Raw genomic sequence first — 114788 nt, 5'->3', positions numbered from 1 at the left:
CTCGGCCGCGAGCTACCAGGTGGGCGTCCGGTCGATGCCCGCGGACGCCCGCGCCGTCCGGGTGACCCTGCCCGCGCCCGCCGAGCCCAACGCGCCGCTGCCGGCGTCGACGTCGGGCCGGGGTGCCTGCGGTGCCGTGCCCGCGCCGGCCGGGCCGGTGAGCCCCGCGTGGGGCGGCTGGTCCAACGGCCGGATCCCGACGGCGGCCCTGTGCCCGGTCGCCCGCGGCCACGCGCTGCGCTGCGACGCCGCGGCCGGCTACGCGGGTCTGGCACAGGCCTACCAGGCGGCGTTCGGCACCCCGCTGTGCATCACCGACTCCTACCGGTCGATGGCCGCGCAGGTGGACGCGTTCCGCCGCAAGCCGGCGCTGGCCGCGGTGCCGGGGACGTCGAACCACGGGTGGGCGCTGGCGGTGGACCTGTGCGGCGGGATCAACGTCGCGGGCACCCCGCAGTGGACCTGGATGACCCAGCACGCCGGTGCGTTCGGTTTCGTCAACCCCGACTGGGCGCGGCCCGGCGGCGAGAAGCCCGAGCCCTGGCACTGGGAGTTCGGCGACCTGGTCGACTAGCGGCGACGGAGTCCTCTACAGCCAGCGGAGGTCGGGCAGGCGCGACCAGGGCAGGCGCACGCAGGCCTCGCCGGTCTCGCCCAGCCGCGCGGCGACGGCCGCGGAGGCGCACGCCATCGGCCGCATCGGCGTCACCACGACGTGCGGCTCGACCAGGCGGAGCCCGGCGTCGGCGATGCGGGCGAGCAGGCGGGCGGGGTCGGCCAGGGCCGCCGAGGCCAGCATCGGCGCGCCGGGGTGCGACCACAGCACCACCGGCCCCTCGACCCGCAGCACGCCCCCGGCCTCGGCGGCGCGCGCGAGCGCGGCGGTCCGGGTGCGGCCGACGACGGCGGCGTCGGCGCGGTCCGACGGCGTCCAGCCGACGGTGCGCTCCCCCCGGCGGACGACGACCCGCCAGCCGACGGCGGCACGGGCCCGGTCGGTCCAGTCGAGGACGGCCACGCCGGCCGTGGCGGCCGCGCCGTCGCTGACCGGGCGGGCGGCGACGAGGTCGGTGAGCGCGGCGGCGACCGCGGCGGTGGTGGGCGGCACGCCGGCGTCGGTCATGTCCTCGGCGAGGTCACGCAGCGGGGTGCGCACCCGGCGCTCGTCCTCGGCGAGGACCAGCACGGGGCCGCGGGCGGGATCGGCCAGCACGGCGGCGCGCAGCCGGCCGGTCGCCAGGCCCGGGAGCACGGCGGTGGCGGTCTCGTGCAGGAGGTCGACGTCGACCGGCCGGGGCCGCAGCCGCTGCAGCAGGCCGGCACGGGAGCGGGGGTGCTCGGGGCTCACGGGCGGCGACTCCCGAGGAGGGTGCGCAGGGCGAACGGCAGCGCGGTCAGGTCCAGGACGCTGTCGAGCTCGGCGGCCGAGAGCCGCACCGGCAGCACGTCGTCGGCCCAGCCGGTCACCCGGCGCACGCGCGCGGCGGGCCCGGGCCAGACGGCGTCGCGGGCGGCGGCCACGTGCAGCTCGGTGAGCACGTCGGCCAGGTGCACCGCGGCGACCGGGTGCACCCCCGGCTCGGTCAGCGCTGCGCGGACGACGGCGGCCAGGTCGCCGCGGTCCTCCTCCGACAGCCAGTGCGGGAGCAGCGCCGCGGCGGCGGGGTCGCCGGCGGGCAGGACGCTCACCGTGCACCTCCCCCCGGACGGCTGTGCGGGTCGGCCCCTCCGGCGCCGGCGGCGCGGGATCGGGCAGGACTCGCGGTCACGCTCTCGGTATCGGCAGGTCCGGACCCGGATGGACCCGGATCCGGCGGACCGATCGGATCCGTTTCGCCCGCTACTCGCTGAGCTCGGCCAGCCGGTCCTTCAGCGCCCGCTCGACGCGGTCGGCGTGCACGTTCATGTTGCGCACCGAGGTGCCGAGGTCGGCCGAGACCTGCGTCTTGGTCTGCCCGCCCCAGGTGGTCAGGTACCAGGTGGCCCAGCCCAGGACGTTGGGCTGGGCGGCCCGCTGGCCCCGCGCGGCGGTGGGGTCGGGCGCGCACGCGGCGGTCAGCGCGTGCGAGAGCAGGGTCTGCTCGGCCTCGTCCATGATCTGGTCTGGCGCCTCGTCGGAGTCGGGCAGGAGCACCTCGGTCGCGTCCGGCGTGCCGTCCAGCGACTGCAGGTTGCGCAGCCCGTTGAGGGTGGCGACGGTCTGCGAGTTGCGGCGCAGGGTGGCCACGCTCTGCCCCATGTAGGCGGCGAGCTCCCGCTCCGTGGGCCGCCGCTGGTGCTCGGCCTGGAAGGCGGCGACCGCCTTCTGCTGCCGGTTCTCGGTGTCGGCCGCCGTCCGGCCGTGCGCGTTGCGGCCCAGGTCGTGCACCCACTTGGACAGCTGGGTGGCCAGGAAGGCCCCGAACGGGACGCCCTTGGTCTCGTCGTACTGGCCGACGGCCTTGAGGATCCACTCGGCGACCTGCTGGGCGAGGTCGTCGGGGTCGGGCAGGTGCAGCCGGATCGTGCTCATGTTGCGCTGCAGCCGCTTGAGGCTGACCGGCATGTAGTGGCGGCACAGGTCCTCGAGGAAGGCCGGCGGCAGGTCGCGCGGCGCGCGCCGGCGGACGTCGGCCTCGGCGCGCAGGCCGACGGTGGTGGCGCCGTGCGTGGCGCACCAGGCGCGGACCCAGTCGGCGAGCACGGCGCCCTGGCCGCAGGGCCCGTCGACCCGGTACAGCCCCTCGCCCTCGTCGTGGCTGACGCTCACCCCGTCGGGGAGGTCGGCGCGCAGGCGCGCGAGCGGGAGCTCCCGGTCGGCGCGGAAGTGCACCCGGTCGCGCGGCGTGATGGGCACCCCGGCGAAGCCCTCGGCCTCGGGGACACCGCCGAAGACGAGCGGCGCGCGGGTGTCGGCGGACGGGGCGGGGGCAGGCTGGGTCACCGGTACTCCTGGGCGATCGCGGGGAAGGCGACGGCCGAGGGGCGACGGCCCCTCGGGAAGGGGCTTCAGAGCGCGACGCGCTCGTCCGCCATCGGTGAGCGGGGGCCCGGCACGGGGGCGACCTCGGGGTCGGCCGCGACGAGGAGGGCCTCCGCGGCGGCGCGCTCGGCGGGGCCGGGCTCGGCGGCGTAGACCGGCATGTGGTCGTAGAGGACCGTGAAGAGGTCGCTGACGAAGGCGTAGGCGGCCTGGGCCTGCGGCGAGAAGCGCGCGATGGCCTCGCGGGGGCCGAGCTCGACGCCGACGGTGACGCGGACGACGCGGTCGTCCTTGCCGAGGCCGCTGACGCCGAAGCCGACGGCGGGGTGCGCGGCGGCCAGCGCGGCCAGCTCGGCGAGGCAGCGGCGGGTGGACCCGCTCCGCGGGCGGAGCTGGACGTGCACGACGACGGTGTCGGCCGTCGGACCGGTGCCGGCCTCGACGCCGGACCCCTGCACTGCTGCAACGCTCTGTCGCATGTTCATCGCCCCCTGTGACGTGCTCGGGGCAACTCTGGCGGATGAGCGGACGGTGACGGGCACACAACTCGCCGTGCCCTACGCAATGTGCGGGGCCACCTTCGTCAGTTGTTGCTGACGACGGCGACCGGACGGACCCGGCGGGCCGGCGCCACGGCGAGAGTTGCCGAGGCGCCGGGCCGGCGTCCGTGGCGAGTCGTCAGCGGGCGCGGCCCCCCGGCGAGGCGGAGCCCCGCGCGGCCCGCTGGGGAGCGGCTGCCGGAGCGGTGCCGGCGCCGTTCCCGGTGTCGGCGTCACCGTCGGTGGGCGGTGCGAAGGCGGCGAGCGCGCCGAGCGTGTCGGCGGTGACCTGCGCGGCGAGCAGGTTGGCCTCGGCGATCTGCCGGTAGACCTCCTCGCGGTGGATGGTCACCTCGCGGGGCGCCTTGAAGCCGAGGCGGACGGTGCCGCCGCGCACCTCGACGACGTGCACCTCGATGTCGTCGCCGATGCGGATCGTCTCGCCGACGCTGCGGGTCAGTGTGAGCACGGGTACCCCTCCATGGGTGTGTGTCCGGCCTTCCGTGGCGGTGCCCGCCGGGGCGGGCCAGGACGGCGGGTGCGCCGTCCCCTCCATCATCGGCAGAGGCGCCGCCGGATCGGATGACGTCCGTCAGGCAGCACGACCTGGGCGGCCCGCCAGGTGCCGGGGTTGACCACCACCGGGGCGCGCAGGTTCGCCGTCGCCGCCGACGGTCCCCCGGCCGGCACGGTCACGAGCACGTAGACCTGTGCGTCGGCGGGGTCGTCGAGGCCGAGCTCGTCGAGCAGCGCGGCCGGGAGGACGGGGTCGTAGTCGGCGAAGTACCGGGCCGGGGGGATGACCAGGAACCGCGGTCCGCCGACGTCCAGGGACTGCAGCCAGAACAGCAGCCCGTCGCCGTCGGCGGTGACGAGCACGTAGTCGCGGAACTCGGGGAACCCGGGCAGCGGCGTGACCATGCCCAGCAGGGGCAGGGTGGCGACGGGGGCGAGCGTCACCGCAGGAAGTCCACGAGCGAGGGCTGGATGACCTGGGAGGTGGCCGAGAGCGCCGCCTGGTAGCCGGTCTGCTGGAACTGCAGCTGCATGATCGTCTTGGGCAGGTCGACGTCCTCGACCTCGGCCAGCTGCCTGCTCAGCGAGAGCTGGACGTCGGTGTTGGTCTGCGCGGCGGTCTCCACCCGCGCCGCGCGGGCGCCGATCGTCGACAGGCCGGTCAGCAGCCGGTCGAGCGAGGCGTCGAGCGCGTCGAGGTCGCTGCCGAGCGCGGCCGGGTCGCTGCCGATGTCGTCGGCGATCTTGCCCACCAGCGCGAACAGGTCGACACCGGCGGGGTCGCCGAAGACCTCGGGCGCGGTGACGTCGATGCGCACGTCCTCCCCGTTCGCGATCCGCCGCGTGGTCGCCACGACCGGGATGCCGTCGGCGCCGCCGACGCCGGCGTAGGTACCGTCCTCGAGGTAGGCCGCGGCCCCGGTGGTGATCCCGCCGAACAGCGGCCGGCCGTCGACCGCGGTGTTGGCCAGGCCGATCAGGCTCTTGCGGATCTCCCGGAGCTCGGTGGCGACGGCGGCGCGGCCGCTGTCGGAGAGCGCACCGTCGTTGGACGCCTGGACGGTGAGGTCCCGGACCCGCTGCACCTGGGCGGACACGGTCCGCAGCGTGCTGTCGGTGGTGTCCATCCAGGCCCGCGCGTCGGAGATGTTGCGCGCCTGCTGGGTGACCGCCGCCTGGTCCTGCCGGATCTGCATGGCCCGGTTGACACCGGTCGGCGAGTCCGACGGCTTGCTGACGACCTTGCCGGAGGTGAGCTGCTGCTGCAGCTTGCCCAGCTCGGTGAGGTTGCGGTTGAGCCCGAGCAGCGCGGTCTGCGCCACGGCCCTCTGGGTGATGCGCACTCAGGTCACCGCCCCACGACGCCGGTGCGGTTGATCAGGGTGTCCAGGGCCTCGTCGATCGCGCTCACCATGCGGGCCGCGGCGTTGTAGGCGTGCTGGAAGGACAGCATGTTGGTCATCTCCTCGTCGAGGTTGACCCCGGAGACCGACTCGCGGGCGGCGTCGACCTGGGTGGAGATCACCGACTGCACCTCCAGGTTGCGGGCGGCCACGGAGGACTCCACGCCCAGGGCCACCACGAGCTTGCGGTAGGTGGCGTCCAGGCCGGCGGTGTCGAGGCTGAGCCGGAAGAGCGCATCGGCGTTCCTGCCGTCGGCCGACGTCTTCCCGCCGAGGGTCGCGGGGTCGGTCGCCGCGGCGGCCACCTGCTCGGGCCGCAGCGACCGCAGGGTGATGGTGGCGGCGGTGACCTTGGTGAGGTCGACGGGGGTCGCGCCCGAGCCGTCGTCGAAGAGGGGGCCACCCTGCTGGCCCTCGAGGTCCCACCCCTGGGCGTGCGCGGCGTTGAGCGTGCCGGCCAGCGACCGGGCGAGGTCGTCGAGCCTGGTGCGGTGGGCCGGCACGGTGGCGGTCAGCGCGGTGAGCTGGCCGGCTGCCGCACCGCCGGGGCGCAGCACCGTGCCGCCGGGGACGGTGACCAGCCGGGGCGGGTCGGTGGCGGCGTCGTCGGGCTCGGCGGTGCCGGCCAGCCGGAGGCCGACGGCGGTGCCGCCGGCGACCAGGCTGGTCCCGCCGACGGTGACGTCGACGACGCCGTCGGCGCGCGGGACGGCGGTGGCGCCGATCTGCTGCGCCAGCTGCAGCACCAGCGCGTCCCGCCGGTCGGCGAGCTCGTTGACCGGCAGGCCGGCCAGCGTCGACAGCCGGATGGTGGCGTTCAGCTCGGCGATCGACCGGGTGCTGGTGTCGACGTCGGCGACGAGGGCGGCCAGGCCGTCGCGGGTCTGGTCCCACTGCTGGTCGAGCGCGGCGCGCGTGGTGTTGAGGCCGCTGGCCAGGGTGTCCAGCCGCTCGAGCACCTGGCTGCGCGAGGCGAGTGTCAGCGGCGAGTTGGCCAGGTCGGAGAACCCCGCCCAGACCGCGGTGAGCATGCTCTGCAGGCCCTTGTCGCCGGGCTCGCGGAAGGCCTCCTCGACCTGGGAGAGCGCCGCGCTCTCCGCGGTGAGGCGGGCGGTGTCGGCCGTCTCCAGGTGGGCACGCGCCTCGAGGAGGGCGTCGCGGACCCGCCGGACCCTCTCGGCGTCCACGCCGCCGTCGACGGCGCTGCTGACCGAGTGGACGGCCGGGACGGCGGTGCCGCCCATGGCCTGCAGGTCGACCCGCTGCCGGGAGTAGCCCTCGGTGTTGACGTTGGCGACGTTCTGGCCGGTGACGTCGAGGCCGCGCTGGGCGGCCCACAGCGCCGTCCTGGCGGTGTTCAGCGCCGAGAGCGCGCTCACAGGGCACCGTCCAGGGTCACGGCACGGGTGCTGCCGGCCTCCGAGCGGCCGGTGGCGCCGTAGGTGCCGGCCGTGGGCTGGCGGACCGAGACCAGCGCGTCGCCCAGGGCGGCCAGGCCGCCCTCGATGAGCTCGCGGTTGGCGTCGGAGAGGCTGCGCAGGTCGGTGACGAGCACCAGCAGCGCCTCGTGGTGGCGGGCCAGCAGGTCGTTCCACGGCGAGGGCGCCACGTCGGCGAGCTGGCGCAGCGACGGGTTGACGCCGACGCCGAGCCGGGTGGCCAGCGACTCGGTCACCGCGGCGCGCTCCACCTCGAGCGTGCGCAGCTGGTCGAGGACGACCTCGATCTCGTGGGCGATGCGCGCCAGCCAGCGGGTCTTGCCCGACAGGATGAGGTACTGCTTCTCCTCCGCCTTGAACAGCAGCAGGTCGAGCAGCTCCTGCTCCCGCCACAGCAGCGTCGACAGGTGCTGGAAGTCCACGTCCGCCACCGCCTCCCTCGTCCTGCCGGGCGGGCGGTCCCCGTCCGGCGTCGTCAGCGGGGAGGCCATCGGCACCGGGCGAAGGACCCTCAAGCCGAGATCCCAGGATCGGCAGATCTTGCCCGCCGGAGGTGGTGCGGTCGCCCGCGCGGGCAGCCGAGGAGGGGGGCGTGCCAGCAGCCCGCCTTCCGGTGACCGAGCGCCCACCCGTCCCGCGCCCCGCCACCCCGCGCGGCGTGCCGCCCCACGGCGGCGCCCCGCCCGTCTCCGTGGCACGGTCGGCGGTCTCCGTGGCACGGTCGGCGGCCGAGGTGGAGGCGATGGTCACCGAGCACCTGCCGCTGTGCTCCTTCGCGGTCAACGCGGTGGCCTCGCGGATCTCGCTGCCCGGCCACGTCAGCCGCGAGGACCTGCTCTCCTGCGCCCGGTTGGCGCTGGTGGAGGTCGCCCGCCGCTTCGACCCGTCGGCCGGGGCCACCTTCGCCACCTACGCCCTCCCCCGCCTGCAGGGCGCCGTCCTCGACGAGCTGCGCTCGGGCGACTGGGCCAGCCGGTCGGTGCGGGCCGCCGCCCGGCGCACCGACGCCGCGGCCGACGCGCTGACCATCCGGCTGGGCCGGCCGCCGACGCGCGAGGAGCTCGCCGAGAGCCTGGGCGTGCGCCGCGACGAGCTCGACGCGCTGCAGGTCGACGTCCACCGGGCGGTCATGGTCAGCATCGACGCCGAGAGCGGCGGCGAGGGCGGTTCCCTGGACCTGCCCGACCCGGGCGAGTCCCCCGAGCGGGCGGTGCTGCGCGGCGAGCGCTCGCGCTACCTGCACGACGCCGTCCGCGCGCTGCCGGACCGCCTCGACGAGGTCGTCGAGCGCAACTTCTTCGGCAACGAGTCGCTCACCGACATCGCCGCCGACCTCGGCGTCACGCTGTCCCGCGTCTCGCAGATGCGCGCCCGCGCGCTGACGCTGCTGCACGCGGCGATGAGCGAGGTGTGGGACGGCCGGACCGTGCCGGCCGACGGCGGCGTGCGCGCCCGCAACCAGCAGCGCCTCTACGTCGAGCGGGTGGCCGGCCGGCACGCGGGCGACCGCAACACCCCGCCCGCGGCCGTCCCCCCACCGCCGGCCCCGCGCAGGGCCTGGGCGGCGGCGGCCCGCTCCTACGGCGTCCCCCGACCCGCCTGAGTGAGATCGCCCCGAAGAAGTCCGGGGTTCGCCTCAAGTCCCGTCCCGTCCCGGCCGTAACACCACCTGCAAGCCCCGCAGCACGGATGCAGCGGGAACCTCGAAGACCTGATTCCAAGGAGGAACACCATGGGTCTGCGCGTCAACACCAACATCGCGGCGCTCAACTCGTACCGCAACCTGTCGGCCACCGACACGCAGATGGGCAAGTCGCTCGAGAAGCTGTCGAGCGGTCTGCGCATCAACCGGGCCGCCGACGACGCGGCCGGCCTGGCGATCTCCGAGGGTCTGCGCTCGCAGATCGGTGGTCTCAAGGTCGCCGTCCGCAACACCCAGGACGGCATCTCCGTCGTCCAGACCGCTGAGGGCGCTCTCACCGAGACCCACAGCATCCTGCAGCGCATGCGCGACCTGGCCGTCCAGGCCTCGTCCGACGGCGGGCTGAACGACGACGCCAAGGCGGCGATCCAGTCGGAGATCAGCCAGCTCAAGTCCGAGCTGAACCGCATCGCCGACACCACCCAGTTCAACGGCAAGAAGCTGCTGGACGGCACCTACGCCGGCAAGTTCCAGGTGGGCGCCAACCAGGGCGAGACGATCGCCGTCAACGTGGCCCAGGACATGAGCGCCGACGGCCTCGACGTCCTCGGCGTCGACGTGTCGCTCGCGGGCACCGGGCTGACCGAGACGGCGTCCACCGCCGCCGCGGCCAGCACCCGGGGCTCGTCCACGGTCGGCAGCGCCAACATGGGCAACGCCGAGAACTTCGAGAAGCTGAACGGCACCATCACGGTGAACGGCAAGAGCCTCGACCTGTCGACGGTCAAGTACAAGGCCGGGGACGATGCAGCCGCGCGTCTCGCCGCGGTGAACGACGCGCTGGACCGTGCCGGCGTGGCCGCCACGGCGTCGTCCTCCGCGACGGGCCTGGTCTTCCAGGGCGATGTCACCCCGGGCGCCTCGGCGACCGCCGCGCAGATCGCGGCGGCCGACGTGACGTTCACGCAGGCCACCGGGGCCGAGGACGCGATCGCGGACATCACCGCGGCGATCGAGCGGGTCTCCACCGCCCGCGCCGACCTCGGTGCCGTGCAGAACCGCTTCGAGCACACCATCAACAACCTGAACGTCGCGGTCGAGAACCTGTCGGCCTCCGAGTCGCGGATCCGCGACACGGACATGGCGCAGGAGATGGTGAGCTTCACCCGCTCGCAGATCCTGTCGCAGGCCGGCACCGCGATGCTCGCCCAGGCCAACTCCAGCTCGCAGGGCGTCCTGCAGCTGCTGCGTGGCTGATCCCACCCCGTAACAGCGCACCACCCCGGTGAGGGGGGAGGCCCCGCGCCTCCCCCCTCACCCACATCCGCACCCGCCCGACGCAGGAGGAACCGGCATGGCAGGGATGGCCGTCGACGGCCTCGTGTCCGGGCTGGACACGACGAGCCTGATCAACCAGCTGGTCTCGGCCGAGGCCGCGCCACAGACGGCGCTGAAGACCCGGCTGGGCGCGACGACCGCCGCCGCCACCGCCTACCGCACCGTCAACAGCCGCATGGAGTCCCTGCGCAGCGCGGCCGAGGCACTGACCTCGGCGAACCTCGCCGCCGCGCGGACGGCCACCAGCAGCAGCGCCGACGTCACCGCGAGCGCCACGTCCTCGGCCGTGAACGGCAGCAGCCTCGCCTTCTCGGTGACCTCGCTGGCCAGCGCGCACACCGTCACCAGCCACCTCGTGTGGGACTCGGCCGGCGCCGACGTCCGCTCCCCCAGCGCCGGGGGCACCGACCCCGGCTGGCCGCTGGAGATCCGCAAGCCCGACGGGACGGCCGACGGGAAGCTGGTCGCGCAGATCGCCCTGCCGGACAAGAACCCGCCCACCCTGAACGACGTGGCGGCCGCCATCAACGAGGGCGACCACGGCCTGCGGGCCACCGTGGTGCAACTGGGCACGAAGCAGGTCCGGCTCCAGGTGACCAGCACCACCACGGGCGCGGCATCGCAGTTCTGGCTCCGCGGCAAGGCGGAGACCACCGAGACGGCGGGCAGCGCCTTCGTCGCCGAGCCGCCGGGCCGGGACGCCGAGCTGCTGCTCAGCAACGGCCTGACCGCCACCTCGGCTACCAACACCTTCGCCGAGCTGTTCTCGGGCGTCTCGGTCACCGTGTCGAAGGTGGACCCCACGGCGACCACGACCGTGCGGGTGGCCAGCGACTCCGAGGGCGTCGCCGCCAAGGTGCAGGCCTTCGTCGACGCCGCCAACGCGGCGCTCAAGGAGATCAAGACCCAGAGCTCCTCGGCCCCGGGCAGCACCGCCGTCCTCAAGGGCGACAGCACCCTGACCGGCCTGACCGGGACGATCCTCGGCGCGTTCGGCACCGGCGTCGGCACCTCCTCCGCGGCCACCCTGGGCATCCAGCTCAACCGGGACGGCACGATCGCCTTCAAGAAGGAGACCCTCGTCGCCGCCCTGGCCAAGGAGCCGGCGAAGGTGCAGAGCGTGCTGGGCGGCCGGCCCGCGGACCCCGTGACCGGCACCGGCGCCGTGCAGGGCCTCGCCCAGCGCGTGCAGTCGCTCGCCAAGCAGGCCTCCGACACCACGACCGGGACGCTGACCAGCCTGGCCAAGGGCCGCGACACCCTGGCCAAGGACATCCAGGCCCGCATCGCCGACTGGGACACCCGGCTCAAGGTGCGCAGGGAGACGCTGACCCGCCAGTTCACCGCCATGGAGACGGCGCTGAGCTCCCTGAAGTCGCAGTCGAGCTGGCTGGCCGGCCAGCTCGCCTCGCTGCCCAGCTCAAGCTGACGGCCGCCCGGCCGAACCTGTCCGTACCACTGCCTCCCCAGGAGTCCGCTCGATGAGTGCCGCGTCCCTCCGCGCCCGTTACCTCGGCGACGCCGTCACCACCGCCTCGCCGCAGCAGGTGCTGGTCATGCTCTACGACCGTCTGGCCCTCGACCTCGAGCGCGCCCGGCTCGCCCTCACCGAGGGCCGGCGGGCCGACGCCGAGCTGCAGCTGCGGCACGCCCAGGACATCGTGTTCGAGCTGCTGGGCAGCCTGCGGGTCGACGCGTGGGAGGGCGGTCCCCGCCTGGCCGCGCTCTACAACTGGCTGCTCGCCGAGATCACGCAGGCGTCCCTGAAGCAGGACCGCAACCGCGTCGCGTCCTGCCTGCAGGTGGTCGAGCCGCTGCGCGACGCGTGGCGTCAGGCGGCCGCGAGCCTGGCGGCCACCGCATGACCGCCCTGCAGCGCGTCTCCCTCCCGGGGTCGGAGGACGAGCGCCGCGAGGAGTGGACCCTCGTCCTCGAGGAGATGGAGGGCGAGGTCATCGACGCGGAGCGCTCCATCCGGGGCAACCGCGCCGAGGAGATCGCCGCGTGGGGCCGGCGCATGGAGGACTGGGTGCCGCCCAGCGCCCTGGGCCCCCTGCCGATGGACCTGCGCGAGCGGGCCGCCCGGCTGCTGCAGCACCAGCTCGCCGTCGCCGAGGAGCTCGTCGAGCGGATCACCCAGTCGCAGCGCCAGCGCGACCTCGCCGCCCGGATGGCCTACCGCCCCCGCCCGGTCGCCGCCTTCGTCGACCGCGCCCTCTAGCAACTCCCCTCCCCCGACCCCCGGCCGGGTCGCCACACGCGTGGCGGCCCGGCCGTCGTCGTCCCCGGGCACGCAACCGGCGTCGGCCCCCGGACCGCACGGTGTGGTGCCCGACCTCGCGCTGCGGGGCGAGGTCGGGCACCGCACGGCGGGGTCAGGGCCTCCCGAGTCACACCGGTCCCGGGCGGAACCCCCGTCACCCGTGTGGCGGACGGCGGTCAACCAGCGGGACGCGGGTGCCGATGACGACCCCGCACGGACAGCACCACTCTCGCCACGGATCGGCGGCCCCCTCCCCTCACGCGCACTCGCGCGAGGGGTGCCCCGACGTACCCGGAGGCCCTCGTGTCCTGCCGTCCTGCCCACCGGCGGTCCGCCCGATGATCAGCGACGTCACCGCGACGACGCTGCACGCGGCCCTCAGCGGCCTCGCCCAGCGCTCCCGGGTCACCGCGGACAACATCGCCAACGTCCAGACCCCCGGCTTCCTCGCCGGCCGGACGGACTTCGAGTCCTCGCTGCGCACCGAGCTGCGCCAGGGCAGGACGCCGACCGTCTCCGGCGGCTCGATCGCCCGCTCGCTCGAGCCGACCCGCGAGGACGGCAACAACGTCAACCTCGACGCCGAGACGGTCATCGCGACCGAGACCGGCCTGCGCTACCAGTTCGCCCTCACCGCGCTCGACGGCAAGTACAACGGCCTGCGCACGGCCCTCAGGACGGCATGACGTGTTCGACAGCCTCGACATCTCCGGGTCCGCCCTCTCGGTGCACCGCCGCTGGATGGACGCCGTCTCGGACAACATCGCCAACATCAACACGGTCAGCTCGACCGACGGCGAGGCGTTCAGGGAGCGCATGGTCGTCGCCGAGGCCGTGGACTACGGCTCCGGCGAGGGCGGCGTGCGCGTCGCCCGCGCGGAGTTCGGCAGCGGCGAGGGCCGGCTGGTGTACGAGCCCGGTCACCCGCTGGCCGACGGCGAGGGCTACGTCCGCTACCCGGACATCGACCTGGGGAAGCAGATGACCCAGCTGATCATGGCCCAGCGCGGCTACCAGGCGAACATCGCGTCCATGGAGCGGGCGACCGACGCCTACCAGGCCGCCCTGCAGCTCGGGAAGGGCTGACCGTGACCTCCCCCGTCGGCGGCGTCTCGCTGCCCAGCTTCCCCACCGTCGGCGGCGTCGCCGGCCTCGGCGCCGCGGCCGGCGTCGCCGACGTCGCGGGCACCGCCGCGGCGGCTCCGGCGGCCGGGTCCGGCGAGGGCTTCGCCGCGGCCCTGACCGGCGCGCTCGACCAGCTCGGCAGCCTGCAGTCGGCCAAGGACGCACTCGCCGTCCAGGGCACCACCGGCGACCTGCGTGACGTGCACGACTACATGATCGCCGCCCAGGAGGCCTCCGTGGCCACCGAGGTCGTCGTGACGCTGAAGAACAAGGCGGTCGAGGCCTTCACCGAGATCATGAGGATGCCGATCTGATGCCTCCCGCACTGGCCGGTCCGCTGGGGAAGCTCAAGGGCACCCTCGCCACGATCAGCCTGGGCCAGAAGGTCGTCATCGGCCTGCTGGTCGCCGGGCTGGCCCTCGGCGGCTTCGTCTTCTACCGGTGGATCACGACGCCCACGATGGCGCCGCTGTTCTCCAACCTCGCCTCGACCGACGCCTCGGCGATCGTCGACGAGCTCAACGCCTCCGGCGTCGCCTACGAGCTGGCCGACGGCGGCCAGACGATCATGGTGGCCAACGACCAGGTCTACGACCTGCGGCTGCAGATGAGCGGCAAGGGCCTGCCCGCCGGCTCCGACACCGGCTACGCGCTGCTCGACGAGCAGGGCATCACCACCAGCGAGTTCCAGCAGCAGGTGCAGTACCAGCGCGCCATCGAGGGCGAGCTGGCCAACACCCTCGAGGCGCTCGACGGCGTCTCGACGGCGGTGGTGCACGTGGCTCTGCCCGAGGACGAGGTGTTCGCCACCGACGAGGGCGTGCCGACCGCCTCGGTGCTGCTGGACCTGACCCCGGGCACCGAGCTCGCCGGCGAGCAGATCCAGTCGATCACCAACCTGGTCTCCTCCAGCGTCGAGGGCATGGACCCCGAGCAGGTCACGGTCAGCGACTCCACCGGCCAGCTGCTCTCGGCGGCCGGCCAGGGCGTGACGTCGGCGTCCGGCGACGCCCGCTCGCAGATGGAGACCGACTACGAGACCCGGCTGGCCACCAACGCCCAGTCGATCCTCGACACCTTCCTCGGCCCCGGCAACGCCCGGGTCTCGGTGCGCGCCGACCTGGACATGTCGCAGCGCGACAGCACCGCGACGACGCACAGCTACACCGAGGGCACCCCGCCGGAGTCCGAGCAGACGTCGCGGGAGACCTACACCGGCGACGGCGCCGCCGTGGGCGGTGTCCTCGGCCCGGAGAACACCGCGGACGCCGGCGACGGCACGGGGGACGGCACGGCGAACTACGAGACCGAGTCGACGACGGCCAACAACGCCGTCGACGAGACCGTCACCAACACCGTCACCGCCCCCGGCGAGGTCAGGCGGCTGACCGTGGCCGTCGTGCTCAACGACACCGTGGCCGGCAACCTCAACCAGGCGCAGCTGGAGGACCTGGTCGGCAACGCCGTCGGCCTGGACGCCGCGCGCGGGGACGACATCAGCCTCGCCTCGCTGGCCTTCGACACCAGCGCCGCCGACGCCGCGGCCGCGGAGATGACCGCGGCCCGCGAGGCCGAGCAGCAGGCCCAGATGTGGTCGCTGATCAAGACCGGTGGCATCGCCCTCGGCATCGCCCTGCTGGTGCTCGTCGTGTGGCTGCGCTCGCGCCGCCGCGGCGAGGACGAGGAGGACGAGGAGGACTACCCGCTCGAGCTGGACGAGGGCGTCATGGCCGAGCTCGAGCGACTGCGGGTGGCCAGCGCACGGGACGACACCGCCGTCCTGGACAGCCGGGCGCTGGAGCTGGAGGCCGCGGAGCGGCAACGGGTGCGGGGGGAGATCGCGAGCATGGTCAGCGAACGACCGGACGAGGTGGCGCAGATGCTGCGCGGCTGGCTGAGTGACGTGCGATGACACTCGCCTCCGTCGAGCAGCTGGTGGGCGCGGGCGGGACCAACCTGCCCGCACTGCCGCCCAAGCCGAAGCGTCCCGAGCTGCCCGGCCTGCGCAAGGCCGCCGTCTTCCTCGCCCAGATGAGCAAGGAGGAGGCCGGCACCCTGCTGTCGATGCTCCGGCCGCGCGAGGTCGAGGCGATCACCCGCGAGATCATGAAACTCGGGTCGATCGAGCCCGAGGACGTCGACGGCGTGCTCAACGAGTTCCACGAGCTGATGAACGCGCAGCGCTTCGTCGGCCGGGGCGGTGTGGACTTCGCCCGCGAGATCCTGGCCGCGGGTCTGGGCGAGGACAAGGCCGAGGGCATCCTGGCCCGGCTCAACGTCGTCTACACCGAGGTCCCCTTCGCCTCGCTGCGCAACGCCGACGTCCGCCAGCTGGTGACCTTCCTCAAGGACGAGCACCCGCAGGTCATCGCGCTGGTGCTGGCCCACCTGACCGCCGCCCAGTCGGCCGAGGTGCTCTCGGGGTTCGCGCCCGAGCAGCAGGCCGAGGTGGCCCACCGGATCGCCACCATGGACCGGACCACCCCGGAGATGGTCCGCCTGGTCGAGGAGGAGCTCGGCCGGCGGATGGGCTCGCTGCTCGCCCACCAGGACATGTCCACCGTCGGCGGCGTGGAGACCCTCGTCGAGATCATCAACCGCTCGCCGCGGCCGACCGAGCGCTCGATCCTCGAGTGGCTCGACAGCTCCGACCCCGAGCTGGCCGAGCAGGTGCGCGCGCAGATGTTCGTCTTCGAGGACATCGTCACCATCGACGACCGGTCGATGCAGCTGGTGCTGCGCGAGGTGCAGTCCAACGACCTGGCGACCGCGCTCAAGGGCGTGCGCCCCGACGTCCGGGACAAGGTGGTCCGCAACCTCTCCGAGCGCGCCGCCGAGAACCTCGCCGAGGAGATCGAGCTGCTCGGCCCGGTCCGCGCCCGCACGGTCGAGGAGGCCCAGGGCAAGGTCGTCGCGGTCATCCGCACCCTCGAGGAGCAGGGCGTCGTGACCATCTCGCGGGGTGGGGACGATGAGTTCGTCGCCTGAGGCACTCCGGACGACGGCGCGGGAGTCGGTGCTGCTGCGCGGGGCCTCGGCCAGCGCGGCGGCGCCCTACCGCTCGGTGCCGGGGACGACGGTGCCGCCGCGCCCGCGGCCGGTCCCGGTCCCGCCGCCGGTCGAGCCCGCCTCCCCCGTCGTGGCCACCGCGCCCGAGGTGGTCGTCGAGCGGCGGGTGGGCAGCCGGCGTGCCGCCGACGTCCCGGTGCCCAACGGCCGCGGCGTGCTGCGGCTCGGCGACGTCTACGCCGAGGAGCTGACCCGGCTGCGCGAGTTCGCGCGGGCCGAGGGGCACAGCGCCGGCTACGCGGAGGGTCTGGCCGAGGCGAGCCGGGTCGTGGCGCAGGCCGAGGCGGAGGCCGAGGTCCGGCTGGCCGACGTGCAGGCCCGCTGGGAGCGGCGGATGGTCTCGGCCACCGCCGCGCTCGGCGCGGCCGTCGCGGCCCTCGAGGCGGCCACGGTGCCCACGGCCGACGACGTCCGCGACACCCTGCTCGACGGCGCCCTCACGCTGGTCGAGGACCTGCTCGGCCGGGAGCTGTCGGCCTCCACCACCGCGGGCGTCGACGCCGTGCGCCGCGCGCTCACCCTGGTGCCCTCCGACGCGCCCGCGGTGGTCCGGCTGCACCCCGACGACCTCGCCGAGGTGCCGCCCGCGGCGCTGGCCGCGCTGCCGCCGACGGTCACCGTGGTCGGCGACGCCGCCGTGGAGCGCGCCGGCGCGGTCGCCGAGTGCGGCCCGCGCCGGGTCGACGCGCAGCTGTCGACGGCGCTGGCGCGGGTGCGGGCGGTGCTGTCGGGCGGGGGCCCGTCCTGATGTCCACAGCCGCCGCCCTGTCCCGGGCCCGCCTCGCCGCCCGCCCGGAGCTCACCGGCTCCGTCGTCGGCGCCATGGGTCTCACGCTGACCGTCGAGGGCGTCGTCGCCGCCGTCGGCGACCTCGTCGAGGTCGACCCCGGCCCCCGCGGGCTGATGGCCGAGGTGGTCGCCGTCGCCCGCGACCGGCTCACCTGCATGCCGCTGGGCGAGCTCGGCGGCGTGCACGCCGGCGCGCCGGTGCGCAACACCGGCATGCCGCTGCAGGTGCCCGTCGGCGAGGCGCTGCTCGGCCGGGTCCTGGACGGCCTGGGCCGGCCGGTCGACGGGCACGGCCCGCTCGGCGCCGGGGTCGACTGGGTGGACCTGGCCAGCGAGACGCCGCACGCGCTGTCCCGCCGCCGGGTGGAGGAGCCGCTGCCGGTGGGGGTGCGCGCGCTGGACACCCTCGTGCCGGTCGGCAAGGGCCAGCGGCTGGGCATCTTCGCCGGCTCCGGCGTCGGGAAGTCGACGCTGCTGGCGCAGATCACCCGCGGCACCGAGGCCGACGTCCGGGTCATCGGGCTGATCGGCGAGCGCGGCCGCGAGGTCAAGGAGTTCCTGGAGGAGAACCTGGGCGCCGAGGGCATGGCGCGCACGGTCGTCGTCGTCGCCACCTCCGACGAGCCGCCGCTGGTGCGCCTCAAGGCCGCGTTCGTGGCCACCCGCATCGCCGAGGGCTTCCGCGACCAGGGCCGCGACGTGCTGCTGCTCATGGACTCGATCACCCGCACCGCCATGGCGCAGCGCGAGGTGGGTCTGTCGGCCGGCGAGCCCCCGGCCACCCGCGGCTACCCGCCGAGCGTCTTCGCGATGATGCCCAAGCTGCTGGAGAAGGCCGGACCGGGCGCCACCGGGTCGATCACCGGGCTCTACACCGTGCTCGTCGAGGGCGACGACCACAACGAGCCGATCGCCGACACCGCCCGCTCCATCCTCGACGGGCACGTGGTGCTCACCCGCAGGCTGGCCACCGCGGGGCACTTCCCCGCCGTCGACGTCCTGGAGTCGATCTCCCGGGTCGCGGGCGCGGTGACCAGCCCGGCGCGGATGGCCGACTCCCGGGAGATGCGCCGGCTCATGGGCGCGCTGCGCGACGTCAGGGAGCTCGTGGAGATCGGCGCCTACCAGCCCGGCAGCGACCCGCTGGTGGACCGCGCCCGGGTGCTCTCCCCCGCCATCGACGCCTTCCTGCGCCAGGCGCTGGAGGACAGCACCTCACCCGACGACGCCTGGTCGATGCTGCACCGGCTCGTGACGGCGGGCTGACGTGGGCCGGCGGGCCGGCTTCCGCCTCGAGCCGGTGCTGAAGGTCCGCCGCGCCGCCGAGCAGGCCGCCGAGCGGGCCGCGGCCGAGGCGGACGCCGCCGCGCGGGAGGCCGGGCGGCGCGCCGACGAGCAGGCCGCCGCGCTGGCCGCCCGGGTGCCGCCCCCCTCGGCACCCGCGCACGTCTTCCTCGCCGCGATGGTCTCGTCGGCCGCCGCGGCTGCCGATGTGAGAGCTGCACGGGCGACGGCGCAGGCCTCGGCCGAGCAGGCCGGGCTCCTCCGGGCCCGGTGGACCGCCGCGGCCCAGGAGACGCGGGCGCTGGAGAAGCTGCGCGAGCGGCACCTCCTCGCGCTCCGCGCCGCCGAGCTCTCCGCCGAGGAGCGCGCGGTCGACGACCTGGTCACCCGCCGGCACGCCGTCCGGTCGGGCGAGAACGGAGAGGAGGAGCCGTGGACGGGCTGACCGCGGTGCACAGCCGCATCGCCGAGATCCAGAACCGGATCCTCACCTTCGCGTCGGCGACGTCGACGTCGACGTCGACGTCGGCCGCGTGGTCGAGCGCCGCCGCGGCGGCCGGGCTCACCGGGACGTCCGCCGCGACCGCGGCCGCCCCCGCGTCGGCGGCCGGCAGCGGGCCCGAGGCGCGGGTGGTGGCCGAGGCGTCGAAGTACCTCGGCGTGCCCTACGCGTGGGGCGGCACCGACCCCTCGGTCGGCCTGGACTGCTCCGGCCTGGTGCAGCTGGTCTACGGCAACCTCGGCATCGACCTGCCCCGCACCAGCAGCCAGCAGGCCACCGCCGGCACCCCGGTCGCGAGCCTGGCCGAGGCACGCCCCGGCGACCTGGTGTTCTTCGACAACTCCCCGTCGCGCCCCGGCATCGACCACGTCGGCATCTACGTCGGCGACGGGAAGATGATCGCCGCCCCGCAGGAGGGCGAGACGGTCAAGGTGCAGGACGTCGGCACCCCCACGCTCATCCGCCGGGTGCTGCCCGCGTCCGCCGCCGCGGTGGCGGCTCCGTCGTCGTCGGGCGCGGGCCTGGCCGGTGTCCCCTACGCCGACCTGTTCACCTCCGCCGGCGCCCGGCACGGCGTCGACCCGGCGCTGCTGGCCGCGGTGGCGAAGGTCGAGTCCGGCTTCGACTCCTCGGCGGTCTCGCCGGCCGGGGCCACCGGGCTCATGCAGTTCATGCCGGCCACGGCCCGCGGCCTGGGCGTCGACCCGTCCGACCCGGCGTCGTCGGTCGACGGCGCGGCCCGCTACCTGCGCCAGCTCACCGACCGCTTCGGCTCCACCGACCTGGCGCTGGCCGCCTACAACGCCGGCCCGGGCACGGTCGCCCGCTACGGCGGCATCCCGCCCTACGAGGAGACCCGGTCCTACGTCCGCCGGGTCACCGGCGCCGCGGCGGCCTGGTCGTGACCGGCCCCGCGGACCACCGCACCCGCACCGCACCGTCGGGCCCGCCGCCGGCGGGCACCAGCGAGGAGACCCGATGACCGCACCCGCCCTCTCGGCCGCCCTGCCGGCCGCCGTCCCGGCGCCGGCACCGGCCGCCGACGGCGGACCGTCGGCCGGCTTCACCTCCGCACTCGACAGCGCGGTCGCCGACCGCACGTCCGTCGACGCCCGCCCCGGCCGCGCGCGGGGCCGCGAGGAGCGGGCCGACCGGCCCGACCGGGCCGACCGAACCGACCAGGCCGAGGACGCCGGGCCGGACGAGGACGGCACGGCGCCGGCGGGTGAGGAGGAAGCCGCGCCCCCCGTGCCCGGGGCGCTGCCGCCCGGCTGGGCGCTGGCACTGGCGCTGGGCACCACCGTCCCCGCGGGCGCGGCGGCCGGGGGTTCCGGGACCGCGGTCCCCGGCACGCCGGCGTCCGCCGTGGGCGCACCCGGCGCCGACGCGGCCCACGGTGCCGTCGCCGCCGGCCCGGTCGCGGTGCCCGGCGTCGCCATCGGGCTGCAGCCCCGCGCCGGCGCCCCGGCCGATCCCGGCGCCCCGGCCGCGGCGCCGCCCGCCGCGGCCGCACCCGGCGCCCCCGTGCGCGGCGCCCCGGTCCCGGCCCCGGTCCCGCCCGCGGCCCCCGCGCTGCCCGAGGGCCTCGTCGTCGTCCCGGCCGTCCCTGCGCCCGCACCGCCCGCGCCGGCCAGCGAGCAGGACGCCGCGCCCGCCGACGTGCCGTCCCCGCTCGGCGCGCTGCCCGGTGTCGCGGTCCCGGCCGCGCCGGCGGCCGACGGCGGGCAGGCCGGCACCGGCGGCCGACCGCAGGACCGCCCGGGCGAGGCCGCACCCACCGCCACGCCTCCCGCCGCGACGTCCCCCGCCGCCGCTCCCGCACCGGCGCCCGCGCCGGCCGCCGCGACACCCGCGGCCCCGGCTGCGCCCCCGGCTCCGCCGCAGCCGGTCGCCGCCCAGGTCGCCCCCGTGGTGGCCACGCTCGCCTCGGGCCCCGACGGGTCGCACACCCTGACGCTGGTGCTCACCCCCGAGACCCTCGGGGAGGTCGAGGTCCGGGTGACGGTGACCGCGGGCACCGTCGACCTGTCGCTGCGCGGCGCCTCCGAGCACGGCCGCGCGGCGCTGCTCGACGCGCTGCCCGACCTGCGCCGCGACCTGGAGAGCTCGGGCCTGACCTGCTCGAAGCTGCAGGTCGACCGCGACCCGGCCGGCTCGTCGTCCCAGGCCCAGGCCGGCTGGCAGCAGGCCCAGCAGCAGGCACAGGACCGCGGCCACGGCCGCGGCCCGTCCGACGACCGCGGCCGCCCGTGGCTGCGCGGCACCGACCCCGACGGGAGCCGCCCGGCTGCCGCCACACCCCACCCCGCGTCGAGCGGTCTCGACGTCCGGGCCTGAGAGGAGCCGACGATGACCACGCCCGTGACCGGGGTGGGCACCAGCCCGGCCGTGACGCCCACCGCCACGACCTCGCTGCAGCGCACCGACCAGATGGGCAAGGACACGTTCCTGCAGCTGCTGGTCGCCCAGATGCGCTACCAGGACCCCGGCAACCCCACGAGCACGACCGAGTTCATGTCGCAGACGGCGACCTTCACCCAGGTCGAGAAGCTCGAGGAGATCGCCTCGCAGAACGCCTCGCTGCTCGCCCTGCAGCGCTCCCTGTCCGCCGGGGCGCTCGTCGGCCACAGCGTGAGCTGGACCGCCGAGGACGGGACGACGCGGACCGGCACGGTCTCCTCCGTCCGGTTCGCCGGCGACGAGCCGAGCGCGGTGATCGGCGGCGCCGAGGTGCCCCTCGGCCGGTTGACCGAGATCTCCCTCCCGTCCTGAACCCGGGCCCTCCCGCAGGGCCCTCCCGACCCCGCTCTCCCCTCCTGAGAGGACCTCCCCGTGCTCCGCTCGATGTTCTCGGCCATCTCCGGCCTGCGCGCCCACCAGACCAAGCTCGACGTCACCGGCAACAACATCGCCAACGTCAACACGGTGGGCTTCAAGTCGTCCCAGACCGTCTTCGAGGACACCCTGTCCCAGGTCATCCGCAACGGCTCGTCGCCGACCGCGCAGTCCGGCGGCACCAACCCCGCGCAGGTCGGCCTCGGCGTCAAGGTCGCCGGCATCACGACCAACTTCGGCCAGGGCTCCACCCAGAACACCGGCCGCTCGACCGACTTCATGATCAGCGGCGACGGCTTCTTCGTGACCAGCCAGGGCAACGAGACGCTGTTCACCCGCGCCGGGTCCTTCGACTACGACGGGGTCGGCAACCTGGTCACCCCCGACGGCGCCCAGCTGATGGGCTGGATGGCGCAGGACGGCGCGGTCTCCTCCAACGGCCCGATCGGCCCGCTGACCATCCCGTTCGGCCAGGTCATGGCGCCGGAGCCCAGCACCCGCGGCACGCTGACCGGCAACCTGTCCAAGGACGCCACCGCCGGCACCCAGGCGCAGTCCCAGATGACGATGTACGACTCGCTGGGCGGCGCGCACCAGATCACCCTGGCGTTCACCAAGACCGCCACGCCCAACGAGTGGTCGCTGGCGGTCAGCGACGAGAACGGCGCTCCCCTGGCGACGACGCCGTCGACGGCCTCGGTCACCTTCGACCCGGCCACCGGCGTGCCCTCGATCGGCACGTTCTCGTTCGCCCCGTCGGCGGCCATGGCGCCCAGCTGGCGCGACCCCGCCACCGGCCTGGCCGCGTCGCCCGACATCGACATCTCGACGCTGCGCCAGTTCGGCGGCAAGACCGCGCTGACCCCCGACGACGTCGACGGCAACGCCATGGGCACGCTGCAGTCGATCTCGCTGTCCAACGACGGCACGATCGTCGGCGTCTACTCCAACAGCATCCGCGAGCCGATCGGCAAGCTGGCGCTGGCCACCTTCGCCAACCCCAGCGGCCTGTCCAAGGCCGGCAACACCAGCTACCGGGTGGGCGACAACTCCGGCCAGGCCGTCATCGGCGAGGCCGGCAGCGGTGGCCGCGGCTCGCTGACCGCCGGGGCGCTGGAGATGTCCAACGTCGACCTCGCCGAGGAGTTCACCGGCCTGATCGTCGCCCAGCGCGGCTTCCAGGCGAACAGCCGCGTGATCACCAGCTCCGACGAGATCCTGCAGGACCTGGTCAACCTGAAGCGCTGAGGACCCACGTCGCGGCCCGGCACCCGATCTCGGGTGCCGGGCCGCGTCGCGTCGTGGGGCGCGGCTGTGCGGGCCGGTTCCGCGTCCCGCGGGTGCGATCGCGCCCGGGGAGCGCGGAACCGGCCCGCGGACCCCGCCGCCCGCCGGTGCTGCTGTGACGTGCGGGGACGCGGTGCCGGCTCACCCGGGAGGGGGATGCGGCGGCCGGTGTTCGGCTCAAGCAGCCCGCACGCAGGGCCGATGGTCTCTGCGACCGGCGACGCCGCGGTCGCCTCCCCACCCCCGATCGAGCAAGGACCCGCCGTGATCCGAGTGACGCGCCTGAACGGGGAGCACTTCGCGCTCAACCCCGACCTCATCGAGCGGGTCGAGGGCCACCCCGACACCGTCCTGTTCCTGGTCGACGGCCACAAGTACATCGTGTCCGAGGCGGTCGACGACGTCCTCGACGAGATCCGCGAGTACCGCGCGAGCATCCTCGCCACCGCCTACGCGATGGACCGCGGCACCTACCGCACGCCCAGCACGCCCGGCGACGACGCCCCGCGCGCGTCGGTCGTGCCGTTCCCGGCCCGCGAGGAGCGCTGACCCGTGGACCCCTCGACCCTCATCGGGTTCGTCATCTCGCTCGTCGCCCTGCTGGCCTTCATGGTCATGGAGGGCGCCGACCCGTCGTCGCTGATCTTCCTGCCGGCCATCATCCTGGTCATCGTCGCCACCTTCGGCGCGGCGATGTCGGGCCAGACGATGAGCGACCTGTCGAAGATGGGCGGCTGGTTCAAGCTGGCCGTCATGCCGGCGAAGGTGCCGCCGGCGACCGAGCAGATCCAGACGCTGGTGACCCTCGCCGAGAAGGCCCGCAAGGAGGGCCTGCTCGCGCTCGAGGCGCAGGTCAAGGCGATCGAGGACCCGTTCCTCAAGCGCGGCCTGCAGATGGGCATCGACGGCACCGACCCCGAGGAGCTGCGCGCCGTCCTGGAGAGCGAGATCGCCGCCAAGAAGGCCGAGGACAAGGTCGCCGCCAAGTTCATGAACACGATGGGCGGCTACGCGCCGACCATCGGCATCGTCGGCTGCATCGTCGGCCTGATGAACGTCATGGGGAACCTCAGCAACCCCGAGGCGCTCGGGCCGATGATCGCCGCCGCGTTCGTCGCCACGCTGTGGGGCGTCATGGCGGCCAACTTCTGGTTCCTGCCGATGGGCGCGAAGATCCTGCGGGTCAGCGAGCTGCAGGCCGCGCAGATGGAGCTGCTCGTCGAGGGCATCTCCGAGATCCAGGCCGGCACCAGCCCCCGCGCGGTGCGGCTCAAGCTCAACTCGCTGATCCCGCCCAGTGAGGTCGCCAAGGAGGCGGCATGAGCTCCGGCGGCGGCCACGGCGGCCGCCGGGGCAAGAAGCACCCCGAGCACGAGGAGCACGAGAACCACGAGCGGTGGCTGGTGTCCTACGCGGACATGATGACGCTGCTCCTGGTGCTGTTCGTGGTGCTCTTCGCCATGAGCCAGGTGGACAAGGCGAAGTTCGCCGCCCTGGCCAGCGGCCTGTCCGAGGCCTTCGGCGCCCCGGTCAGCGCGGTGCAGGGGTCGGCGAGCAACCCGGACGCCTCGGTGCTCGACGCCCTCGACGCCGCCGTCGACGTGCAGATCCCGCCGGCTCCCGCCGAGCAGGAGTCGGTCGACGCCGCGGCCGCCCAGGCCGCCGCCGAGGAGGCCGGCCGCGTGGCCGCCGAGGCGCAGGCCGAGTACGACGACCTCGCCGCCGCGCGGGACGCGATCGACGCCGCGCTCGCCGCGGCCGGTCACGCCGGCAAGGCGCGCTACGAGATCGACGAGCGCGGCCTGGTCGTGCACATCGTGTCCGACCCGGTGCTCTTCGCCCCCGAGGAGGCCGACCTGCAGCCCCAGGGCCGCGACGTCCTCGACGCCGTCGCCCCGACGCTGGCCGCCCTGCCCAACCAGATCGGGGTCGAGGGCCACGCCAACCACCTGCCGGTCACCCCCGGCGGGCAGTGGCCGTCGAACTGGGAGCTCTCGGCCTACCGGGCCACCACCGTCGTCCGGTACCTCGCCGCCGGCGGCGTGCCGCAGGACCGGCTGTCCGGCACGGGCTACTCCGACACCCGCCCCCTGGTGCCGGAGAGCGACCCCAGCGCCATCACCGTCAACCGCCGCGTCGACATCGTCGTGGTGTCCGACGCCTCCGCCGAGGCCCGCCAGCTGCTGCCCGGCCTCGACGCACCCGCACAGGAAGGCACCCCGTGAGCACCAGGACCAAGGACAAGAAGGCCGCCAAGGACGCCGAGGACGGCGAGGAGGCCAAGGGCGGCGGCAAGAAGAAGCTGCTCGTCGTCGTGGCCGCGCTCCTGGTCGTGGCCGGTGCCGCCGCCTACTTCCTCCTCTTCGCCGGCAGCGAGGAGGCCGAGGCCGTGGTGCCCGAGCACGGCGGGTACACCGCGCTGGAGCCCGTCGCGGTCAACCTCGCCGGCGGCGGCTACCTCAAGATCGGCATCACCCTGGAGTACACCGCGGACGCCGCCGCCGGCGGGCACGGCAGCGGCGGCGTCGACGGCTCCAAGGCCCTCGACATCCTCATCGCCACCTACTCGCAGGCCCAGCCGGCCGACGTCACCGGCGCCCGCGAGGCGCTCAAGGAGTCGCTGGAGCAGCAGATCGTCGAGGCCTACACCGAGGAGGGCGTCCCGATGGTCATGCACGTCTACCTCACCGAGTACGTGACCCAGTAAGGCCGCGTGACGCCGCGGGGCCTCCCACCGGACCACCCGGTGGGCCCTGGCCCCACCCGTCACACCCCAGCGACCTCCCGGCGCACCAGGCGTCACACCCTCCCCGGCTGACCGGCGGCGCACCGCGCCGCCGGTCAGTTCGCGTTCCGGCCCCGCCGATGAGGGACCCGTGACCCGCCCCGAGATGCCGACCGCCCCCAGCGGGCCCGGTCCGCAGTCGCCGGCCGTGGGCGGCCGCAGCCGGCGAGGTGCCCCCCGCACCTACGACTTCCGCCGCCCGACCAAGCTCTCCCGGGAGCACGTGCGGGTGCTGCAGATCGCGCAGGAGGCCTTCGCCCGCCAGGCGACGACGGTCCTGACGACGATGCTGCGCACCGGCGCGCGCCTGGAGCTGCTGGGCATCGAGCAGCACTCCTACGACGACTACGTCGCGACGCTGCCCAAGCCCTTCTTCCTGTCGACGTTCACCATCGAGCCGCTGGCCGGCAAGGGCCTGCTGGCCTACCCGCTCGACCTCGCGATGGCCACCGTCGACCACATGCTCGGCGGCTCCGGCGCCGCGCAGCAACCCGAGCGGCCGCTGACGACGATGGAGACCACCATCACCGGCCAGCTGCTCACCCGGCTGCTGCAGGAGTTCGCCGCCGCCTTCACCCACGTCGCCGACGTGCGGCCGGTCTCCGACGGCATCGAGTACGACCCGGCCCTCGCCCAGGCCGCCGCCGGCTCGGACACGGTGATGGTCGCCCGCTTCACGCTGTCGCTCGGCACGCGGGAGGGCGCCGCCTCGCTGGTGCTGCCGTTCTCCTCCTTCGCGCCCGCGCTGTCCGACGCCGCCTCCCCGCAGCTGTCGGAGTCGGCGCAGCGGGAGCGCCAGCGCGCCGCCGAGGCCCTGAGCGAGCGCCTCGAGCTCGTCCCGGTCGACGTGAGCGTGCGCTTCACGCCCCTGGAGGTCTCCTCCGAGGACCTGCTGTCGCTGACCGTCGGCGACGTGCTGCTGCTGCGCCACCCGCGCGACGCGCCGCTGGAGGTCACCACCAACGACGTCACGTTCGCCCACGCGATCGCCAGCAACCACCGGCGTCGGCTGGCCGCCGCCATCGTCCCCACCCCGTCGGCCGTGAAGGACCCCGCATGACCGCCACCCTCGACCACACCCAGGCCTCGGAGACGATCACCGCCGTCGTGGTCGCCGCCGCCCGCGCGGCGGCCGCCCTCGTGCCGGCCAGCAGCGAGCTGGCGCCCGGGGCCGCCGTGACCGACCCCGACGCCGTGCCGCTCCCGCCGGCCGCGGCCGCCGCGGTCGGCGCCCGGCTCTCCGGGGAGGTCTCCGGCGACGTCGTCCTGGTGCTCTCCGCCGACGTCGTCGAGGCCCTCGACAACTCCCCCGTCGGTCCGATGGACGTCGCCACCGCGCTGCGCCCGGCGCTGGAGGCGGCCGCGGCCACCCTCGGGCGGGTCCGCGTGGACGCCGAGCGCACCGAGGACCCGGTCACCGCCCTCGACGGGCTGCGGGACAAGGGCATGTTCGTCGCGGTCCCGCTGCTGGCGGGGGACGACCACCAGGCCACCCTCGCCCTGCAGGTCACGCTGCCGAACGCCGCGCCGCGCACCTCGCGCGGCAGCCTGGACCTGCTGCGGCACGTGGCCATGGAGGTCACCGTCGAGATCGGCCGCACCCGGATGACCGTCGGCGAGCTGCTCTCGCTGCACCCCGGCGAGGTCGTCGAGCTCGACCGCGCCGCCAGCGCGCCGGCCGACCTGCTGGTCAACGGCACGCTCATCGCCCGCGGCGAGGTCGTCGTCGTCGACGAGGACTTCGGCCTGCGGATCAGCGAGATCGTCACCGACGCCGCCACCGAGCTCGGGGAGGCCGCGCCGTGACCTGGATGATCATCCGGCTGGTGCTCTCGCTGGCCTTCGTCGGCGGCGTGCTGTGGTTCGCCGCCCGCGTCGCGCAGAAGCGCGGCCTCGGCTCCTCCGCCGGGCTGGTCGACGTCGTCGCCCGCCAGCGGCTGGGCCGCAGCAGCACGGTCAACGTGGTGCGCATCGCCGACCGCGTGCTCGTCGTCGGCGCGACCGAGGAGCAGGTCACCCTGCTGGCCGAGCTCGACGGCGAGGCCGTGGAGGCCGTGGAGGCCACCCTCGCGGCGCGCGTCCCCGCCCCGCGCAGCGGCGACGACGGCGAGGACGGCGGGCCGCTGTCCGCACCCCGGACCTCCGGCGGCCGGGTGGGCGGCGCGCTGGCGGGGTCGGTCCTCGACCGCGGCGGCTGGGCGTCCTTCGTCACGCAGCTGCGCGACCGGACGGTCCGCCGCTGATGGGCGCCTCCCCCGCTCCCGGGCGCCTCCGCCGGGCCGGCGTCGTCCTGCTCGCGCTGCTGGGCTGCGGCCTGGCCGGCGTGCTGGCCGCCGGCTCCGCGGCCGCCGCCCCGACGGCGCCGACCGCCCCGGTCCCGCCGGCCGTGCCCGCCGTCGACGGCGGTGTGGACATCTCCGTCGGCAACGGCAGCCCGAGCACCTCGATCACGCTGATCCTCGCGGTCACCGTGCTGTCGGTGGCGCCGTCGGTGCTGCTGCTGTGCACCTCGTTCACCAAGATCGCCGTGGTGCTGTCGCTGACCCGCAACGCGCTGGGCCTGCAGTCCTCCCCGCCCAACTCGGTGCTCACCGGCATCGCGCTGTTCCTGACGCTGTTCGTGATGGGCCCGGTGTTCAGCGACGTCAACGAGGTCGCCGTCACGCCCTACATGGACGGCGCGATCACCGTCACGCAGGCCTACGACGCCGGGGTCGTGCCGCTCAAGGAGTTCCTGCTCGACAACACCCGCGACGACGAGCTCGAGCTCATGGTCGGGCTGTCGGGCGAGGAGCAGCCCGCGGACCGGGCGGCGGTCAGCATGACGACGCTGGTGCCCGCGTTCGTGCTCTCCGAGCTCAAGAGCGCCTTCATCATCGGGCTGGTCGTGTTCATCCCGTTCCTGGTGCTCGACATGCTGGTCAGCGCCGCGCTCATGGCGATGGGCATGATGATGGTGCCGCCGTCGATCGTGTCGCTGCCGTTCAAGCTGCTGCTGTTCGTCGTCGTCGACGGGTGGGCGCTGATCACCACGGCGCTCGTCGGGAGCTACACGTGAGTGACGCCGACGTCACCGAGATCGCCGTGCGGACCATGACGGTGGCCGCCAAGGTCGCCGCCCCGGTCCTGCTGACGGCGCTGCTGGTCGGCTTCCTGATCTCGCTGTTCCAGGCGGCGACGCAGATCCAGGAACCGACGCTGTCGTTCGTGCCGAAGATGATCGCCGTCGCCGTGGCGCTGCTGGTCACGGGCAACTGGGTGCTCGCCGAGCTGGTGAGCTTCACCGAGGCCCTGTTCGACTCGCTGCCGCGGCTGCTCGGGCGGACCTGACCGGCATGGACCTCGAGGTCCCGGCGGTCACCCTCGCGGCGCTGCTGCTGGCCACCGCCCGGGCGGCGGGCTTCGTCCTGCTCGCCCCACCGTTCAACACCCGTGCCGTGCCGGCCCCGGTCAAGGGCGCGCTGGCGCTGGCCCTGGCCGTCGCGCTGGTGCACCGGGTGGCGCCCGGGCTGCCCGAGCCGACCACCGGCTTCCTCGTGGTCACCGCGGTGACAGAGGTGGCCATCGGCGCGGCGCTGGGCTTCGTCGTGCAGCTGTTCTTCACCGCCGTCCAGTTCGCCGGCGAGCTGCTCGACGTCACCGGCGGCTTCACCCTGCAGCCGGCCTACGACCCGCTGGCGATGACGATGAACTCCGTCGTCGGCAAGCTGCACTCGCTGCTGGCCACCACGCTGCTGTTCACCAGCAACGGCCACCTGCTCATCGTGCGCGGCTTCGCCACCTCCTACGAGGGGCTGCCGGTGTCGGGCGGCTACCCGGCCGGGGCGGTCGCCGAGGTGGTGCTCACCGCGTTCACGGCGATGTTCCTCGCCGCGCTGCAGATCGCCGGGCCCATGGTCGCGGTGCTGCTGCTGGCCGACGTCGCCCTGGCGCTGCTCTCCCGCGCCGCGCCCGCGCTCAACATCTTCGCCATCGGCTTCCCGGTGAAGATCATGCTGACGCTGACCCTGCTGGGGCTCACCTTCCCGCTGCTGCCGCCGGCGCTCGACGCGCTGCTCGAGCAGGCCACCCGCGCGGTGGTCGCCCTCCGGAGCGGCTGAGCCCTGGCCGCGCAGACGACGACGTCCCACGGGAGGAGGTGAGCCGTGGCCAAGGACGGACCGGGCGGTGAGAAGACCGAGAAGCCCACTCCGAAGCGCCTCAAGGAGGCGCGCAAGGAGGGGCAGATCCCGCGGACCCAGGAGCTGGGCACCTGGGCCGGGGTGGCGGTGGCCAGCGCGCTGCTGCCGATGCTCGTGGGCAACGCCTTCGACGCCGTCGGCCGGCTGTTCGTGCAGGTGGGCACGGTGGCCCAGCACCCCGAGACCGAGGCGGTCACCCGGCTGCTGGGCGTGGCGCTCGACGCGTTCCTGTCCACCCTGCTGCCGACGGCGATCGGCCTGATGCTGGTCGGCGCGCTGGCCTCGGCGGCGCAGGGCGGGGTCACCGCGTCGGCCAAGCCGATGAAGCCGACGCTGAAGAAGCTCAACCCGTTCCCCGGGATGAAGCGGATGTTCGGCACCCACGGTCTGTGGGAGGCGGTCAAGGCGGTCCTCAAGACCGCGGCGCTGGGCACCGTCGTCGCCGTCACCAGCAGCCGCGCGCAGACGCTGGTGTCGGCCTCCGGCGCGCTGCCGCTGTCGACGGTGGTGTCGACCTTCGCCGACTCCGCGGTGCTCATGTTCCGCGTCGTGGCCGTCACCGGCCTGGTCATCGCGGTCGCCGACTACGTCATCGTGCGGATGCAGATCATGAAGAAGCTCAAGATGAGCAAGTACGAGATCCAGCAGGAGCACAAGCAGTCCGAGGGCGACCCGCACGTCAAGGCCCAGCGGCGGGCCACGCAGATGGCCATGTCGCGCAACCGGATGATGGCCGACGTCGCCACCGCCGACGTCCTGCTGGTCAACCCCACGCACGTCGCGGTCGCGCTGCGCTACGAGCCCGAGCGCGGCGCCCCGCGGGTGGTGGCCAAGGGCGCCGACGAGCTGGCCGCCAAGCTGCGCGAGAGGGCCGCCGAGGCGCGCGTGCCGCTGGTGCAGGACGTGCCGCTGGCCCGGGCGCTGCACGCCTCCTGCGAGATCGGCCAGGAGGTGCCGCCGCAGCTGTTCACCGCGGTGGCGCGGGTGCTGGCGTTCGTCATGCAGCTGGGCCGCCGCGGCGTGCGCGGCGGCTTCCACCGGCCGGGCTTCGAGGCCCCCGACGTCACCGGCCTGCCGCGGGCCGGCCGCAGGAGGGCGCCGGTCGCGTCCTGACCTCCTCCGCACAGCAGGCGATCCGCGCGTCCGGGGGACGGGTGGACCGCCTGCCGTGCGTGCACTCCTGGGGCGCGTGTGGCGGGTGGGCCGCGCTGCGACCGGAGCGGTGCCGCACTCGACTGGACCTGCCGATGCAGGACCCGTGCGAGGGATGACGAAGGCCGCCGTGCCGATCGGCGTGGTCGCCATCGTCCTGATGCTGGTCGTGCCGCTGCCCGCCGCGGTGCTCGACCTGCTGCTGGGACTCAACATCACCGCGTCGCTGCTGATCCTGCTGGTGGCGATGCAGATCAAGCGGCCGCTGGACTTCGCCGTCTTCCCGTCGCTGATCCTCATCTCGACGCTGTTCCGGCTGGCGCTCAACGTCTCCTCGACACGGCTGGTGCTCAGCGACGGCTACGCCGGCAAGGTCATCGAGGCGTTCGGGCACTTCGTGATCGGCGGCTCGCTGGTCGTCGGTCTGGTGATCTTCGTGATCCTCACGATCATCCAGTTCGTCGTCATCACCAACGGTGCCGGGCGCGTGGCCGAGGTCGGCGCCCGCTTCACCCTCGACGCCATGCCCGGCAAGCAGATGGCGATCGACGCCGACCTCAACGCCGGGCTGATCAACGAGAAGCAGGCGCGCAAGCGGCGCACGGAGGTCACCGCCGAGGCCGACTTCTACGGCTCCATGGACGGTGCCTCGAAGTTCGTCAAGGGCGACGCCATCGCCGCCATCATCATCACGCTGATCAACCTGATCGGCGGCTTCGCCGTCGGCATCGTGCAGCGCGGCATGGCGCCCGGCGAGGCCGTCTCGGCCTACTCGCTGCTGACCGTCGGCGACGGCCTGGTCTCCCAGATCCCCGCGCTGCTGCTGTCGACCGCGACCGGCATCATCGTCACCCGCTCGGCCAGCGAGGGTGACATGGGCAGCGACCTGCTCGCCCAGCTCGGCCGCTTCCGGCAGCCGGTGCGCATCGCCGGCGGCGCCGCGCTCGCCCTGTGCCTGATCCCCGGCCTGCCCAAGCTGCCGTTCCTCCTGATCGGCGCAGCCTTCCTCGTCATGGCCTCGCGGATGCAGGAGACCCTCCCGGACGACGACGACGCCGACACCACCCCCGCGGCCGCCGACGAGCCGGCGCCGGACTCCCCCGAGGCGATCGCCGAGAAGATGCGGGTCGACCCGCTCGAGCTCGAGGTGGCCTTCGACCTGGTCGACCTCGTCGACAGCTCCCGCGGCGGCGACCTGCTCGACCGGGTCAAGGCGCTGCGCCGGAAGGTCGCCATGGAGACCGGCCTGGTGATCCCGCTGGTCCGCACGCGCGACAACCTCGACCTGCCGGCCTCGCAGTACGTCATCTGGCTCAACGGCGTCCCCGCCGCCAAGGGCTCCTCGCCCGCCGGGACCGTGCTGGCCATCGGCGACTCGCTCGACGGCCTGCCCGGCCGCCCGACCCGCGAGCCGGTGTTCGGCCTGCCCGCCAAGTGGGTGCCGGTCGAGCTGCAGCGGCAGGCGGAGATGGCCGGCGCCACCGTCGTCGACCGCTCCTCGGTCATCACCACCCACCTGGCCGAGGTCGTGCGGCAGAACGCCGCCGAGCTGCTCGGCCGCGAGGACGTCCGGCTGCTGGTGGAGATGGTCCGCCGCTCGCACCCGGTGGTGGTCGAGGAGCTCACCCCCGCGCTGCTCACCCTGGGCGAGGTGCAGCGGGTGCTGCACGCGCTGCTGGCGGAGAACGTCTCCATCCGCGACCTGGTGCGCATCTTCGAGGCGCTGTCGGTCCGCGCGAAGGTGTCCACCGACGTCGACGGGCTGGTCGAGGCCGTGCGCGCGTCGCTCGGCTCGGCGATCAGCCACCCCTACGTCACCCCCGACGAGCGGCTGCACGTGCTCACCCTCGAGCCCGCGTTCGAGCAGCGGCTCCTCGAGGCGGTCCGCACCAGCGACGGCGGCCAGGTGCTGGCCCTCGACGCCGGCTCGGTCGACGCGCTGGTCACCGGCTGCTCCGGGTTGCTGGAGGAGGCCGAGAGCCACGGCTTCTCGCCGGTCCTCGTGTGTTCCCCCCAGGTCCGGGCGGCCCTGTCCCGCCTGGTCCGTCAGGTCCTTCCCCGCCTGCCGGTGATCTCCTACTCGGAGGTCTCCCGCACGGCCCAGATCGAGTCACTGGGAGTGGTGAGCGGTGCCGTTGCCATCCGTTGAGGCGCCCACGCCCGAGGCCGCCGTCGCCGCCGCGCGCGAGCGCTACGGGCACTCGGTGCGGATCACCGGCGTGCGCCGGATCCGCTCGGGCGGGGTCCTGGGCTTCTTCGCCACCGAGCGGTTCGTCGCCGAGGTCGAGGAGGTCGAGCCGGCCCGGCGCACCCCCGCGCCGAAGTCGGAGTCCGCCCGCCGCATCGAGGCCGCGCTGAGCCGCGACGCCGGGGTGCTGGCCGACTCCGACATCCGGCCGCTGTCCGGCGCCCGCCGTCCCGCCACCACGCGGCCGGCCGCCCGGCCGGCGCGCCAGGTCGCCGAGCTGCCCGACCCGGTCGACGAGCTCGCCGGCCTGCTCGGCGGCGGTGACCGGCCCGAGGTCGACCTGTACTCGCGCGCCGCGTTCCCCGCCGCCGGACGGCGGACGGCGACCGCCGCCCGTCCCGCCGCCCACACGGGTGCCGCCGCGCACTCCGGTGCGGCCTCTCGCTCGGGGCGCGGGACCGCCGACCGGGGCGACGGCGTCGCGGACGCCCTCGCGCCGGCCGGCCGGCCGGCGGGCGCGGGTCGCCCGGCCACGTCCGCCGCCCGCCGCCCGAACCGCCCCGCGGCGCGGCCGCCGGCGACCCCGCCGGCCGAGGCCGCCGGCCCGTCGCTGTTCACCGCCGCCCTGGCGCAGGTCGTCGCCGGCGACCGGGAGGTCCGCGAGGCCGTGGACGACGCCGTCGCCACCGCGCTGCGGACGGCGCCCGAGCCGGTGCAGGAGGAGCCCGCCGCCCGCTCGGTCGTGCGGCCGCCCGCCGCCGCGCCCGCCGCGCCCGCCGTGCCGTTCGCCGCCGCGCTGGCCGCGGTGACCGCCGCCGCTCCGGCCCCGGCCCCGGCTGCGGCCCCCGCGCCCGAGCCGGTGCCCGCGCCCGTGCCGGTCACCGAGGTCCCCGCGCCGGCCGTCGCCCCCGTCGTCGAGCCCGCCCCCGTGGTCGAGGTCCCCGCGCCGGCCCCCGCGCCGGTCACCGAGCCGGCGACGGCCGCGACGCCCGAGGTCGACATGTGGGCGGACATGTGGGCCGACCCGGCCCCCGCCGTCCGCCCCGCCGTGCTCGCCCGGCCCGCGCCGGTCGCGCCCGCCGCGGCCGAGGAGCCGGTGGGCGACGAGCAGGCCGAGGTCGCCGGCGAGGAGTCGCTCCTGGCCGAGCTGCTCGGCGACGCCGAGGAGGACGACGCGCCGGCCGAGGTGACCGCCCCCGCGGCTCCCGCGCACCGGACCACCGAGCTGGCCGTCGTCGACGACGAGCCGGTCACCGACGTGCTCCCCGCCGTCGTCGTGGCGCCGATCGAGGTGCCGGCACCGCAGCCGGTGGTCCCGGCGTGGGCGCCCGGCGAACTGGACTCCGGCCCGGCCACCGGCCGCGAGGAGGCGATCGCCGAGGTGCTGCGCGCCGCGCTCGCCCACGACACCCCCGACGACGCGCTGACCGACATCCTGCGCGGGGTGCTCGCCAGCGCCTCGACCGAGGGCGGCGTGCACCGCGGCCGGCCGCCGGTCCCCGCCCGCGCGCGGGTCGTGGCCGAGGAGCCGGCGTGGGTCGAGGCCTCCGCGGAGTCCGACGAGTGGGAGGTCGCCGAGCAGGTCGGGTCCGAGCGGCTGGCCCTCGCGGCGACCGCCAGCGACCCGGCGCCGGTGGCGCTGGACTCCACCGCCGTCCTGCCCCCGCTCTCGCTGCTGCCCCCGCCGACCCCCGGCAAGGCGCTGGCCGTGCCGCCGCTGCTGTCCCGCCCGCCGGTCCCGCCCGCGCGACGGCGCCCCCCGGTGCCCGGGGCGGCCGTCGCCCGGGTCGCCGCGCCGCGGCCGCCGTCCGGGCTCGCGACGGTCACCCGCCTGCCGGTCGAGACGCGCACCGGCGGCCGGGTCGTCGTCCCGTCGGTGCGCGAGCGCGGCCCCTCCGGCCGGGACCTCGCCGACACGCGGATGGTCGAGGCGGCCGGCACCGTCGCGCGGCTGCGCGCCCTCGGTGTGCCCGAGGAGCTGCTCGACGCGGGCTTCACCGCCGAGGTCGCCGCCCACGGCACCTACGCCGCGCTCACCCGGGCGCTGGGCGCCGCGCTGCCCGCGGCGCCGTCGGCCCCGGCCGGCCCCGGCGAGGTCCTGCTCGTCGTCGGCCCCGGCGTCGAGACGCTGGCCGCCGCCCGCGCGCTGTCGGTGTCGATGCGCCTGGACGCCGACCGGCTGCAGTGGGCCACCCGCGGCGACCTGGCCGCGCTGGCGGCCGAGGGCAGCCGGATCACCTCGGTCGACACCGCGCTCACCCGCAAGCAGGAGTCCGCCGCCGCGGCGACGCCGACCGTCGTGGCGGTCGACGCGCCGATGCGCGCCGGCGGCCGCACCTGGCTCGAGCAGGTCATGGCGGTGTTCTCGCCAGTGGCCGTGTGGGCCGTGGTCGAGGCGACCCGCAAGCCGGAGGACGTCGGCCCGTGGCTCGACGCGCTCCCCCGCGTGGACGCCCTCGTCGTCCAGGACACCGACCTGACCGCCGACCCCGCCGCCGTCCTCGGCCGGACGACGGTGCCGGTGGCGCTCCTCGACGGCGTGCGGGCGACCGCGCACCGCTGGGCCTCGCTGCTGTGCGAGCGGCTGGAGACCGCTGAGGCATGAGCCCGCTGCGCTGGGACGTCCTCGTGGCGGGGCTCGTGCTGGCCCTGCCGGTGCTCGCGCTGGGACTGCGCGGCGACTTCACCGCCGACGAGGTCACCGCGCGGCTGCCGTGGTGCCTGCTCGCGGGGTGGGGCGCGGTGGCGCTGCTGCGGTTCGCCGCGACGCCGCCGCGCACCCCGCCGGTGCACCGCGGCGCCGCCGTCCCGTCCCCGGCCGACGCGGACCCCACCCCCTGACGCCCTCCCGTTACCGGTGTTCCTCGACCACTGCCGGTGCTGCAGCACCCGCGACGCGAGGACCACCGGCAACCCGGCCGTCCACCGGCAGCAACACCGTCCACGGGTGGACGTCGGGGCCGCGCACCGGCTCCCGTGCCCGCCACCGTCTCCGTGTGGACGCGACCTCCCTCCCCCCGCTGGCCCTCCGCCGGGACCTGGTCACGAGCGACTGGGACGACGACGAGATCGCCCGTGCCCGCCGGTCGGGTGACCTGACGCGGGTCCGCCGCGGCACCTACGTCGACGGCCAGCCGCCTGCCGAGCACACCGACCGCCACCGTCTCCTCGTGCGGGCGACCCCCGCCGGCCTGCGCCGGGACGCCGTCGTCAGCCACGAGTCGGCCGCCGTCCTGCACGGGCCGCCGTGGTGGGCACCCGCGGGGCGCGTCGGGCCGCTCGCGCGGTCGCCCTCGCGGACGGGCGGAGCGGCAGTGTCGGCGAGAGCCGCAGCCGGGTCCTCCTGCACCGGCTCGGCCTGGCGCCGAGCGACCTGCAGCACCCGGTCCACGCCCCGGACGGGACGTTCCCGGGCCGCACCGACTTCGTGTGGGAGGGCGAGCGGCTGCTCGGGGAGTCCGACGGGCGGGTGGAGTACGGACGGCTGCTGCGCCCGGGCCAGGCCGCGGGCGACGCGGTCTCCGACGAGAAGCGCAGGGAGGACGCCATGCGAGCCGAGGACCACGGCACGGTCCGCCGGACCTGGGGCGACCTCGACCGGCCGGGGGTGCTCGCCGGTCTCGGCGGCCGGGCGCTGCAGGCCCGCCGGCGACGCCGGGCCTGACCACTGCCGGTGTTCCTCGTACTGCGCCGGTCCTGCAGCACCCGCGGAGCACGAGGAACACCGGTAGCGCGGGTCAGAAGGGCAGGTCCTCGAGCATCTCGGTGACCAAGGCGGCGATCGGCGAGCGCTCGGAACGGGTCAGCGTCACGTGCGCGAACAGCGGGTGCCCCTTCAGCTGCTCGACCACCGCCGCGACGCCGTCGTGCCGGCCCACCCGCAGGTTGTCCCGCTGGGCGACGTCGTGGGTGAGCACCACCCGCGAGCCCGAGCCCAGCCGCGACAGCACGGTGAGCAGCACGCCGCGCTCGAGGGACTGCGCCTCGTCGACGATCACGAACGAGTCGTGCAGCGACCGCCCGCGGATGTGGGTCAGCGGCAGCACCTCGATCAGCTCCCGCGAGGCGATCTCCTCGAGCACGTCCTTGGAGACCAGTGCACCGAGGGTGTCGTAGACGGCCTGCGCCCAGGGCGACATCTTCTCGCCCTCGCTGCCGGGCAGGTACCCGAGCTCCTGCCCGCCGACGGCGTACAGCGGCCGGAAGACGACGACCTTCGCGTGCGCCCGCCGCTCCATCACCGACTCCAGCCCCGCGCACAGCGCCAGCGCCGACTTGCCCGTCCCCGCCCGCCCGCCGAGCGAGACGATCCCGACGTCGGGGTCGAGCAGCAGGTCCAGCGCGATCCGCTGCTCGGCCGAGCGCCCGTGCAGGCCGAACGCCTCTCGGTCGCCGCGCACCAGCCGCACCTGCTTGTCCGGCGTCACCCGGCCCAGCGCCGACCCGCGCGAGGACAGCAGCACCAGCCCGGTGTGCGCCGGCAGCTCCGCGGCGGCCGGCACGCGCGCCTCCCCCGAGTCGTACAGCGCGCCGAGCTCGGCGTCGTCCACCGACACCTCGGCCATCCCGGTCCACCCGGCGTCGACGGCGTCCAGCGCGCGGTACTCGTCGGTGGCCAGGCCGACCGCCGCCGCCTTGACCCGCAGCGGCACGTCCTTGGTGACCAGGCAGACGTCGCGGCCCTCGGCGCGCAGGTTGAGCGCGACGACCATGATCCGGCTGTCGTTGCCGTCGTTGCGGAAGCCGGCCGGCAGCACCGCCGCATCGCTGTGGTTGAGCTCCACGTGCACGGTGCCGCCCTCCTCACCGACCGGCACGGGCGCGTCGAGCCGGCCGTGGGCCACCCGCAGGTCGTCGAGGAAGCGCAGCGCCTGCCGCGCGAACCAGCCCAGCTCGGGGTGGTGCCGCTTGTCCTCGAGCTCCCCGATCACCACGAGCGGGAGCACGACGTCGGCGTCGCCGAAGCGCAGCAGCGCGCCCGGGTCCGACAGCAGGACGGAGGTGTCGAGGACGTACGTGCGGCGAGCGGTCACGGATTCTCTCCCGACGGGCGCGGCGCGCCCCGGCTCGAAGGTGGCCGGGCCCCGGCACAGGGGCCGGGCACCGGCCCCCAGGTCGACGAACTCGTCAGCACCAACCGGGCCTCCCGTGGACGGCGGGACGGGCCCGTCGTCCACCCCGGACGCTAGAGCGGGGAGGTGACGGTCACATGACGGGCGGGAGGCGTGTCCTCCGTCGGAGGGACCACCGGTCCCAGCCGCCCCACCCGTCGGGGTCAGCCGCGGCGGCGGTCCCGGGTGCCCGGCGGCCACGGCTGCTGCCAGGACGCCGGCATCTCCCGGGTCGGCGCGGGCCGGCCGGGGGGCGGGACGTCGTCGCGCGGCGGCCAACCCCGCAGGTCGTCGTCGGCCTCGTCGTACGCCTGCCGCCCGCGGGCCCGGGCCCGGCGCCGCGGCCGCAGCGCCACCGCCCCCCAGAGCACGGGCACCAGCAGCACCGGCCACTGCACCGAGAGGTCGCCGAAGCGGAGGATCCCGGCCGACAGCAGCGCGAACAGCCAGCCCGCCGTCCACAGCCCCAGGACGCGGGCCTCCCCCGGATCGCGGCGGGACACGGGCTCAGCCGGCCGGCAGCTCGGCGGTGACGACGGCCGGCGTCAGCGGCTCGTCGAGCAGGCGGACGAAGCGGTCGGCGACGTCCTGCCCGGCCGGCCGGGCCGCCAGCCAGCGGTGCAGCAGGTCGTAGCCCTCCACGTAGGTGGTGATGTAGGCCCGCCACAGCGGGTGGGTGAGGAAGCGCAGCTGCTGGCGGGCACGCTCGGTGCTGACCAGCGACCAGCGCCGGATGTAGGCGGCCACCTCGTCGGCGTCGGCGCCGCGGTCGTGCAGCAGGACGGCGGCGTCCTGGCGCACCCGGTTCAGCGGGGCGGCGGCCGCGGCGATCCGCTCGGCGAGGTGCCCGTCGAAGCGCAGCCCGAGGTCGCCGAGCACGTCGGCGGCCCACGGCCCCCAGCCCGCACCGATCGAGGCGTCGACGCCGAGGTCGGCCAGCCCCTCGGCCATCAGGCACTCGGGGGTGTTGACCAGGAAGACGGTGTGCTCGAGGTGCCCGGCCCGCTCCACGAGCCCGCGCTCCTTGCGGCAGTGCTCGGTGTGGTGGCCGGGGTAGGACTCGTGGGCCACCAGGTGCGGCAGCTGGCTGAGCCGGTGCGGCAGGTCGGCGTTGATCGCGACCCGCGACCGGTAGTCGCCCTCGTAGTAGTTGAAGCCCGACCACGGCTTGTCGGTGACGATCTCGTAGCGCACCGTCTCGGCCTCGGGCAGGCCGTAGCGGCCGCGGACCCGGTCGCGCAGCGCGCTGGACAGCGCGTGCACGGCCTCGCCCAGCCGCTGCGGCGGGCACTCCTCGCGGCGGCGGTGCGCGGCGTACCGCTCGGCGAGCGTGCCCTCGCCGGGCAGCAGCGTGTCGAGCTCGGCGTGCACGGCGGCGTAGTCGGCCGGGTCGCCGAGGGTGAGGTCGACCTGGAAGTAGCTGCGCACCTCGTCGAGGAAGGCCACCGGCTCGCCGCTCATCTTCCGCGCGCTGCACTCCAGCCCGGTGAGCTGGCCGCGGACGAAGCCGGCCCGGTCGGCGGGCAGCCCGGAGACCTCGAGCTCCTGCAGCAGCGCCCGCGCCTGGTCGCGCAGGCCCTGCGGCGTGGGCGCCGGCTCGCTCTCCACCTCCGCGCGGATCCGCTTCTCACCGGTGTAGGCGTCGACGAACCCGGCCTCCAGGCGGTCGAAGCGCAGACCCAGCCGGACGTACTCGAGGGGGACGTCGACCGCGCCGGCTGCCATGGGCGCCAGTCTCTCAGCCACCGAAGCGGCGGTGGCGTGCAGCGTAGGCACGCAACGCCCGGAGGAAGTCGACGCGGCGGAAGTCGGGCCAGTAGACGTCGGTGAAGTGGAACTCCGAGTGCGCCGTCTGCCAGAGCAGGAAGCCCGACAGGCGCTGCTCGCCGCTGGTGCGGATCACCAGGTCGGGGTCGGGCTGGCCGCGGGTGTAGAGGTGCTCGGCGATGTGCTCGACGTCGAGCACGCCGACGAGCTCGTCGAGCGTCGTCCCCCGGCTGGCGTGCTCGGCCAGCAGGGAGCGGACGGCGTCGGCGATCTCCCGCCGCCCCCCGTACCCGACGGCGAGGTTGACGTGGGCACCCGGGCGGCCGCGGGTGACCTCCTCGGCCTCCTTGAGCACGGCGACGGTCTCGGCCGGCAGCAGCTCGAGCGCGCCCACCGGCCGCAGCTGCCAGCGCCGGTCGGGCGCGGAGAGGTCCTCGGCGACGCCCTCGATGATCCGCAGCAGCGGCGTCAGCTCCGGCTCGGGCCGGGAGAGGTTGTCGGTGGAGAGGAGGAAGAGGGTGACCACCTCGACGCCGGCCTCGTCGCACCAGCCGAGGAAGGAGGCGATGCGGTCGGCGCCGCGGCGGTGCCCGGCGTTGGGGTCGAGCAGGCCGGTGGCCCGGGCCCAGCGCCGGTTGCCGTCGATGATCGCCCCGACGTGGCGGGGGACGTCGGCACCGACCAGCTGCCGCGCCAGACGCCGCTCGTAGAGCTGCGTCAGGACGTCGCGTGCCCACTGACGCGCCCCCACGCAGGACACAGTAGGCCCCCGGCCGGACACGTTCCGCAGCCGTCCCGGCGCGCCGGGTCCCGGAGCCGGCCGGGTGCCGGGGAGCTCACAGCTCGCCGACGGTGCAGCCCTCCCCGGCGCTCCGTAACCTCGGCACATGACCGGTGCTCCTGACGCCCGCGAGCCGGTCCGGGTGCAGGCCGACGGGGCCGAGATCGAGGCCCCGCGCGGCCCCGCCGTCGCCACCGTCCTCGGCGAGGGCCAGCAGGTCGATCGGACCTGGACCGCCGAGGACTTCGCCGACGGCGACTGGGAGCACCCCGACACCCGCCCGCGGATGCGCGGCTGGCTGCACCTGTTCGCCTTCTTCGGCGCGATCGTCGCCGGCGCCGTGCTGGTCCCGCTCGGCTCGGTGCTCGGCGCCCGCGCCGGGTTCTCCGTGGCCGTCTACTGCCTGACGATCTGCGGCCTGTTCGGCATCAGCGCGCTCTACCACCGGCGGCGCTGGTCACCGCGCGGCTGGAAGCTCATGAAGCGGCTCGACCACTCGATGATCTTCCTGTTCATCGCGGGCACGTACACGCCGTTCTCGCTGCTCGCCGTCGACCAGCCCACCGGCTACTGGGTGCTCGTCGGTGTCTGGGCGGGGGCGCTGGCCGGCGTCTGCCTCAAGCTCACCTGGCCGACGGCGCCGCGCTGGCTGGGCGTCCCGCTCTACGTGGGCCTCGGCTGGGTCGCCGTCTTCATCCTCACCGACATCCTGCACATCGCCGGCGTCACCTCGCTGGTGCTGCTCGCGGTCGGGGGGCTGCTCTACACCCTCGGCGGGGTGGCCTACGCCGTCCGGTGGCCCAACCCGGTGCCCGGTGTCTTCGGCTACCACGAGGTCTTCCACGCGATGACCATCGTGGCCGCGATCTGCCACTACATCGCCGTCTACTTCGCGATGTACAACTCGCCCTTCGTCGGCTGAGCGGGCACGTCCGCGGACGTGCCCGGACCGGTCAGGCGAACAGGGGGCGGTCGTCGAACCGGCGGGAGACGCGGCCGGCGGTGCGCCAGGCGCGGGCGACGAGGTCGCGGTCCTCGTCGGTGACCAGGTTGCCCATCACCCGCAGCGCCACCGTCATCAGCGCCCGGGAGCGCATGCCGACCGGCCCGGCCGCGGGCAGGAAGCGCGGGACGGTGAGCAGCCCGGCCAGCCGGCGGGCGACGGAGAACGCCTCGCCGTAGTGCTCCCGCAGCGTGGCCGGCCAGGCCCGCGACCAGTCGCCGGAGCCGAACAGGTCGACGACGGTGCGCCCGGTCTCCAGCCCGTAGTCGATGCCCTCGCCGTTGAGCGGGTTCACGCAGCCGGCCGCGTCGCCCACCAGCGCCCAGTTGCGCCCGGCCACGCCGGACACCGCCCCGCCCATGGGCAGCAGCGCCGACGCGGGCGCCTCGACCGGCCCCTCCAGCCGCCAGTCCTCCCGGCGGGCGTCGGCGTACACCTCCAGCAGCGACTTGAGCGCCACCCCGGCCGGACGGCGGGCGGTGGCCAGCGTGCCGACGCCGATGTTCACCTGCCCGGCCCCGGCGCCCAGCGGGAACACCCAGCCGTAACCCGAGAGCAGCTCGCCCTCGGCGCCGCGCAGCTCCAGGTGCGAGGAGATCCACTCGTCGTCCGCCCGGCCCGAGCGCGCGTAGCCGCGGGCGGCGACGCCGTAGGCGGTGTCGCGGTGCCACTCGCGACCGAGCACCCGGCCCAGCGGCGACCGGACGCCGTCGGCCACGACCAGCCTCCGGCAGCCGACGGTGACCGTCTCCTCCCCCGCCGTCTGGAACACCACACCGGTGACCCGGTCGCCGTCGCGCTCGACGTCGACGGCCCGGGCGCCCTCCAGCGGCGCCGCGCCCGCCGCCAGCGCGCAGGCACGGATGCGGGCGTCGAGCTCGGTGCGCGGCACGGCGCTGCCGTGGTCGGGGAAGGCCCCGCCGGGCCAGGGCAGCTCCCAGACCCGGCCGAAGCCCGCGGCGCGCAGCCCGCGGTTGCGGGCGCGGGACCGCGCCCAGTCGCCCAGGCCCAGGCGGTCGAGCTCGGCGACCGCGCGCGGGGTCAGGCCGTCACCGCAGGCCTTGTCGCGGGGGAACACGGCCGCGTCGGCGAGCAGGACGTCGTGCCCGGCGCGGGCGGCCCAGGCGGCCGCGGCGGACCCGGCCGGACCGGCCCCCACCACGAGCACGTCGGTGGCGGCGGGGACGGCGGCAGCGGCGGGCACGTCCCCCAGTGTCCCTGGTCGGGACGACGCGCCGGCCGAGCAGCGGGAACCGGCCGGCAGCCGGCCCCGCCTCCGGCCGGTCCGCGTCGGTCAGCGGCTCACCCCGGCAGCCGCGCAGAGCTCACGGCTGCGGGCCGCGGGCCCGGACCTCCTCCACCGAGGCCATGGCCTCGCGCAGCTCGGTCAGCCAGCTGTCGGCGTTCTGCCCGACCAGGCGGACCGCCCACACCAGGGCCTCGGACCGGGACCGGGCGACCCCGGCGTCGACGAGGGTGTCGAGGACCAGCCGCTCGGGCTGCCGCAGGCGGGTCATGACCGGCACGGAGGCGTTGGTGAACACCTCCCGGACGTCGCCGCAGGCGGCGCCCCAGGCCACCGAGCGGCCGTAGCGGGCCTGGGCGGCGTCGGCGACGGCCATGCGCTGCTCGCGGGTGTCCTCGCGGAACCGGGCGATCCGCCCGGCCCGGGCGGCCGTGGGGTCGCCCTCGCCGGCGTCGGGCTCGGCGAGCGTGCCGACGACGAGGATCTCGTCGCGGTCCACGGTGATCTCGGCCGGCCCGGTGAACCAGCCGTCGGGCAGCCGCCCGGCGAACCAGCCGGCGACCTCGGCCCGGTCGACCGGCGGCGGGCCCTCGCCGCCGCGACCACGGCCGCCGGGTCCGCGCCCGCGGAAGCCGGGGGCGCCCGTGCGGGCGAAGGGGGGATCGGCGAAGCGGTGGTGTCCGTGCACGACGGCCTCCTCGTGACTCGTGCAGATTACACGCTTACACGGTAGCGCCCGACGGCCGGGCGGGCACCACGCCGGGAGCGAACAGGTCCCGTGACGGTCGGCCACCCACCGGTGACGGTGGCGGGATGTGCCGGTCCGTGTCCCCGTCCCGGCGCCTCCGTTGGTCGAGATGTGCCGACAGGGAGCGCGGAGGATCGGCACCTGCGGGCACGTGGAGCCATGGTGGCGGGCACGTGTCGGGCGGACTCTCTCCTCGTCCGCACCACCTGCCCCCCTGACCCCGGGAGCCCGCCATGAGCACCACCCGCACCCGCACCGCCGTCGTCCTGGCCGCCGCGGCGGCCGCCGTCGCCGGCAGCGTCCTGCCCGCCTCCGCCGCGCCGGGTTGCAGCACGGCGTGGGGCTCGGTGCCCGAGTCCGTCGTCGAGGACGGCGGCGGCACCCTCGACGACGTCCGCGCCGGGCGGCACGCCTGCTACGACCGGCTGGTCCTCGACCTCGACGGGGTCGACGCCTCCGAGGTGTCCTACGACGTCCGCTACGTCCGGGAGGTGCTGCAGGACGGCTCGGGCGTGCCGGTCCCGCTGCGCGGGGCGGCCGACCTGCAGGTGCTGGTGCACACCCCGGCGTACACCGGCGGCGGTGCGGCCACCTACGACCCGCCCGACGACGCCGAGGCGGTGGACGTGGCCGGCTACAGCACCTTCCGCCAGGTCGCGTGGGCGAAGTCCTTCGAGGGCGAGAGCACCGTCGGCCTGGGCGTCCGCGCCCGGCTGCCGTTCCGGGTGGTGGTCCTGGACGGCCCCGGCGACGGGTCGCGGCTCGTCGTCGACGTGGCGCACCGCTGGTGAGCGAGCGGAGCCCGGGCCGGCGGCTGCCGGCCCGGGCCCCGGTCGCCCGTGCGGGCTCAGCCGGCCGCGGGCAGGGCGACGGCGCTGCCGCTGACCCGGATGCCGCTGCCCGGGTCCTCGGGCACCTCGACGGTGAGGACGCTGGGCCGGCCCATGTCCTCGCCCTGCCGGACGGTGAGGACGGCGGGCAGCCCGACGTGCCCGCCCTCGCGCAGGTACCCGCCCAGCGCGGCGGCCGCCGCGCCGGTGGCCGGGTCCTCCACCACGCCCCCGGGCGGGAACGGGTTGCGCGCGACGAAGGTCGTGGCGTCCTGCCGCCAGACGAGGTCGACGGTCGTCCAGCCGCGCCGCGCCATGAGGTCGGCCAGGGCCTCCCGGTCGTAGTCCAGGTCGCGCAGCCGCGCCCGGGTCCGGGCGGCCAGGACCGGGTGCCAGGCACCCGCGTAGGCGACCCGCGGCGGCAGGCCCGGGTCGAGGTCGGCCTCCGACCAGCGCAGCGCGGACAGCAGTCCCCGGAGGTCGGCGTCCTCCAGCGGCGCCGTCCTCGGCGGCACGCTGGTGAGCGTGGCCCGCCAGGTCCCGTCGTCGGCGCGGTCGGTGACCACCTCGACCTGCCCCGCCGCGGTCGCCAGCCGCATCCGCCCGGCTCCCGAGCGCTCGGCGACGGCCACGGCGGTGGCGATGGTCGCGTGCCCGCAGAAGCTCACCTCGGCGCGCGGGCTGAAGTAGCGGACACCGACGGGGTCCGGGCCGGGCAGGAGGAACGCCGTCTCGGAGAAGCCGACCCCGGCGGCGGTGGCCAGCATCTGCGCGTCGGTCATGCCGGTCGCGTCCAGGACGACGCCGGCCGGGTTGCCGCCGCCGGGGTCGGTGCTGAAGGCGGTGTACCGCAGGACCTCGCCCGGTGCCGGGGCCGCCTGCTCCCGCGCGTCGATCCAGTACTCGTCGATCCGGCCGTCGCGCACGCGGTAGCGGGCCCAGCCGTGCTCGACCACCGGCCGGCGCCGAGCGGATCCCTCCGCGGCGACCGCGCCGGCCTGCCGCCACCGGGCCTCCACGTACCCGTCGGACGCCTCGACGCCGGTCACCTCGAAGGTCCACGGCCCGCGGGCGCGCAGCATGTCCCGGACGTGGTCGGCGTAGTCCTCCGGAGTCCGGGTCACGACACCGTGCTCGGCCCCCGGCCGGCCCTGGTGCGCGCGGACCCGCGCGGCCAGGTACCGGCCGGCGCGCTCGGGCCGCTCCCCCGAGCGGACGTCGCGCAGGAAGCCGCGGACGACGGCCTCGGCGTCGTCCCGGTCGTCGCTGGACGGGGTCACGGCTGGCGGGGTCACGGCTGGCGGGGTCACGGTTGGCGGGGTCACGGCTCCTCCTCGGACCGGCTCGACCGGCTCAGAACTTGGCCGCCACGTCATGGGCTGCCGCGTGTGCGCGCCGGCGGTCCCCGGCGGCGTCGGCGGTGACCAGCCCGGGGCGCAGGTGGACCTCCTGCACGTCGGACACCCCCGCCCAGGCCAGCCAGTCGCGCAGGTAGGGCGCCTGGAAGTCCGAGCCGAAGGACGGCGGGCGCCCGGGACCGTACACCGCGCTGGTCAGCAGGAGGACCGCCTTCCTCCCCTGCAGCAGACCGGTGTAGCCGGCCTCCGGGTCGAAGCCGAAGAGCATGCCGGGCTGGCTGACGACGTCGATGAACTGCTTGAGGACGTAGGGGATCCCGGCGTTCCACATCGGGACGCTGAACAGGTACCGGTCGGCGGCGGCGAAGCGCTCGAAGGTCGCCACCGTCCGCGCCCACGCCTCGCCCTCGGCGCCCTCGGGCACGCCGCCGGCGAACACCGTCATCTTGGCCGCGGCGGCGGTCGGCCCGAACTCCGGCAGGCTGCCGTCCCACAGGTCGAGGGTGTCGACCTCGTCGAGGGGGTTGAGCTCGCGCCAGGTGTCCAGGAACGTCGCCGCCAGGGCCAGCGACTCGGAGCGGGCGCCGCGCGGCGAGGCGGACACGTGCAGCAGTCGGGACATCGGGACTCCTCCGTTCGGCCGCGGCCCTGCGCCGCGTCGGGTCCCGACCGTGCTCCCCCGACCTGTCACGCCGCTGTCACGGCCGCACCAGCCGTCCGCCCCCCGCCCAGCGGGTAGCTTGCGGTCGTCGCGGTCACGGACGTCGCACGGGAGCCGGCCGGTGGAACTGCTGGTGCTGGGCCCGCTGGAGCTGCGGCGGGAGGGCATCCCGGTGACGGTCCGCCGCGGCCGGCCCCGCCGGCTCCTGCTGTCGCTGCTGCTGGAGCGGGGCGGCCCCGTGGCGCCGGGCACGCTGATCGACCGGCTGTGGACCGACGAGCTCCCCGTCGACGCGGCCAACGCCCTGCAGGTCCTGGTCTCCTACCTCCGCCGCACGCTCGCCGGCACGCGGCTGCGGATCGAGCACACCCCGGCCGGCTACCGGCTCGCCGTACCCCCGCACGCCACCGCCCCGGACACCGTCGACCTCTTCCGCGTCGAACGGCTGGTCACGGCCGGCCGGGCGCCGGCCGCGCCCCCCGCCGACCGCCTCCGGGCGGCCACCGAGGCGCTCGCCCTGTGGCGCGGGCCGGCACTGGCCGAGGTGGCCGAGGAGGACTTCGCGCGGGGCGAGGTCGCCCGGGCCGAGGAGCTGCGGCTGCAGGCCCACGAGGCACGCGCCGAGGCCCTGCTGGCCCTGGGGCGGTCCGACGAGGCCCTGCCCGATCTCGGCCGGCTGGTGCGCGAGCACCCCTACCGCGAGCGCCTCCACGGGCAGCTGGCGCTCGCGCTCTACCGCGCCGGCCGCCAGGCCGAGGCACTCGCCGTCCTCGAGGCCGCCCGCGCGACGCTAGTCGAGGAGCTCGGCCTCGACCCCGGGCCGCAGCTCCAGGAGCTCGCCCGCAGGGTGCTCCACCAGGACCCGGCACTCGACGCGCCACCCGCACCGCCACCGGCCGGGCCGTCCCGCGCCGAACCGCCGCCGGCGGAACGGACCGCGCCGTCCCCCGTGCCGCTGCCGCTCACGTCGCTGGTCGGCCGGGACGACGAGGTGCCCACGCTCCGCCGGTCGCTGTCCCGGCACCGGCTGGTCACCCTCACCGGCCCCGGCGGCGCCGGGAAGACCCGCCTGGCGGTCGAGGCGGTCCGCGCGGCCGAGCGCACCGTGTGGTGGACCGACCTCGCCGACACTCCCCCGGGCGGTGCGGTCGCGGCCGTCGCCGCCGCCACGGGCACCGGCCTGACCTCCACCGACGACGCCGTCCCCGAGCTGGTGCGCGGGATCGGTGGGCGCGACGCGCTGCTGGTGCTCGACACCTGCGAGCACCGGGCCGGCGAGGTGGCCGCGCTGGTGCGGGCCCTCACCGCCGGCTGCCCCCGCCTCGCCGTCCTCGCGACGAGCCGGCGTCCCCTGGGCGTGCCGGGCGAGCTGGTCCGGCCGGTGCCGCCGCTGCCCCTCCCGGCCACCGGGGACGCCGACCTGCCGGCGGTCACGGCGTCCCCGGCGGTGCGGCTGTACGCCGAGCGGGCGGCCGAGGCCCGCCCCGGCTTCGTCCTCGACGCCGGCAACGCCCGCGACGTCGCCGCCGTCTGCCGCCTGCTCGACGGGCTGCCGCTCGCCATCGAGCTCGCCGCCGCCCACGCCGCGGCCCTCAGCCCGGCCAAGACCGCGGCGCTGCTCGGCGACCACGTGCGCCTGCTCGGCGAGGGCGAGGGCACCGGGCGGCACGCGGGGCTGCGCGCGGTCATGGACTGGAGCTACGGCCTGCTGTCCGACGAGGAGGCGGCCTTCCTCGACCGGCTCTCGGTCTTCGCCGGGGCGTTCCCGCTCGAGGCGGCGGTGGAGGTCGCCGGCGCGGACCTCCCCGCGGACGGCCTCCGGCTGCTGCTCGCACTGGTCCGCCAGTCGCTGGTGACCGCGGCGGGCGAGGACCACTTCCGGCTGCTGGAGACCGTGCGCACCCACGCCGCCGGCCGGTTGGCGCGCGACCCGGCGGCGGCGGAGGCGAGCAGGGACCGGCACGCCCGGTGGTACGCCGCGTTCGCCGAGGAGGCCGACCGCAGCATCCGCGGCGCCGACCAGGCCGGGTGGTTCGCCGACCTGCGCACGGCCGGGCCCGACCTGCGGGCGGCCCTGCGGCACGCCCTCGACGGCACACCGTCCCGCGCCGGGGTCGGTGCCCGGCTGGTGTGCGCGCTGTCCTGGTACTGGTCCTACGAGGGCACCTTCGCCGAGGCGCGGACCTGGGTGGCCGCGGCGCGGGCCGCCGGACCGCACGGGCCGCGGCTGGACGCCTGGCTGCGGCTGGCCGGCGGCATGCACGCCGAGTCGGTCGGCGACCTGCGCACCGCGGAGCGGGAGTGCCGGGCGGCGGCGGCCGGCTTCGCCGCCGTCGGCGACGTCCGCGGCGAGGCGCGCAGTCTCCTGCACCTGGGCACGGCCCACTGGGCGCTGGGCAGGCCCGCCGAGGCCGCCGCGGCGCAGGACCGCTCCATCGCCCTGTACCGGTCGGTGCGCTCCGACAGCGGCGCGGGCCTGGCCCTCGTGCTGCGCGCCCGCACGGCCCTCGACGCCGGGGACTCCACCGGCGCCCTGGAGCTGCTGGTCCAGGCCCGGCCCGTGCTCGACCGCGCCGGTGACCGGCACCTGGTCGGCCTCTGCCTGGAGCAGCACGCCCGCACCTGCCTGGCCGGGGACGACCTGACGGCGGCCGGGGACCTGGCCGGGGAGGCGCTCGCGGTGTTCGAGGGGACCGGCTACCCTGAGGGCGTCACCGCGGCACTGCAGACGCTGGGCCGCGTGGCCCTGCGCCGCGGCGATCCGGGCACGGCCGCGGAGCGGTACCGCCGGGCCGCGCGGACCGCCCTCGACCTCGACCACCGCGCCGCCCTCGCGGAGAGCCTCGACCTGCTGGCGGAGGCCACCCTGGCCCGCGGCGACGCGCGGGCCGCCGCCCGGCTGCTGGGCTGCGCCGAGGAGGTGCGGGAGGCGGCCGGCCTCCCGCGCACCCCGGTCCAGGCGCGGTGGCACGACCGGTGGCGGCCCCGGCTGCACGCGGCGCTCGGGGACGCCTGCGCGGCGGCGGTGGCCGACGGGCGGCGACGGCGCCCGGAGGACCTCCTCTGACCGGGAGGTGCCGGGACCGCGCCGGCGTCAGCGCGCCTGCGGGTCCGTCCGGCCGCCGTCCCCGCGCTCCGGGCGCGGGCCCTCGATGGCGCGGGGCGCCCGGCGCAGCGTGTCGAGCAGGTCCTGCCCGGGTTGCCGGGGCGGGTCGACCAGCTCGGCCGGGGTGTCGGGGACGACGATCGCCGGCCCGTCGTCCTCGGGGTCGTCGAAGCTGCGCGGCAGCTTCTTCAGGTGCCCGCTCATCGACTTGACCAGCAGCACCGCGGCGACGAGCAGCACGAGGACGAGGAGCAGCCCCAGCGGGCCGGACTTGCCGACGTCCTCGGGCAGCTCCTCGGCGGCGGCGAGGACGGCACCGGTCGCGACGGCGTTCACAGGACGGGCACCTCGCTGCGGATGCCGGCGAACAGGTCGTCCTCGGGCAGGGTGGAGTCGACCAGCGAGCGGGCCAGCTCGTAGTCCTCGGTCGGCCAGACCCGCTGCTGCAGGTCCATGGGGCAGGCGAACCAGCGGCCGTGCGGGTCGATCTGGGTGGCGTGCGCGATCAGCGCGGCGTCGCGGACCGGGAAGTACTCCGCGCAGGGCACGCGGGTGGTCACCCGGTGGGACATGTCGCGCGCGGGGTCCCAGGTGGCCAGCCACTCGGCGTAGGGCGACTCGGCGCCGGTCTCGAGCATCGCCTCGTGCAGCGCCCGCGTGCGGGTCAGCGTGAAGCCCATGTGGTAGTAGAGCTTGCTCGGCTGCCAGGGCTCCCCCAGGTCGGGGTAGCGCTCGGGGTCGCCGGCCGCCTCGAAGGCCAGCACCGACACGTCGTGGGTCTTGACGTGGTCGGGGTGGGGGTAGCCGCCGCGCTCGTCGTAGGTGAGCACGACGTGCGGGCGGAACCGGCGGATGAGCGCGACCAGCGGTGCGGCCGCCTCCTCGGTGGGCACCAGCGCGAAGCAGCCCTCGGGCAGCGGCGGCAGCGGGTCGCCCTCGGGCAGGCCCGAGTCGACGAACCCGAGGAACTCCTGCTCGACGCCCAGGATCTCGCGGGCGCGCGCCATCTCCTCGGCGCGCAGCTGCGGCAGGCGCTCCCACACCTCGGGCCGGTCCAGCGCCGGGTTGAGCACCGAGCCGCGCTCGCCGCCGGTGCACGTCGCCACCATCACCTGGACGCCCTCGGCGACGTACTTCGCCATCGTCGCCGCGCCCTTGCTCGACTCGTCGTCGGGGTGGGCGTGCACGGCGAGCAGGCGCATCGGGTCTGCTTCGGTCACCGGACCAGTGTCCCCCGAGTCGACGACGGGGTGCCGCGCCCCCGGCCATCCGGACGGGTGGATGTGCTGCTCGTCACTGTGTTCCCGGGTACCTCCGCCGTCCCCGCAACGGACCCCGGGTCCGTGCGTGGCGCCGTCGGCCGGTGTTAGCTTCGTCGGATCGACGTCGCCGCCTCTCGACCGGGAGGCGGCCCCCGAGCTGCTGCAGGAGTCCCCCGCGTGACCACCCCCACTGAGCACGAGCAGGGCATCTGGCTGACCCAGGAGGCCCACGACCGGCTGAAGGCCGAGCTCGACCAGTTGGTGGCCGGCCGGCCCGCCATGGCCGCCGAGATCAACGCCCGCCGCGAGGAGGGCGACCTCAAGGAGAACGGCGGCTACCACGCCGCCAAGGAGGAGCAGGGCAAGCAGGAGGGCCGGATCCGCCAGCTCACCGACCTGCTGCGCAAGGCGCGGGTGGGCGAGCCGCCGACGACGGCGACCACCGCCGAGCTCGGCACGGTCATCACGATCCGCTTCCAGGGCGACGACGAGACCGAGAAGTTCCTGCTCGGCTCGCGCGAGATCGCCGGCACCACCGACCTCGCCGTCTACTCGCCGGAGTCGGCGATGGGCTCGGCGATCCTGGGCTCGAAGCCGGGCACGTCGGTCACCTACCAGGCGCCCAACGGCCGCGACATCACCGTCGAGGTCGTCGCCGTCGAGCCGTTCGTCCCCTGACCCGAGCCCCGCGCTCCGTCACGGGCATGGCCCGGTCCCGGCGGGCGGAGAACACCGGCTTCACCTGCGTCCACTGCTCCGGCGCCGTCCCGGCCAACACCGACGGGCACTACCGCAACCACTGCCCGTTCTGCCTGTGGTCGCTGCACGTCGACGACCTGCCCGGTGACCGCGCGAGCGGGTGCCGCCAGCCGATGGAGCCGATCGGGCTGGTGGAGAAGTCGGGCAAGGGCTGGCAGGTGGTGCACCGCTGCACGGCGTGCGGCCACCGCCAGCCCAACCGGCTGGTCCGCGACGGCGACGCGCCCGACGACCTCGACCTGGTGCTCAGCCTCCCCTGGCTGTGACACCGCGGTCCTACCGGACCGCACCGCGGCCAGGTGCCGTCCCCACCCGCCGCGGAGCCGCTGCGTCGCGCCTGCGCGGGACCCCTCCGTGGCCCACTCGGCACGACCGGGCCTGACGGCCCCTAGCTGCTCGGCGCCAGGCCGCGGCGGCGCAGCAGCGGCGCGGGGTCGGCGTCGCGGCCGCGGACGGCGCGGAAGGCCTCCAGGGGGTCCACCGAGCCGCCGCGGGAGAGCAGCCGCTCGCGGAAGGCGTCGCCGTTCTCCCGCCGCAACCCCCCGTGCTCCTTGAACCACTCCACGGTGTCGGCGTCGAGGACCTCCGACCAGATGTAGGAGTAGTAGCCGGCCGCGTAGCCCCCCGCGAAGACGTGCTGGAAGTACGTCGTCCGGTACCGGGGCGGCACCAGGTCGAAGGCGACGCCGGCCTCCTCCAGCGCCCGCCGCTCGAACTCCGCCGGGTCGCCGACCTCGGTCTCCGGGGTGATCCGGTGCCAGGCCTGGTCGAGCAGGGTGGCCGCGAGGTACTCCAGCGTCGCGAAGCCCTCGCCCCACAGCGACGCGGCGTCGATCGCCTCCACGACGGCGGCCGGCAGCGGCTCCCCCGTCTGGACGTGCCGCGCGTAGTGGCCGAGCACCTCCGGCCACAGCGCCCACATCTCGTTGACCTGGCTGGGGAACTCGACGAAGTCCCGGGGCACCGCCGTCCCGGAGAAGCGCGGGTAGGTGACCGCGGAGCAGAGCCCGTGCAGGGCGTGGCCGAACTCGTGGAAGAGCGTGTCGACCTCGGCGAGGGTGAGCAGCGTCGGCCGGCCCTCCGGCGCGCGGGCCACGTTGAGGTTGTTGACGACGACCGGCCGGGTGCCCAGCAGCCGCGACTGGGTCACGAAGGAGCTCATCCACGCCCCGCCGCGCTTGCCCTCGCGGGCGAGGAAGTCGCCGAGGTAGAGCCCGATCCCCTCGCCGTCGGGACCGCTGACCTCCCACACCCGGACGTCGGGGTGGTAGCCGGCGAGGTCGGGGCGCGCGGTGAAGCGCAGGCCGTAGAGCAGCTCGGCGGCCCGGAAGACGCCGTCGACGAGCACCCGGTCCAGCTCGAACCAGGGCCGCAGCGCCGCGGTGTCGACCGCGTACCGCTCGGCGCGCACCTGCTCGCTGTAGAAGGCCCAGTCCCACGGCGCCAGCTCGGTCACGCCGTCGCGGGCGGCGACCTCGGCCAGCGCCGCGGCCTCCGCGCGGGCGTTGGCCATCGACGGGCCGACCATCGAGGCCAGCATCGCGTCGACGGCGGCGGTGCTGCCGGCGGTCTGGTCGGCCAGGACCAGGTCGGCGTGGGTGGCGAAGCCGAGCAGCCGGGCGCGCTCGGCCCGCACCCGGGCGATCCGGGCGGCCACCGGCCCGTTGTCGTGCTCCCCGGACGACGCCCGGGACACCGAGGCCTCGAACACCCGGCGGCGCAGCTCGCGGTCGCGCAGCTTGGCCAGCACCGGCTGGCCGGTGGGCAGCAGCAGGGGCAGCACGTACCCCTCGAGCCCGCGGTCGGCGGCGGCGCGGGCCGCGGCGGCGAGCTCCTCCTCGGCCAGCCCGTCGAGCCCGGCGGCGTCGGCCACCCGGACGGCGGCGGCCTCGGTGGCCAGCTGCAGGTTCTGCCCGAACCGCGTGGACAGCTCGGAGAGCTCGCGGTTGAGCCCCGAGAGCCGGGTGCGGCCGGCCTCGTCGAGGCGGGCGCCGGCGAGCACCCGGTCGAGGCGGTGGCGCTCGACCAGCCGGACGGCCTCGGGGTCCAGGCCGGAGGAGTGCCGGGCGGCGTGGACGGCGTCGACGCGGGCGAACAGCTCCGGGTCCAGCCGCAGGGCATCGGCGTGCGCGGCCTCCAGCGGCGCGAGCTCGCGCTCGATCTCCCGCAGGCGCGGCGAGGACAGCGACGACGCCAGGTTGCCGAACACCGCCTCGGCCCGGCGCAGCAGCGCACCGGAGCGCTCGAGCGCCTCGACGGTGTTCGCGAAGGTCGGCGGCTCGGCCGACCCGGTGATCGCGGCCAGCTCGGCGCGCTGCTCGGCCATGCCGGCGAGCACCGCCTCGCGGCAGTGCTCGAGGGTGACGTCGGCGAACGGCGGCAGCCCGTAGGGCAGCGGCGACTCGGCGGACAGCGGGTTGGACGGGGCGGGGGCGGGCTCGGCGCTCATCGCGCCCCAGTCTCCGCCCCCGCGCCGGCCTACCGCGTGGCGGTGCGCTGGTAGAGGCGGACCGACAGCGGCACGAAGACCGCGAGGATTACCGCCGTCCAGATCAGCGTGTAGAGCACCGGGTTCTGCAGCGACCACGCGTCGGGCACCGGGTAGCCGGGCGGCACGTTGCCGAACAGCTCCCGGGACGCGAGGGTGACCGCCGAGACGGGGTTCCACTCGGCGAAGACCCGCAGCGCCGACGGGAAGGTCTCCAGTGGCACGAACGTGTTGGCGACGAACGTCAGCGGGAAGATCACGATGAAGCTGGCGTTCTGCACCACCTCGGGCGTGCGGACCAGCAGCCCGACCATCGCCATGAGCCACGAGACCGCGTAGGCGAAGGCAAGCAGCACGAGGAACCCGCCGAGCGCCTCCCCGAACGACGAGCGGATCCGCCAGCCGACCAGCAGGCCGGTCAGCGCCATCACCGCGATGGAGACGACGTTGAGCCCGGCGTCGGCGACCGTGCGGCCGACCAGCACCGCCGAGCGCGACATCGGCAGCGACCGGAACCGGTCGATGAGCCCCTTCTGCAGGTCGTCGGCGATGCTCGCGCCGGTGATCGTGGACCCGAAGACGACGGTCTGGGCGAAGATCCCCGGCAGCAGGAACTCCGCGTAGCTGATGCCCGGCGGCAGCCCGCCGATCGCGCCGCCGAACACGTAGCGGAACAGCACCACGAACATGATCGGCGACAGCGTGGCGAACACGATCAGGTCGGGCACCCGCCGGACCTTGATCAGGTTGCGCTTGGTGATGACGACGCTGTCGGACAGCGCCGTGGACAGCGAGCTCATCGCACACCTCCCGTGGGGACCGGCTCGGCCGGGACACCGTCGGCGCCCGGGGACTCCTCCGTGGCGTGCCCGGTGAGCGCCAGGAACACGTCGTCGAGGTCGGGGCGGCGCAGCCCCACGTCGAACACCGCGGCGGTCTGGCCGTCGAGCCGGCGCAGCGCGTCGGCCAGCACCTCGGCACCGCCGCTGACCGGGATGCTCAGCCGGCGGGCCTGCTCGTCGACGTGCGGCTCGTCGACGGCCAGCGGCCGCAGCCGCGCGACCATGGCCGGCAGCACCGCCGCGTCGGTCACGGTGAACTCCAGCCGCTGCCCGCCCACCTGGGCCTTGAGCTCGTCGGCGGTGCCGCGGGCGATGACCCGGCCGCGGTCGATGACCACCATCCGGTCGGCCAGCCGGTCGGCCTCCTCGAGGTACTGGGTGGTCAGCAGGATTGTCGTCCCGCCGCCGGCGAGGTCGGCGATGAACTCCCACATGCCCAGCCGGCTGCGCGGGTCGAGCCCGGTGGTGGGCTCGTCGAGGAAGAGCACCCGTGGCCGGGCGATGAGCGAGGCGGCGATGTCCAGCCGCCGGCGCATGCCGCCGGAGTAGGTCTTGGCCGGCCGGTCGGCCGCGCCGGTGAGGTCGAAGCGCTCCAGCAGCTCGGTGGCCCGGGTGCGCGCGTCCCGCTTCCCGAGCCGGTAGAGCCGGCCCACCATCTCGAGGTTCTCGAAGCCGGTGAGGTACTCGTCGACGGCGGCGTACTGGCCGGTCAGCCCGATCAGCGAGCGCACCCGGTCGGGCTCGTTGACGACGTCGATGCCGGCCACCTCGGCCCGGCCGCCGTCGGGCTGCAGCAGCGTGGTGAGGATGCGGACGACGGTGGTCTTGCCCGCGCCGTTGGGCCCCAGGAGGCCGAGGACGCTGCCCTCCGGGACGGTCAGGTCCACCCCGGCCAGCGCCGTGTTGGACCCGAAGCTCTTCTGCAGTCCCTCGACGAGGATGGCGTCGGTCATGCCCGTGAAACTAGGTGTGCGGGCTGACACTTCCCGAGCGGGTCCCGCCGGCGGTGTACGGGTCCGTGCACCGTCGACCGGCGCGACGCGCAGGGGTCGTCGGCCGCGACGGGTCAGGCCTCGCAGACGGCGAACCCCGCCCGCTCCAGCCCGGCGACGACGGTCCGCGCGTGGTCCGGACCGCGGGTCTCGAGGACGACGAAGACCTCCACCTGGCCCAGGTCCAGGCGGGTCGCCGTCCGCTCGTGCTCGACCTCCAGGACGTTGGCGCCGGCGTCGGCGAGGACCGCCAGCACCGCCGCCAGCGACCCGGGCCGGTCGGGCACGGCCAGCCGCAGCCGCAGGTACCGCCCGGCCGCGGCCATGCCGTGCTGGACGACCTTCATCATCAGCACCGGGTCGACGTTGCCGCCGGAGACGACCGCGACCACCGGCGGCTCGAAGGCCCCCGGCTCCGCCAGCACGGCGGCCACCGCGGCCGCGCCGGCGGGCTCGACGACGAGCTTGGCGCGCTCCAGGCAGAACAGCAGCGCCCGGGAGAGGTCCTCCTCCCCCACCGTGCGCACCTCGTCGACGAGGTCGCGGACGTGCGCGAGGGTGAGGTCGGTGGGCGCGCCGACGGCGATCCCGTCGGCCATCGTGGCGACCCCGGGCAGCGGCACGGGGCGCCCGGCCGCCAGCGACCCGGGGAACGCGGCGGCCCCCGCGGCCTGCACCGCCACGACGCGCACGTCCGGGCGCTGCGCCCGGACCGCGGCCGCGACCCCCGACACCAGCCCGCCGCCCCCGGTGCAGACGACGAGGGTGGCCACGCCGGGGCACTGCTCGAGCACCTCGGTGCCGACGGTCCCCTGCCCGGCGATCACGTCGGGGTGGTCGAAGGGGTGGATGAAGACCGCGCCGGTCTGCTCGGCGTGGGCGACGGCCGCGGCCAGCGCCGCGGTCAGGTCGACGCCGGCCAGCCGCGCGTCGGCGCCGTAGCCGCGGGTGGCCGCGACCTTGGGCAGCGGCGCCGACTCGGGCATGAAGACGGTGGCCGAGACGCCGAGCATCCGGGCGGCCAGCGCCACGCCCTGCGCGTGGTTGCCGGCGCTGGCGGCCACGACCCCGCGCGCCCGCTCCTCCGCGGTGAGCCGGGACAGCCGGACGTAGGCGCCGCGGAACTTGAACGAACCGGTGTGCTGCAGGTTCTCGCACTTGAGGTGCACCGGCCCGCCGACCCGCTCGGCCAGCGCCCGCGAGTGCTCCAGCGGGGTCCGCCGGACCACGCCCTCCAGCAGCGCGGCCGCCGCCGCGACGTCGTCCCCGGTCACCAGCTCGGCAGTCACGGCCGGATCCTCGCAGGCCGGGCGGGCGCCGCCCGTTCCCCGACCGTCCGGGTGCGTCGTACCGTGGCTGAGGTGACGGACGTCGCCCCAGCGCAGACCCCACCCGCACCCACGACCCTCGGCGAGCTCCGTGCCCGCGGAGCCGCCTTCCGGCCCGTCAAGGCCGAGATCCGCACCAACCTGCTCGCCCGCCTCGGCGCGGGCCGGCCCACCCTGCCCGGCATCGTCGGCTTCGACGACACCGTCGTCCCCGAGGTCGAGCGGGCGCTCATCGCCGGCCACGACCTGGTCCTGCTCGGCGAGCGCGGCCAGGGCAAGACCCGCCTCATCCGCACCCTCGTCGGGCTGCTCGACGAGTGGACCCCCGTGCTGGCCGGCAGCGAGCTCAACGAGCACCCGCTGCACCCGATCAGCGTGTGGGCGCACCGCCAGATCGCCGAGCACGGCGACGACACCCCGGTCGGCTGGCTGCACCGCAGCGAGCGCTTCGGCGAGAAGCTGGCCACCCCCGACACCAGCGTCGGCGACCTCATCGGCGACGTCGACCCCATCAAGGTGGCCGAGGGCCGCACCCTCGGCGACCCCGAGACCGTGCACTACGGCCTGGTCCCGCGCACCAACCGCGGCATCTTCAGCGTCAACGAGCTGCCCGACCTCGCCGAGCGCATCCAGGTCGCGCTGCTCAACGTGCTCGAGGAGCGCGACATCCAGATCCGCGGCTACCGGGTGCGGCTGCCGCTCGACCTGCTGCTCGTGGCCAGCGCCAACCCCGAGGACTACACCAACCGCGGGCGGATCATCACCCCGCTCAAGGACCGCTTCGGCGCCGAGGTGCGCACCCACTACCCCATCGAGCTCGCCGACGAGATCCGCCTGCTGCAGCAGGAGGCGCAGACCTCGTGGGTGGTCGGCGGCGACCGGCACGACGCCTTCGACGCGCCCGTCGTGCCGGCGCACCTGGTGGAGATCGTCGCCCGGTTCACCCGGCTGGTCCGCGAGTCCAGCCACGTCGACCAGCGCTCCGGCGTCTCCGCGCGGTTCGCCATCGCGGGCCTGGAGACGGTGGCCGCCTCCGCCGTCCGCCGGGCCGCCGTCGCCGGGGAGACCCGGCCGGTGGCGCGGGTGGTCGACCTGCCCGGCATCGTCCCGGCCAGCCGCGGCAAGGTCGAGTTCGCCGACGCCGGCAGCGACCCGGACGACGACCGGGAGCTCGAGGTGCTCGAGCACCTGCTCCGGCAGGCCACCGCGCAGACCTTCCGCGCCCGCTGCGGCGGGCTGGACCTGACCGGCCTGCAGGAGCACTTCACCGGCGGGGAGACCGTCGAGTCCGGGGAGCTGGTGCCCGGCGCGGCGCTGCTCGGCCAGCTGGGCACCATCCCGCGGCTCGCCGAGCTGCTCGGCCGCCTCGGCGTCCCCGAGGGCGAGCAGTCGGCCGAGCAGGCCGCCGCCGCGGTCGAGTTCGCCCTCGAGGGGCTCTACCTCACCCGCCGGCTGGCCAAGGACACCGACGGCGCCCGCACGGTGTACGGGGCCTGACGGTGGTGCGCAGGCCGGGGAAGGGCTACCGGTACGGCCGCTGGCGGGGCGGGCCCGACCCGCTCGCGCCGCCCTACGACCTGGGCAGCGCCGTCGACGAGATCGGCGACTCCGTGCTCGGCGGCAGCGGCGTCCGCGAGGCGCTGCGCGAGCTGCTGCGCCGCGGCATGGACGGCCGGCGCGGCCTCGACGAGCTGCGCCGCTCGGTGCGCGACCGGCTGCGGCAGGCGCGCACGGCCGGCCGGATGGACGGCACGCTGCAGGAGGTCCGCGAGCTGCTGGACCGGGCCCTGGAAGCCGAGCGCCGGGAGCTGTTCCCCGACCCGGACGACGCCGCCCGGCTGGCCGAGGCCGAGCTCGACGCGCTGCCGCAGGACACCGCGGGCGCGGTCCGCGCGCTCAAGGACTACCCGTTCCGCTCGCCGGAGGCCCAGCAGGCCTACGACCAGATCCAGGACCTGCTGCGGCGGGAGGTGCTCGACAGCTCCTTCGCCAACATGAAGCAGGCGCTGCAGAACGCCACCGAGGGCGACATGCAGGCGGTCAAGGACATGGTCGCCGACCTGTCCCGGCTGGTGGACGCGCACAACCGCGGCGAGGACACCGACGAGCAGTTCCGCGAGTTCATGGACCGGCACGGGCAGTTCTTCCCCGACGACCCGCAGTCGGTGGAGGAGCTGATCGACTCCCTCGCCCGCCGCGCGGCCGCGCAGGAGCGGATGATGGCCGGCCTCTCGCCCGAGCAGCGGGCCGAGCTGGCCGGGCTGATGGCCCAGACCATGTCCGACATGGGGCTGGCCAGCGAGATGGCGCACCTGCAGGACGCGCTGCGCCAGGCCCGGCCCGACCTGCCGTGGGGCCAGCGCGGCCAGGTGCCCGACGGCGAGCAGGGCCTCGGCCTGGGCGACGCCACCAGCGCGGTCGCCGAGCTCGCCGACCTCGAGGCACTGTCCAACCAGCTCTCGCAGGGCTACGCCGGCGCCTCGCTCGCCGACGTCGACGAGGAGCTGCTGGAGCAGGCGCTGGGCCGCGAGGCCGTCGACGACCTGGCGGCGCTGCGGCAGATGGAGCGCGAGCTGGAGCGGCAGGGCTACCTCAACCGCTCCGACGGCAAGCTGGAGCTCTCGCCCAAGGCGGTCCGCCGGCTGGGCGCCACCGCGCTGCGCCGGGTGTTCGCCACGCTGGACGCCACCGGCCGCGGCGAGCACGACGTCGCCGACGCCGGGTCGGCCGGGGAGCTGACCGGCAGCTCGCGGGAGTGGCAGTTCGGCGACGAGCAGCCGCTCGACGTCGTCCGCACGGTGCGCAACGCGGTGCTGCGCACCGCCGGGGAGCCGCACGGGGACGGGCGGAGGCGCGTCCGGATCGCCGTCGAGGACTTCGAGGTGGTGGAGACCGAGCGGCGCACCGGGGCCGCCGTCGCGCTGCTGGTGGACCTCTCCTACTCCATGGCGCTGCGCGGCACCTGGGGCGCGGCGAAGTCGACGGCGATGGCGCTGCACTCGCTGGTGACGACCCGGTTCCCGCAGGACGCCATCCAGATCATCGGGTTCTCCTCCACCGCGCAGGTGCTGCGGCCGGAGACGCTGGCCGAGCTCAGCGTGGACACGCTGCAGGGCACCAACCTGCAGCACGGGCTGATGCTGGCCCGCCGGTTCCTGGCCCAGCACCGCGACGCCGAGCCGGTGGTGCTGGTGGTGACCGACGGCGAGCCGACGGCGCACCTGGAGGACGACGGCACGCCGTACTTCTGCTGGCCGCCGATGCCCGAGACGATCGCGAAGACGGTCGCGGAGGTGGAGCGGGTGGCCCGGTCGGGGGCGACGCTCAACGTGTTCGCCCTCGACCCCGAGCCGAGCCTGGTCCACTTCGTCCACGACATCACCGCACGGGCCGGCGGCCGGGTGTTCACCCCGGACAGCGACCGCCTCGGCGAGTACGTCGTCGCCGACTACCTGCGCACCCGCAGGGGCCGCCGGGCACGGTGAAGGACCCCGTCCCCCCACCGCTGGCACGCCCGGGCCGAGCCTCGGGACGGGGCCGGCGGCGACCCCTGCAGAGGGGCCGTTCCCTCACGTCCCGTGCCGGACCGGGTGGGCGCCGCTGGAGCTGATGCCCGGGATCCGCCCGGCGCGGAAGGCGTCGACGAAGAGGCGGTGGTCCTCCTGAGCCTGCCGCGCGTAGGTGTGCGCGAAGTCGACCAGGTCGGCGACGAACTCCTCGCGGCGGCCGCCGACCATCGCCACGATGGCCTCCTCGGTCTGGAAGTCGACGAGCTCGTGGTCGCTGTCGACGTCGCCGACGCAGTGCACCTTCGCCGTCGCCCGGCCCAGCTGGGCCAGGACCGGGGCGATCTCCTCGGGCTCGGTGAGGTCGTCCCACTCGAGGTCGACCTCGTAGGGCGAGAGCTCCTGGACGACGAAGCCGACACCGCCGATCTCGGTGTGCCCGAGGAACTGCGAGGCGTTGGCCTGCAGCGCGCGCTGGCTGACCGCGGTGCGGTGCCCGTGGTGCTCGAAGGAGCCGCTGATGCGCGGGTCGCGGACCACCCGGCTCGGCGCGGCCACGTTGCCCTGCTTGAGGGAGAGGACGACGTCGTTCTCCAGCGCCTGGTCGTAGCCCTCGAGCAGCACGTTGTAGGCAGGCAGGCCCGCGCTGCCGATGCCGAACCCGCCGGTGCCGATGACGTCCTTGACGTCGTAGGCGACGTCGCGGCGGCGCACGGGCGGCACCACCGTGGTCCGCCACCGCTCCAGCGCGGCCAGCACCTGCTCGCGCTCGGCGTCCTCGAGCCGGCGGGTGCGGCCGCCGTCGGCGAAGCGCCGCTCGTAGGACTCGACGACGGTCATCCGGTCCAGCAGCGAGCCGCGGGTGCGGGCGGTGGTCTCCAGGATCGCCCGGTGGACCGCGCCCTCGGTGTTGGCCGTGGTCAGCGCGAAGGACCGGTCGTCGTCGGAGCGCGTGAAGGCCTCGACCTGGTCGAGGTAGGAGTGCAGGTAGCCGGCCAGCAGCTCGCCGATGACCTCGTCGCCGAGCGCCTTGCGCCAGGCCAGCAGCGCGAAGCTCGCGGCGAAGCGGCGCAGGTCCCAGCTGACGTGCCCGACGTAGGCCTCGTCGAAGTCGTTGACGTCGAAGACGATCCGCCCGGCGCCGTCCATGTAGGTCCCGAAGTTCTCCGCGTGCAGGTCGCCCTGGATCCACACCCGGGCGGTCCGCTCGTCGCACCAGCGGTCGTCGAGGACGTCCATGTCGGCGTAGAAGAGGCACGCGCTGCCGCGGTAGAAGGCGAACGGGTCGGCGGCCATCTTGCGGAACTTGGTGCGGAACGCGTCGGTGTCGGCGGCCATCAGGTCGGCGAAGGCGTCGACCAGCACGCCGACGATGAGCTCGCTGCGGTCACCGGGAGTTCCCTCGCGGGCCACCCCTCGGGGGGATTCGGACACGGGGGGCACCGTAGAGGCTCGATAGCCTGCGGGACAGGCGCTTGCACGGCGCGACGACAGGGGTGGGCGGTGACACGAGCGGGCACGGCGAGACGGCTGGCGGCCGGTGTCGCCTACGGGGGCGGCGGGGCCGGCCTGGCCGGCGCGGGCCTGCTCGGCCTGCTCCGACTGCAGGCCCGCTCGGCCCGCCGCCGGGTCGACGCGCACACCTCCCAGGCGGACCCGCCCTCCGGCGACGGCGTCTACGGCCGCGGCCGGGGCCGGGCCAAGCCGATGGTGTTCACCGTCCTCGGCGACTCCAGCGCGGTCGGGCTCGGCGTCGACCGCGCCGCCGACACCCCCGGTGCGCTGCTGGCCGCGGCGCTGGCCGAGCTCGCCGAGCGGCCGGTGCGGCTCGTGCGGGTGGCCGTCTCCGGCGCGGAGTCCTGCGAGCTGGACCCGCAGGTCGACCGCGCCCTGGCCGAGAAGCCCGACGTGGCGCTGATCATGATCGGCGCCAACGACGTCACCACCCGCACCCGCCCGGCGGTGTCGGTGCGCCACCTCGCCGACGCGGTGCGGCGGCTGCGGGCGGCCGGCGCGGAGGTCGTCGTCGGCACCTGCCCGGACCTGGGCACCATCCGCCCGATCGGCCAGCCGCTGCGGCTGCTGGCCCGCCGCTGGAGCCGGCAGATGGCCGCCGCGCAGACCATCGCGGTGGTCGAGGCGGGGGGCCGGACGGTGTCGCTCGGCTCGGTGCTGGGGCCGACGTTCGCCTCCGACCGGTCGCTCTTCAGCGTCGACGAGTTCCACCCCAGCGCGGCCGGCTACGCCGCCGCGGCCGCCGTCATCCTGCCCGCGCTGGCCGACGCGGTGGGCGTGTGGCCCGCGCGCGCCGAGGGGCGCCGCCGCCGCCGGGGCGCCGTCCGTCCGGTGGCCCGGGCCGCCGCGCGGGCCGCCGGCCGTCCGGGTACCGAGGTGCGCGCCACCGAGGTCCGCGGCTCGCAGACCGGGCCGCTGGGCACCTGGGCACGGCTGCTGCGGCGCCGCCCCACCGAGCTGCCCTCGCCGGAGGAGCTGCGCACCGAGGAGGTCCCCGCCGCGCGGGCGCACGACGGTGCGTGAGCCACGCCACACGGACGGAACCGCACCGGGCGTCACCCTCATCCGGGCCGCTACCCGGGAGTAGTTTCCGGGGTGACCCGACACCCGGCACTCCCGGCCGGGCCCGCCTCATCGTGGAGGACCCATGCCCGAAGCAGTCATCGTCGCGACCGCGCGCTCGCCCATCGGCCGTGCGTTCAAGGGGTCGCTCAAGGACTTCCGCCCCGACGACCTGACCGCCACCATCGTGCGCGCCGCGCTGGACAAGGTCCCGGCGCTGGACCCCGCGGACATCGACGACCTGATGCTGGGCTGCGGCCTGCCCGGCGGCGAGCAGGGCTACAACATGGGCCGCGTGGTCAGCGTGCTGCTCGGCATGGACCACCTGCCCGGCACCACGATCACCCGCTACTGCTCCTCGTCGCTGCAGACCACCCGCATGGCCATGCACGCCATCAAGGCCGGCGAGGGCGACGTCTTCATCTCCGCCGGCGTGGAGATGGTGTCGCGGTTCGTGAAGGGCAACAGCGACTCGCTGCCCGACACGCAGAACCCCGCGTTCACCGACGCGCAGACCCGGGTGGCCAAGGTCGCCGAGAGCGGCGCGGACTCCTGGACCGACCCGCGCGACAACGGCGAGGTGCCCGACATCTACGTCGCCATGGGGCAGACCGCCGAGAACCTGGCGCTGCTCAAGGACGTGTCCCGCCAGGACATGGACGAGTTCGCCGTCCGCAGCCAGAACCTCGCCGAGAAGGCGATCGCCGAGGGCTTCTGGGCCCGGGAGATCACCCCGGTCACCACGCCCGACGGCACCGTGGTCAGCACGGACGACGGCCCGCGCGCCGGCACCAACCTCGAGGGCATCTCCGGTCTCAAGCCGGTGTTCCGCCCCGACGGCAGGGTCACCGCCGGCAACGCCTGCCCGCTCAACGACGGCGCCGCCGCGGTGGTCGTCATGAGCGACACCAAGGCCCGCGAGCTCGGCCTGACCCCGCTGGCGCGGATCGTGTCCACGGCGGTCACCGGCCTGTCGCCGGAGATCATGGGCTACGGCCCGGTCGGCGCCTCGGAGCTCGCGCTGCAGCGGGCCGGCATGACCATCGACGACATCGACCTCGTCGAGATCAACGAGGCCTTCGCCGCGCAGGTCATCCCGAGCTACCGCGACCTGGGCATCGACCTCGACAAGCTGAACGTGCACGGCGGCGCGATCGCCGTCGGCCACCCGTTCGGCATGACCGGCGCCCGCATCACCGGCACGCTGATCAACGGCCTGCAGACGAGGGACGCCACCTTCGGCCTGGAGACGATGTGCGTCGGTGGCGGCATGGGCATGGCGATGGTCCTGGAGCGCCTCTCCTGAGCACCTGACGCGACGAGATCGCCGGTCTCGCACGGCTCCGGGCAGGCAGCCGCACGGGATCGGCGATCTCGGCGGGGTGCAGGCGCGGGATCGGACCCCGGAACGGGCAGTGGCCCGGCCCCCGCGAGGGGACCGGGCCACTGCCGTGTGTGGTGTGGGTCAGTTGTCCTGGAAGTAGGACAGCAGGCGCAGGATCTCCAGGTACAGCCAGACGACCGTGACGAGCAGGCCGAAGGCGATGTACCAGGCGAACTTGGCCGGGGCGCCGCGGCGGATGGCCTCGTCGGCCATGTCGAAGTCGAGCAGCAGCGAGAAGGCCGCCACACCGATCACGACGAGGCTGAAGACGATGGCCAGCGGGCCGCCGTCACGCAGGCCCAGGCCGCCGGGGACGAAGAAGCCGACCACCAGGTTGACCAGCACGAGGGCGAGGACGCCGAACAGCGCGCCCACGACCCAGCGGGTCAGCTTCGGGGTGACCCGGATGGCGCCGGTCTTGTAGACCACCAGCATGCCGGCGAAGACACCGAACGTGCCGATGATCGCCTGGACGACGATCCCCGGGTAGATGGTGTTGAAGGCCTCGCTGATGGCGCCGAGCCCGACACCGTAGAGCGCGCCGTAGGCGAGGGTGGCAGCCGGGTTGGCGATCTGCTTGAAGGCGATCACCAGGCCCAGGACGAAGGCCACCAGCACCGCGGGCAGCGCCAGGCCCCACGCGGCCTGACCGGGCATCGCCCAGACGGCGGCCGCGGCGAGGACGGTCACCAGGAACGACAGGCCCGTCTTCTGGACGACGTCGTCCATCGTCATGTAGCGCGTGGTCGGCGGGCTGAACGGCTGACCGGCGGGGGCCGGGGCGCCGTAGCCCTGGGGGGCACCGTAGGGCTGGCCGTACTGCTGGCCATAGGGCTGGCCGTACTGCTGGCCGGGAGCGGCGTAGCCCTGCTGGCCGTACTGCTGGCCGTAGCCGGGAGCGCCGTAGCCCTGCTGGCCGTACTGCTGGCCACCGCCGGACGCGGCGTTGGCGAAGCCCCGGCCGAAGACCGGGTTGTGGCTGGGCATCGTCATCTCCTCGAGGTGACTTCGTCGGTCGGTGGGCTGCGTCCTCGCACCCCACTCGGTTCGTACAACGCAGCAGGTGGCCCGTGCGTTCCGCGGGGAGCGGCCTACCCCGACCGGGTGAGCGGACACACCGGGGGCGCGGCACCGTGCGGTGCCGCGCCCCCGGGTCGTGCCGGTCAGGAGGTCAGACCGCGTCACCACCGTGGTCGTGGTCGTGGTCGTGGTCCGGGGAGAGCCCGCCGCCACCGGCCATCTGCTGCGCGGTGACCCGCCACTGGCGGTCGGTCGGGTCCTCCTCGAAGGTGCCACCGGGGACCGGCGTGCCGGCCACGCCGTTCACCCGGGCCGTGTCGTAGGCGAGGGTGAGCACCGAGTAGGCGATGGCGTCGGAGTTCTGGTCGAGCGCCGTCCGGTTGACGTTGGTGATCGTGTCCCCGGCCTGGTGGTAGTTCGGGTCGTAGGCCACGCCGGGAGTGCCGCCGTAGAGCGGCACCTGGTACGGCTTCTTCGCGACCTCCGCGCCGGTGAACAGGCCACCGGAGGGGATGCCGGCGCGGATGAACGCCTGGTAGTCGCTGCGGCCGCTGAACTCGGTGCCCTCGTACCAGAGGCCCTGCGCCTCGTAGTAGTCCTCGAGGACGTACTCGATGTCCGCCGAGCCCTCCGGCACCGGGGTGCCCGTGGGGGCCGGGAACGTCGACTGGTCACCGTCGTAGATGAACCGGGCGAAGTTGGGCGAGCCGACCATGTCGAAGTTCAGGTAGAGGCCGATCCGGTCCTTGTCCGCCTGGGGCAGGTTCGCGACGTAGTAGTTCGAGCCCTGCAGCCCGAGCTCCTCGGCACCCCACCAGGCGAACCGGACGGTGTTGGTCGGCTTGACCTTGCCCAGGTTCTCGGCGACCTCGATCAGCGCGGCGCTGCCGGAGCCGTTGTCGTTGATGCCTGGGCCGGCGGCCACCGAGTCGAGGTGAGCACCGGCCATGACGACGTTGTCCGACGTGCGGCCGGGCAGCTCAGCGAGGACGTTGCTGGTGTCCCGCAGCTCGCTGATCGTCTCGATCGAGACGGTGGCGATCTCGCCGGCGAACGTCGGGCCGAGGTCGAACGACGTGCCGACGGCAGGGATGTCGACCGGCGCCCCGAGCGTCCCGGCGACCACGTCAACGCGGTCGGGGGACGCACCGTCGTTGTAGACGATGACCGCGTCGTACCCGGCCGCCAGGGCGTTGCCGGCCTTGACCCCGAACGTGCAGGTACCTCGCTTGACGAGGGCGATCTGGGTCTCGGCGTCGCTGGCCGGGGCGAAGTCGGAGGCCTCGCAGCCGCTGGTCGCGGATGCGGTGTCGATCGGGACGACGAGACCGGTGACGGTGCCTGTGCCCGAGTAGGTCATGTCGCGGAACTGGTCGGGGTAGTCGTAGCCCGCACCGTCGACGGTCAGCGTCGGCTCGCCCAGCAGCTCGTAGAACGGGAACTCGAACTGCTGGCTGGAGACCTGCCAGCCGGCCGCTCGCAGCCGCTGCTGCACATACTCGGCGGACGCGTCGTACCCGGGCGTCCCCGAGGCGCGGTTGCCCCCGTTGGCGTCCGCGATCCGCTGGAGCTCCGTGAGGTGCTCGGTGACGCCGTCGACCGTGACGCACTCGGTCAGCTTGGCCACCGTGTTGTTGTTCCGTGTCTCGCAGCCGCCCGGCGCGGCCGCCGCCGGCAGCGCGACGACCACGCTGCCCGCGAGCGCCAGGGCGCCGGCGGTGCCGATCACGGCGACCCGTGACCGGCGCGCGGACTGGACCAGACTCATACGTACTCCCTTGGACGTCGAGAGTGAGCGATCGGTCGCTCACTACCGGTCACCCTGTCAAACGGGTCACGGGAGACGTCAAGACCTGTATTTCCTGCGGCCGATGGTGTACAGCCCCGGAAGAAGTCGTGAGCCCGGCGCACGGTGCCCCCGGTGGGGTTCGAACCCACACTGTGACCCTTTTAAGGGGCCTGCCTCTGCCGGTTGGGCCACGGGGGCGCGCTCCTCCCCCGGGACGTGGTGGTCCCGGGGCGGGGCGGTCTAGCTCGCCTGGGCGCGGTCGGCCCCCGTCGGGGCGGGCAGCTGCCCGGTGCCCCCGCCCCCGGCGGCGGTGACGAACTCCCGGCGCGGGTCCTGCAGCTGCCCCAGGGCGATGACCTCGCGGCGGAACACCGAGGCCAGCGTCCAGTCGGCCACCACGCGCGCCTTGCGGTTGAACGTCGGGACGCGGCTGACGTGGTAGCTGCGGTGCATGAACCAGGCCGGCCAGCCCTTGAGCTTGACGCCGTAGACCTGCGCGACGCCCTTGTGCAGGCCCAGGCTGGCCACCGACCCGGCGTACTCGTGGCGGTAGGGCTGCGGCTCCCGGCCGTGCAGCACGGCGACGACGTTGTCGGCCAGCCGCTTGGCCTGCCGGACGGCGTGCTGGGCGTTGGGGGCGGTCGTGGCGCCCGGCTGGTCCTTGGTCAGGTCGGGGACGGCGGCCAGGTCGCCTGCTGCCCACGCTCCCTCCAGCCCGCTGACCTGGAGGGTCGGCTCGCAGCGCACCCGGCCGCGCTCGTCGAGGGGCAGGTCGGTCTGCGTCAGCAGCGGGTTGGGCTTGGTGCCCGCCGTCCACACCAGGGTGTCGCTGGCGAACTCGTCGCCGTCGCTGAGCCGCACGACACCCTCGTCGGACACCGACTCCAGCCGGGTGTTGAGCCGCACGTCCATGCCGCGGGCGGTGAGCTGCTTGACCGTCCAGGCGGCCATGTCCAGGTCGACCTCGGGCAGGATCCGGCCGGTCGCCTCCACGAGCACCCAGCGCATGTCGCTGGTCGACAGCCGCGGGTAGTAGTGCTCGACGGCGTAGCGCGCCATGTCCTCGAGCTCGGCGAAGGCCTCGATGCCGGCGTAGCCGCCACCGACGAAGGTGAACGTCAGCGCCCGGGTGCGGACGGCGGGGTCGTCGGTCGAGGCGGCGGCGTCGAGCCGGGCCAGCACGTGGTTGCGCAGGTAGATGGCCTCGCCGACGGTCTTGAAGCCGATGCCGTTCTCGGCCAGCCCGGGGATGGGCAGGGTGCGCGCCACGGAGCCGGCGGCCATGACCACGACGTCGTAGGACAGCTCGTAGGGCGAGCCCTCGGCCGGCACGATCCGCGCCTTCCGTTCGGCGTGCGACAGCGACGCCACCGCGCCGGTGACCACCCGGCAGCGGTGCAGGGTGCGGCGCAGCGGGACCACCACGTGACGCGGCTCCACCGAGCCGGCCGCCGCCTCGGGCAGGAACGGCTGGTAGGTCATGTGCGGCTGGGGGTCGACGACGACGATCTCCGCCCGGCCGCGGGACAGCTTCTTCTGCAGCCGGAGCGCGGTGTAGAGGCCGACGTAGCCGCCGCCGACGACGAGGACCACCGGACGGGACGCGGGACCGGGACTGGTCATGCGCCCACCCTAGGGGCGCACGAGCTCCGTGGCCCGGGTCAGGACAGCGTCGAGCATCGGCTCGGTCAGCCGGCCGGTGAAGGTGTTCTGCTGGCTGACGTGGTAGCTGCCCAGCAGCGTCAGCGGCCCCCGCGGGCCGTCGAGGGTCACCTCCACGCCGTGGCCGAACGCCGGCCGCGGGCGGGGCAGCGCGTACCCGGCGGCGGCCAGCACCGGCCACAGCGCCGTCCAGCCGAAGCCGCCGAGGACGACGACCACCCGAAGCCGCGGCAGCAGTGCCAGCTCCCGGGCCAGCCACGGGTTGCAGGCGTCGCGCTCGGCCGGGGTGGGCGCGTTGTCCGGCGGCGCGCAGCGCACCGCGGCGGCGACCCGGACGTCGCCGAGCTCCAGGCCGTCACCGACGTGCGTGGACGTCGGCTGGCTGGCCAGCCCGGCCCGCCACAGCGCGGCGAAGATCCAGTCGCCGCTGCGGTCGCCGGTGAAGACGCGGCCGGTGCGGTTGCCGCCGTGTGCGGCCGGCGCCAGCCCGACCACCGCGATCCGGGCGTCGGCGGGGCCCAGGCCCGGGACCGGGCGGCCCCAGTAGTCCTCGTCGCGGAAGGCGGCCCGCTTGACCCGGGCCACCTCCTCGCGCCAGGCCACCAGCCGCGGGCAGGCGCGGCAGCCGGAGACGCGGGCGTCGAGGACGGCGAGGTCGCGGGCGGCCCGGGCGGCGCGGAGCACGCCGGCGGGGGTGCGGGTGACGGGGAACCCCTGGGCGTCGACTGCCACCGGCCCAGTGGACCACCCGGGCGGGGACGGGCGGCCTCCGGGGCGGCAGGGCATGATCACCGCATGGCCCGCAAGGAGAAGGCGCCGCTGACCTGGAAGCTGCTCGGCTCGGGGCTCGCGATCCCCGCCGGGATCGCCGCCCGCAAGGTGACCGACGCGGCCTGGTACGCCGCGCGCGGCACCAACCCGCCGAAGAACCCGGCCGCGCCCGGCGTGACGTGGCCGGAGGCGCTGGCCTGGGCCGCCTTCTCCGGCGTCGTCGTCGCGGCCGGGCGGCTGGTCGCCGCCCGGGGTGCCGCGGCGGCCTACCAGTCGCTGACCGGGAAGCTGCCCCCCGGCCTCAACGAGGGCCCCTGACCGACCTCAGCCGCGGGCGAGCCGGAGCGCGATGCCGTCGAGGATGTCGTGCTCGCTGACGACGACCTCGTCGAGCGAGAAGGCGTCCATGAGCACCCGCAGCACGAGGGCGCCCGCGCCGATGACGTCGACCCGCCCCGGGTGCATGACCGGGTACGCGGCGCGCCGCTCGCGGGTGGCCGTCAGCAGCCCGGCGGTGACCGAGCGGACGGCGCCCACCCCGATCCGCGAGCCGTGGATGGCCACCGGGTCGTAGGCGGGCAGCCGCAACGCGAGCGCGGCCACGGTGGTCACCGAGCCGGCCAGGCCGACCAGCGTGGCCGCCTCCTGCACCGGCACGGCGGCGGCGACCTCGGCCAGTGCGGCGCGGACGTCGGACTCGGCGCGCTGGATCTCGTCGGCGGTGGGCGGGTCGCCGTGCAGGTGCCGCTCGGTCAGCCGCACGCAGCCGACGTCCACCGAGCGGGCGGCCCGGACCCCGCCGGCGTCGCCGAGCACGAACTCCGTCGAGCCGCCGCCGATGTCGACCACCAGGTAGGGCGGGCGCGGCGGTGCGCCGCCGTGCGCGGCGGCCGCGGCGTCGAGCGAGGCGGTGGCGCCGAGGAAGGACAGCCGGGCCTCCTCGTCGCCCGGGACGACGTCGGGCGGCTGACCGAGCGTCGCGGTGACCATCGCCTCGAAGTCGGCGCGGTTGGCCGCGTCGCGGGTGGCGCTGGTGGCGACCATCCGCACCGCGGTGGCGCCCAACTCGCGTGCCTGCGCGGCGTACCCGGCCAGCACCCGGCGGGTGCGCTCGATCGCCTCGGGCGCCAGCCGGCAGGTGGCGTCGACGCCCTGGCCGAGGCGCACCACCTCCATGCGGCGCAGCAGGTCGGTGTGCGCACCCTCCGGCGGGACGTCGGCGACGAGCAGGCGGATGGAGTTGGTACCGCAGTCGACGGCCGCGACCCGGGTCACGTCGGCTCCCCCTCGGGGGGCGCGCAGGGGCCCTGGGCCCACCACTCCCCCATCTCGGCCACGGCCCGGTCGCCGACCGGGTTGACGCCGGGGCCCGCGGCCAGCGCGTGCCCGGCCAGGGCGTGCAGGCACTTGACCCGGTCGGGCATGCCGCCGGCGGTGGCCCGGGTGGGCAGCTCGCCGAGGGCGTCGCGCTCGGCGAGGTAGGCCTCGTGGGCGGCGCGGTAGGCCGTGGCGAGGCCGGCGTCGGTGCCCAGGTCGGCCTGCCACTCGCGCATCCGGCCGGCCGACTCCAGCCGGCTCGCGGCCGCGGAGGCGCGCGGGCAGGTCAGGTAGTACAGCGTGGGGAACGGGGTGCCGTCCTCCAGCCGCGGGGAGGTCTGCACCACGTCGGGCTGGCCGCACGGGCAGCGGTGCGCCACCGCCCGCACCGCGCGCGGCGGGCGGCCGAGCTGGCGGGCGACGACCGCGCGCTCCTCCGGGGTGATCGGCTCCCGCACCCGCTCGCCCGGGGAGGGGCGGGAACGGTCCTTCACCCGTCGGCCTCGGCGACCGACCCGAGCAGCTCCTCGTACCAGGGCCGGTCGGTGTCGGGGACCTCGGGCAGCGTGCCGGCGTCGCCCTCGGCGGCCTCGCCGTCGACCACGACGACCAGCCGGTCGCCGGGCAGCACGTAGGCCAGCCGCTCCCGGGCCTCGCGGGCGGTCCACGCCGGGTCGGCCTGGCGCTCCAGCTCGGCCTCGAGGTCGGCGATCCGCTGGTCGAGGGCGGTCCCCTCGGCGGCGAGCCGGGCCAGCTCCTGGCGGCCCTCCAGCCACTGCCGGAAGGGACCGGCCAGCGTCAGCGCGAGCAGCAGCACCAGCCCCACCAGGACGACGGCGCGGCCGGTGAACAGCGGCCGCCGGGCCGCCGCGGCGCGCGGTGCCGGGCGCGGGGTGCGCCGGCCGGGACGGGCCGCGGCGGGACGGTTGCCCGCGCCCGACCGCGTCCCGGCCGGCACCGGACGGGACGCGGCGTGCGAGAGCGGCCGGCCGGTCGAGCGGCGCCGGCCGGTGCCCGCGCTCACCGGGTCAGGAGGTGCGCAGGCGCGGGAAGGCCGCCGCGCCGGCGTAGCGCGCGGCGTCGTCGAGCTCCTCCTCAATGCGCAGCAGCTGGTTGTACTTCGCCACCCGCTCGCTGCGCGCCGGGGCGCCGGTCTTGATCTGCCCGCAGTCGGTGGCGACGGCGAGGTCGGCGATCGTGGTGTCCTCGGTCTCGCCCGAGCGGTGGCTCATCATGCAGCGGTAGCCGTTGCGGTGCGCCAGGTTCACCGCGTCGAGCGTCTCGGTGAGCGTGCCGATCTGGTTGACCTTCACCAGCAGCGCGTTGGCCGCCCCGCGGCCGATGCCGTCGGCCAGCCGGGCGGGGTTGGTGACGAACAGGTCGTCACCCACGATCTGCACGCGGTCGCCGAGCGCCGCGGTCATCGCCACCCAGCCGTCCCAGTCCTCCTCCGAGAGCGGGTCCTCGATGGAGACGATCGGGTAGGCGTCGACCAGCTCGCGGTAGTAGTCGACGAGGTACTCGGCCGACCGGGTCTGGCCCTCGAAGTCGTAGCCGCCCTCGCCGTGGAACTCGGTGGCCGCGACGTCCAGCGCGAACGCGATGTCGGTGCCCAGCGCGTAGCCGGCCTTCTCGACGGCCTCGGCGATGAGGTCGAGCGCGGCGCGGTTGGTGGGCAGGTCGGGGGCGAAGCCGCCCTCGTCGCCGAGGCCGGTGGACAGGCCGCGGCCCTTCAGCACCGACTTCAGCGCGTGGTAGCACTCGGCACCGGTCGACAGCGCCTCGGCGAAGGTCGCCGCGCCGATCGGCGCGATCATGAACTCCTGGACGTCGACGTTGCTGTCGGCGTGGGCGCCGCCGTTGAGGATGTTCATCATCGGCACCGGCAGCAGGTGCGCCGACGGGCCGCCGACGTAGCGGAACAGCGGCAGGCCGGTGGAGTCGGCGCCCGCACGGGCGACGGCGAGGCTCACGCCGAGCAGCGCGTTGGCGCCCAGGCGGGACTTGTCGGGCGTGCCGTCGAGGTCGAGCAGGCGCTGGTCGACCAGCCGCTGCTCGGTGGCCTCGTAGCCCACCAGCTCGGGGCCGATGACGTCGAGGACGCCGTCGACGGCCTTGGTCACGCCCTTGCCGCCGTAGCGCTCGCCGCCGTCGCGCAGCTCCACCGCCTCGAAGGCGCCGGTGGAGGCGCCGCTCGGCACCGCCGCGCGGGCGATCGTCCCGTCGTCGAGGGCGACCTCGACCTCCACGGTGGGGTTCCCGCGCGAGTCCAGGATCTCCCGCGCGCCTACGGCGTCGATGCTCGGCACGGGGGCAGCCTAACCAGCCCGCCCCCGGTCGGTGAGGACGCCGCCCACCCGGGCACGGCGGGCACGGTCCCGGTCACCCCTCCCGGCGCCGCGCCTCGGCGTCGAGCTCCCCGGCGTAGCGGCGCACCGCCTCCCGGAGCGCGTCCTCGGCGTCCCAGCCGCGCCGCTCGGCCGCGGTGACCACCGCCAGCAGCCGTTCGCCCAGCTCCTCCGGCGCGGCGGAGTCCAGGCCGGCCGGCTCCGGCGTCGGGAACCCCGCCCGGGCGGCGCGGCGCACCAGCGCCGCGCCCCAGGACGCGGCCGGCTGCGAGCGCGAGACGCCCTCCGTCGGCGAGCGCCGCTGCTTCTCCGCCTGCTTGATCTCCTCCCAGCCCGCCTCCACCCCGGCGACGTCGCGGGGGCCCGCGCCGCCGAAGACGTGGGGGTGCCGCCGGACCAGCTTGTCCACCAGGTCGCCGGCCACGTCGTCGACGTCGAAGCGGCGCCCGGCGCCCGCCTCGGCGGCCACCCGCGCGTGGAACACCACCTGGAGCAGGACGTCACCGAGCTCCTCGCGCATCGCGACCGGGTCGTCGTCGACGATCGCGTCGTAGGCCTCGTGCGCCTCCTCGAGCAGGTAGCCGCGCAGCGAGGCGTGCGTCTGCTCGGCGTCCCACGGGCAGCCGCCCGGCGAGCGCAGCCGGTCCATCACCGCGACGACGTCGAGCAGCCGGGCCCCGGGCGGCGCCGCGGTGGCGACCACGTCCCCGGCGTCGACCTCGGTGCCGGCCGCGACCAGGGCGACGACGCTGTCGGGGCGGGCGGCGGCGGCCGCGGCGTCGGACACGTCGTCGACCGCCCAGCCCTGGGCGCGCAGCGCGTCGGCGGTCGCCGCGGCGCCGGGCAGCGCGACCACCGGGCGGCCGCTGGACAGCGCCTGCCAGGCGGCGGGGCCGAGCAGGCCGGGGAGGGCGGGGTGGACGACGACGGCGAGCGCGACGGGCACTCGGCCAGTCTCCGGGACCGCCGGACCAGCCGCCCCGGCGGCTCAGGGAGCGGTCCTCCCGAGCCAGGAGTCCACCAGCAGGACCGAGAAGTCCAGCGGCAGCCCGGTCTCCTCCCGGAGGAGGCGGACCGCACGCACCCGGTCGTGGCGGGCGAGGTCGGACACCCGCTGCCGGATCGCCGGGTCGACCGTGATCGTCTCGGGGCGGGGGCGGTACCGCCAGGGCACGCCGGCTCAGCCGCCCGAGCCGGTGCCGGTGGTGCCGGTGGCGGCCGCGTCGTCGAGCAGGTCGACCACGCCGCCGTCGGCCTCGCGGACCACGTCGTCCTCCAGCGCCCCGTAGCGCGGGTTCACCGTGATGTCGAGGTCGGTGCGCACCTCGTCGACCAGCGCCGCGCCGGCCTCCTCGACGCCGGTGGCCGCCTCGTCCTCCAGCTGGGTGCGCACCTCCTCGAAGGCGGGGGTGCTGCGCTGGCCGACGTAGACCACGACCACGCCGGTCACCTGCGGCACGGTCACGGTGAAGGCGGTGCCCGGCGCGGCCGTCGTCACGCCGCCGGCCAGCGGTGCCGGGACGTCGGCGAGGGCCACGGGCGCCACCGCGGGCAGCGTGTTCTGGCCGGGGAAGCGCGCGGCCACGGCCGGGTAGGCGGCGGGGTCCGCGGTCAGCTCGTCGACGACGCCGTCGGCGGTGGGCTGGTCGGGGACGACGAGGTAGCCGAGCTCCACCTGCTCGAGGTCGCCGCGGACCTCCTCGTACCGGGCGCGCAGCGCGGCCTCGTCGAGGGCGCCGGCCTCCCCCGCGGACTCGGCCAGCTCGCGGCGCAGCAGCTGCTGGCGGGCGCTCTCCAGGACGTCGTCGCGGGAGAAGCCCTGGGCGGCGGCCTGCGCGAACAGGTCCGCGGCGTCCTGCCCGGCCAGCGACCGGTCGACGAACGCGGACACCTCGGCGTCGGTCACCTCGACGCCGTAGCGCTGCGCCGCGGCCGTGTAGACCTCCTCGCGGAGCAGCAGGCTCAGCACCTGGCGGGTGAAGTCGGTCTCCGAGCCGGCCGCGGCCTCCGCGATCGCCGGGTCGGCCAGCCGCTCGTCCACCGCCGCCTGCAGCTCGACGGCGGTCACCTGCTCGTCACCGACGTAGGCGGCCACCGACGGCGAGGTCCGGCAGCCGGTCAGGGCGGCGACGGCGGCCAGCCCGAGGACGGCAGCTGCGGGGAGTCGACGCGTGCGCACGCCCGGAGACTCCCACACCGCCCGTGGCGCTCCCCGCACGACGCGGCGGCCACCGGCGCGGCCCTCACCGTGCCGCGGTCGGCCCCCGGGGCGTGGGCCGGGAGCCCTCCGCCCCGGAGGGGTGAGCCGCTAGCTGGCCCGGGCGGCCGGCTGCTCGAGCACCGCCGTCAGCAGGGAGTGCAGGTTCTCCAGCAGGGCGACGTCGCGCAGCGGGGTGCGCCGGTCGGGACCGACCGGGACCTTGAGCGAGACCGTCTGCACGGCCGGCTTGTAGGTGGCGCCGTCGGCGAGGCGGGCCAGCCGCATCTGCTGCGACTCGCGCAGCGGCACCGGGCTGACCCGGATCGAGCGGCCCTGCAGCGACACCTCGGTGACGCCGAGCCGGCGCACCGCGGCGCGGAAGCGGGCCACCGCGAGCAGGTTGAGCACCGGCGCCGGCGGGGCGCCGTAGCGGTCGGTCAGCTCGTCGAGGACGGCCTGCGCCTGCTCGTCGTCCTGCACCGCGGCGACCTTGCGGTAGGCCTCCATGCGCAGCCGCTCGCCGGGCACGTAGTCGTGCGGCAGGTGCGCGTCGACCGGGAGGTCCACCCGGACGTCGGCGGGCTCCGCGGGTGCCTCCTCCCCGGTGAGCGAGGCGCGGTAGTCGCTGACCGCCTCGCCGACCAGGCGCACGTAGAGGTCGAACCCGACCCCGGCGATGTGCCCGGACTGCTCGCCGCCGAGCAGGTTGCCGGCGCCGCGGATCTCGAGGTCCTTCATCGCCACGGCCATGCCGGCGCCGAGGTCGGTGTTGTGCGCGATGGTGGTGAGCCGGTCGACCGAGGTCTCGGTGAGCGGCCGCGAGGGGTCGTAGGTGAAGTAGGCGTAGGCCCGCTCGCGGCCCCGGCCCACCCGGCCGCGGATCTGGTGCAGCTGGGAGAGGCCGAACGTGTCGGCGCGGTCGACGACCAGGGTGTTGGCGTTGGGGATGTCCAGGCCGGACTCGACGATCGTGGTCGCGACCAGGACGTCGTACTCCTTCTCCCAGAAGCCGACCATGATCCGCTCGAGCTCGTGCTCCTTCATCTGCCCGTGGCCGACGGCGACGCGGGCCTCGGGCACCAGGCGGCGGATCTTGGCCGCGGCCTTGTCGATCGACTGCACCCGGTTGTGGATGACGAACACCTGCCCGTCGCGCAGCAGCTCGCGGCGGATCGCGGCGGCCATCTGCTTGTCGTCCCAGGCGCCGACGTAGGTCAGCACGGGGTGCCGCTCCTCGGGCGGGGTGAGGATCGTCGACATCTCGCGGATGCCGGTCAGGCTCATCTCCAGCGTGCGCGGGATCGGGGTGGCCGACATCGACAGCACGTCGACCGCCGTCCGCATGGTCTTCAGGTACTCCTTGTGCTCGACGCCGAAGCGCTGCTCCTCGTCGACGATCACCAGGCCGAGGTCCTTGAACCGGGTGGTCGGCTGCAGCAGCCGGTGGGTGCCGACCAGCACGTCGACCTCGCCGGCGGCGAGCTTGCGCAGCGTCTCGGTGCTCTCGGCGTCGGACTGGAAGCGGGAGAGCACCGCCACCGTCACCGGGAACTGCGCGAACCGCTCGGAGAAGGTCTTGAAGTGCTGGTTGGCCAGCAGCGTCGTCGGCACCAGGACGGCGACCTGCTTGCCGTCCTGCACCGCCTTGAACGCGGCGCGGACGGCGATCTCGGTCTTGCCGTAGCCGACGTCGCCGCAGATGACCCGGTCCATCGGGACCGGGTTGGCCATGTCGGCCTTGACCTCCTCGATGGCGGCGAGCTGGTCGGGCGTCTCCTGGTAGGGGAAGGCGTCCTCGAGCTCGCGCTGCCAAACGGTGTCGGGGCCGAAGGCGTGGCCCTTCGTGGCCATCCGCGCGGAGTACAGGCGGATGAGCTCGGCGGCGATCTGCTTGACCGCCTTGCGCGCCTGGCCCTTGGTCCTCGCCCAGTCCGAGCCGCCGAGCTTGGACAGCGCCGGCTGCTCGCCGCCGACGTAGCGGGTGAGCTGGTCGAGGGCGTCGGTGGGCACGAACAGCCGGTCCGGCGGCTGGTTCCGCTTGCCCGGCGCGTAATCGACGATGAGGTAGTCGCGCTGGCCGCCGTGCACGGTGCGGCTGACCATCTCGACGTAGCGGCCGATGCCGTGCTGCTCGTGGACGACGAGGTCGCCGGGCTGCAGCTGCACCAGGTCGACGGCGTTGCGGCGGCGGGCGGGCATCTTCACCGCGTCGCGCATGGTGGTGCCGCGCTGGCCGGTGAGGTCGTGCTCGGTGACCAGCGCCAGCCGGACGCCGGGCAGCGTGAACCCGGACTCCAGGTTGCCCTGCGTGATCGAGGTCAGCCCCGGCTCGGGCGCGGACTCGACACCGGGCACCAGCCGCACGCCGAGGTCGGCGGCACCGAGCTGCTCGGTGGCGCGCTGCGCCGGGCCGGGGCCCGCGAAGGTCAGCACCACGCGCCAGCCGTCGCGGGTCCAGTCGCGCAGCGCCCCGACGGCGCGGTCGACGTCGCCGGAGAAGCGCTCGACGGTGGTGGCCTCGAGCGCGCCCTCGTCCTCGCCGAGCGTGAACGCGCCGGTCGTCCACCACGGCAGCCCGCGGCCGCGGGCGGCGGCCTCGACGTCGGCGAGGTCCCGGAAGGACGACGCGCCCAGGTCCAGCGGCGCCTCCCCCGCCTCCGCGGCCGTGGCCCAGGAGGCGGCGAGGAACTCCTCGGCGGTGCGCACCAGGTCGGCGGCGCGGCTGCGCACCCGCTCGGGGTCGGCGACGAGCACGTGGGTGCCGGCGGGCACCAGGTCGGTGAGCAGCTGGAGGTCGCCCTCGACCAGCGCGGGGGTCAGCGACTCCATGCCCTCCACGGCGATGCCCTCGGCCAGCTTGCCGAGGACCTCCAGCAGCCCCGGGTGCTGACGAGCGAGCGCGGCGGCGCGGGCGCGGACGGCGTCGGTGAGCAGCAGCTCGCGGCACGGCGGTGCCCACAGCCGGTCGGGACGCTCGTCGAGCGAGCGCTGGTCGGCCGCGGAGAACCAGCGCAGCTCGTCGACCTCGTCGCCCCAGAACTCCACGCGCACCGGGTGCGGCTCGGTGGGCGGGAAGACGTCGAGCAGGCCGCCGCGGACGGCGAACTCGCCGCGCTTCTCCACCAGGTCCACGCGGGTGTAGGCGGCGTCGGCCAGCGCGCGGGCGACGTCGTCGAGCTCGGCGGTGTCGCCCGGCGCCAGCTCCACGGGCACCAGGTCGCCCAGTCCGGGCGCCAGCGGCTGCAGCACGCTGCGCACCGGCGCCACCAGGACGTCGACGGTGCCGCCCGGGCCGGGGTGGGTGAGGTCGCGCAGCACGGCCAGCCGACGGCCCACGGTGTCCGCGCGCGGGGAGAGCCGCTCGTGCGGCAGCGTCTCCCACGCCGGGAAGGTCTCCACGCGGCGGCCGGGCAGGAAGCAGCGCAGCAGGTCGGCGGCGACGTCGGCGTCGCGCTCGCCGGCGGTGACCAGCAGGACCGGCACGCCGGCGCCGGGTGCCTCGGCGGCCAGCGCCGCGGCCACCAGCGGCTGCACCGGTGGCGGCGCGGGGACGGCGAGCTCGGCGGACCCGGCGGCGGCCACCACGCGGGCCACGCCGGGATCGGTGAGGACGACGTCGAGCACGCCGCGCAGGGTCACGGGACCGTCTCCTGAGGCCGGGGGCCACACACGACGCGCCGGGTGCGCGGGGGGCCGATCCCCCAGGTTAGTCCGCGGCGCCGCCCCCCGCCCGGCCACGCGACCACCGTCACCCACGGTGCACGGACACCGACCGGGGACATCCGACCGGGTGGCACACCTCGCCGGCCTCACTCCTTGGGGTAACCGAGCGATGACAGGGCGCTGAACACCTCCCAACCTTCCCTCGAGAGCTTCGGATCACGGGGGACTGCATGAGCGAGGAACTGCACGTCGTGCACGTCGGACCGGACGTGCGGACCGCGGGCGGGATGGCCACGGTCATCACCCTCCTCGCACGCTCGCCCGACGCCGGTGTGCGGGCCACGACCGCCGCCACGTGGACGCCGTCCTCCCGCGACCACGGGCTCACCGCCACCCTGCGGGTGGTGGGCCGGCTGGTCCGCGCGCGGGACCGGCGGCCCGACTGGGTGCACGCCCACCTCAGCGAGGGCGGGTCCTTCCTCCGCGAGGGGGCGGTGCTCCTCGCCGCCCGCGCCCTGGGCATCCGGACCGCGGCCACCCTGCACGGCGCCCGCTTCCGTGAGTTCTCCGAGCGGCACCCGCGCCTCGTGCGGCGGGTCCTCGGCGCCTGCCGGGTCGTGTTCCCGCTGGGTCCCCACGCGGCTGCCCGGGTGGCCGAGCTGTGCCCGGGCACCCCGGTGCGGCCGGTGCTCAACCCGGTCGACCTCGACGAGCTGGGCACCGCCCCGGCCCCGTCGCGCACCGCCGACGTCGTCTTCGGTGGCGTGGTCGGGCGGCGCAAGGGCGTCGACCGGCTGGTCGCCGCCTGGCCGGAGGTGCGCCGGCGCCACCCGCAGGCGACCTGCCTGCTGTGCGGTCCGCTCGGCGACCTGCCGGTGGACGACCTGCCGGAGGGGATGCGCTACGCCGGTGCGCTCGAGCGCGCCGAGCTGCTCGGCGTCCTCCGCTCGGCGCGGGTCGCCTGCCTGCCGTCGCGGGACGAGGCGCTGCCGATGTTCGTCCTGGAGAGCCTCGCCCTGGGCGTCCCGGTGGTCACCACCCCCGTCGGGGAGATCGACCAGCTCGGCGAGGACCAGGGCGTCGCGCTCGTCGACGGGGACCCGGCCGGGCTCGCCGACCGGCTCGGCGAGCTGCTCGCCGACCCCGACCTGTCCCGCGACCGGGGGCAGCGCGGCCTGACCTGGGCCAAGGAGAACTGCAGTCTCGAGGCGGTCGGCCGGGCGCTGGCCGGCGCCTACCGGGGCCGGACCGCACCGGCCCCCGCCGGCCGACCCGGCCCGTTCCAGGACTGGGCGGCCAACCGCGGCCGGCCCGGCGTCCAGCTCGTGCTGGTGCTGTTCCGCCTCGCCCAGCGGGCCCGCGGCGGCGGGCGCGGGCTGCGCCGCCTGCTCGCGGCGCCGCCGGTGCTGCTCTACCGCCTGGTGGCGCTGCGGCTGTTCAGCATCGACCTGCCGGTCTCCACCACCGTGGGCCGCGGTCTGGCGATCCACCACGGCATGGGCCTGGTGGTCAACCGGGCCACCCGGATCGGCGACCACGTCACGCTCCGCCACAACACCACCCTCGGCTCCCGTCGCACCGACGAGGACAGCCCGGTGCTCGCCTCCCACGTCGACGTCGGCCCCCACAGCGTCCTGCTGGGCGCGATCTCCGTGGGAGAGGGCGCCCTGATCGGGGCCGGGAGCGTCGTCCTGCGCGACGTCCCGCCCGCCACCTCCGTGGCCGGCAACCCGGCCCGCGTCCTGCCCACCCGAGGAGGCACACCGTGCTGACGTCGACGCCCCACACCCGCGTGTCCGGCTTCTGGCGCTCCTGCGCCCAGGAGGGCCGGCTCGTCACCTGCCTGGCCGACGTCTTCGCCACGCCGTGGCAGACCCGGCCGGTGCGGGTGCAGACGGTGAACCTCCAGCACGTGCACCTCATCGCGACCTCCCAGCAGGCCGCGGAGGCCGCCATGGCCGCCGACCTGGTGTCCGCGGACGGGTGGCCGCTGGCCTACCTGGTGCGGCGCGGCGGACGGGCCTGCGCACGGGTCACCGGTCGCGAGATCGTCGACGCGCTGCTCCACGACCCGGCCTTCGCCGGGCGGCGGGTCGCGCTGCTCGGGACGCGGGCGGAGGTCGCCGTCGCGTTCGCCGAGCAGCTGGCGCGCAACGACGTGACCCTGGCCTGGAGCCACCACGGGGACGCCCGCACCTGGGACGTGGCGGACGTCGCGCGGGAGGTCGCCGTGCGCGACTGCGACGTCGTCCTCGTCGCGCTGGGTGCGCCACGGGGGGAGCCGCTGGGCCAGGCGCTCACCGAGCTGCTGCCCCGCGGCCTGGTCGTGGGCGTGGGCGGCGCCGTGGAGATGGCCACCGGTGACATGCCGGGGGCGCCGGACTGGGTGGGCCGGCTCGGGCTCGAGTGGGCCTACCGGCTGGTGCACCAGCCCCGCCGACTCGGCCGGCGCTACCTGGTCGAGAGCCCGCGCGCGCTGCTGCTCCTGGCCCAGGCCGCGCACACCGGCTCATGAGCGCCCCGCCCCTGCACGCCCGGCTCCTCCCCGCGCTCTGGCCCCTCGTCCCGGGGGTCGCCGTCGTGGCCGCCGTGGCCGGCGCCCTGCTGGCCCCCCTGGCGACCGCCGGAGCCGCCCTCGGCCTCGGCGTCGTGGCCGTGACGGCGCGCTGGCCGCGGGCCACGGCCCTGGCCGCCATGGTCGGGGGGCCGCTGTACCTGTCGGGGTACGCGGCCGGCCCGGTGACCCTCGACAACGTCGCGGTCCTCTACGGCGCCGCCGTGGGCACCGGGTGGCTGCTGGCGCGCCGCCGGGTCGGGACGCCCCTGGCCGCCTGGCCCGTCGCCGTCGCGCTCGCGGTCACCCTCGCCGCGGCGGTCAACGGCGGCGCCGGCCTGCCCGGGACCGCCCGCTTCCTGTCCCTGGCCGTCCTGGTGCTGATCCTGGCCAACTCCACCGCGGCGGCACGCTCCCGCACCGTGGCGTGGGTCGAGGGCGCGGTGACCGTGGGTGCGCTCGTCCTCCTCGCCCAGCCGCTGACCGGCTACCCCGAGGCGTTCGGCACCGCGGAGGGGGTGGGCCAGCGCTTCGGCGGCCTGTTCGGGCACCCCAACTTCGCCGCCTACACGATCTGCTTCGTCCTGCTGTACCAGCTCTACGCCACGCGGTTCACCGCGCTGCGGGCCGGCTCCACCGCGGTCCTGCTGCTCGCGCTGCTGCTCACCGGCAGCCGGGCCGCGCTGCTGGTGTTCCTGGTCCTCCTGCTCCCGGCGGTGTGGCTGCGCGCCCGGCGGTTCGTCGGCCTGCTGCTGCCCGCGCTCGTGGCCCTGCCGTTCGTCGGGACGACCGTGCTCACCCGGCTGGAGAGCATCTCCCGGACCGGGGGGCTGTCCGGGCAGAACGCCTCGGGCTGGCGGCTCGGTCAGTGGCAGGACGCCCTGGAGGCCACCCGCGGGCACGAGCTCCTGGGGATCGGCTGGGGCCAGACCGTCGCGGTCATGGGCGACGAGCTCGGCGCGCACAGCACCTACGTCCAGCTGTGGCTGGAGGTCGGGCGCGTCGGGACCGCGGTCGCCGCCGTCGGGCTCGCCGCCCTGCTGCTGTCCGCGCGGTCGTCCCGGACCGCGTCGGTGCTGCTGGCGTACGCCGTCGTCGCGAGCATCACCGACCCGGTGCTGCTCTACCCCTCGTGCCTGACCGTGCTCCTGGTGCTGCTCGCGCAGCTCCTGCCCCGGCGGGACGACGCGCCGGCCACGGAGCCCGCGCCGGACGCCGTGCCCGACGCCGTGCCCGACGCCGTGCCCGACGCCGTGCCCGACCGGGCGCCCGGGCCGCGGTCCGGCGGGACGCGGCCGACGGCGCCCACCGCGACACCACGACCCCTGGGAGCACTCGCGTGACGCTGGCCTACGAGGTCCTGGTCCCGGCCTACCAGGCCGAGGACTCCATCGCCGCGGCCGTGGCCTCGGCCCTGTCGCAGCGGCCGGCACCGGCGCGCGTCCTCGTGTACTCCGACGGCAGCACCGACGCGACGGTGGCGCGGGCGCGCGCGGCCGGCGCGGAGGTGGTCGACGGGGTCGAGAACCGCGGGGTCGGCGCCGCCCGGCAGACGCTGCTCGAGCGGGCGCGCGCACCGTGGCTGCTGGTGCTCGACGGCGACGACCGGCTGCTGCCGGACGCCGCCCGGCTGTTCGAGGAGGCGGTCGAGACACACCCGGACGCCTGGGTCCTCGGCTTCGGGGAGGTCCCCGACACCGCGGTCGCCCCCAGCGGCCCGGTGCTCGACCCGGCGCGGCCGGTCGACCTGCGCAGCCTGTGGCGGCGCAACCCCTTCGTGAGCTCCTCGACGCTGATCCGCCGGGAGCCGGCGCTGCGCGTCGGCGGGTTCCCGCCGGTCCGGCGGCTGGTCGACTACGCCTTCTGGCTCGTCCTCGCCGGCGACCCCGCCGCCCAGGGTCGGCTGTGGAACCGCACCGTGCCGGTGACCGCCCGAGCGGTCCACGGCGGGACGATCACCGGCAACGTGGTCGCCGCGGTGCAGGCCGAGCGGGAACTGCTCGTCCGGCACGCCGACGTCGCGCTGAGCGGGCTGCCCCGCCCGGTGCGGGGGGCGGCGACCCGTGCCCGGCTGTCCGTGCTGTGGTGGCGGGGGCTGTCCCGGCACCTGGACTACGGGCGCCCGGCGTCGTCCTACCTGCCCGCGGGGGACGTCGTCCCCGGCGGCGTCCTCCCCGGCCTGCTGCGGCTCCTGGCGCTGCCCTCGGTCCGGCGGACCGTGCGGGCGGCGGCCCGGACGGCGCGCGGCGGCCTGCGCCGGGACGCGGGCGCCGGCCGGCCGCTGGTCGGCCGCACCGCGGTGGCTGCCCCCGAGGGGTGAGGGCGGCCCCGCCCGGCCCGGCGGACGGGCGGCGGGACGGGAGGATCCACGTCAGTGAGGCGCGCACGGTCGCGCCGTCGAACGGACGGAGCCGGTAGACCGGCGCCGTCATCCGGACACGGGGGAAGTGGGATGGACGCACGGGTGCTGACCGGGGTCGGGCTGGGGCTGCTGGCCCCTCGGGAGGCGACCCGCCGGCACCTGCGGGCCGGGCTCTCGATCGACTCGTTCTTCGACGAGCTGAACCGCCGGGGCGTGCGGTACGCCGTCCTGCGCTGGTTCGAGACGCTCCCGGACGTCGACCCCGGCGAGGACGTCGACGTCCTGGTGGCCGACGAGGACCTGCCACTGCTGCGGACCCTGCTGGGGTCGCACCGGGTGGCGCCGGCCCGGCAGGCGTTCGACGTGTACTCCGAGACGGGCCTGCCGGGCTCGGACTTCCGCGGGATCCCCTACCTCTCCCCCGCGCTGGCCGCCCGCGTGCTCGACCGCGCCGTCCTCTCCCGGGGCCGCTACCGCGTGCCCTCCCCGGCCGACCACTTCGACTCCCTGGCCTACCACGTCGCCTACCACAAGGGGCTCCGGTCGGGACTGCCCGCCGAGCCCGGTGGGCGCCCCGCGACGGACGACCCCGAGCACGACTACGTCTCGATCCTCGGGGGCCTGGCCGCGGACGTCGGGCTGTCGGTCCGGCCGACCCTGGCCGACCTCGACGCGCACCTCGCAGCGGCCGGGTTGCGCCCGCCGCTGGACACCCTGGAGAAGCTCGCCGAGGCCAACCCCTGGCTCCGCGACTCCCTGGACCGGGAGTTCGGCCCCGCCGACGCCGACCTCCCCGGGCTCGCCGTCTTCGTGGTCCGGGAGCAGGCGGCCGGCCTGCTGGACCGGGTGCGCGCGGAGCTGGTGCGCGAGGGCTGGGAGCCGCTGGTGACCGTGCCGCTCGACCCCGCGCAGGCGACGCGGGTCCGTGCCCGGGTGCGGGGCGGCAACTGGGGCGCCGGTCCCTTCGCCGTCAGCGGTGGCGGGCCGGCCGCCTACGTCGTCGCCTTCGACCTCGCCGCCGTCGTCGAGGGTGCGACCTCCTCGCCGGAGCGGGTGACCGCGTCGAAGCTCGCCGTCCGCCGCCGGCTGCTGGCCGGGCAGCCGTCGGGGGCACGGTTCAACCCGCTGCACAGCTCGGACAACGCCCGGCAGGCACTGGACTACCTCGACGCCCTCGACGACCCCGCCCTCGTGGCCGGGCTCCGGGCGCAGATCGCCGGCCTGCGCGCCGCGACGGCCTTCCCGTACCCGGTCGTCGAGCTGCTGCCGAGCGGGCGCCGCCGGGCGGTGACCGCGGTCGTCGACCACCCCGTTTTCGGCGAGTCCGTCTGCAAGGTCTTCCACCCCGGCGCCCACCGCTTCCTCGAGCGGGAGCTGCGGGCCCGCACCGAGTTCGCCGACCTCCCCGAGGTGCCCGCCCTGCTGGAGGCCGGCGACACCTGGCTGCTGTCCCCCCGCTACTCCGACACGCGGGCGCACGTCCGGCGCTCCCTCCCCGGCGGCCCGCACGCCCAGCTGACGCCGGGCACGAGCCTCGCGCTGGCCCGGCTCGCCCGGACCGTGCACGCGCGCGGCAGCCACCTGCTCGACCTCACGCCGCTGAACCTGGTGAGCGACGCGGTGGAGGGCCTCAAGGTCATCGACTGGGAGTTCCTGCAGGACCTCCCGGCCGAGCGGCCGCCGCTGGCGCAGTCCCCCACCGTCCTCGGCCGGGACGACCGGTCCCCGGACGGCGACACGCCGCTGGGCGTCAGCTCCTACGGCGGCGCCGTCCTGACGGTCTTCTCCGCCCGGGTCACCGGCGTCCCGGCCCGCCTGCTGCTGGGCGGGGCGGCCCGGTGGTCGGTCCCCCTGCTCGCCGAGCCCGGGATGGCCCTGGCGTGGCTGCTGCTCACCCTGCGGACGGCGGTCAAGCGGAGCCGCCCCCGGGTCGTGCGCGCGGCGCGGCGCGCCGCCCGTGCCGTCCTCGTCGGCCTGGCACGGCGCGGCAGGTGACCCCCGCGGACGCCGCCCGGGCGGAGGCGGCCGCCCCTCCCCCCGCACCGGCGCGGTCCATGACCCGCTCCGCCGTCCGGGGGCTGTCCTGGTCGCTGCTCGGCGCGCTCGGGCAGGCACTCCTGCAGCTGGTCTCCATCGTGGTGCTGTCCCGGCTGCTCTCGGCCGAGGAGTTCGGCACCGCGGTGGCGGCCACCGTCGTGATGGGCCTCGCCGTGGTGCTCGGGCAGCTCGGCATCGGGCCCGCCCTCGTGCAGGCCCGGAGTCTGAGCGGCGCGGACGTGTCCACCGCGTTCGGCGTGGCCACCGCGCTGGGCGTGGTCCTGGCCGCGGGGCTGTTCCTCTCCGCCCCCCTGGTCAACCCGCTGGTGGGGCTCCCGGTCGACTCCCCCTTCCTGCGGCTGCTGTCGGTCGTGCTGGTCCTCGGCGGCCTCGGCTCGGTCTCCCTCGGACTCCTCCAGCGGTCCCTGCGCTTCCGCGCCCTCGTGCTCGTCGAGCTGTCGGCCTACGGCATCGGCTACCTGGGGACGACGGTGGTCCTCGCCTCCGCCGGCGCGGGTGCCGCGGCGCTGGTGTGGGGGCAGGTCGTCCAGGCGCTGGTGACCGCCGTCGCCGCGTACGCGCTGGTGCGCCACCCGGTGCGCCTGCCCCCGTGGGCGGAGACGGTCCGCTCGGCACGGCGGGTGCTGGGCTTCGGGTCCGCCTACTCGCTCTCGCAGCTGGGGAACTGGGTGGGCCTCAACGGTGACAACCTGGTCGTCACCTCCACGCTCGGCCCGGCCGCCCTGGGCGTCTACTCGCGCGCCTACCAGCTGCTCGTGCAGCCCGCGAACCTGATCGGGACGGTCGCGGACAAGGTGCTGTTCCCGTCGCTGTCCCGGATCCAGGACGACCGCGACCGGCTCGCCCGGGCCTACGTCCTGGCGGGGTCGCTGGTCGCCCTGCTCACCCTGCCGGTCAGCGTCCTGCTGTTCGTCCTCGCTCCCGAGGTGGTCGCGGTCCTGCTGGGGCCGGGCTGGACTGCGGTGGTCGTGCCGCTGCAGGTCTTCGCCGTGGTGCTCCTGCCCCGGACCGCCTACAAGATCAGCGGCTCCCTGACCCGCGCCACCGGAGCGGTCCTGGGCGGCGCGTGGCGGCAGTGGCTGTACGCGGCGGAGGTCACGCTGGGCTGCGCCGTCGGCAGCGCGTGGGGCGTTCGCGGCGTGGCCGTCGGGGCGTCCGTGGCGATCGTCGCGCACTTCCTCACCATGCTGGTCTTCTCGGCGCGGATCAGCCCCGGCCTGGTGGGGCGCGTGCTGCGCAGCTACGCCCGGTCGCTGCCGGTCGCCGCCGCCACCGCCGCGGTGGCCTGGCCGGTGGCCACGGCGCTGCGCGGCGCCGCGCCGGACCCGGTCGTCGTCCTCGGCACGGCCGCGAGCGGCGTGCTCGCGGCCGCGGCGGCCCTGCTCGCGACCCGGCGGCTCTTCCGGGACGAGCTGGCCGTCCTGGCAACCGCCCGGTCCCGCCCGGCCAACGGGGTCTGACCGTCCGTCGCCGGCACGCCGGGGACCGCTCCGCCGCAGCGGCCGTCGTTGTCGCCGGCGGTCCCCGGCGGGACGATCGCGCCCGCACGGGGGCCGAGACGGGAGGCGCCATGCCCCGTTACCTCTTCATCGGCAGCTACTCCCCGCAGGGCTCGAAGGCGGTCCTCGCGGTCGGCGGCACCGCTCGGCGGGCCGCCATCGAGAAGATGGTCTCCGACCTCGGCGGCCGGGTGGAGACCTTCGACTTCGCGTTCGGGTCCGACGACGTCTACACGATCGTCGAGCTGCCCGACGCCCGGACGGCGACCGCCATCGCCCTCGCGGTGAACGGCAGCGGCGCCATCGGCCTGCGCACCGTCGTCCTCATGACCCCGGAGGAGGTCGACGCGGCCTGCCAGGTGCACCCGGACTACCAGCCGCCGACCGCCTGAGGGCCGCCCCGCGGGGGACTCCGTTCCTCACGACCGTCGTGGGCGTGAGGAACGGGGGGCGGCTCCGGGACGTCCGACGACCGGGCCGGTCACGCCCGGTGGCGCGGGGGGAGGACCCTGCGCTCCTGCAGCACGCGGATCCAGTGCCGGAACGACTCCTCGGTGTCCATCACCTCGCAGAAGCCGTGCTGCTTGATCTTGACCGTGCTGACGAAGGCGAGGGGCGGGTCCTCCGTCGCGCCGTGGAGGAAGCAGAAGTCGGCGTAGTGGTGCGACTCCCCCAGCAGCTCCTGCATCCCGATCCTGCGCAGACCGTGCCGGTCGACGACGCGGTCCCAGACGTCGGCCTTGGACGGCAGGAACTCCGCCATGCTCAGCGGCTCGTCGTCGCCCACCTCCACGCCGAGCTCCTCGGCCAGGGCCGGCCACAGGTCGTGCCACTCGAAGACCTCGCCGTTGGTGAGGTTGTAGTGCTCCCCGTCGGCCCTCGGCTCCGTGGCGGCCCAGCGGATGGCGTTCGCGACGATGCGGGTGTCGACGGCCTCCCAGACGAAGGGCGGGCCGCCCGGGAAGGAGAACGGCCGCCCCTCCTCCCTGCAGATCGCGGCGTAGGCGCCGATCACCGGCGGCAGGTTCATCACGACGCCGTAGTTGGGTCCCACGACGAGCTGCGGCCGGAAGATCGTGTACCGCAACCCGCGCTGCGCGGCCTTCTCCCTCAGGTAGTCCTCCTGCAGCCAGTAGAAGTTGGCGTGCTCGTCGCGCGGGTACCGCTCGCGCGCCGGTACCCGCATCGGGTGCACGTGGATGCCGTACGCCTTGGTGCCCTGCAGCAGCGTCACGTGCTGCAGGGCGTCGTCACCGGACAGCGGCTCGACCAGGTTCCGCAGCATCGCGAGGTTGGTCTGCATCTGGTCCTCCTCGGTCCACCCGGCGATGAGACCGGGCTTCTCGTAGACCGCGGCGTACACGACGTGGGTCACGTCCGCGATGCCGCCGAACGCCGCCTTCGCGGCGCCCTCGTCCTGCAGGTCCACCGCGAGGTGCACGAAGGGCCGGTCGCTGAAGACCTCCGGCTCGCGCCGCGACACCGCGACGACGTCCCAGCCGTCGTCGAGGAAGCGGTCCACGACAGCGGCTCCGACCAGTCCGCTGGCTCCGGCGACGAGGACGGTGTTCAGCACGGCGCAGCTCCGGGGAGGCACAGGAGCCCGGGCGGTCGCGCGGCTACGACTCCGCGGGCGCTCGAGCGAGCGCCCGCTCAGCTCCGTCGTGGTGCACGGCTCACCCTCGGAGGGGCGCCGGCGGCTGTCAAGAGCCGGGACGCCGGAGGTCCTCCGCGGAGTCCGACCCTTGTTGGCGGTCGAGACGAGTGCCAGCCTGATCTCCCCGGCTCTCCCCGGCTCTCCAGGAGGCACGCCATGTCCCGCACTGACGTCGACACGCTGAACGCGACCCTGGTGCAGGCGCTCGAGAAGGGCGATTCCGCTCTCCTGGCCACCGTCTACTCGCCGGACGCGCACCTGTTGCCCCCGGGGTCCGACCCGGTGACGGGGCAGGGGATCCAGGCGTACTGGCAGAGCGTCATGGACATGGGCGTCACCGGGGGCCGACTCGAGACCGTCAGCCTCGACGAACGAGACGACCTGGCGGTGGAGGAGGGGCGCTACGACATGCGGGTCGGCCCGGACGTCGTCGACGAGGGGAAGTACGTCGTGGTCCACCGCCGCCAGCCTGACGGTGAGTGGAAGTACGCCGTCGACATCTGGAACTCCAACCGCTCACCCTCGGCCGGCTAGCACCAGGGCTCCGGAGGCCACGGCGGCCGGCCGCAGGCCTCCCCGAGCCCGATCCGTGCCGACGTCCGCCCGAGGTCGGGTCTCGTGCGCCGGACGAGCTCGCCGGGCTCGTCGTGCCCGTCCGGGGTGACGCCGTGGACCAGGGACCGCAGCCCGGCGGGGCGCCCGTCAGCTCCGGCAGCGGACGACGTGGTCGAGGACCGGCCCCAGGTGCCCGGCGATGCTCGCGACGGCCCGGGCGTGCGCCTCCGGGGGTCCGGCGATCGGGTCGTCGACGTCGTCGTCCGCGCCGGCGCCCGGCCGCAGCCGCCGGGCCGCGGCCATCCGGGCCACGAGGCCGCGCAGGTCGCCGTCCGGCGCGCCCGCGGCGTCCGGCGGCCCGCCGACCAGCCGCGCGAGGTCCGCCGCCTCGCGGAGGGTGAAGGTCCGGGACAGGCTCCGCGGCTCGAGGCCGAGCACGGCCTGCCGGTGCTCCCGCGTCATCGTCAGGACCAGGTCGGCCTCGGTGACCATCGGCCGGCGGAGCCGGCGGGCGGCGAACCCCTCGACGTCCCCACCCAGCGCACGCACGGCCGCGGCGCTGTCCGGGTGGACCGCGGCGCCGACCACCGCCTGCGTCCCGGCGCTGTGCACCGAGACGGCGGAGGCGCCACCGCCGAGGAGCTCCTGGAGCCGCCGCCGGGTCAGCCGCTCGGCTGCGGCGGACCGGCAGATGTTGCCGGTGCAGACGAACAGCAGCCGGAACTCGGTCGCGGGGGCCGGCCCGCCGCTCACGGCGTGCCGACCCCCGACGGCCGGGGGTCCACCTAGCGCGCCACGGCCGCCGGCCGGGCGGCGTACTCGGCGCTGTAGCCGTAGGCCGTGCTGACGTCGTCGCGCGCCGGCACGATGTTCAGGACGGTCCCGACCGTGCGGGCACCCACGCGGTCCAGCGTGGTGCGCGTCCGCTGGAGCTGCTCCCGGGTCGTGCTGCCGTGGCGCACGGAGAGGAGGACGCCGTCGACCAGGACGGCGAGGCCGGTCGCGTCGGCGACGGGCAGCAGCGGCGGGGCGTCGAGGACGACGTAGTCGTGGGTCGCCCGCAGCTCCTGCAGGAGGGTGCCCATCGCGCCCGAGGCGAGCAGCTGGGCCGGGTTCGGCGCCGACGGTCCGGCGCCGATGACCACGAGGCTCCCGTCCTCCCCGACGGGCTGCGCCACCTCCTCGAACCGCACCTGACCGGTCAGGACGTTGGTGAGGCCCACCCCGGTGACGAGGCCGAGGTAGCTGGTCACCCGCGGTCGCCGCAGGTCGGCCTCGATGAGGGCGACCCGCTGGCCGGCGTCGGCCAGGGCGAGCGCCAGGTTCACCGCGACCGTCGTCTTGCCCTCGGACGGCATCGCACTGGAGACCATGAGCACCCGCGGGGGCGTGTCGACGTCCAGGAACTGGAGGTTGGTCTGCAGGTGCCGGTAGGCCTCGGCCGACCGGCTCGAGCTCTGCAGGTCCACCTGGTGCCGCTCCTGCAGCTCGTCGTCCCGGAGGACGACACCGATGACCGGCGCACCGGCCAGGTCGGCCACCTCGTCGGGGTCCTTGAGCGACCGGTCCAGCCGGGCCCGGACGACCGCCGTGGCCGCCCCCAGGCCGAAGCCGATGACCAGCCCGACCGCGAGGTCGAGCACCGGCCGGGGCGCGCTGGGCGACCGCGGCAGGTCCGCGGCACCGAACACCGTGACCCTGACCGGCGAGGTGAGGGAGCCGGCCGGCGTCTCCAGCTCCTCCACCGCGGCGATGAACTCCTCGGCGACGGTCAGGGCGATCCGCTGCGCCCGCTCGGGCGAGGGGTCGGTGACGCTGACGTCGAGGACCACCGTGCCGGAGACCGGGGCCGCCTCGATGCGGGAGGCCAGCTCACCGGGCGTCAGGTCCAGGCCGAGCTCGTCCACGACCCGGGCGGCCAGCTCCTGGCTGGTCAGCAGCTCCGCGTAGGAGGCGATGCGCTTCTCCGCGAACTGGTTGCCCTGGAACGCCTCGGCGGTGGAGGACGAGTCGGTCGTGGACACGAACAGCTGCGTGTGCGACGTGTAGACGGGCGTGGTCGTCGTCGTGACCGCCAGGGCGGCGAGGCCCCCGAGGAGGAGCCCCAGCGCCGGCATCCACCACCCCCGCCGCAGCGCCCGGAGCATCTCACCGAAGTTCATCGTGCGTCCTCGTTCCCCACGTCTGGTGTAGCCGTTCGGCCCGCGGCCCGAGCCGCGCCCGTCGGACGATAGGTGCGCCACGACCGGCCGGACCCCCCTCCTCCCGGAGGCCTCCCCCCTAGGGGTTGTTTCCGGCGGCCCGGCGCCGACCGACCCCTCCTCCCGCCTTCCTGGGGGCTCCCGGGGGTGTCACGATCCCGCCTCGTCACCCGGCGTCCGCCGGGTGGCTCCCGCCGGCCGGTCGGTCGGCGGATCGCGTCGCAGAGGGAGTCCGTGTCGATGAGGGTCTCGGTGGTCGGTTGCGGTTACCTGGGGGCGGTGCACGCCGCGGCGATGGCCGAGCTGGGGCACGAGGTGGTCGGCATCGACGTCGACGGGCCGAAGATCGCGGCGTTGACCGAGGCGCGCGCGCCGTTCTACGAGCCGGGGTTCGAGGAGCTGCTGGCGCGCACGCTGGCCACCGGGCGGCTGCGGTTCTCCACGGACGTGGCCGAGGCGGCCGGTGCGCGGGTGCACTTCGTGTGCGTGGGCACGCCGCAGAAGCGCGGCGAGTACGCCGCCGACCTGCGCTACGTGCAGGAGGCCGTCGAGTCGCTGGTGGGTGTGCTGGCCCCGGGTGACCTCGTTGTGGGCAAGTCCACGGTGCCGGTGGGCACCGCGGCGGGGCTGGCCGAGCTGGTCGCCGAGAAGGTGCCCGGTGCGCTGCTGGCCTGGAACCCGGAGTTCCTGCGCGAGGGGTTCGCCGTGGCCGACACCCTGCACCCCGACCGGCTGGTCTACGGCCTGCCCGCCGGTGCCGACGGCGAGGTCGCCGAGGCGCTGCTCGACGAGGTGTACGCACCGATCGTCGAGCGCGGGACGCCGAAGGTGACCACCGACCACGCCACCGCCGAGATGGTCAAGACCGCCGCGAACTCCTTCCTGGCCACCAAGATCTCCTTCATCAACGCGATGGCCGAGCTGTGCGAGGCCACCGGCGCCGACGTCAAGCAGCTGGCCGACGCGATCGGCTACGACGACCGGATCGGGCGGAAGTTCCTCAACGCCGGCCTGGGCTTCGGCGGCGGCTGCCTGCCCAAGGACATCCGGGCGTTCATGGCCCGCGCCGGGGAGCTGGGCGCCGATCAGGCGCTGACGTTCCTGCGCGAGGTGGACAACATCAACATGCGTCGCCGGATCCGGATGGTGGAGCTGGCCCGCGAGGTCTGCGACGGGTCGCTGCTGGGCAAGCGGGTGGCGGTGCTGGGGGCGGCGTTCAAGCCCGACTGCGACGACATCCGCGACTCCCCGGCGCTCAACGTCGCCGCGCAGCTGCAGCTGCAGGGCGCCGTCGTGCGGGTGACCGACCCGGCCGCGGTCGACAACGCCCGCCGGCTGTGGCCGCAGCTGGACTACGCGGCCACTGCCGAGGAGGCCGCCGCCGGTGCCGACGCCGTGCTGGTGCTCACCGAGTGGCGGGCCTACCGCGAGCTCGATCCGGTCGCCTTCGGCCAGGTGGTGCGCCAGAGGCGGGTCCTCGACGGGCGCAACGCCCTCGACCGCGACGCCTGGACCGCCGCCGGCTGGACCTACCGCGCCCTCGGCCGCCGGACCGACTGATGCGCGCCCGACACGCGTCCCCGAACCGCCCGACGCGGCGCTCCCGGGGCGGGAGGTGGGAGCGGCCGCCGGCCTGGGCCCTCGTCGCCATGGCGGTGTGTCTCGCCGGCCTGGCCGTCGTCGGGCCGGCGGCCCTGCGGCAGGACACGGCCCCGGCGGCGGCAGGGGCCACCGAGCCGACCGCCACCGACCCGACCGCCACAGAGCCGGCCCCGCCCACCCGGGCGGCCGTCCCGGTGCAGCGGCCGGCCGACCGCGCCCTCCGGGTGCTGTTCATCGGCGACTCGCTGATGTGGGGCTCCTTCGCCAGCGACGAGAGCCTCACCTACCGGGCGCGCGTCACCGCCGGCCTCTCGGCCGGCGGTCCGGTCGAGGTCGCCACCGTCGGCGGACCTGGCTGGAGCGCGGCCGAGGCCGCGGAGGACCTGTCCGAGGTGACCGGCCCGTTCGACCTCGTCTTCGTCGAGGTCGGCGCCAACGACTCGGTCGCGATCTCGGCGGCCCGGTTCGGCACGGACTACGCCACGCTGCTCGACGGCGTCCGCGCTCTGGCCCCCGACGCCACGCTCGTGTGCGACGGCGTGTGGAACGGCCCGGAGCTCGCCACGGCCCTCGACCGGGAGCTGCGGCCCGTCTGCGCCGACCACGGCGGCGTCGTGGTCCCCCTCAGCCCGCTCTACGTCGACGAGACGCTGCGCGGGCCCGAGGGCTCGGTCCTCCCGAGCGGGGCGGTCCGCGACCAGTTCCACCCCAACGACGCGGGTCACGCCGCGATCGCCGAGGCGATGCTGGCGGTCCTCGACCGCTGAGCCGCCGGCCGCCCGCGACCCCGGAGTGCCCCTCCGCCCGGTCGGCGGGCGGCCCGGCCGGCGGGTCCGGCCACGGGCGGGTGTCACCTCGCGGGGGGACGCGCCGCTCACGCTCGGTCACCTAGCGTCGATCGAGGTCATCCGTGCAGCGGGACGCCGTCCGAGCGCCGCGCACGGGTCAACGCTATGACGGGGGAGCAACACTCGTGCGTGCCACACGCAGTCTGATCGTGGTCGTCCTCGCCGCCCTCCTGGCAGTCGGCGGCGTGGTCGTCGGTCCCGACCGGGCGAGCGCAGCGACGGGGGACTTCGGGTACCAGGGGCCGTCCTACGCCGGCGCGTCCCACGTGCCCACGTCCGACAAGCCGCAGAGCAAGCTCTGGTTCGCGCAGGGCTCGTGGTGGGCGAACATGTTCGACACGGCCTCGAAGACCTGGCACGTCTTCCGGCTGGACCGCTCGACCCAGCAGTGGGTCGACACCGGCGTGCAGGTCGACGACCGGCCGAACACCCTGGCCGACGTGCTGTGGGACGGCACGCGCCTCTACGTCGCGTCGCACGTGGTGAGCCTGTCCAGCGACACGAGCGCCACCCCGTCGCTGGCCAACAACCCGGCGCGGCTCTACCGGTACAGCTGGTCCGCCGACCGGGGGTACACACTCGACGCCGGCTTCCCCGTCGCCATCACCCAGTACTCGAGCGAGTCCCTGACCATCGACAAGGACTCCACCGGCACCCTGTGGGCCACCTGGACGCAGGTCAGCGCGGCCGCGGGCGGCGGCTACACGAGCGCGGTGTACGTCAACTCCACCACCGGCAGCGACAGCAGCTGGGGGACGCCGTTCGTCGTCCCGGTGGCGGGGTCGGCCGTGTCGGCGGACGACATCTCCAGCGTGGTGGCCTTCGGCCGCAACCGGATCGGGCTGCTGTGGAGCAACCAGCTCGACGGGACCGTGTACTGGGCGGTCCACGACGACGGCACCTCCCGCACCTCCTGGCGGGGCAGCCCCGCCGTCCGCGGGAACCGCCAGGCCGACGACCACCTGAACATCAAGGCGGTGCAGGCCGACACGTCCGGTCGGGTGTTCGCGGTGGTCAAGACCAGCCTCGACGGCGACCCGACGGCGGCCCCCACCGACCCGCAGATCCGGCTGCTGAGCTTCAAGCCGGGCACCGGGGCGTGGTCCGCGACGACCGTGGGCACGCTCGCCGACTGCCACACCCGGCCGCTGCTGATCCTGGACGAGCAGCACCAGACCGTCCACGTCCTGGCCACGGCGCCCACCAGCGGCGGGTGCCCCTTCGCCGGCGCGCCCGGCACGATCTACGACAAGACCGCACCGATGGCCGACCCGGTCTTCGCCGCCGGGCGCGGCACCCCGGTGATCCGCGACGTCGCCTCGGCCAACATGAACGACGTCACCGGCACCAAGCAGAGCGTGACCGCGGCCAGCGGGATCGTCGTCCTGGCCAGCCAGAAGGCCTCCCAGCGCTACTGGCACGCCGACCTCGCCGCCGTGCCGGCGGCGCCGGTGGCCCCCGTCGCGTCGTTCACCACCTCGGTGACCGGTGGGCAGGCACCGCTGGCGGTGCAGTTCACCGACACCTCGACCGGCACCCCGACCTCCTGGGCCTGGGACCTCGGCGACGGCACCACCGCCACGACCCGGAACCCGGCGCACACCTACACCGCCCCGGGTACGTACACGGTCACCCTCGTCGCCACCAACGCCACCGGCTCGAGCACGCCGGCCACCGCCACCGTCACGGTGACCGCCGCGGCGACCGCGAGCGGCGTCGTCACGGCGGGCGCGTCGACCACCGCGGCCGGGACGACGGCCGGCACGGAGGTGGCCGTCCCCCTGCCCGCGGGCGTGACCGCGGGGACCGTGCTGGTCGCCCAGGTCACCGCGGACGGCGCACCCACCATGGCCGCCGTCCCCAGCGGCTGGACGGCTCTGCTGCCCCGCCCGCTGGCCCTCGGCAGCGGCGCCCGGGTCTTCGCCTACTACCGGGTCGTCGGCGACCCGGCCACCGAGCCGGCCACCGCGACGTGGACGCTGTCGGCGGCCCAGCGGTGGGGTGCGGGGATGACCGCCTTCGCCGGCGCCGACCCCACCGCGCCCTTCGACACCCCGCTGAGCACCGCCACCGACACCACGTACGCGGCGAGCAGGCTCACCGTGCCCGGCCTGACCACCGTCACCGACGGCGCCCTGCTCGTCGGCGGTCTCGGCCTGGACAACCTCACGGCCGGCGTCACCCCGCCCGCCGCGTGGACCGAGGCCTGGGAGAGCAACGGCGGCCAGGTGTCGGAGATGGCCTCCCGCCAGACCTCCGCGGCCGGCCCGACCGGGGACCTCACCTGGACCCTGAGCCGGGCCACGGCCGCGGGCGGCTGGGTCCGTGCGCTGCGCCCGCGGCCCGCGCCCCCGACGGCGTCCTTCACCACCTCGGTGACCCAGGGCCAGGCGCCACTGGCGGTGCAGTTCACCGACACCTCGACCGGCGGGCCCACCTCCTGGGCCTGGGACCTCGGCGACGGCAGCACCGCCACCACGCGGGAGGTGGCGCACACCTACACCGCACCGGGCACCTACACGGTCCGCCTGACCGCCACCAACGACGTCGGGACCAGCGCCCCGGCCACCGCCACGGTGACCGTGACGGCGCCTCCCCCGCCGCGGCCCGCGGGCATCTCGGTGGGCGCGTCGACGACCGCGGTCGGCACGACCGCCGGTACCGCCGTGACCGTCCCGCGGCCCGCGGGCGTCGCCGCCGGTGACGTGCTCGTCGCCCAGGTGACCGCCAACGGCGCCCCGGCCATGGCCACCGTCCCGGCCGGCTGGACGCCGGTGCTGACGGCGCCGGTCGCGATCCACAGCGGCGCCCGCGTGTTCGCCTACTCCCACGTGGTCGGCGACCCGGCCGGCGAGCCGGCGTCGTGGACCTGGCAGCTCTCGGCCGCGCAGAAGTGGAACGCCGGGATGACCGCGTTCCGCGGCGTGGACACGACCGCCCCGTTCGACTCCCCGGCGAGCACCGCCGTCCAGACCGGCTACACCGCGGCCAGCCTCACCGTGCCCGGCGTGACCACGACGACGGCCGGCGCGCTGCTGGTCGGCGGGATCGGGCTGGACAGCTCGGCGACGGCGGTGACCCCGCCGACCGGGTGGACCGAGGCCTGGGAGAGCTCGGGGGCCCAGGTGTCCGAGCTCGCGCACCGCACCCCGTCCCAGACCGGGGCGAGCGGGCCGGCGACCTGGACGCTGGGCAAGGGCACCTCCTCGGGCGGCTGGCTGCGCGCGCTGCGGCCGGCGTCCGGGCCCACGGCACCGCCGCCGGGTCCGGGAGCCCCCACCGCGTCGTTCACCACCTCGGTGACCGGCGGGCAGGCGCCGCTGGCGGTGCAGTTCGCCGACACCTCGACCGGGACGCCCACCTCCTGGGCGTGGGACCTCGGGGACGGGACCCGCGCCACCAGCCAGAACCCGGCGCACACCTACACCACGCCGGGCACCTACACGGTGACCCTCACCGCGACCAACGCCACCGGCACCAGCAGCCCGGCCACCGCGACCATCACGGTGACGGGCCCGGACACCCCGCCGCCGGCCGGCGGAGCGGTCACGGCCGGCCCCTCGGCGACGGCGGTGTCGCTGACCGCGGTGCCGGACGTGACGGTGCCCCGCCCGGCGGGGATCGCCGACGGCGACGTCCTCATCGCGCAGTTCACGACGGACAGCGCCCCCACGGTCGGCAGCGCACCGGCCGGCTGGACGCCGGTGCTCACCGGGCCGGTGTCCATCGGTGGCGGGGCCCGGGTCTTCGTCTACTCGCACGTGGTGACCAGCGCGGCCACCGAGCCGGCCTCCTACACCTGGCGGCTGTCGGCCGCCCAGAAGTGGAACGCCGTCGTGGGCAGCTTCCGCGGGGTCGACCGGACCACCCCCCTCGACACCGCGCCGGTGACCGGGGTCGACCGCACCTTCACCGCGACCGGCCTGACCCTCCCCGGGGTCACCACCGTCACCCCGGGCGCGCTGCTGGTCGGGGGCATCGGTCTCGACAGCTCGGCGGCCGGCATCGAGCCGCCGAGCGGGTGGACCGAGCTCGGTGAGAGCAGCGGCGCCCAGGCCGCCGAGCTGGCCTCCCGCGCGACGACCGCCACGGGGCCCAGCGGCAGCGCCACCTGGCGCCTGCCGAAGGCGACCGCCGTCGGCGGGTGGCTGGTGGCCCTGCGCCCGGCCGCCTGACCGGCGGGCGCGCAGGTACCACGCGCGGCCGGCCGGTCGCGGCTCCGGGGTCGCCGGGTGGGCAGGGGCCCACCCGGCGACCTGGTGCGTGCCGGCGGCGCAGCGGGCCACCGGTCGCTCACCAGGGCTGCTCGCCGAGCACCGCGTCGCTGGACGCGACGATCACGAAGGGGTGCCACGGGCTCTGCGCCGACCACCCGTCCTGCCAGTCCGAGCCCTCGGTGTCCGTGTAGTAGCCCGCCGGGGAGCCCGACCGCGCCGGGTCGACCGGTGTCGAGGCGGGCCGGAACGACAGGGTGATGGAGTTGCCGTTGCCCTCGGCGCTGTAGAGCCGCACACCGGTCACCTGGGTCACGGGCAGGCCGTACTCGCGCAGGTGGTCCACCCCGACGCCGACGCCGGTGCTCAGCGGGTGTCCGGAGGTGAGGGAGAGCTGACAGGTCGACCGGTGGTCGTCCGTGTACTCCCAGGTGTCCTCACCGGCGGAGCACCAGGTGTCCACCCGGGTGCCCAGCGCCGCGCCGGCGCCGAGCTGGTCAGCGGCCGAGGCCAGGGCGCCGGTCATGTCGTCGACGAGCTGCTCGCGGTCGGCGGCCAGCGGATCCTCCGTCGGGTCGAGCAGGTCCGGGTCGCCGCAGCCGCCCACGAGGCCGAGCACCGCACCGGCCAGCAGTGCGGCCGGTGCGAGTCCGCGCGCCCGGCGTCGGTGGGTGCGCCGCCCGGGCACGGTCACGTCACCGATCACGGGCGTGCCTCGGCGACCGCTCATCGGCTTCCTCGTCCCCTTCCGCACCGCTGCAGGGTGCCTCCGCACACGGCTGGTGGGCCAGGAGCGTGCGGGGGCCGGCCGCCGACCACCAGCGCCGGCTCACCGCCGGCATGGTCGACGTGCAGGACGAGCTGCGGCTCGTACGCGGAGGGGGTGCCGGCGTGCGCCTGCAGCGGCGCGCTGGCGTCGCAGCCGCGGCGGACGGCGGCGGCGAGGCGGTGACCGTCGCCGTCGTCGCCGGGCAGTGGCGCCGGCAGCGTCGGCGGACACCCGCCGGGGCGCCGGCCCGACTGCGCGGCACGCGCCACCTCCCGCTCACGACGTCGGAGCGCGTGCTCACGGACGCGGCGGACGGCCCCGCGTGAGTCCCGGGCCGTCGGCGGGGCGGCGCGCCTGCGGACCCCGATGACCTCGGAACGGGTCAGTAGGCCCCGGACCGGCTGAGGACGGCGCGGGCGGTCCTGACCAGGATGAGCAGGTCCATGGCCAGCGACCAGTTCTCGACGTAGCGGAGATCCAGGCGCACGGCCTCCTCCCACGGCAGGTCGCTGCGACCGGACACCTGCCAGAGGCCGGTCAGGCCGGGCTTGACCAGCAGCCTGCGGTGCACCGGGGGCTCGTAGCGGGCGACCTCGCTCGGCAGCGGCGGTCGCGGCCCGACCAGCGACATGGTGCCGCCCAGGACGTTGAGCAGCTGTGGCAGTTCGTCCAGCGAGAGCCGACGCAGGAGCCGTCCGACCGGGGTGACCCGCGGGTCGGACCGCATCTTGAACAGCAGCCCGTCGGACATGTTCTGCGTTCGCAGCGCGTCGACCTGCCGGTCGGCGTCGACCACCATGCTGCGGAACTTGTACATCGTGAACGACCGGCCGTTCACGCCGATCCGCTCCTGGCGGTAGAGCAGCGGCCCGGGGCTGGTCAGCTTGACGGCCGCGGCGATGGCCAGCAGCACCGGGGCGAGGAGGACGATCGCCAGCGCGGCGACGACCCGGTCCAGGCCACCCTTGACCACCCGCTGCCACCCCTCGAAGCGGGGCTGCTCGACCGACAGCAGCGGGAGGCCCTCGAACGGGCGGATGTGCAGCCGGGGTCCGGCCACCTCGATGAGGCCGGGTGCGACGAGCAGCTCCACCCCGGTGCCCTCGAGCTGCCAGGACAGCCGGCGCAGGTACTCCGCGGCGGTCTCGCTGGCGGAGGTGACCGCCACGGTGTCGGCACCGAGCCGGGCGGCGGTCGCGGCGACGTCGTCGAGGCCGCCGACCGGCACCCCGAGGGCGTCGGTCACCCGCGCACGGCTGTCCGGCGTCACGCAGGCGGCGACGACCTCGAGCCCGGCGGCGCGTTCCCGGCGCAGGCGGGTGGTCAGCTCGGCCACCGCACCGCCACGGCCGACCACGACGACCCGCTTCGTGCAGCGCCCCAGCGTCCGGAGCCGGCGCAGCTGCCACCGGGCACCGAGGCGGACGAGCAGGGTGACGGCGGTGAGAGCGGGGATGCCGACGAGGACCAACGCGCGGCTGAGCTCGAGGTGGCCGACGTAGGAGACGAGGCTGGCCAGCGCCAGCAGCAGGAAGCCGGCCCGGGCGACCCGGCGGTACTCCTCGCTGCCGGTGCCGAACACGCGCTCGTCGTGCGCGCCGGCACCCCGCAGCAGCACCGGCCACGTCAGCGGGAGGACGCAGGCTGCCCAGACCAGCGGTGAGCGGGCCGTCAGCTCGGGCCAGCGGGCCACGAGCACGGCGACCGAGGTGAGGGCTGCGGCCGCCACCTCGACGGCGACCAGCGCCGCGGCGTACCGGCCGGCCCAGCGGCGCGCGGCTGTCGGGCGGCTGACACCGGGCCTCACGGCCGCGGTGTCCGGCACGGGGCGCGGCACCGGCACGACCGCCGACGCCGTCGTCGTCGTCCCCCGTCCTGCACCCAGGTGGTCCAGCAGCACGTCTCCCCCTCACACGTCATCACACTGCGTGCGCACAGGGGGCTCTGCTACGGAACGCACATCCTGCCCGCCGCCTCGAGACCGGCCGTGTCCCCCACGACGCAGGAAGGACATTCACAGAGAGTCACGGGAGAGGCAATGCGGAGAGTGACGCTTCACCCGAAGGAGAAGTCCGGTCCCACCGGGTCAGCTGCGGGGGTGCACGACGTTCTGCGCCGCCTCCAGCCCGAGGGCGACCAGCTCCTCGGCGGCGTCGGCGGCCTCGGCGACGAGCAGGTCGAGCTCCTTGCGCTCGGTGGCCGAGAAGTCCTTGAGGACGAAGTCGGCCGGGTCCTGGCGGCCGGGCGGGCGGCCGATGCCGACCCGCACCCGCAGGTAGTCCTTCGTGCCGGTGGCGCGGCTGATCGAGCGCAGGCCGTTGTGGCCACCCTCGCCGCCGCCGCGCTTGAGCCGGACCGCGGCGAAGGGGACGTCGAGCTCGTCGTGGACGACGACGAGGTCGGTGGCCGGCAGCTTGTGGTAGTCGAGCAGGCCGCGGACGGGGCCGCCGGACTCGTTCATGTACGTCGTCGGCCGGGCGAGGACGACGCGGCGGCCGGCCAGCCGGCCCTCGCCCGAGAGCGCACGGGCGCGCGCGCCCTTGCCGGGGGCCAGCTTCACCCCGGCCCGGGCGGCGAGCTCGTCGAGGACCATCGCGCCGACGTTGTGCCGGTTGCCGGCGTAGCCCGGGCCGGGGTTGCCCAGGCCGACGACGAGGAAGGGCCCCTCGGAGGGAGCGGACGCCGCAGGGGCGCCGGCGGTGCCGGCGCCCCTGCGGGTGGTGCTCTCGGTCAGCGGGGACCTCAGCTGTTCTCGGTCGACTCGACCGACTCGCCGCTGCCCTGCGCCAGCGGCTCGGGGACGACGTCGCCCTCGCCGACGCCCTCCGCGGCGGGCGCGGACTCCTCGCGCTCGATGCCGGCCTCGGCCTCGGCCTCGGTGAGCTCGGCGTCGAGCTGCTCGGCGGTCGGGGCGGCCATGAGGTTGACGACCAGGGCCTCGGGGTCGGTGAGCACGGTGGCGCCCCCGGTCACGGACAGCTCGGCGGCGGTGACGCCGTTGCCGGCCTCGCGCCCGGTGACGTCGACCTCGATGGACTCGGGGATCGCGGTGGCCGGCGCCTCGACCGAGACGGTGTTCAGCTCGACGCTGACCAGGGTCTCGGCGGCGGGCTCGCCCACGACGACGACGGGGACGTCGACGGTCACGCGCTCGCCGCGGCGGACCACGAGCAGGTCGACGTGCTCGTGCACGCGGGTCAGCGGGTCGCGCTGCACCGACTTGGTGAGCGCGAGCTGCTCGGTGCCGTCGAGGACGACGGTGATCAGGGCGTTGCTGCCGCCGTTGCGCAGCACGGCGGCGAACTCCAGCGCCGGCAGCGACAGGTGGACGACGTCCTGGCCGTGCCCGTAGAGGACGGCGGGGATGCGGCCCGCGCGGCGGGTCCGGCGGGCGCTGCCCTTGCCGAACTCGGTGCGGGCCTCGGCGACGAGGCGGTGGTCAGCCACGGTGGTGTGCTCCTCAGGTGGATCGGCCGGTGTGCCGGCGGCCGCGCGCGGCACACCCCACGAGGAGCACACGCACGTCGATCACGGAGTCGGGCGGACCGCTCCCTCGCCGGGCTCCCCCATCCTACCCGGCCTCCGGCCGGGTGACCGCGGCCAGGTGCCGTGCCCCCGTGGCACGGAGCCCTCCCCGCCCGTCCTCGGGGGACCCTGCGGGCCCCGCTCGGCGGACCGTCAGCTGGCGCCGCCGAAGAGGCTGGTGACCGAGCCGTCCTCGAAGACCTCCTTGATCGCCCGGGCGAGCAGCGGGGCGATGGAGAGGACGGTGAGCTTGTCGAACTGGCGGGACGCCTCGATGGGCAGCGTGTTGGTCACGATGACCTCGCTGACCCGGCTGTTCTTGAGCCGGTCGACCGCCGGGCCGGAGAGCACGCCGTGGGTGGCGCAGACGATGACGTCGGCGGCACCGGCGTCGAACAGCGTCTCGGCGGCCTTCACGATCGTGCCGCCGGTGTCGATCATGTCGTCGACCAGGATGCACACCCGGCCCTCGACCTCGCCGACGACGCGGTTGGCCACGACCTCGTTGGGCTTGAGCGGGTCGCGGGTCTTGTGGATGAAGGCCAGCGGGGTGCCGCCGAGCTTGTCCGACCACCGCTCCGACACCCGCACCCGGCCCGAGTCCGGCGAGACCACCGTGATGTCGCGGTCGCCCCAGCGGTCCTTGACGTGCTCGACGAGCAGGTCGAGGGCGAACAGGTGGTCGACCGGGCCGTCGAAGAAGCCCTGGATCTGCGCGGTGTGCAGGTCGACGGTCATCAGCCGGTCGGCGCCGGCGGTCTTGAACATGTCGGCGACCAGGCGGGCGGAGATGGGCTCGCGGCCGCGGTGCTTCTTGTCCTGCCGGGCGTAGGGGAAGAACGGGACGACGACGGTGATCCGCTTGGCCGACGCGCGCTTGGCGGCGTCGACCATGAGCAGCTGCTCCATGAGCCAGGTGTTGATCGGCGCGGCGTGGCTCTGGACGATGAACGCGTCGGACCCGCGGACCGACTCCTCGAACCGGACGAACAGCTCGCCGTTGGCGAACTCGTAGGCGGCGGTCGGGGTCGGGGTGACGCCGAGGTGGCCGGCGATCTCGGCGGCGAGCTCGGGGAAGGCCCGGCCGGAGAAGAGCATGAGGCTCTTGCTGGTGGTCTGCCGGATGGCGCTCATCGGCTCAACTGCCCCTACTGGTCGTGGTGTCCCGCCAGGCGCTCGCCGCCCGCGTCGTCGGCCTGGGCGCCGACGCCTGGTCCGGTGGCCGCCTCGGCAGCGCGCGCGGCGGCGGAGCCCGGCCGGCGGCGGCGCACCCAGCCTGCCACATTGCGCTGCGCGGCCCGCGCCACACCCATGGCCCCCGGCGGGACGTCCTGGGTGATCACCGACCCCGCCGCGGTGTAGGCGCCGTCGCCGACGGTGACCGGTGCCACGAGCATCGTGTCCGAGCCGATCCGCACGTGGTCGCCGACGGTCGTGTGGTGCTTGGCCGTGCCGTCGTAGTTGACGAACACGGTGGCCGCCCCGACGTTGGCGCCGCGGCCGATGGTGGCGTCGCCCACGTAGGACAGGTGCGGCACCTTGGAGTCCTCGCCGACGCGGGCGTTCTTGGTCTCCACGAACGCGCCCACCTTGGCGCCCCGCGCGAGGTCGGTGCCCGGCCGCAGGTAGCTGAACGGGCCGACCGTGGCCTGCGGGCCGACGACCGCGCCCAGGGCGTGCGAGCGGACCACGCTGGCGCCCTCGCCCACCGTGGTGTCGACCAGCGTGGAGTCGGGCCCGACGACGGCGCCGGCGGCCACCGACGTCGTCCCGCGGAGCTGGACGCCGGGCTCGAGCAGCGCGTCGGCGGCGACGGTCGCGGTGACGTCGACCCACGTGGTGGCCGGGTCGACGACGGTGACGCCGGCGCGCATCAGGTCGTCGAGGACGCGGTCGTTGAGGGTGCGGCGGCGGGCGGCCAGCTCGCGGCGGTCGTTGCAGCCCAGGACGTCGTCGGGGTCCTCCGCGGGGGCGCCGGCCACCGTCTCGCCGTCGCCGACGAGCAGGCCGACGACGTCGGTCAGGTACAGCTCGCCCTGGTCGTTGTCCTGCCCGATCCGGGCCAGCGCGGCGCGGAACGCGGCGGCGTCCCCGACGTAGACGCCGGCGTTGACCTCGGTGATCGCCCGCTGCTCGGGGGTGGCGTCGCGCTCCTCGACGATGCCGGTGACCGCGCCGGAGCCGTCGCGCACGATCCGGCCCAGGCCGGTGGGGTCCTCGACCCGGGCGGTGAGCACGGTGAGCGCCGCGCCGGCGTCCCGGTGTGCCTCGACCAGTGCGGTGACCGTCTGCTCCCGCAGCAGCGGGGCGTCGCCGTTGACGACCAGGACCGGCCCCGCCAGGTCGGGGACGGCGGCCAGCGCCACCGCGGCGGCGTGCCCCGAGCCGCGCTGCTCGTCCTGCACGACCGGCCGGGCCCCCGGCGCGACCGCGGCCAGGTGCTCGGCCACCACCTCGCGACCGGCCCCGACCACCACGAGCGTCTCCGCTGCCCCCAGCGGCGCGGCCGCGGCCAGGACGTGGCCGAGCATGCTGCGCCCGCCGATCTCGTGCAGGACCTTCGGCGTGGCCGAGCGCATCCGGGTCCCCTGCCCCGCGGCGAGGACGACGACGGCGGCGACTGCCTGCTGCGGGCTCACGGATCTCCTCCGACGGTGGGCGGGCCGCCGGCCGCGGCGACCCGGCGCCGGGGCGGCTGCGCGGCCCCGGCGCTGCTGGGGGACTCGGACTCGAACCGAGACTTCCCGGCTCCAAAGGCCGGCGGGCTGCCGATTACCCCATCCCCCACCGCGGCGCCGCGCGTGCGGCGCCACCGGACGAGACTAGGGCTCGGGCCGGGCGCGGGCACGGAGGTGGGCGTCCGGCCGCCCGCGGCCACCGGGGCCCGGACCGGCGGGGACCGGGTGGGTGACGTAGGTTACGGCCCCGTAGCCACCGGCCGTCCCGCCGAGCGGCATCGCGACGGACGACCCCTGGAGGCCACGTGTCCGCCCCCACCGCCACCCGCCCCAGGGCCCTCCGCCCCGCCGATCCCGACCGCGGGCTGCCGCCCAACGCCCTCGGCAAGGAGAAGGGCCACCTCGAGCAGCTCACGCTCTACGTGTTCGTCGTCGTGCCGTTCCTGGCGCTGGCCGCCGTCGTGCCGGCGGTGTGGGGCTGGGGGCTGTCCTGGCTCGACGTCGGCCTGCTCGTCGCCTTCTACTTCGTCCCGCTGCTCGGGGTCACCGTGGGCTACCACCGGTACTTCACGCACGGGTCGTTCAAGGCCACCCGCCCGCTGCGGATCGCGCTGGCGGTCGTGGGCTGCATGGCGATCCAGGGCCCGGTGGTGCAGTGGGTGGCCGACCACCGGCGGCACCACGCCTTCTCCGACCGCGACGGCGACCCGCACTCGCCGTGGCGCTACGGCGACGACACCCGCGCGCTGCTCAAGGGCATGTTCCACGCGCACCTGGGCTGGCTGTTCGACCGGCGGCAGACCAACGCCGAGCGCTACGCCCCCGACCTGCTCAAGGACGGCGCCCTGCGCGTCACCAGCCGGCTGTTCATCGTGTGGGCGTTCCTCAGCCTCGCGCTGCCGGCCGCGATCGGCGGCCTGGTCACCGGCAGCTGGGCCGGCGCCTGGACGGCGTTCTTCTGGGCCGGCCTGGTGCGCACCGCCCTGCTGCACCACGTGACCTGGTCGATCAACTCGATCTGCCACGTCGTGGGCAGCCGGCCCTTCGCCTCGCGCGACCGGGCGACCAACTTCTGGCCGCTGGCGATCCTCAGCGGCGGCGAGTCCTGGCACAACCTGCACCACGCCGACCCGACCTGCGCCCGGCACGGCGTGCTGCGCGGGCAGATCGACATCAGCGCCCGGGTGATCTGGGTGTTCGAGAAGCTCGGCTGGGCGCACTCGGTCAAGTGGCCCGACCCGGTCCGCCTGGCCGCCAAGCGCCAGCAGCCCGCCGCGGCCTGAGGACGCCGCCCGGAGGCCGCTTCACCCCACGAGGCGGGCGCCGGGGACCGGGCCGTGCACCACGCGGACGGTGCGGAACACGCCCTCCCCCGCCAGCACGGCGGCCAGCCGGACGGCGGCGTCCTCGTCCTCGGCGAGCGCGGCCACGGTCGGCCCCGACCCGCTGACCAGCGCGGCCAGGGCCCCGGCGTCGGTGGCCGCGCGCAGCGCCCGCCGGAGCGCGGGCCGCAGCGACACGGCCGCGGCCTGCAGGTCGTTGCCGAGCGCCGCGGCCAACGCCGGCGGCGGTCCGCTGCGCAGCGCGGCCACGACGGGCTCCGGTGACGGCGCGCCGGCGCCCTCGGGGGCCCGGCCCGCGGCGCGCAGCCGGTCCAGCTCGGCGTAGACGGCCGGCGTGGCCAGGCCGCCCTCCGCGATGCCGAGCACCCAGTGCCACTGCCGCCGGGCCAGGACCGGCGTGAGCTGCTCGCCGCGGCCGCTGCCCAGCGCCACGCCGCCGGCGAGGCTGAACGGCACGTCGCTGCCCAGCTGCGCGGCCAGGGCGGTGAGGTCGCCCCGGGTGGCGTGGGTCCCCCACAGGGCGTCGAGGGCCACCAGGGCGGCCGCGGCGTCGGCGCTGCCGCCGGCCAGCCCGGCGGCTGCAGGGATGGTCTTGTCCACGGCGATCGCGGCGTCGGCGGCCACGCCGGCCTGCTCGGCGAGCAGCTCGGCGGCCCGCCAGACGAGGTTGCGCCGGTCGGTGGGCACCGGGTCGGGGCCGCCGGTGCCCTCGCCGGTGACGGTGACCGAGAGCCCGTCGCCGCGGCGCACGGTGACCGTGTCCAGCAGCGAGACGGCCAGGTAGACCGTCTGCAGCGCGTGGAACCCGTCGGGCCGCAGCGGCCCGACGGCGAGCGAGACGTTGACCTTGGCCGGGGCGTGCGCGGTGACCGTGCCGTCGCCGCGGGTGTGCCCGGGACCGCCGGACGAGGACCAGCTCACGGGGCGGTCGCGGCGAGCCGCGCGAAGTCGGCCACCGAGAGCTGCTCGCCCCGGGTGGCCGGGTCGATGCCGGCCGCGCGCAACCGCGCCTCGGCGGCGGCCGGGCCGCCGGCCCAGCGGGCCAGCGCGGCCCGCAGGCCCTTGCGGCGGGTGGCGAAGGCGGCGTCGACGACGGCGAAGGTGGCGGCCCGGTCGCCCGGCGGCGGGTCGTGCCGGTCGAGCGCCACCAGCCCGGAGTCGACGTTGGGCTCGGGCCAGAAGACGCGGCGGCCGACGCTGCCGGCGCGGTGGGCCCGGCCGTACCAGGCGGCCTTCACCGACGGGACGCCGTAGGCCGGGCTGCCCGGCGGGGCGGCCAGCCGCTCGGCGACCTCGGCCTGGACGAGCACCAGGGCGCGTCGCAGCGAGGGCAGCAGCTCGAGCAGGTGCAGCAGGACGGGCACCGCCACGTTGTACGGCAGGTTGGCCACCAGCGCCGTCGGCGGGGGTCCCGGCAGCCCGGTCACGCGCAGCGCGTCGGCCTCGACGACGGTGAGCCGGCCGGCGAGGTCGGGGCGCCGCTCGGCGACGGTGCGGGGCAGCAGGTCGGCCAGCCGCGGGTCGATCTCGACGGCGGTCACCGCGGCGGCGGCGGGCAGCAGGCCGAGGGTCAGCGAGCCCAGTCCGGGGCCGACCTCCAGCACCACGTCGTCGGGGCGCAGCTCCGCCGTGCGCACGATGCGCCGGATGGTGTTGGCGTCGTGCAGGAAGTTCTGGCCGAGCGTCTTGGTCGGCCGCAGGTCGAGCTGCCGGGCCAGCTCGCGGATCGCGGCCGGGCCCAGCAGCCCCTCGGCGGCCGGACCGGTCAGCGGAGGCCGAGCCGGCGGGTGCAGGACGGCCAGGCGCCCCAGCCCTGCGAGGCCTGCACGCGCTCGGCCACCGCGATCTGCTGCTCCCGCGTCGCCAGGTGGGCGTTGGGGGCGTACGCACCGCCGCCGTTGGCGGTCCACGTACCGGGGCTGAACTGCAGGCCGCCGTAGTAGCCGTTGCCCGTGTTGATGGCCCAGTTGCCACCGGCCTCGCACTGCGCCAGCTGGTCCCAGACGGCGCCGCCGGCGACCGGGGGCGCGGCGGCCGCGGGACGCTCCTTGGTGCCCACGCTCACCAGCTCGTCGACCGGCGCGACGGTGACCGCGGTACCCACCTGCTCACGGGCGGTCTCGACGCCGTCGACGACGGTGATCCGGAAGGTGGTGCTCTGCTCGCCGTCCACGCCCTCCTGGGTGACCGCCCGCTCGCCCTCGTACACCTCGGGGTCCTCGGTCTCCACCGTGCCGTGCGGGACGGGGCTGGTCTGGGTCACCTCGCCGACCTGCACGCGGTGGACCTGCAGCCGCATGCCGGCCAGCAGCGGCTGCGCCGGGTAGAGGCTGGTGCGGTCGTGCCCGCCGAGGACCACACCCTGCTCGGCGAGCAGGTCGCCGGCCGTGGGGGCGGTCGTGGTGACGACGCGGGTGACGCCGTCGACGACGAGCGTGACGTCCTTGGGGCGGGAGATCGACAGCGCCATGCCGTCGAGGGGGAGCCGGTCGCTGCGGCTGGCCGAGAGCACCAGGCCCTCGCCGCGGTAGCCGAGCTGCTCGAGCGCCTCGTCGACCGACAGCGCGGTCACGTAGACGGTGCTGGAGACGCCGTCGACGGTGAGCTCCAGCGGGCGGGCCCGGTCGAGCACGACGGTGTCGCCGTCCCCGACCGCGGCGTCGAGGTCGGGGAGGACGACGTCGTGCGCCTGCACCTCCAGACCCTCGTCCTCGAGCACCTCGCTGACGGTGTCGGCGTAGGTGCTGACCTCGCGGACCTGCCCGTCGATGGTCAGGGTCACCGACTTCTGCGCGGCGTACCAGGCGAGGGAGCCGCCCACCAGTCCGAGCAGGACCAGGGCGAGGAGGGGCAGCTTCAGCGGTCTGGGCACGGCTCTTCCACGGGTCGGAGGGCCGGGCACGGGCCCCCCTCCGGGCAGCAACCGGCGCCAGGGGGTCCCCGGGCCGCCGGACGCTCCCCGGGTCGGTCCCACCCCGGCTGTCGGTCACGGCACCATGACGAGTGCGGTGCGTGGTGCAACGGTGCACGGAGAGCTAACCAAGGGGCCGACACGTCGACACGGAGCCACGCCGACACGTTGAGTGACGAACGCGCCCGGTGGGACGGGTGTGACGAGTGGGCTGCGTGGGGTCGGCCGGTGATCGAGGTCACCGCCGGGGAGCGGCCCGGCGGGCCGGTCGCTCAGCCGGCGAGTGCGCGCTCGCTGGTGCGCACGGGACGCAGCCAGGTGACGAGGAAGACCGCGACGGCCAGGCCCGCCGCCAGGCCGGCGAAGCCTCCCGCGACCAGGGCCACCGGCAGCAGGTCGACGTTCTCGGTGACCCGGTCGCCGAGGTCGATGCCGGCGGCCAGCAGCAGGGCGCCCAGCGGGAGGAGCGCCAGGACACTGGTCGCGGCGGTGACCAGGTGCGCGGTCCAGGTGCGCAGCGCCTCGTCGACCGGCACGTCGGCGCCCTCCCCGGCCAGCGGGCGCAGCAGCGCGCGCAGCAGGGCGACCTCGGCGAGCAGCCACGTGGCCAGCGGCACCACCACCGCCACCCAGCCGACCGAGTCGGGCAGGTCCCCGCGGTGCCACATCACGCTCGCGACGGCGACCTCGGCGACGGCGACGGCCCGGGTCGTCCACAGCAGCCACGGCGAGATCTGCTCGCCGCGTCGCGGCCGGCGGGGCGGGGCGGACAGCCGCCAGCGGGGGCGCGGGCGGGTGGCCTCGGCCAGCACCACGCCGGCGAGCAGCCCGGTGAGCAGGGCCGGCAGCCAGAGGAAGACCGACGCCTCGGCGAAGACCACGACGCTGGCCACGATGGCGACGACGCCGAGCAGCAGGCCCAGCCGGCGCACCCGGCGGCCGTGCTGGGCCTGCCGGTGCAGCGTGGCGAGCCCCTCGGGCGTGGGGGTCGCGAACTCCACGCCGGCCGAGGCGACGGCGCGCCGGCCGGCGGCCAGCGCCCAGGCCCGCGCGAGCAGCACGCCGGGCACCAGGACGGCGATGAAGAGCACGACGGCGATGAGGCGACCCACGCCCCCAGTGTGCCCCGCCTCCCGGCTCAGCCGGTCGGGTCGTCCCGCCAGCCGCCGAAGACGCGCTCGGCGTTCGTGGTGAGCGCGTCGCACAGCAGCGCGAGCTCCACGCCGGTGACCTCGGCCAGCGCCCGGACGGTGTGCGGCACGAGCCGCGAGGCGTTGGGCCGGCCGCGGTGCGGCACCGGGGTGAGGAAGGGCGCGTCGGTCTCGACGAGCAGCTGGTCGACCGGGGTGGCCGCCGCCGCCTCGCGCAGGTAGCCGGCGTTGCCGAAGGTCAGCGTCCCGGCGAAGGACAGCACGAAGCCGCGCTCGACGCAGGCCGCCGCGAACCCGGCGTCGCCGGAGAAGCAGTGCATGACGACGTGCCCGGGCGCGCCCTCGTCGTCGAGCACGCGCAGCACCTCCTCGTGCGCGTCGCGGTCGTGGACGACCAGCGCGAGCCCGTGTTCCTTCGCGATCCGGACGTGCGCCCGGAACGACGCCTCCTGCGCCGCCCACCCCTCGGGGCCGGTGCGGTAGCGGTCCAGGCCGGTCTCCCCCACCGCGCGCACCCGCGGCAGCGCCGCCAGCCGGTCGATCTCGGCCAGGGCGTCGTCGTCGGCGAGCCCCTCCCCGGCCTCGTTGGGGTGGACGGCGACGGCGGCGAGCACCTGCGGGTGCCGGGCCGCCAGCTCCGCCGACCAGCGGGAGGAGGCCACGTCGACGCCGACCTGGACCAGCCGGGGGACGCCGGCGGCAGCCGCGGCGGCGATCTCGGCGTCCACCGCCGCGTCGTCGGCCGGCTCCTCGGCGCGGAACCCGTCCAGGACGATGTCGAGGTGGGTGTGGCTGTCGACCGCCGGGGCCGGCAGCGGCTCCGGCGACGGCGGCGGCTCCCCCCGCCGGTTGGCCCGCGACGAGGCCGAGCGGCTCACTCGCCCTCGTCCAGCCGCCGCAGCTCCTCGGCGACGATCGACTCGTCCAGCTTCCGGAACACCGGCGTGGGCGCCGACAGCGGCGTCCCCGACTCCAGCGGCCGGGACGCCCAGACCGCCTGCGCGGACGCGTAGTCGCCGGTGATCACCGGGTAGGGCGAGCCGTCGTCGAGGTCGGTGACCTCCTCGGTGCGCGGCGCCGGCGACCACACGCCGGTGCCGCCGAGCAGCTCGTGGATGCGCTGCGCCGAGTGCGGGAGGAACGGGGTGAGCAGCGCGTTGCAGTCGCTGACCGCCTGCAGCGCGGTGTGCAGCACGGTGTCCCGGCGGGCCGGGTCCTCCTTGAGCTTCCACGGCGCCTGGTCGGACAGGTACTTGTTCGCCTCGCCGACCACCCGCATCGCCTCGGTGGCCGCCGCCTTCTGCCGGTTGCGCGAGAGCAGCTCGCCGATCGGGCCGAAGGCGCCCTGCGTGGCCGACAGCAGGGCGCGGTCGGCGTCGGTCAGGTCCCCCGGCGTCGGGACGGCGCCGACGTTCTTGGCCGCCATCGACACCGTGCGGTTGACCAGGTTGCCCCAGCCGGCGACCAGCTCGTCGTTGTTGCGGCGCAGGAACTCCGCCCAGGTGAAGTCGGTGTCCTGGGTCTCGGGCCCGGCGGCGGCGACGAAGTAGCGCAGCGCGTCGGCGTCGTAGCGGGCCAGGAAGTCGCGGACGTAGATGACCACCTGGCGGGAGGAGGAGAACTTGCGCCCCTCCATGGTGAGGAACTCGCTGGAGACCACCTCGGTGGGCAGGTTCAGCCGGCCCAGCGAGCCCGGCGTCCCGCCCCGGTCGCCCTCGCCGTCGTAGCCGAGCAACTGGGCGGGCCAGATCTCGGCGTGGAAGACGATGTTGTCCTTGCCCATGAAGTAGTAGGCGTCGGCGTCCGGCGTCTGCCACCACTGCCGCCAGGCGTCGCCGTCCCCGGAGCGGCGGGCCCACTCGATGGACGCCGACAGGTAGCCGACGACGGCGTCGAACCACACGTAGATCCGCTTGTCGGGGCGGTCGCGCCAGCCGTCGAGGGGCACCGGCACGCCCCAGTCGATGTCGCGGGTGTAGCTGCGCGGCTTGAGGTCGGTCAGCAGGTTCTTGGCGAAGTTGAGCACGTTGGGCCGCCAGCCGCGGCGGGTGTCCAGCCAGTCGCCCAGGGAGCGGGTGAAGGCCGGCAGGTCGAGGAAGTAGTGCTCCTCCTCGACGAACCTCGGCGTCTCGCCGTTGATCCGGCTCCGGGGGTTGATGAGGTCCACCGGGTCGAGCTGGTTGCCGCAGTTGTCGCACTGGTCGCCGCGGGCCCCGTCGTAGCCGCAGATGGGACAGGTGCCCTCGATGTAGCGGTCGGGCAGCGTGCGGCCGGTGCTCGGGCTGATGGCGCCGAGGGTGGTCTTCGGGAAGACGTAGCCGTTCTTCAACAGCCCCAGGAAGATCTCCTGGCTGATCGCGGCGTGGTTGGCCGTCGTCGTCCGGGTGAACAGGTCGTAGGACAGGCCCAGCGCCTGCAGGTCGCCCACGATCAGCCGGTTGTTGCGGTCGGCGATCTCGCGCGGGGACACGCCCTCGGCGTCGGCGGCGACGGTGATCGGCGTCCCGTGCTCGTCGGTGCCGCTGACCATCAGCACCCGGTTGCCGGCCATCCGCTGGTAGCGGCTGAAGACGTCGGAGGGGACGCCGAAGCCGGAGACGTGGCCGATGTGCCGCGGGCCGTTGGCGTAGGGCCACGCGACGGCGGTCAGGATGTGCCGATCACTCACGCCCCGAGCCTAGGTGGCGGCGTCCACCCGGTTGAGCGGCCGTCAGCCGCCGGCGACGGCGGTGGCCGGAGCCGGTGGCTCGCCGGCCACCGGGGTGGTGACCGCCAGCCCGCACAGCGCCAGCCCGATGACCGCCACGGTGAGCACCCGCAGCCGCGGGTGGACCACCGGCTCGGGCTCCCGGTGCCGCGGCGGGGCGGTCCGCGCCCACGCGAGGACCGAGGGTGCCGAGGCGAGCAGCAGCTTGCCGACGGGGACGGCGAGGGCGAGCAGGGCGGCCGCGGGCACCGGCACGGTGGCGGGCAGCCCGTCCAGCAGCGCGGTGAGCCGGCTGACGGCGAGCAGCGCGACCACCAGGGCGACCTCGGCACCGGC

108 protein-coding genes and 2 tRNA genes (2 of these 110 running past the window's edge) are annotated in these 114788 nt (G+C 75.6%); 56 read left to right on the top strand and 54 right to left on the bottom strand.

The window, feature by feature from the left end:
• A protein-coding gene (locus BMZ33_RS10570) for an NlpC/P60 family protein (protein WP_091109619.1) crosses the window boundary here: on the top strand, positions 1–574 show its 3' end. 1334 nt of this gene lie to the left of the window's left edge; only the last 574 of its 1908 coding nucleotides appear in the window; the start codon falls outside the window, past its left edge; the stop codon is at positions 572–574.
• Positions 575–589: 15 nt separating this feature from the next.
• Here BMZ33_RS10570 and BMZ33_RS10565 read toward each other — a convergent pair whose 3' ends face one another.
• From BMZ33_RS10565 to BMZ33_RS10525, 9 genes are all read right to left on the bottom strand, one after another.
• Positions 590–1348 carry a hypothetical protein gene (locus BMZ33_RS10565; RefSeq protein WP_091109617.1) on the bottom strand — a complete coding sequence of 253 codons (759 nt, stop codon included), beginning with the start codon at positions 1346–1348 and terminating at the stop codon, positions 590–592.
• Positions 1345–1689, bottom strand: a complete 345-nt coding sequence (locus BMZ33_RS10560) for a hypothetical protein (protein WP_091109614.1) — start codon at positions 1687–1689, stop codon at positions 1345–1347. The genes BMZ33_RS10565 and BMZ33_RS10560 overlap by 4 nt, the downstream gene beginning before the upstream one ends.
• A 151-nt stretch (positions 1690–1840) precedes the next feature.
• Positions 1841–2923: a sigma-70 family RNA polymerase sigma factor gene (locus tag BMZ33_RS10555; protein ID WP_091109613.1), complete on the bottom strand. Its 1083-nt coding sequence runs from the start codon at positions 2921–2923 to the stop codon at positions 1841–1843.
• 65 nt (positions 2924–2988) lie between these two features.
• Complete coding sequence (locus BMZ33_RS10550) at positions 2989–3420, bottom strand: hypothetical protein (protein ID WP_091109611.1); 432 nt, start codon at positions 3418–3420, stop codon at positions 2989–2991.
• A 220-nt stretch (positions 3421–3640) separates the two neighbouring features.
• On the bottom strand, positions 3641–3970 hold the full coding sequence (gene csrA, locus BMZ33_RS24450) for a carbon storage regulator CsrA (RefSeq protein WP_169064143.1): 330 nt from the start codon (positions 3968–3970) through the stop codon (positions 3641–3643).
• Positions 3971–4056: 86 nt separating this feature from the next.
• Positions 4057–4461 carry a flagellar assembly protein FliW gene (fliW, locus tag BMZ33_RS10540; protein ID WP_091109608.1) on the bottom strand — a complete coding sequence of 135 codons (405 nt, stop codon included), beginning with the start codon at positions 4459–4461 and terminating at the stop codon, positions 4057–4059.
• Entirely contained in the window at positions 4458–5360 is a 903-nt protein-coding gene (gene flgL, locus BMZ33_RS10535) for a flagellar hook-associated protein FlgL (protein WP_091109606.1), read from the bottom strand. The genes fliW and flgL overlap by 4 nt, the downstream gene beginning before the upstream one ends.
• Positions 5361–5365: 5 nt before the next feature.
• Positions 5366–6799 (bottom strand): flagellar hook-associated protein FlgK, encoded by a 1434-nt coding sequence (gene flgK, locus BMZ33_RS10530; RefSeq protein ID WP_091109603.1) that lies wholly within the window; start codon positions 6797–6799, stop codon positions 5366–5368.
• On the bottom strand, positions 6796–7290 hold the full coding sequence (locus tag BMZ33_RS10525) for a flagellar protein FlgN (RefSeq protein ID WP_169064142.1): 495 nt from the start codon (positions 7288–7290) through the stop codon (positions 6796–6798). Before BMZ33_RS10525 ends, flgK begins: the two co-directional genes overlap by 4 nt.
• Before the next feature lie 281 nt (positions 7291–7571).
• Between BMZ33_RS10525 and BMZ33_RS10520 the strand changes: the two genes are divergently transcribed.
• The 32 genes from BMZ33_RS10520 to BMZ33_RS10365 all read left to right on the top strand — a co-directional run bounded on the left by BMZ33_RS10520 (position 7572) and on the right by BMZ33_RS10365 (position 36963).
• The gene (locus BMZ33_RS10520) at positions 7572–8462 is read left to right on the top strand and encodes a sigma-70 family RNA polymerase sigma factor (protein ID WP_169064141.1); all 891 of its coding nucleotides are present in this window, start codon (positions 7572–7574) and stop codon (positions 8460–8462) included.
• A gap of 129 nt (positions 8463–8591) precedes the next feature.
• Entirely contained in the window at positions 8592–9758 is a 1167-nt protein-coding gene (locus tag BMZ33_RS10515; RefSeq protein ID WP_091109601.1) for a flagellin N-terminal helical domain-containing protein, read from the top strand.
• Between the two features lie 97 nt (positions 9759–9855).
• A complete protein-coding gene (gene fliD, locus BMZ33_RS10510; RefSeq protein ID WP_091109598.1) occupies positions 9856–11268 on the top strand; it encodes a flagellar filament capping protein FliD in 1413 nt (470 codons plus the stop codon).
• A gap of 52 nt (positions 11269–11320) precedes the next feature.
• The gene (fliS, locus tag BMZ33_RS10505) at positions 11321–11704 is read left to right on the top strand and encodes a flagellar export chaperone FliS (RefSeq protein WP_091109595.1); all 384 of its coding nucleotides are present in this window, start codon (positions 11321–11323) and stop codon (positions 11702–11704) included.
• Entirely contained in the window at positions 11701–12060 is a 360-nt protein-coding gene (locus BMZ33_RS10500) for a hypothetical protein (RefSeq protein ID WP_091109593.1), read from the top strand. Before fliS ends, BMZ33_RS10500 begins: the two co-directional genes overlap by 4 nt.
• A 380-nt stretch (positions 12061–12440) precedes the next feature.
• Complete coding sequence (locus BMZ33_RS10495; protein WP_091109590.1) at positions 12441–12788, top strand: flagellar basal body rod protein FlgB; 348 nt, start codon at positions 12441–12443, stop codon at positions 12786–12788.
• Position 12789: 1 nt separating this feature from the next.
• On the top strand, positions 12790–13188 hold the full coding sequence (flgC, locus tag BMZ33_RS10490) for a flagellar basal body rod protein FlgC (protein WP_136697268.1): 399 nt from the start codon (positions 12790–12792) through the stop codon (positions 13186–13188).
• Between the two features lie 2 nt (positions 13189–13190).
• On the top strand, positions 13191–13541 hold the full coding sequence (gene fliE / locus BMZ33_RS10485) for a flagellar hook-basal body complex protein FliE (protein WP_091109588.1): 351 nt from the start codon (positions 13191–13193) through the stop codon (positions 13539–13541).
• Complete coding sequence (gene fliF, locus BMZ33_RS10480; protein ID WP_091109585.1) at positions 13541–15139, top strand: flagellar basal-body MS-ring/collar protein FliF; 1599 nt, start codon at positions 13541–13543, stop codon at positions 15137–15139. The genes fliE and fliF overlap by 1 nt, the downstream gene beginning before the upstream one ends.
• Positions 15136–16215, top strand: coding sequence for a flagellar motor switch protein FliG (gene fliG / locus BMZ33_RS10475; protein WP_091109583.1), 1080 nt, complete (start codon positions 15136–15138; stop codon positions 16213–16215). The genes fliF and fliG overlap by 4 nt, the downstream gene beginning before the upstream one ends.
• The gene (locus BMZ33_RS10470) at positions 16199–17044 is read left to right on the top strand and encodes a FliH/SctL family protein (protein ID WP_091109580.1); all 846 of its coding nucleotides are present in this window, start codon (positions 16199–16201) and stop codon (positions 17042–17044) included. The genes fliG and BMZ33_RS10470 overlap by 17 nt, the downstream gene beginning before the upstream one ends.
• Positions 17044–18351 (top strand): FliI/YscN family ATPase, encoded by a 1308-nt coding sequence (locus tag BMZ33_RS10465; protein WP_091109577.1) that lies wholly within the window; start codon positions 17044–17046, stop codon positions 18349–18351. The genes BMZ33_RS10470 and BMZ33_RS10465 overlap by 1 nt, the downstream gene beginning before the upstream one ends.
• Position 18352: 1 nt before the next feature.
• Positions 18353–18814 (top strand): flagellar export protein FliJ, encoded by a 462-nt coding sequence (locus tag BMZ33_RS10460; protein ID WP_091109575.1) that lies wholly within the window; start codon positions 18353–18355, stop codon positions 18812–18814.
• Positions 18802–19776 (top strand): NlpC/P60 family protein, encoded by a 975-nt coding sequence (locus BMZ33_RS10455; protein ID WP_091109572.1) that lies wholly within the window; start codon positions 18802–18804, stop codon positions 19774–19776. Before BMZ33_RS10460 ends, BMZ33_RS10455 begins: the two co-directional genes overlap by 13 nt.
• A 73-nt stretch (positions 19777–19849) precedes the next feature.
• Entirely contained in the window at positions 19850–21208 is a 1359-nt protein-coding gene (locus BMZ33_RS10450) for a flagellar hook-length control protein FliK (RefSeq protein WP_091109569.1), read from the top strand.
• 12 nt (positions 21209–21220) lie between these two features.
• On the top strand, positions 21221–21643 hold the full coding sequence (locus BMZ33_RS10445; protein ID WP_091109566.1) for a flagellar hook assembly protein FlgD: 423 nt from the start codon (positions 21221–21223) through the stop codon (positions 21641–21643).
• Between the two features lie 60 nt (positions 21644–21703).
• The gene (locus tag BMZ33_RS10440) at positions 21704–22954 is read left to right on the top strand and encodes a flagellar hook protein FlgE (protein ID WP_091109563.1); all 1251 of its coding nucleotides are present in this window, start codon (positions 21704–21706) and stop codon (positions 22952–22954) included.
• Between the two features lie 303 nt (positions 22955–23257).
• The gene (locus tag BMZ33_RS10435; protein WP_091109561.1) at positions 23258–23542 is read left to right on the top strand and encodes a flagellar FlbD family protein; all 285 of its coding nucleotides are present in this window, start codon (positions 23258–23260) and stop codon (positions 23540–23542) included.
• 3 nt (positions 23543–23545) lie between these two features.
• Positions 23546–24316, top strand: coding sequence for a motility protein A (locus tag BMZ33_RS10430; RefSeq protein WP_091109558.1), 771 nt, complete (start codon positions 23546–23548; stop codon positions 24314–24316).
• A complete protein-coding gene (locus tag BMZ33_RS10425; protein WP_091109556.1) occupies positions 24313–25218 on the top strand; it encodes an OmpA/MotB family protein in 906 nt (301 codons plus the stop codon). The genes BMZ33_RS10430 and BMZ33_RS10425 overlap by 4 nt, the downstream gene beginning before the upstream one ends.
• On the top strand, positions 25215–25700 hold the full coding sequence (locus BMZ33_RS10420) for a flagellar basal body-associated FliL family protein (protein WP_091109553.1): 486 nt from the start codon (positions 25215–25217) through the stop codon (positions 25698–25700). The genes BMZ33_RS10425 and BMZ33_RS10420 overlap by 4 nt, the downstream gene beginning before the upstream one ends.
• A gap of 169 nt (positions 25701–25869) precedes the next feature.
• A complete protein-coding gene (locus BMZ33_RS10415) occupies positions 25870–26838 on the top strand; it encodes a flagellar motor switch protein FliM (RefSeq protein ID WP_169064140.1) in 969 nt (322 codons plus the stop codon).
• The gene (gene fliN, locus BMZ33_RS10410) at positions 26835–27584 is read left to right on the top strand and encodes a flagellar motor switch protein FliN (RefSeq protein ID WP_091109551.1); all 750 of its coding nucleotides are present in this window, start codon (positions 26835–26837) and stop codon (positions 27582–27584) included. The genes BMZ33_RS10415 and fliN overlap by 4 nt, the downstream gene beginning before the upstream one ends.
• A 5-nt stretch (positions 27585–27589) precedes the next feature.
• Entirely contained in the window at positions 27590–28021 is a 432-nt protein-coding gene (locus BMZ33_RS10405; RefSeq protein ID WP_244524270.1) for a FliO/MopB family protein, read from the top strand.
• Positions 28021–28836, top strand: coding sequence for a flagellar type III secretion system pore protein FliP (fliP, locus tag BMZ33_RS10400; RefSeq protein WP_091109546.1), 816 nt, complete (start codon positions 28021–28023; stop codon positions 28834–28836). Before BMZ33_RS10405 ends, fliP begins: the two co-directional genes overlap by 1 nt.
• The gene (gene fliQ, locus BMZ33_RS10395) at positions 28833–29108 is read left to right on the top strand and encodes a flagellar biosynthesis protein FliQ (protein ID WP_091109544.1); all 276 of its coding nucleotides are present in this window, start codon (positions 28833–28835) and stop codon (positions 29106–29108) included. The genes fliP and fliQ overlap by 4 nt, the downstream gene beginning before the upstream one ends.
• A gap of 5 nt (positions 29109–29113) precedes the next feature.
• Complete coding sequence (gene fliR, locus BMZ33_RS10390) at positions 29114–29878, top strand: flagellar biosynthetic protein FliR (RefSeq protein ID WP_091109541.1); 765 nt, start codon at positions 29114–29116, stop codon at positions 29876–29878.
• Between the two features lie 45 nt (positions 29879–29923).
• On the top strand, positions 29924–31072 hold the full coding sequence (locus BMZ33_RS10385; RefSeq protein WP_091109540.1) for an EscU/YscU/HrcU family type III secretion system export apparatus switch protein: 1149 nt from the start codon (positions 29924–29926) through the stop codon (positions 31070–31072).
• Positions 31073–31226: 154 nt separating this feature from the next.
• Positions 31227–33260, top strand: a complete 2034-nt coding sequence (flhA, locus tag BMZ33_RS10380) for a flagellar biosynthesis protein FlhA (protein WP_091109537.1) — start codon at positions 31227–31229, stop codon at positions 33258–33260.
• The gene (locus tag BMZ33_RS10375) at positions 33241–35904 is read left to right on the top strand and encodes a hypothetical protein (RefSeq protein ID WP_091109535.1); all 2664 of its coding nucleotides are present in this window, start codon (positions 33241–33243) and stop codon (positions 35902–35904) included. The genes flhA and BMZ33_RS10375 overlap by 20 nt, the downstream gene beginning before the upstream one ends.
• Positions 35901–36140: a hypothetical protein gene (locus tag BMZ33_RS10370; protein ID WP_091109532.1), complete on the top strand. Its 240-nt coding sequence runs from the start codon at positions 35901–35903 to the stop codon at positions 36138–36140. The genes BMZ33_RS10375 and BMZ33_RS10370 overlap by 4 nt, the downstream gene beginning before the upstream one ends.
• Before the next feature lie 406 nt (positions 36141–36546).
• Positions 36547–36963 (top strand): hypothetical protein, encoded by a 417-nt coding sequence (locus BMZ33_RS10365; protein WP_091109530.1) that lies wholly within the window; start codon positions 36547–36549, stop codon positions 36961–36963.
• Between the two features lie 73 nt (positions 36964–37036).
• Here BMZ33_RS10365 and phoH2 read toward each other — a convergent pair whose 3' ends face one another.
• The 4 genes from phoH2 to BMZ33_RS10345 form a co-directional block, all read right to left on the bottom strand.
• Positions 37037–38332 (bottom strand): RNA 5'-3' helicase PhoH2, encoded by a 1296-nt coding sequence (gene phoH2, locus BMZ33_RS10360; RefSeq protein WP_091109528.1) that lies wholly within the window; start codon positions 38330–38332, stop codon positions 37037–37039.
• Between the two features lie 242 nt (positions 38333–38574).
• Positions 38575–38913 (bottom strand): hypothetical protein, encoded by a 339-nt coding sequence (locus BMZ33_RS10355; RefSeq protein ID WP_091109525.1) that lies wholly within the window; start codon positions 38911–38913, stop codon positions 38575–38577.
• 4 nt (positions 38914–38917) lie between these two features.
• Positions 38918–40135: a DUF885 domain-containing protein gene (locus BMZ33_RS24445; protein ID WP_091109523.1), complete on the bottom strand. Its 1218-nt coding sequence runs from the start codon at positions 40133–40135 to the stop codon at positions 38918–38920.
• Between the two features lie 13 nt (positions 40136–40148).
• The gene (locus tag BMZ33_RS10345; protein WP_169064139.1) at positions 40149–40928 is read right to left on the bottom strand and encodes an isoprenyl transferase; all 780 of its coding nucleotides are present in this window, start codon (positions 40926–40928) and stop codon (positions 40149–40151) included.
• 136 nt (positions 40929–41064) lie between these two features.
• Here BMZ33_RS10345 and trhA point away from each other — a divergent pair, with 136 nt between their 5' ends.
• Positions 41065–41880 (top strand): PAQR family membrane homeostasis protein TrhA, encoded by an 816-nt coding sequence (gene trhA / locus BMZ33_RS10340; RefSeq protein ID WP_091109518.1) that lies wholly within the window; start codon positions 41065–41067, stop codon positions 41878–41880.
• A 31-nt stretch (positions 41881–41911) separates the two neighbouring features.
• Here trhA and BMZ33_RS10335 read toward each other — a convergent pair whose 3' ends face one another.
• Positions 41912–43165 (bottom strand): geranylgeranyl reductase family protein, encoded by a 1254-nt coding sequence (locus tag BMZ33_RS10335; protein WP_091109515.1) that lies wholly within the window; start codon positions 43163–43165, stop codon positions 41912–41914.
• Between the two features lie 121 nt (positions 43166–43286).
• Positions 43287–43895: a hypothetical protein gene (locus BMZ33_RS10330; RefSeq protein ID WP_091109512.1), complete on the bottom strand. Its 609-nt coding sequence runs from the start codon at positions 43893–43895 to the stop codon at positions 43287–43289.
• Between the two features lie 293 nt (positions 43896–44188).
• Between BMZ33_RS10330 and BMZ33_RS10325 the strand changes: the two genes are divergently transcribed.
• The gene (locus tag BMZ33_RS10325) at positions 44189–44746 is read left to right on the top strand and encodes an AMIN-like domain-containing (lipo)protein (protein ID WP_091109510.1); all 558 of its coding nucleotides are present in this window, start codon (positions 44189–44191) and stop codon (positions 44744–44746) included.
• Positions 44747–44802: 56 nt separating this feature from the next.
• Here BMZ33_RS10325 and BMZ33_RS22680 read toward each other — a convergent pair whose 3' ends face one another.
• Positions 44803–46065 carry a PhzF family phenazine biosynthesis isomerase gene (locus BMZ33_RS22680; RefSeq protein ID WP_169064138.1) on the bottom strand — a complete coding sequence of 421 codons (1263 nt, stop codon included), beginning with the start codon at positions 46063–46065 and terminating at the stop codon, positions 44803–44805.
• A gap of 73 nt (positions 46066–46138) precedes the next feature.
• Complete coding sequence (locus BMZ33_RS10315) at positions 46139–46765, bottom strand: FMN-dependent NADH-azoreductase (RefSeq protein ID WP_091109899.1); 627 nt, start codon at positions 46763–46765, stop codon at positions 46139–46141.
• Between the two features lie 160 nt (positions 46766–46925).
• Here BMZ33_RS10315 and BMZ33_RS10310 point away from each other — a divergent pair, with 160 nt between their 5' ends.
• Positions 46926–49871: an AfsR/SARP family transcriptional regulator gene (locus BMZ33_RS10310; RefSeq protein WP_169064137.1), complete on the top strand. Its 2946-nt coding sequence runs from the start codon at positions 46926–46928 to the stop codon at positions 49869–49871.
• A 27-nt stretch (positions 49872–49898) separates the two neighbouring features.
• Here the strand turns inward: BMZ33_RS10310 and BMZ33_RS10305 are convergent, their stop codons facing one another.
• Positions 49899–50246: a hypothetical protein gene (locus BMZ33_RS10305; RefSeq protein ID WP_091109507.1), complete on the bottom strand. Its 348-nt coding sequence runs from the start codon at positions 50244–50246 to the stop codon at positions 49899–49901.
• Positions 50243–51130 carry a mycothiol conjugate amidase Mca gene (gene mca / locus BMZ33_RS10300; RefSeq protein ID WP_091109504.1) on the bottom strand — a complete coding sequence of 296 codons (888 nt, stop codon included), beginning with the start codon at positions 51128–51130 and terminating at the stop codon, positions 50243–50245. Before mca ends, BMZ33_RS10305 begins: the two co-directional genes overlap by 4 nt.
• Positions 51131–51349: 219 nt before the next feature.
• On the opposite strand from mca, the gene greA reads away from it, so the two are divergent.
• Both greA and BMZ33_RS10290 read left to right on the top strand, forming a co-directional pair.
• Positions 51350–51850 carry a transcription elongation factor GreA gene (gene greA / locus BMZ33_RS10295; RefSeq protein WP_091109502.1) on the top strand — a complete coding sequence of 167 codons (501 nt, stop codon included), beginning with the start codon at positions 51350–51352 and terminating at the stop codon, positions 51848–51850.
• A gap of 26 nt (positions 51851–51876) precedes the next feature.
• Complete coding sequence (locus tag BMZ33_RS10290) at positions 51877–52197, top strand: RNHCP domain-containing protein (RefSeq protein WP_091109499.1); 321 nt, start codon at positions 51877–51879, stop codon at positions 52195–52197.
• A gap of 122 nt (positions 52198–52319) precedes the next feature.
• Here BMZ33_RS10290 and BMZ33_RS10285 read toward each other — a convergent pair whose 3' ends face one another.
• The 4 genes from BMZ33_RS10285 to ilvA all read right to left on the bottom strand — a co-directional run bounded on the left by BMZ33_RS10285 (position 52320) and on the right by ilvA (position 57542).
• A complete protein-coding gene (locus BMZ33_RS10285) occupies positions 52320–54380 on the bottom strand; it encodes a M3 family metallopeptidase (protein ID WP_091109497.1) in 2061 nt (686 codons plus the stop codon).
• Between the two features lie 29 nt (positions 54381–54409).
• Positions 54410–55219 carry an ABC transporter permease gene (locus tag BMZ33_RS10280; protein WP_091109495.1) on the bottom strand — a complete coding sequence of 270 codons (810 nt, stop codon included), beginning with the start codon at positions 55217–55219 and terminating at the stop codon, positions 54410–54412.
• A complete protein-coding gene (locus BMZ33_RS10275) occupies positions 55216–56214 on the bottom strand; it encodes an ATP-binding cassette domain-containing protein (protein WP_091109492.1) in 999 nt (332 codons plus the stop codon). The genes BMZ33_RS10280 and BMZ33_RS10275 overlap by 4 nt, the downstream gene beginning before the upstream one ends.
• A gap of 113 nt (positions 56215–56327) precedes the next feature.
• Entirely contained in the window at positions 56328–57542 is a 1215-nt protein-coding gene (gene ilvA / locus BMZ33_RS10270) for a threonine ammonia-lyase (RefSeq protein WP_091109489.1), read from the bottom strand.
• 72 nt (positions 57543–57614) lie between these two features.
• Here ilvA and BMZ33_RS10265 point away from each other — a divergent pair, with 72 nt between their 5' ends.
• On the top strand, positions 57615–59078 hold the full coding sequence (locus BMZ33_RS10265) for a sigma 54-interacting transcriptional regulator (RefSeq protein ID WP_169064136.1): 1464 nt from the start codon (positions 57615–57617) through the stop codon (positions 59076–59078).
• 5 nt (positions 59079–59083) lie between these two features.
• A complete protein-coding gene (locus BMZ33_RS10260) occupies positions 59084–61066 on the top strand; it encodes a VWA domain-containing protein (RefSeq protein ID WP_169064135.1) in 1983 nt (660 codons plus the stop codon).
• 84 nt (positions 61067–61150) lie between these two features.
• On the opposite strand, the gene BMZ33_RS10255 is transcribed toward BMZ33_RS10260, so the two are convergent.
• Complete coding sequence (locus BMZ33_RS10255; RefSeq protein WP_169064134.1) at positions 61151–62521, bottom strand: DUF2252 domain-containing protein; 1371 nt, start codon at positions 62519–62521, stop codon at positions 61151–61153.
• A 69-nt stretch (positions 62522–62590) separates the two neighbouring features.
• Between BMZ33_RS10255 and BMZ33_RS10250 the strand changes: the two genes are divergently transcribed.
• Both BMZ33_RS10250 and BMZ33_RS10245 read left to right on the top strand, forming a co-directional pair.
• Positions 62591–63625, top strand: a complete 1035-nt coding sequence (locus BMZ33_RS10250) for an SGNH/GDSL hydrolase family protein (protein WP_091109485.1) — start codon at positions 62591–62593, stop codon at positions 63623–63625.
• Between the two features lie 124 nt (positions 63626–63749).
• A complete protein-coding gene (locus BMZ33_RS10245) occupies positions 63750–64970 on the top strand; it encodes an acetyl-CoA C-acetyltransferase (protein ID WP_091109482.1) in 1221 nt (406 codons plus the stop codon).
• Between the two features lie 159 nt (positions 64971–65129).
• Here the strand turns inward: BMZ33_RS10245 and BMZ33_RS10240 are convergent, their stop codons facing one another.
• From BMZ33_RS10240 to BMZ33_RS10220, 5 genes are all read right to left on the bottom strand, one after another.
• Complete coding sequence (locus BMZ33_RS10240; protein ID WP_091109891.1) at positions 65130–66035, bottom strand: Bax inhibitor-1/YccA family protein; 906 nt, start codon at positions 66033–66035, stop codon at positions 65130–65132.
• A gap of 184 nt (positions 66036–66219) precedes the next feature.
• A complete protein-coding gene (locus BMZ33_RS10235; protein ID WP_091109479.1) occupies positions 66220–67836 on the bottom strand; it encodes a M28 family metallopeptidase in 1617 nt (538 codons plus the stop codon).
• 145 nt (positions 67837–67981) lie between these two features.
• Positions 67982–68055: transfer RNA gene (locus tag BMZ33_RS10230), tRNA-Leu, on the bottom strand.
• Between the two features lie 42 nt (positions 68056–68097).
• A complete protein-coding gene (locus tag BMZ33_RS10225) occupies positions 68098–69480 on the bottom strand; it encodes an NAD(P)/FAD-dependent oxidoreductase (RefSeq protein WP_091109477.1) in 1383 nt (460 codons plus the stop codon).
• A gap of 9 nt (positions 69481–69489) precedes the next feature.
• Positions 69490–70251, bottom strand: a complete 762-nt coding sequence (locus BMZ33_RS10220) for a uracil-DNA glycosylase (protein WP_091109475.1) — start codon at positions 70249–70251, stop codon at positions 69490–69492.
• Between the two features lie 63 nt (positions 70252–70314).
• Here BMZ33_RS10220 and BMZ33_RS10215 point away from each other — a divergent pair, with 63 nt between their 5' ends.
• On the top strand, positions 70315–70608 hold the full coding sequence (locus BMZ33_RS10215) for a DUF4235 domain-containing protein (protein WP_091109473.1): 294 nt from the start codon (positions 70315–70317) through the stop codon (positions 70606–70608).
• A 6-nt stretch (positions 70609–70614) separates the two neighbouring features.
• Here the strand turns inward: BMZ33_RS10215 and BMZ33_RS10210 are convergent, their stop codons facing one another.
• The 8 genes from BMZ33_RS10210 to mfd form a co-directional block, all read right to left on the bottom strand.
• Complete coding sequence (locus BMZ33_RS10210; RefSeq protein ID WP_091109471.1) at positions 70615–71565, bottom strand: Ppx/GppA phosphatase family protein; 951 nt, start codon at positions 71563–71565, stop codon at positions 70615–70617.
• On the bottom strand, positions 71562–72101 hold the full coding sequence (locus tag BMZ33_RS10205; protein WP_169064133.1) for a DUF501 domain-containing protein: 540 nt from the start codon (positions 72099–72101) through the stop codon (positions 71562–71564). The genes BMZ33_RS10210 and BMZ33_RS10205 overlap by 4 nt, the downstream gene beginning before the upstream one ends.
• Entirely contained in the window at positions 72098–72631 is a 534-nt protein-coding gene (locus tag BMZ33_RS10200) for an FtsB family cell division protein (protein ID WP_091109468.1), read from the bottom strand. Before BMZ33_RS10200 ends, BMZ33_RS10205 begins: the two co-directional genes overlap by 4 nt.
• 4 nt (positions 72632–72635) lie before the next feature.
• Positions 72636–73916 carry a phosphopyruvate hydratase gene (gene eno, locus BMZ33_RS10195; RefSeq protein WP_091109466.1) on the bottom strand — a complete coding sequence of 427 codons (1281 nt, stop codon included), beginning with the start codon at positions 73914–73916 and terminating at the stop codon, positions 72636–72638.
• A gap of 73 nt (positions 73917–73989) precedes the next feature.
• Positions 73990–74901, bottom strand: coding sequence for a nucleoside triphosphate pyrophosphohydrolase (locus BMZ33_RS10190; RefSeq protein ID WP_091109463.1), 912 nt, complete (start codon positions 74899–74901; stop codon positions 73990–73992).
• Between the two features lie 42 nt (positions 74902–74943).
• Positions 74944–75129: a hypothetical protein gene (locus tag BMZ33_RS10185; protein WP_091109460.1), complete on the bottom strand. Its 186-nt coding sequence runs from the start codon at positions 75127–75129 to the stop codon at positions 74944–74946.
• Between the two features lie 6 nt (positions 75130–75135).
• Entirely contained in the window at positions 75136–76134 is a 999-nt protein-coding gene (locus BMZ33_RS23220) for a SurA N-terminal domain-containing protein (protein ID WP_091109457.1), read from the bottom strand.
• Between the two features lie 129 nt (positions 76135–76263).
• A complete protein-coding gene (gene mfd / locus BMZ33_RS10175; RefSeq protein ID WP_091109455.1) occupies positions 76264–79794 on the bottom strand; it encodes a transcription-repair coupling factor in 3531 nt (1176 codons plus the stop codon).
• A 254-nt stretch (positions 79795–80048) separates the two neighbouring features.
• Here mfd and BMZ33_RS10170 point away from each other — a divergent pair, with 254 nt between their 5' ends.
• From BMZ33_RS10170 to BMZ33_RS10140, 7 genes are all read left to right on the top strand, one after another.
• The gene (locus BMZ33_RS10170) at positions 80049–81590 is read left to right on the top strand and encodes a glycosyltransferase (protein WP_091109452.1); all 1542 of its coding nucleotides are present in this window, start codon (positions 80049–80051) and stop codon (positions 81588–81590) included.
• Positions 81584–82333: a WecB/TagA/CpsF family glycosyltransferase gene (locus BMZ33_RS10165; RefSeq protein WP_091109448.1), complete on the top strand. Its 750-nt coding sequence runs from the start codon at positions 81584–81586 to the stop codon at positions 82331–82333. The genes BMZ33_RS10170 and BMZ33_RS10165 overlap by 7 nt, the downstream gene beginning before the upstream one ends.
• Positions 82330–83715: an O-antigen ligase family protein gene (locus BMZ33_RS10160; RefSeq protein WP_091109446.1), complete on the top strand. Its 1386-nt coding sequence runs from the start codon at positions 82330–82332 to the stop codon at positions 83713–83715. The genes BMZ33_RS10165 and BMZ33_RS10160 overlap by 4 nt, the downstream gene beginning before the upstream one ends.
• Positions 83712–84692 (top strand): glycosyltransferase family 2 protein, encoded by a 981-nt coding sequence (locus BMZ33_RS10155; protein WP_169064132.1) that lies wholly within the window; start codon positions 83712–83714, stop codon positions 84690–84692. Before BMZ33_RS10160 ends, BMZ33_RS10155 begins: the two co-directional genes overlap by 4 nt.
• Before the next feature lie 132 nt (positions 84693–84824).
• Entirely contained in the window at positions 84825–86729 is a 1905-nt protein-coding gene (locus tag BMZ33_RS10150; RefSeq protein ID WP_091109440.1) for a hypothetical protein, read from the top strand.
• Between the two features lie 59 nt (positions 86730–86788).
• The gene (locus BMZ33_RS10145) at positions 86789–88252 is read left to right on the top strand and encodes a lipopolysaccharide biosynthesis protein (protein ID WP_091109438.1); all 1464 of its coding nucleotides are present in this window, start codon (positions 86789–86791) and stop codon (positions 88250–88252) included.
• 110 nt (positions 88253–88362) lie between these two features.
• Positions 88363–88683, top strand: coding sequence for a GYD domain-containing protein (locus BMZ33_RS10140; RefSeq protein WP_091109436.1), 321 nt, complete (start codon positions 88363–88365; stop codon positions 88681–88683).
• Positions 88684–88772: 89 nt separating this feature from the next.
• Here the strand turns inward: BMZ33_RS10140 and BMZ33_RS10135 are convergent, their stop codons facing one another.
• Positions 88773–89867 (bottom strand): SDR family oxidoreductase, encoded by a 1095-nt coding sequence (locus tag BMZ33_RS10135; protein WP_091109433.1) that lies wholly within the window; start codon positions 89865–89867, stop codon positions 88773–88775.
• Between the two features lie 237 nt (positions 89868–90104).
• Between BMZ33_RS10135 and BMZ33_RS10130 the strand changes: the two genes are divergently transcribed.
• The gene (locus tag BMZ33_RS10130; RefSeq protein WP_091109430.1) at positions 90105–90482 is read left to right on the top strand and encodes a YybH family protein; all 378 of its coding nucleotides are present in this window, start codon (positions 90105–90107) and stop codon (positions 90480–90482) included.
• A gap of 168 nt (positions 90483–90650) precedes the next feature.
• On the opposite strand, the gene BMZ33_RS10125 is transcribed toward BMZ33_RS10130, so the two are convergent.
• Complete coding sequence (locus BMZ33_RS10125) at positions 90651–91256, bottom strand: arsenate reductase/protein-tyrosine-phosphatase family protein (RefSeq protein ID WP_091109428.1); 606 nt, start codon at positions 91254–91256, stop codon at positions 90651–90653.
• 32 nt (positions 91257–91288) lie between these two features.
• Positions 91289–92665, bottom strand: a complete 1377-nt coding sequence (locus BMZ33_RS24035; protein WP_091109425.1) for a tyrosine-protein kinase domain-containing protein — start codon at positions 92663–92665, stop codon at positions 91289–91291.
• 279 nt (positions 92666–92944) lie between these two features.
• Between BMZ33_RS24035 and BMZ33_RS10115 the strand changes: the two genes are divergently transcribed.
• From BMZ33_RS10115 to BMZ33_RS23215, 3 genes are all read left to right on the top strand, one after another.
• Positions 92945–94264, top strand: coding sequence for a UDP-glucose dehydrogenase family protein (locus tag BMZ33_RS10115; protein ID WP_091109423.1), 1320 nt, complete (start codon positions 92945–92947; stop codon positions 94262–94264).
• Between the two features lie 89 nt (positions 94265–94353).
• Complete coding sequence (locus tag BMZ33_RS10110; protein WP_091109420.1) at positions 94354–95073, top strand: SGNH/GDSL hydrolase family protein; 720 nt, start codon at positions 94354–94356, stop codon at positions 95071–95073.
• A 206-nt stretch (positions 95074–95279) separates the two neighbouring features.
• Positions 95280–99329, top strand: coding sequence for a PKD domain-containing protein (locus BMZ33_RS23215; protein WP_169064131.1), 4050 nt, complete (start codon positions 95280–95282; stop codon positions 99327–99329).
• A gap of 118 nt (positions 99330–99447) precedes the next feature.
• Here the strand turns inward: BMZ33_RS23215 and BMZ33_RS10100 are convergent, their stop codons facing one another.
• Positions 99448–100098: a hypothetical protein gene (locus BMZ33_RS10100; protein ID WP_136697264.1), complete on the bottom strand. Its 651-nt coding sequence runs from the start codon at positions 100096–100098 to the stop codon at positions 99448–99450.
• 65 nt (positions 100099–100163) lie between these two features.
• Here BMZ33_RS10100 and BMZ33_RS10095 point away from each other — a divergent pair, with 65 nt between their 5' ends.
• Positions 100164–100463 carry a hypothetical protein gene (locus tag BMZ33_RS10095; protein WP_091109411.1) on the top strand — a complete coding sequence of 100 codons (300 nt, stop codon included), beginning with the start codon at positions 100164–100166 and terminating at the stop codon, positions 100461–100463.
• A gap of 56 nt (positions 100464–100519) precedes the next feature.
• On the opposite strand, the gene BMZ33_RS10090 is transcribed toward BMZ33_RS10095, so the two are convergent.
• From BMZ33_RS10090 to BMZ33_RS10065, 6 genes are all read right to left on the bottom strand, one after another.
• The gene (locus BMZ33_RS10090; RefSeq protein WP_169064130.1) at positions 100520–102037 is read right to left on the bottom strand and encodes a sugar transferase; all 1518 of its coding nucleotides are present in this window, start codon (positions 102035–102037) and stop codon (positions 100520–100522) included.
• A 186-nt stretch (positions 102038–102223) separates the two neighbouring features.
• Positions 102224–102781 (bottom strand): aminoacyl-tRNA hydrolase, encoded by a 558-nt coding sequence (gene pth / locus BMZ33_RS10085; protein WP_091109409.1) that lies wholly within the window; start codon positions 102779–102781, stop codon positions 102224–102226.
• 98 nt (positions 102782–102879) lie between these two features.
• A complete protein-coding gene (locus tag BMZ33_RS10080; RefSeq protein WP_091109407.1) occupies positions 102880–103584 on the bottom strand; it encodes a 50S ribosomal protein L25/general stress protein Ctc in 705 nt (234 codons plus the stop codon).
• A 231-nt stretch (positions 103585–103815) separates the two neighbouring features.
• Positions 103816–104796, bottom strand: coding sequence for a ribose-phosphate diphosphokinase (locus BMZ33_RS10075; RefSeq protein ID WP_091109404.1), 981 nt, complete (start codon positions 104794–104796; stop codon positions 103816–103818).
• A 14-nt stretch (positions 104797–104810) separates the two neighbouring features.
• Positions 104811–106301 carry a bifunctional UDP-N-acetylglucosamine diphosphorylase/glucosamine-1-phosphate N-acetyltransferase GlmU gene (gene glmU, locus BMZ33_RS10070; RefSeq protein WP_091109402.1) on the bottom strand — a complete coding sequence of 497 codons (1491 nt, stop codon included), beginning with the start codon at positions 106299–106301 and terminating at the stop codon, positions 104811–104813.
• A 75-nt stretch (positions 106302–106376) separates the two neighbouring features.
• Positions 106377–106449, bottom strand: a tRNA-Gln gene (locus BMZ33_RS10065).
• A gap of 196 nt (positions 106450–106645) precedes the next feature.
• On the opposite strand from BMZ33_RS10065, the gene BMZ33_RS10060 reads away from it, so the two are divergent.
• Positions 106646–107623 (top strand): acyl-CoA desaturase, encoded by a 978-nt coding sequence (locus BMZ33_RS10060; RefSeq protein ID WP_091109399.1) that lies wholly within the window; start codon positions 106646–106648, stop codon positions 107621–107623.
• A gap of 21 nt (positions 107624–107644) precedes the next feature.
• On the opposite strand, the gene BMZ33_RS10055 is transcribed toward BMZ33_RS10060, so the two are convergent.
• The 7 genes from BMZ33_RS10055 to BMZ33_RS10025 all read right to left on the bottom strand — a co-directional run.
• The gene (locus BMZ33_RS10055; RefSeq protein WP_091109397.1) at positions 107645–108604 is read right to left on the bottom strand and encodes a 4-(cytidine 5'-diphospho)-2-C-methyl-D-erythritol kinase; all 960 of its coding nucleotides are present in this window, start codon (positions 108602–108604) and stop codon (positions 107645–107647) included.
• A complete protein-coding gene (gene rsmA / locus BMZ33_RS10050; RefSeq protein WP_280139204.1) occupies positions 108601–109401 on the bottom strand; it encodes a 16S rRNA (adenine(1518)-N(6)/adenine(1519)-N(6))-dimethyltransferase RsmA in 801 nt (266 codons plus the stop codon). Before rsmA ends, BMZ33_RS10055 begins: the two co-directional genes overlap by 4 nt.
• A 47-nt stretch (positions 109402–109448) precedes the next feature.
• Positions 109449–110555, bottom strand: coding sequence for a resuscitation-promoting factor (locus BMZ33_RS24435; RefSeq protein ID WP_091109394.1), 1107 nt, complete (start codon positions 110553–110555; stop codon positions 109449–109451).
• A gap of 311 nt (positions 110556–110866) precedes the next feature.
• Positions 110867–111706: a hypothetical protein gene (locus BMZ33_RS10040; RefSeq protein WP_091109391.1), complete on the bottom strand. Its 840-nt coding sequence runs from the start codon at positions 111704–111706 to the stop codon at positions 110867–110869.
• A gap of 26 nt (positions 111707–111732) precedes the next feature.
• Complete coding sequence (locus BMZ33_RS10035; RefSeq protein WP_091109388.1) at positions 111733–112623, bottom strand: TatD family hydrolase; 891 nt, start codon at positions 112621–112623, stop codon at positions 111733–111735.
• Complete coding sequence (gene metG / locus BMZ33_RS10030) at positions 112620–114413, bottom strand: methionine--tRNA ligase (RefSeq protein WP_091109385.1); 1794 nt, start codon at positions 114411–114413, stop codon at positions 112620–112622. The genes BMZ33_RS10035 and metG overlap by 4 nt, the downstream gene beginning before the upstream one ends.
• A 42-nt stretch (positions 114414–114455) precedes the next feature.
• Positions 114456–114788, bottom strand: the 3' portion of a protein-coding gene (locus BMZ33_RS10025; RefSeq protein ID WP_091109382.1) for a hypothetical protein. 282 nt of this gene lie beyond the right edge of the window; only the last 333 of its 615 coding nucleotides appear in the window; its start codon lies off the right edge, out of view; its stop codon occupies positions 114456–114458.

The sequence above is a fragment of the Geodermatophilus dictyosporus genome (genome assembly GCF_900115505.1).
Classification (GTDB): Bacteria; Actinomycetota; Actinomycetes; order Mycobacteriales; family Geodermatophilaceae; genus Geodermatophilus; species Geodermatophilus dictyosporus.
This window is presented reverse-complemented; position numbering and strand designations above follow the sequence as displayed.

Bases quoted from the DNA above. Each gene is read 5' to 3' on its own strand.
- BMZ33_RS10515 (WP_091109601.1), top strand. From the start codon at position 8,592: ATGGGTCTGCGCGTCAACACCAACATCGCGGCGCTCAACTCGTACCGC.
- fliD (WP_091109598.1), top strand. From the start codon at position 9,856: ATGGCAGGGATGGCCGTCGACGGCCTCGTGTCCGGGCTGGACACGACG.
- fliS (WP_091109595.1), top strand. From the start codon at position 11,321: ATGAGTGCCGCGTCCCTCCGCGCCCGTTACCTCGGCGACGCCGTCACC.
- BMZ33_RS10500 (WP_091109593.1), top strand. From the start codon at position 11,701: ATGACCGCCCTGCAGCGCGTCTCCCTCCCGGGGTCGGAGGACGAGCGC.
- BMZ33_RS10495 (WP_091109590.1), top strand. From the start codon at position 12,441: ATGATCAGCGACGTCACCGCGACGACGCTGCACGCGGCCCTCAGCGGC.
- fliF (WP_091109585.1), top strand. From the start codon at position 13,541: ATGCCTCCCGCACTGGCCGGTCCGCTGGGGAAGCTCAAGGGCACCCTC.
- fliG (WP_091109583.1), top strand. From the start codon at position 15,136: ATGACACTCGCCTCCGTCGAGCAGCTGGTGGGCGCGGGCGGGACCAAC.
- BMZ33_RS10470 (WP_091109580.1), top strand. From the start codon at position 16,199: ATGAGTTCGTCGCCTGAGGCACTCCGGACGACGGCGCGGGAGTCGGTG.
- BMZ33_RS10465 (WP_091109577.1), top strand. From the start codon at position 17,044: ATGTCCACAGCCGCCGCCCTGTCCCGGGCCCGCCTCGCCGCCCGCCCG.
- BMZ33_RS10450 (WP_091109569.1), top strand. From the start codon at position 19,850: ATGACCGCACCCGCCCTCTCGGCCGCCCTGCCGGCCGCCGTCCCGGCG.
- BMZ33_RS10445 (WP_091109566.1), top strand. From the start codon at position 21,221: ATGACCACGCCCGTGACCGGGGTGGGCACCAGCCCGGCCGTGACGCCC.
- BMZ33_RS10425 (WP_091109556.1), top strand. From the start codon at position 24,313: ATGAGCTCCGGCGGCGGCCACGGCGGCCGCCGGGGCAAGAAGCACCCC.
- fliN (WP_091109551.1), top strand. From the start codon at position 26,835: ATGACCGCCACCCTCGACCACACCCAGGCCTCGGAGACGATCACCGCC.
- BMZ33_RS10405 (WP_244524270.1), top strand. From the start codon at position 27,590: ATGATCATCCGGCTGGTGCTCTCGCTGGCCTTCGTCGGCGGCGTGCTG.
- fliP (WP_091109546.1), top strand. From the start codon at position 28,021: ATGGGCGCCTCCCCCGCTCCCGGGCGCCTCCGCCGGGCCGGCGTCGTC.
- fliR (WP_091109541.1), top strand. From the start codon at position 29,114: ATGGACCTCGAGGTCCCGGCGGTCACCCTCGCGGCGCTGCTGCTGGCC.
- flhA (WP_091109537.1), top strand. From the start codon at position 31,227: ATGACGAAGGCCGCCGTGCCGATCGGCGTGGTCGCCATCGTCCTGATG.
- BMZ33_RS10370 (WP_091109532.1), top strand. From the start codon at position 35,901: ATGAGCCCGCTGCGCTGGGACGTCCTCGTGGCGGGGCTCGTGCTGGCC.
- BMZ33_RS24445 (WP_091109523.1), bottom strand. From the start codon at position 40,135: ATGGCAGCCGGCGCGGTCGACGTCCCCCTCGAGTACGTCCGGCTGGGT.
- trhA (WP_091109518.1), top strand. From the start codon at position 41,065: ATGACCGGTGCTCCTGACGCCCGCGAGCCGGTCCGGGTGCAGGCCGAC.
- BMZ33_RS10325 (WP_091109510.1), top strand. From the start codon at position 44,189: ATGAGCACCACCCGCACCCGCACCGCCGTCGTCCTGGCCGCCGCGGCG.
- BMZ33_RS10315 (WP_091109899.1), bottom strand. From the start codon at position 46,765: ATGTCCCGACTGCTGCACGTGTCCGCCTCGCCGCGCGGCGCCCGCTCC.
- BMZ33_RS10290 (WP_091109499.1), top strand. From the start codon at position 51,877: ATGGCCCGGTCCCGGCGGGCGGAGAACACCGGCTTCACCTGCGTCCAC.
- BMZ33_RS10285 (WP_091109497.1), bottom strand. From the start codon at position 54,380: ATGAGCGCCGAGCCCGCCCCCGCCCCGTCCAACCCGCTGTCCGCCGAG.
- BMZ33_RS10280 (WP_091109495.1), bottom strand. From the start codon at position 55,219: ATGAGCTCGCTGTCCACGGCGCTGTCCGACAGCGTCGTCATCACCAAG.
- BMZ33_RS10275 (WP_091109492.1), bottom strand. From the start codon at position 56,214: ATGACCGACGCCATCCTCGTCGAGGGACTGCAGAAGAGCTTCGGGTCC.
- BMZ33_RS10245 (WP_091109482.1), top strand. From the start codon at position 63,750: ATGCCCGAAGCAGTCATCGTCGCGACCGCGCGCTCGCCCATCGGCCGT.
- BMZ33_RS10240 (WP_091109891.1), bottom strand. From the start codon at position 66,035: ATGCCCAGCCACAACCCGGTCTTCGGCCGGGGCTTCGCCAACGCCGCG.
- BMZ33_RS10235 (WP_091109479.1), bottom strand. From the start codon at position 67,836: ATGAGTCTGGTCCAGTCCGCGCGCCGGTCACGGGTCGCCGTGATCGGC.
- BMZ33_RS10225 (WP_091109477.1), bottom strand. From the start codon at position 69,480: ATGACCAGTCCCGGTCCCGCGTCCCGTCCGGTGGTCCTCGTCGTCGGC.
- BMZ33_RS10215 (WP_091109473.1), top strand. From the start codon at position 70,315: ATGGCCCGCAAGGAGAAGGCGCCGCTGACCTGGAAGCTGCTCGGCTCG.
- BMZ33_RS10170 (WP_091109452.1), top strand. From the start codon at position 80,049: ATGAGCGAGGAACTGCACGTCGTGCACGTCGGACCGGACGTGCGGACC.
- BMZ33_RS10160 (WP_091109446.1), top strand. From the start codon at position 82,330: ATGAGCGCCCCGCCCCTGCACGCCCGGCTCCTCCCCGCGCTCTGGCCC.
- BMZ33_RS10150 (WP_091109440.1), top strand. From the start codon at position 84,825: ATGGACGCACGGGTGCTGACCGGGGTCGGGCTGGGGCTGCTGGCCCCT.
- BMZ33_RS10145 (WP_091109438.1), top strand. From the start codon at position 86,789: ATGACCCGCTCCGCCGTCCGGGGGCTGTCCTGGTCGCTGCTCGGCGCG.
- BMZ33_RS10140 (WP_091109436.1), top strand. From the start codon at position 88,363: ATGCCCCGTTACCTCTTCATCGGCAGCTACTCCCCGCAGGGCTCGAAG.
- BMZ33_RS10130 (WP_091109430.1), top strand. From the start codon at position 90,105: ATGTCCCGCACTGACGTCGACACGCTGAACGCGACCCTGGTGCAGGCG.
- BMZ33_RS24035 (WP_091109425.1), bottom strand. From the start codon at position 92,665: ATGAACTTCGGTGAGATGCTCCGGGCGCTGCGGCGGGGGTGGTGGATG.
- BMZ33_RS10115 (WP_091109423.1), top strand. From the start codon at position 92,945: ATGAGGGTCTCGGTGGTCGGTTGCGGTTACCTGGGGGCGGTGCACGCC.
- BMZ33_RS10110 (WP_091109420.1), top strand. From the start codon at position 94,354: ATGGCGGTGTGTCTCGCCGGCCTGGCCGTCGTCGGGCCGGCGGCCCTG.
- BMZ33_RS10100 (WP_136697264.1), bottom strand. From the start codon at position 100,098: ATGAGCGGTCGCCGAGGCACGCCCGTGATCGGTGACGTGACCGTGCCC.
- BMZ33_RS10075 (WP_091109404.1), bottom strand. From the start codon at position 104,796: ATGAGCGCCATCCGGCAGACCACCAGCAAGAGCCTCATGCTCTTCTCC.